General features: G+C 65.9%; 105 protein-coding genes (1 of these 105 running past the window's edge). 52 read left to right on the forward strand and 53 right to left on the reverse strand.

The genetic code is table 11. From position 1 onward, the window contains the following. Nucleotides 1-345 precede the first annotated feature (345 nt). A complete protein-coding gene (locus AC5P7U_RS18130; RefSeq protein ID WP_197565077.1) occupies nt 346-753 on the forward strand; it encodes a YciI family protein in 408 nt (135 codons plus the stop codon). Here AC5P7U_RS18130 and AC5P7U_RS18135 read toward each other — a convergent pair. After that, nucleotides 731-2,812, reverse strand: coding sequence for an NHL repeat-containing protein (locus AC5P7U_RS18135; protein WP_495221319.1), 2,082 nt, complete (start codon nt 2,810-2,812; stop codon nt 731-733). The genes AC5P7U_RS18130 and AC5P7U_RS18135 overlap by 23 nt on opposite strands. Nucleotides 2,813-2,977: 165 nt before the next feature. Here AC5P7U_RS18135 and AC5P7U_RS18140 point away from each other — a divergent pair, with 165 nt between their 5' ends. Beyond that, on the forward strand, nt 2,978-4,498 hold the full coding sequence (locus AC5P7U_RS18140; RefSeq protein WP_312560026.1) for a tetratricopeptide repeat protein: 1,521 nt from the start codon (nt 2,978-2,980) through the stop codon (nt 4,496-4,498). Between the two features lie 7 nt (nt 4,499-4,505). On the opposite strand, the gene AC5P7U_RS18145 is transcribed toward AC5P7U_RS18140, so the two are convergent. Continuing rightward, complete coding sequence (locus AC5P7U_RS18145) at nt 4,506-5,282, reverse strand: lytic transglycosylase domain-containing protein (protein WP_308309591.1); 777 nt, start codon at nt 5,280-5,282, stop codon at nt 4,506-4,508. A 334-nt stretch (nt 5,283-5,616) separates the two neighbouring features. After that, the gene (gene cycA, locus AC5P7U_RS18150; RefSeq protein ID WP_053448644.1) at nt 5,617-6,990 is read right to left on the reverse strand and encodes a D-serine/D-alanine/glycine transporter; all 1,374 of its coding nucleotides are present in this window, start codon (nt 6,988-6,990) and stop codon (nt 5,617-5,619) included. Between the two features lie 228 nt (nt 6,991-7,218). On the opposite strand from cycA, the gene AC5P7U_RS18155 reads away from it, so the two are divergent. Next, entirely contained in the window at nt 7,219-8,835 is a 1,617-nt protein-coding gene (locus AC5P7U_RS18155; RefSeq protein WP_197565116.1) for an EAL domain-containing protein, read from the forward strand. Nucleotides 8,836-9,151: 316 nt separating this feature from the next. On the opposite strand, the gene AC5P7U_RS18160 is transcribed toward AC5P7U_RS18155, so the two are convergent. Both AC5P7U_RS18160 and AC5P7U_RS18165 read right to left on the reverse strand, forming a co-directional pair. Beyond that, the gene (locus AC5P7U_RS18160; protein ID WP_197564697.1) at nt 9,152-10,336 is read right to left on the reverse strand and encodes an MFS transporter; all 1,185 of its coding nucleotides are present in this window, start codon (nt 10,334-10,336) and stop codon (nt 9,152-9,154) included. Next, nucleotides 10,333-11,511, reverse strand: a complete 1,179-nt coding sequence (locus tag AC5P7U_RS18165; protein ID WP_312561867.1) for a serine hydrolase domain-containing protein — start codon at nt 11,509-11,511, stop codon at nt 10,333-10,335. Before AC5P7U_RS18165 ends, AC5P7U_RS18160 begins: the two co-directional genes overlap by 4 nt. A 228-nt stretch (nt 11,512-11,739) precedes the next feature. On the opposite strand from AC5P7U_RS18165, the gene AC5P7U_RS18170 reads away from it, so the two are divergent. Continuing rightward, a complete protein-coding gene (locus AC5P7U_RS18170; protein WP_308308102.1) occupies nt 11,740-12,639 on the forward strand; it encodes a LysR family transcriptional regulator in 900 nt (299 codons plus the stop codon). A gap of 163 nt (nt 12,640-12,802) precedes the next feature. Next, on the forward strand, nt 12,803-14,410 hold the full coding sequence (locus AC5P7U_RS18175) for an ABC-F family ATP-binding cassette domain-containing protein (protein WP_495221321.1): 1,608 nt from the start codon (nt 12,803-12,805) through the stop codon (nt 14,408-14,410). Between the two features lie 100 nt (nt 14,411-14,510). Here the strand turns inward: AC5P7U_RS18175 and AC5P7U_RS18180 are convergent, their stop codons facing one another. After that, entirely contained in the window at nt 14,511-15,836 is a 1,326-nt protein-coding gene (locus AC5P7U_RS18180) for a GTP-binding protein (protein WP_164242708.1), read from the reverse strand. Between the two features lie 69 nt (nt 15,837-15,905). On the opposite strand from AC5P7U_RS18180, the gene AC5P7U_RS18185 reads away from it, so the two are divergent. Next, nucleotides 15,906-16,277 (forward strand): MerC family mercury resistance protein, encoded by a 372-nt coding sequence (locus tag AC5P7U_RS18185; RefSeq protein ID WP_495221323.1) that lies wholly within the window; start codon nt 15,906-15,908, stop codon nt 16,275-16,277. A 220-nt stretch (nt 16,278-16,497) separates the two neighbouring features. Here the strand turns inward: AC5P7U_RS18185 and AC5P7U_RS18190 are convergent, their stop codons facing one another. Further along, the gene (locus AC5P7U_RS18190) at nt 16,498-16,782 is read right to left on the reverse strand and encodes a metal-sensing transcriptional repressor (RefSeq protein ID WP_053448637.1); all 285 of its coding nucleotides are present in this window, start codon (nt 16,780-16,782) and stop codon (nt 16,498-16,500) included. 50 nt (nt 16,783-16,832) lie between these two features. Between AC5P7U_RS18190 and dmeF the strand changes: the two genes are divergently transcribed. Next, nucleotides 16,833-17,801: a CDF family Co(II)/Ni(II) efflux transporter DmeF gene (dmeF, locus tag AC5P7U_RS18195; RefSeq protein WP_414555055.1), complete on the forward strand. Its 969-nt coding sequence runs from the start codon at nt 16,833-16,835 to the stop codon at nt 17,799-17,801. Nucleotides 17,802-17,889: 88 nt separating this feature from the next. Here the strand turns inward: dmeF and AC5P7U_RS18200 are convergent, their stop codons facing one another. Continuing rightward, nucleotides 17,890-18,174, reverse strand: a complete 285-nt coding sequence (locus AC5P7U_RS18200; protein ID WP_006437851.1) for a hypothetical protein — start codon at nt 18,172-18,174, stop codon at nt 17,890-17,892. A gap of 90 nt (nt 18,175-18,264) precedes the next feature. Here AC5P7U_RS18200 and AC5P7U_RS18205 point away from each other — a divergent pair, with 90 nt between their 5' ends. The 3 genes from AC5P7U_RS18205 to AC5P7U_RS18215 all read left to right on the forward strand — a co-directional run bounded on the left by AC5P7U_RS18205 (nt 18,265) and on the right by AC5P7U_RS18215 (nt 20,896). Then, nucleotides 18,265-18,681, forward strand: a complete 417-nt coding sequence (locus AC5P7U_RS18205) for a hypothetical protein (protein ID WP_414555056.1) — start codon at nt 18,265-18,267, stop codon at nt 18,679-18,681. A 401-nt stretch (nt 18,682-19,082) separates the two neighbouring features. After that, nucleotides 19,083-19,979 (forward strand): class I SAM-dependent methyltransferase, encoded by an 897-nt coding sequence (locus AC5P7U_RS18210; protein WP_414555077.1) that lies wholly within the window; start codon nt 19,083-19,085, stop codon nt 19,977-19,979. Between the two features lie 62 nt (nt 19,980-20,041). Then, nucleotides 20,042-20,896 (forward strand): hypothetical protein, encoded by an 855-nt coding sequence (locus tag AC5P7U_RS18215; RefSeq protein ID WP_197564284.1) that lies wholly within the window; start codon nt 20,042-20,044, stop codon nt 20,894-20,896. A 120-nt stretch (nt 20,897-21,016) separates the two neighbouring features. Here the strand turns inward: AC5P7U_RS18215 and AC5P7U_RS18220 are convergent, their stop codons facing one another. Further along, entirely contained in the window at nt 21,017-21,985 is a 969-nt protein-coding gene (locus AC5P7U_RS18220) for a polysaccharide deacetylase family protein (protein WP_414555057.1), read from the reverse strand. A gap of 41 nt (nt 21,986-22,026) precedes the next feature. After that, on the reverse strand, nt 22,027-22,677 hold the full coding sequence (locus AC5P7U_RS18225) for a hypothetical protein (RefSeq protein ID WP_414555058.1): 651 nt from the start codon (nt 22,675-22,677) through the stop codon (nt 22,027-22,029). A gap of 133 nt (nt 22,678-22,810) precedes the next feature. On the opposite strand from AC5P7U_RS18225, the gene AC5P7U_RS18230 reads away from it, so the two are divergent. Further along, on the forward strand, nt 22,811-23,491 hold the full coding sequence (locus AC5P7U_RS18230; protein ID WP_495221326.1) for a hypothetical protein: 681 nt from the start codon (nt 22,811-22,813) through the stop codon (nt 23,489-23,491). Nucleotides 23,492-23,518: 27 nt separating this feature from the next. Here AC5P7U_RS18230 and AC5P7U_RS18235 read toward each other — a convergent pair whose 3' ends face one another. Next, on the reverse strand, nt 23,519-23,692 hold the full coding sequence (locus tag AC5P7U_RS18235) for a hypothetical protein (RefSeq protein WP_187299790.1): 174 nt from the start codon (nt 23,690-23,692) through the stop codon (nt 23,519-23,521). A 9-nt stretch (nt 23,693-23,701) separates the two neighbouring features. Next, nucleotides 23,702-24,514, reverse strand: coding sequence for an alpha/beta fold hydrolase (locus AC5P7U_RS18240; RefSeq protein ID WP_180880438.1), 813 nt, complete (start codon nt 24,512-24,514; stop codon nt 23,702-23,704). Between the two features lie 220 nt (nt 24,515-24,734). On the opposite strand from AC5P7U_RS18240, the gene AC5P7U_RS18245 reads away from it, so the two are divergent. Further along, nucleotides 24,735-25,214, forward strand: coding sequence for a DUF4440 domain-containing protein (locus tag AC5P7U_RS18245; protein WP_414555059.1), 480 nt, complete (start codon nt 24,735-24,737; stop codon nt 25,212-25,214). Nucleotides 25,215-25,237: 23 nt separating this feature from the next. Here the strand turns inward: AC5P7U_RS18245 and AC5P7U_RS18250 are convergent, their stop codons facing one another. Both AC5P7U_RS18250 and AC5P7U_RS18255 read right to left on the reverse strand, forming a co-directional pair. Further along, nucleotides 25,238-26,092 (reverse strand): hypothetical protein, encoded by an 855-nt coding sequence (locus AC5P7U_RS18250; protein ID WP_197564278.1) that lies wholly within the window; start codon nt 26,090-26,092, stop codon nt 25,238-25,240. Nucleotides 26,093-26,190: 98 nt separating this feature from the next. Next, nucleotides 26,191-27,336 carry a YncE family protein gene (locus AC5P7U_RS18255; RefSeq protein ID WP_040009068.1) on the reverse strand — a complete coding sequence of 382 codons (1,146 nt, stop codon included), beginning with the start codon at nt 27,334-27,336 and terminating at the stop codon, nt 26,191-26,193. A gap of 358 nt (nt 27,337-27,694) precedes the next feature. On the opposite strand from AC5P7U_RS18255, the gene AC5P7U_RS18260 reads away from it, so the two are divergent. The 6 genes from AC5P7U_RS18260 to AC5P7U_RS18285 all read left to right on the forward strand — a co-directional run bounded on the left by AC5P7U_RS18260 (nt 27,695) and on the right by AC5P7U_RS18285 (nt 33,091). Beyond that, nucleotides 27,695-29,740 (forward strand): McrB family protein, encoded by a 2,046-nt coding sequence (locus tag AC5P7U_RS18260; protein ID WP_414555060.1) that lies wholly within the window; start codon nt 27,695-27,697, stop codon nt 29,738-29,740. Further along, nucleotides 29,737-31,044: an McrC family protein gene (locus tag AC5P7U_RS18265; RefSeq protein ID WP_414555061.1), complete on the forward strand. Its 1,308-nt coding sequence runs from the start codon at nt 29,737-29,739 to the stop codon at nt 31,042-31,044. Before AC5P7U_RS18260 ends, AC5P7U_RS18265 begins: the two co-directional genes overlap by 4 nt. A 56-nt stretch (nt 31,045-31,100) precedes the next feature. Continuing rightward, complete coding sequence (locus AC5P7U_RS18270; protein ID WP_180880425.1) at nt 31,101-31,310, forward strand: hypothetical protein; 210 nt, start codon at nt 31,101-31,103, stop codon at nt 31,308-31,310. Between the two features lie 80 nt (nt 31,311-31,390). After that, entirely contained in the window at nt 31,391-31,816 is a 426-nt protein-coding gene (locus tag AC5P7U_RS18275; RefSeq protein WP_414555062.1) for an energy transducer TonB, read from the forward strand. A gap of 452 nt (nt 31,817-32,268) precedes the next feature. Next, nucleotides 32,269-32,637 (forward strand): hypothetical protein, encoded by a 369-nt coding sequence (locus tag AC5P7U_RS18280; protein WP_414555063.1) that lies wholly within the window; start codon nt 32,269-32,271, stop codon nt 32,635-32,637. 100 nt (nt 32,638-32,737) lie between these two features. Next, nucleotides 32,738-33,091, forward strand: a complete 354-nt coding sequence (locus AC5P7U_RS18285) for a hypothetical protein (protein ID WP_197564274.1) — start codon at nt 32,738-32,740, stop codon at nt 33,089-33,091. Between the two features lie 154 nt (nt 33,092-33,245). Here the strand turns inward: AC5P7U_RS18285 and AC5P7U_RS18290 are convergent, their stop codons facing one another. After that, nucleotides 33,246-33,755 carry a hypothetical protein gene (locus tag AC5P7U_RS18290; protein WP_197564273.1) on the reverse strand — a complete coding sequence of 170 codons (510 nt, stop codon included), beginning with the start codon at nt 33,753-33,755 and terminating at the stop codon, nt 33,246-33,248. A gap of 397 nt (nt 33,756-34,152) precedes the next feature. Here AC5P7U_RS18290 and dcm point away from each other — a divergent pair, with 397 nt between their 5' ends. The 7 genes from dcm (at nt 34,153) to AC5P7U_RS18325 (ending at nt 41,823) form a co-directional block, all read left to right on the forward strand. Beyond that, nucleotides 34,153-35,403 carry a DNA (cytosine-5-)-methyltransferase gene (dcm, locus tag AC5P7U_RS18295; RefSeq protein WP_197564272.1) on the forward strand — a complete coding sequence of 417 codons (1,251 nt, stop codon included), beginning with the start codon at nt 34,153-34,155 and terminating at the stop codon, nt 35,401-35,403. A 2-nt stretch (nt 35,404-35,405) separates the two neighbouring features. Beyond that, a complete protein-coding gene (locus tag AC5P7U_RS18300; protein WP_197564271.1) occupies nt 35,406-35,852 on the forward strand; it encodes a DNA mismatch endonuclease Vsr in 447 nt (148 codons plus the stop codon). 329 nt (nt 35,853-36,181) lie between these two features. Beyond that, nucleotides 36,182-37,858, forward strand: a complete 1,677-nt coding sequence (locus AC5P7U_RS18305; protein WP_197564270.1) for a hypothetical protein — start codon at nt 36,182-36,184, stop codon at nt 37,856-37,858. Next, complete coding sequence (locus AC5P7U_RS18310) at nt 37,848-38,678, forward strand: hypothetical protein (protein WP_197564269.1); 831 nt, start codon at nt 37,848-37,850, stop codon at nt 38,676-38,678. The genes AC5P7U_RS18305 and AC5P7U_RS18310 overlap by 11 nt, the downstream gene beginning before the upstream one ends. Continuing rightward, complete coding sequence (locus AC5P7U_RS18315) at nt 38,675-39,415, forward strand: DUF6339 family protein (RefSeq protein ID WP_197564268.1); 741 nt, start codon at nt 38,675-38,677, stop codon at nt 39,413-39,415. Before AC5P7U_RS18310 ends, AC5P7U_RS18315 begins: the two co-directional genes overlap by 4 nt. 69 nt (nt 39,416-39,484) lie before the next feature. After that, nucleotides 39,485-40,870 carry an MvaI/BcnI family restriction endonuclease gene (locus AC5P7U_RS18320; RefSeq protein WP_197564267.1) on the forward strand — a complete coding sequence of 462 codons (1,386 nt, stop codon included), beginning with the start codon at nt 39,485-39,487 and terminating at the stop codon, nt 40,868-40,870. Nucleotides 40,871-40,935: 65 nt separating this feature from the next. Then, nucleotides 40,936-41,823, forward strand: a complete 888-nt coding sequence (locus AC5P7U_RS18325; protein ID WP_197564266.1) for a hypothetical protein — start codon at nt 40,936-40,938, stop codon at nt 41,821-41,823. An 88-nt stretch (nt 41,824-41,911) separates the two neighbouring features. Here the strand turns inward: AC5P7U_RS18325 and AC5P7U_RS18330 are convergent, their stop codons facing one another. From AC5P7U_RS18330 to aceE, 3 genes are all read right to left on the reverse strand, one after another. Beyond that, a complete protein-coding gene (locus tag AC5P7U_RS18330; RefSeq protein WP_197564265.1) occupies nt 41,912-42,493 on the reverse strand; it encodes a hypothetical protein in 582 nt (193 codons plus the stop codon). Nucleotides 42,494-42,495: 2 nt separating this feature from the next. Next, nucleotides 42,496-43,677, reverse strand: coding sequence for an AAA family ATPase (locus AC5P7U_RS18335; RefSeq protein ID WP_495221327.1), 1,182 nt, complete (start codon nt 43,675-43,677; stop codon nt 42,496-42,498). An 86-nt stretch (nt 43,678-43,763) separates the two neighbouring features. Further along, on the reverse strand, nt 43,764-46,451 hold the full coding sequence (gene aceE, locus AC5P7U_RS18340; RefSeq protein WP_197564264.1) for a pyruvate dehydrogenase (acetyl-transferring), homodimeric type: 2,688 nt from the start codon (nt 46,449-46,451) through the stop codon (nt 43,764-43,766). Between the two features lie 544 nt (nt 46,452-46,995). On the opposite strand from aceE, the gene AC5P7U_RS18345 reads away from it, so the two are divergent. After that, entirely contained in the window at nt 46,996-47,556 is a 561-nt protein-coding gene (locus tag AC5P7U_RS18345) for a PadR family transcriptional regulator (protein ID WP_197564263.1), read from the forward strand. Between the two features lie 60 nt (nt 47,557-47,616). Continuing rightward, nucleotides 47,617-48,414, forward strand: coding sequence for a siderophore-interacting protein (locus tag AC5P7U_RS18350; RefSeq protein WP_197564262.1), 798 nt, complete (start codon nt 47,617-47,619; stop codon nt 48,412-48,414). Between the two features lie 208 nt (nt 48,415-48,622). On the opposite strand, the gene AC5P7U_RS18355 is transcribed toward AC5P7U_RS18350, so the two are convergent. Beyond that, a complete protein-coding gene (locus AC5P7U_RS18355; protein ID WP_197565114.1) occupies nt 48,623-49,453 on the reverse strand; it encodes a hypothetical protein in 831 nt (276 codons plus the stop codon). A gap of 183 nt (nt 49,454-49,636) precedes the next feature. Between AC5P7U_RS18355 and AC5P7U_RS18360 the strand changes: the two genes are divergently transcribed. Then, the gene (locus AC5P7U_RS18360; RefSeq protein WP_197565113.1) at nt 49,637-50,038 is read left to right on the forward strand and encodes a hypothetical protein; all 402 of its coding nucleotides are present in this window, start codon (nt 49,637-49,639) and stop codon (nt 50,036-50,038) included. Nucleotides 50,039-50,242: 204 nt separating this feature from the next. On the opposite strand, the gene AC5P7U_RS18365 is transcribed toward AC5P7U_RS18360, so the two are convergent. Continuing rightward, nucleotides 50,243-50,950, reverse strand: coding sequence for a YceI family protein (locus AC5P7U_RS18365; protein ID WP_180880399.1), 708 nt, complete (start codon nt 50,948-50,950; stop codon nt 50,243-50,245). A 75-nt stretch (nt 50,951-51,025) separates the two neighbouring features. Beyond that, a complete protein-coding gene (locus AC5P7U_RS18370) occupies nt 51,026-51,616 on the reverse strand; it encodes a malonic semialdehyde reductase (protein WP_006438279.1) in 591 nt (196 codons plus the stop codon). 126 nt (nt 51,617-51,742) lie between these two features. On the opposite strand from AC5P7U_RS18370, the gene AC5P7U_RS18375 reads away from it, so the two are divergent. From AC5P7U_RS18375 to AC5P7U_RS18395, 5 genes are all read left to right on the forward strand, one after another. Continuing rightward, on the forward strand, nt 51,743-52,702 hold the full coding sequence (locus tag AC5P7U_RS18375) for a mitochondrial fission ELM1 family protein (RefSeq protein ID WP_495221328.1): 960 nt from the start codon (nt 51,743-51,745) through the stop codon (nt 52,700-52,702). Between the two features lie 105 nt (nt 52,703-52,807). Continuing rightward, nucleotides 52,808-53,035, forward strand: a complete 228-nt coding sequence (locus AC5P7U_RS18380; protein ID WP_049457909.1) for a hypothetical protein — start codon at nt 52,808-52,810, stop codon at nt 53,033-53,035. 48 nt (nt 53,036-53,083) lie between these two features. Next, nucleotides 53,084-53,935 (forward strand): DUF2145 domain-containing protein, encoded by an 852-nt coding sequence (locus AC5P7U_RS18385; protein WP_495221329.1) that lies wholly within the window; start codon nt 53,084-53,086, stop codon nt 53,933-53,935. Nucleotides 53,936-53,970: 35 nt separating this feature from the next. Next, a complete protein-coding gene (locus tag AC5P7U_RS18390) occupies nt 53,971-54,486 on the forward strand; it encodes a hypothetical protein (protein WP_197565056.1) in 516 nt (171 codons plus the stop codon). A 75-nt stretch (nt 54,487-54,561) separates the two neighbouring features. Then, the gene (locus tag AC5P7U_RS18395) at nt 54,562-55,122 is read left to right on the forward strand and encodes a queuosine precursor transporter (protein WP_495221330.1); all 561 of its coding nucleotides are present in this window, start codon (nt 54,562-54,564) and stop codon (nt 55,120-55,122) included. 206 nt (nt 55,123-55,328) lie between these two features. Here the strand turns inward: AC5P7U_RS18395 and glnE are convergent, their stop codons facing one another. Continuing rightward, entirely contained in the window at nt 55,329-58,124 is a 2,796-nt protein-coding gene (gene glnE / locus AC5P7U_RS18400) for a bifunctional [glutamate--ammonia ligase]-adenylyl-L-tyrosine phosphorylase/[glutamate--ammonia-ligase] adenylyltransferase (protein ID WP_495221331.1), read from the reverse strand. Between the two features lie 365 nt (nt 58,125-58,489). Here glnE and scpC point away from each other — a divergent pair, with 365 nt between their 5' ends. Continuing rightward, the gene (scpC, locus tag AC5P7U_RS18405; protein ID WP_053448609.1) at nt 58,490-60,004 is read left to right on the forward strand and encodes a succinyl-CoA:acetate CoA-transferase ScpC; all 1,515 of its coding nucleotides are present in this window, start codon (nt 58,490-58,492) and stop codon (nt 60,002-60,004) included. A 72-nt stretch (nt 60,005-60,076) separates the two neighbouring features. Here scpC and hglS read toward each other — a convergent pair whose 3' ends face one another. From hglS to AC5P7U_RS18450, 9 genes are all read right to left on the reverse strand, one after another. After that, nucleotides 60,077-61,441: a 2-oxoadipate dioxygenase/decarboxylase HglS gene (gene hglS / locus AC5P7U_RS18410; RefSeq protein WP_414555073.1), complete on the reverse strand. Its 1,365-nt coding sequence runs from the start codon at nt 61,439-61,441 to the stop codon at nt 60,077-60,079. Nucleotides 61,442-61,611: 170 nt separating this feature from the next. Continuing rightward, entirely contained in the window at nt 61,612-62,100 is a 489-nt protein-coding gene (locus tag AC5P7U_RS18415; RefSeq protein ID WP_414555074.1) for a hypothetical protein, read from the reverse strand. 31 nt (nt 62,101-62,131) lie between these two features. Next, nucleotides 62,132-62,884, reverse strand: coding sequence for an HAD family hydrolase (locus AC5P7U_RS18420; RefSeq protein ID WP_008264489.1), 753 nt, complete (start codon nt 62,882-62,884; stop codon nt 62,132-62,134). Nucleotides 62,885-62,979: 95 nt separating this feature from the next. Continuing rightward, nucleotides 62,980-63,390 carry an EF-hand domain-containing protein gene (locus AC5P7U_RS18425; RefSeq protein WP_004153928.1) on the reverse strand — a complete coding sequence of 137 codons (411 nt, stop codon included), beginning with the start codon at nt 63,388-63,390 and terminating at the stop codon, nt 62,980-62,982. A 232-nt stretch (nt 63,391-63,622) separates the two neighbouring features. Beyond that, nucleotides 63,623-63,994, reverse strand: coding sequence for a hypothetical protein (locus AC5P7U_RS18430; protein ID WP_004153927.1), 372 nt, complete (start codon nt 63,992-63,994; stop codon nt 63,623-63,625). Nucleotides 63,995-64,061: 67 nt separating this feature from the next. Continuing rightward, on the reverse strand, nt 64,062-64,775 hold the full coding sequence (locus AC5P7U_RS18435; RefSeq protein WP_197564145.1) for a M15 family metallopeptidase: 714 nt from the start codon (nt 64,773-64,775) through the stop codon (nt 64,062-64,064). Beyond that, nucleotides 64,708-66,294, reverse strand: a complete 1,587-nt coding sequence (locus AC5P7U_RS18440) for a serine hydrolase (RefSeq protein ID WP_414555075.1) — start codon at nt 66,292-66,294, stop codon at nt 64,708-64,710. The genes AC5P7U_RS18435 and AC5P7U_RS18440 overlap by 68 nt, the downstream gene beginning before the upstream one ends. Further along, nucleotides 66,282-69,281 carry a TonB-dependent receptor gene (locus AC5P7U_RS18445; protein WP_495221333.1) on the reverse strand — a complete coding sequence of 1,000 codons (3,000 nt, stop codon included), beginning with the start codon at nt 69,279-69,281 and terminating at the stop codon, nt 66,282-66,284. The genes AC5P7U_RS18440 and AC5P7U_RS18445 overlap by 13 nt, the downstream gene beginning before the upstream one ends. A gap of 51 nt (nt 69,282-69,332) precedes the next feature. Continuing rightward, nucleotides 69,333-70,823, reverse strand: a complete 1,491-nt coding sequence (locus AC5P7U_RS18450) for a transglutaminase-like domain-containing protein (protein ID WP_004153922.1) — start codon at nt 70,821-70,823, stop codon at nt 69,333-69,335. Between the two features lie 132 nt (nt 70,824-70,955). On the opposite strand from AC5P7U_RS18450, the gene AC5P7U_RS18455 reads away from it, so the two are divergent. The 6 genes from AC5P7U_RS18455 (at nt 70,956) to AC5P7U_RS18480 (ending at nt 77,101) form a co-directional block, all read left to right on the forward strand. Continuing rightward, nucleotides 70,956-72,392, forward strand: coding sequence for a C40 family peptidase (locus AC5P7U_RS18455; protein WP_414555076.1), 1,437 nt, complete (start codon nt 70,956-70,958; stop codon nt 72,390-72,392). Then, nucleotides 72,393-73,487, forward strand: a complete 1,095-nt coding sequence (locus tag AC5P7U_RS18460; protein WP_040009090.1) for a dipeptide epimerase — start codon at nt 72,393-72,395, stop codon at nt 73,485-73,487. 259 nt (nt 73,488-73,746) lie between these two features. After that, nucleotides 73,747-74,595, forward strand: coding sequence for a MurR/RpiR family transcriptional regulator (locus AC5P7U_RS18465; RefSeq protein ID WP_049457749.1), 849 nt, complete (start codon nt 73,747-73,749; stop codon nt 74,593-74,595). A gap of 15 nt (nt 74,596-74,610) precedes the next feature. Next, complete coding sequence (locus AC5P7U_RS18470; protein ID WP_049457750.1) at nt 74,611-75,372, forward strand: L,D-transpeptidase family protein; 762 nt, start codon at nt 74,611-74,613, stop codon at nt 75,370-75,372. Continuing rightward, the gene (locus tag AC5P7U_RS18475) at nt 75,369-76,670 is read left to right on the forward strand and encodes an APC family permease (RefSeq protein ID WP_053448599.1); all 1,302 of its coding nucleotides are present in this window, start codon (nt 75,369-75,371) and stop codon (nt 76,668-76,670) included. Before AC5P7U_RS18470 ends, AC5P7U_RS18475 begins: the two co-directional genes overlap by 4 nt. A gap of 107 nt (nt 76,671-76,777) precedes the next feature. Next, complete coding sequence (locus tag AC5P7U_RS18480; RefSeq protein ID WP_053510518.1) at nt 76,778-77,101, forward strand: hypothetical protein; 324 nt, start codon at nt 76,778-76,780, stop codon at nt 77,099-77,101. A gap of 44 nt (nt 77,102-77,145) precedes the next feature. On the opposite strand, the gene yiaA is transcribed toward AC5P7U_RS18480, so the two are convergent. Then, nucleotides 77,146-77,601 carry an inner membrane protein YiaA gene (gene yiaA, locus AC5P7U_RS18485; RefSeq protein ID WP_004153916.1) on the reverse strand — a complete coding sequence of 152 codons (456 nt, stop codon included), beginning with the start codon at nt 77,599-77,601 and terminating at the stop codon, nt 77,146-77,148. Between the two features lie 168 nt (nt 77,602-77,769). Here yiaA and AC5P7U_RS18490 point away from each other — a divergent pair, with 168 nt between their 5' ends. Then, the gene (locus tag AC5P7U_RS18490) at nt 77,770-78,936 is read left to right on the forward strand and encodes a PQQ-dependent sugar dehydrogenase (protein WP_308308882.1); all 1,167 of its coding nucleotides are present in this window, start codon (nt 77,770-77,772) and stop codon (nt 78,934-78,936) included. Nucleotides 78,937-79,006: 70 nt separating this feature from the next. Here AC5P7U_RS18490 and AC5P7U_RS18495 read toward each other — a convergent pair whose 3' ends face one another. The 4 genes from AC5P7U_RS18495 to folB form a co-directional block, all read right to left on the reverse strand. Beyond that, a complete protein-coding gene (locus AC5P7U_RS18495) occupies nt 79,007-79,576 on the reverse strand; it encodes a hypothetical protein (RefSeq protein ID WP_414555352.1) in 570 nt (189 codons plus the stop codon). Between the two features lie 129 nt (nt 79,577-79,705). Continuing rightward, nucleotides 79,706-81,880 carry a glycoside hydrolase family 3 N-terminal domain-containing protein gene (locus AC5P7U_RS18500; RefSeq protein WP_414555354.1) on the reverse strand — a complete coding sequence of 725 codons (2,175 nt, stop codon included), beginning with the start codon at nt 81,878-81,880 and terminating at the stop codon, nt 79,706-79,708. 128 nt (nt 81,881-82,008) lie between these two features. After that, entirely contained in the window at nt 82,009-83,280 is a 1,272-nt protein-coding gene (locus tag AC5P7U_RS18505; RefSeq protein WP_414555356.1) for a mechanosensitive ion channel family protein, read from the reverse strand. A 62-nt stretch (nt 83,281-83,342) separates the two neighbouring features. Beyond that, a complete protein-coding gene (gene folB / locus AC5P7U_RS18510; RefSeq protein WP_005407807.1) occupies nt 83,343-83,696 on the reverse strand; it encodes a dihydroneopterin aldolase in 354 nt (117 codons plus the stop codon). Between the two features lie 363 nt (nt 83,697-84,059). Here folB and AC5P7U_RS18515 point away from each other — a divergent pair, with 363 nt between their 5' ends. Next, nucleotides 84,060-84,719: a hypothetical protein gene (locus tag AC5P7U_RS18515; RefSeq protein WP_414555358.1), complete on the forward strand. Its 660-nt coding sequence runs from the start codon at nt 84,060-84,062 to the stop codon at nt 84,717-84,719. 56 nt (nt 84,720-84,775) lie between these two features. Here the strand turns inward: AC5P7U_RS18515 and tsaD are convergent, their stop codons facing one another. After that, nucleotides 84,776-85,801 (reverse strand): tRNA (adenosine(37)-N6)-threonylcarbamoyltransferase complex transferase subunit TsaD, encoded by a 1,026-nt coding sequence (tsaD, locus tag AC5P7U_RS18520; RefSeq protein ID WP_133936387.1) that lies wholly within the window; start codon nt 85,799-85,801, stop codon nt 84,776-84,778. 166 nt (nt 85,802-85,967) lie between these two features. Between tsaD and rpsU the strand changes: the two genes are divergently transcribed. From rpsU to AC5P7U_RS18550, 6 genes are all read left to right on the forward strand, one after another. Beyond that, nucleotides 85,968-86,183, forward strand: coding sequence for a 30S ribosomal protein S21 (rpsU, locus tag AC5P7U_RS18525; protein ID WP_002808376.1), 216 nt, complete (start codon nt 85,968-85,970; stop codon nt 86,181-86,183). A gap of 134 nt (nt 86,184-86,317) precedes the next feature. Next, nucleotides 86,318-86,761, forward strand: a complete 444-nt coding sequence (locus AC5P7U_RS18530; protein ID WP_004153909.1) for a GatB/YqeY domain-containing protein — start codon at nt 86,318-86,320, stop codon at nt 86,759-86,761. A gap of 103 nt (nt 86,762-86,864) precedes the next feature. Further along, nucleotides 86,865-87,809, forward strand: a complete 945-nt coding sequence (locus AC5P7U_RS18535) for a YihY/virulence factor BrkB family protein (RefSeq protein ID WP_414555360.1) — start codon at nt 86,865-86,867, stop codon at nt 87,807-87,809. Nucleotides 87,810-87,870: 61 nt separating this feature from the next. Continuing rightward, nucleotides 87,871-89,610, forward strand: coding sequence for a DNA primase (gene dnaG / locus AC5P7U_RS18540; protein ID WP_197564136.1), 1,740 nt, complete (start codon nt 87,871-87,873; stop codon nt 89,608-89,610). A 27-nt stretch (nt 89,611-89,637) separates the two neighbouring features. Beyond that, nucleotides 89,638-90,138 carry a protein tyrosine phosphatase family protein gene (locus AC5P7U_RS18545; protein WP_197564135.1) on the forward strand — a complete coding sequence of 167 codons (501 nt, stop codon included), beginning with the start codon at nt 89,638-89,640 and terminating at the stop codon, nt 90,136-90,138. A gap of 28 nt (nt 90,139-90,166) precedes the next feature. Further along, nucleotides 90,167-91,138, forward strand: a complete 972-nt coding sequence (locus AC5P7U_RS18550) for a bile acid:sodium symporter family protein (RefSeq protein ID WP_101764793.1) — start codon at nt 90,167-90,169, stop codon at nt 91,136-91,138. Nucleotides 91,139-91,231: 93 nt separating this feature from the next. On the opposite strand, the gene AC5P7U_RS18555 is transcribed toward AC5P7U_RS18550, so the two are convergent. The 6 genes from AC5P7U_RS18555 to AC5P7U_RS18580 form a co-directional block, all read right to left on the reverse strand. After that, a complete protein-coding gene (locus AC5P7U_RS18555; protein ID WP_414555363.1) occupies nt 91,232-91,951 on the reverse strand; it encodes a hypothetical protein in 720 nt (239 codons plus the stop codon). Nucleotides 91,952-92,204: 253 nt separating this feature from the next. Continuing rightward, entirely contained in the window at nt 92,205-93,011 is an 807-nt protein-coding gene (locus tag AC5P7U_RS18560) for a calcium-binding protein (RefSeq protein WP_414555365.1), read from the reverse strand. Between the two features lie 96 nt (nt 93,012-93,107). Next, on the reverse strand, nt 93,108-94,001 hold the full coding sequence (cyoE, locus tag AC5P7U_RS18565; protein ID WP_004153903.1) for a heme o synthase: 894 nt from the start codon (nt 93,999-94,001) through the stop codon (nt 93,108-93,110). A gap of 4 nt (nt 94,002-94,005) precedes the next feature. Beyond that, on the reverse strand, nt 94,006-95,169 hold the full coding sequence (locus tag AC5P7U_RS18570) for a COX15/CtaA family protein (protein ID WP_004153902.1): 1,164 nt from the start codon (nt 95,167-95,169) through the stop codon (nt 94,006-94,008). 10 nt (nt 95,170-95,179) lie between these two features. Further along, nucleotides 95,180-95,749, reverse strand: coding sequence for a redox-active disulfide-containing membrane protein (locus AC5P7U_RS18575; RefSeq protein WP_040009144.1), 570 nt, complete (start codon nt 95,747-95,749; stop codon nt 95,180-95,182). A 108-nt stretch (nt 95,750-95,857) separates the two neighbouring features. Then, nucleotides 95,858-96,574, reverse strand: a complete 717-nt coding sequence (locus AC5P7U_RS18580) for an SURF1 family protein (protein ID WP_308309097.1) — start codon at nt 96,572-96,574, stop codon at nt 95,858-95,860. A gap of 57 nt (nt 96,575-96,631) precedes the next feature. Here AC5P7U_RS18580 and AC5P7U_RS18585 point away from each other — a divergent pair, with 57 nt between their 5' ends. Continuing rightward, nucleotides 96,632-96,850, forward strand: coding sequence for a twin transmembrane helix small protein (locus tag AC5P7U_RS18585; RefSeq protein WP_008264755.1), 219 nt, complete (start codon nt 96,632-96,634; stop codon nt 96,848-96,850). Nucleotides 96,851-96,870: 20 nt separating this feature from the next. Here the strand turns inward: AC5P7U_RS18585 and AC5P7U_RS18590 are convergent, their stop codons facing one another. From AC5P7U_RS18590 to AC5P7U_RS18615, 6 genes are read right to left on the reverse strand one after another with little or no spacing between them, the layout of a single operon-like run. After that, a complete protein-coding gene (locus AC5P7U_RS18590; RefSeq protein ID WP_049457763.1) occupies nt 96,871-97,746 on the reverse strand; it encodes a cytochrome c oxidase subunit 3 in 876 nt (291 codons plus the stop codon). 13 nt (nt 97,747-97,759) lie between these two features. Further along, a complete protein-coding gene (locus AC5P7U_RS18595; protein WP_197564862.1) occupies nt 97,760-98,350 on the reverse strand; it encodes a cytochrome c oxidase assembly protein in 591 nt (196 codons plus the stop codon). Further along, nucleotides 98,347-98,553: a hypothetical protein gene (locus AC5P7U_RS18600; protein ID WP_004153897.1), complete on the reverse strand. Its 207-nt coding sequence runs from the start codon at nt 98,551-98,553 to the stop codon at nt 98,347-98,349. The genes AC5P7U_RS18595 and AC5P7U_RS18600 overlap by 4 nt, the downstream gene beginning before the upstream one ends. Nucleotides 98,554-98,561: 8 nt before the next feature. Beyond that, on the reverse strand, nt 98,562-100,169 hold the full coding sequence (ctaD, locus tag AC5P7U_RS18605; protein WP_004153896.1) for a cytochrome c oxidase subunit I: 1,608 nt from the start codon (nt 100,167-100,169) through the stop codon (nt 98,562-98,564). Nucleotides 100,170-100,228: 59 nt separating this feature from the next. Further along, nucleotides 100,229-101,188, reverse strand: a complete 960-nt coding sequence (gene coxB / locus AC5P7U_RS18610) for a cytochrome c oxidase subunit II (protein ID WP_197564860.1) — start codon at nt 101,186-101,188, stop codon at nt 100,229-100,231. Nucleotides 101,189-101,199: 11 nt separating this feature from the next. Beyond that, nucleotides 101,200-101,676 (reverse strand): DUF2244 domain-containing protein, encoded by a 477-nt coding sequence (locus tag AC5P7U_RS18615; RefSeq protein WP_004153894.1) that lies wholly within the window; start codon nt 101,674-101,676, stop codon nt 101,200-101,202. A 274-nt stretch (nt 101,677-101,950) separates the two neighbouring features. Here AC5P7U_RS18615 and putA point away from each other — a divergent pair, with 274 nt between their 5' ends. Further along, complete coding sequence (gene putA / locus AC5P7U_RS18620) at nt 101,951-105,169, forward strand: bifunctional proline dehydrogenase/L-glutamate gamma-semialdehyde dehydrogenase PutA (RefSeq protein WP_414555369.1); 3,219 nt, start codon at nt 101,951-101,953, stop codon at nt 105,167-105,169. A 55-nt stretch (nt 105,170-105,224) separates the two neighbouring features. Here putA and pnuC read toward each other — a convergent pair whose 3' ends face one another. Further along, nucleotides 105,225-105,806 carry a nicotinamide riboside transporter PnuC gene (gene pnuC, locus AC5P7U_RS18625; protein WP_197564858.1) on the reverse strand — a complete coding sequence of 194 codons (582 nt, stop codon included), beginning with the start codon at nt 105,804-105,806 and terminating at the stop codon, nt 105,225-105,227. 107 nt (nt 105,807-105,913) lie between these two features. Then, a complete protein-coding gene (locus tag AC5P7U_RS18630; protein ID WP_004153882.1) occupies nt 105,914-107,341 on the reverse strand; it encodes an outer membrane protein transport protein in 1,428 nt (475 codons plus the stop codon). Between the two features lie 225 nt (nt 107,342-107,566). On the opposite strand from AC5P7U_RS18630, the gene AC5P7U_RS18635 reads away from it, so the two are divergent. Next, on the forward strand, nt 107,567-108,259 hold the full coding sequence (locus tag AC5P7U_RS18635) for a rhomboid family intramembrane serine protease (RefSeq protein WP_004153881.1): 693 nt from the start codon (nt 107,567-107,569) through the stop codon (nt 108,257-108,259). Between the two features lie 81 nt (nt 108,260-108,340). Here the strand turns inward: AC5P7U_RS18635 and AC5P7U_RS18640 are convergent, their stop codons facing one another. Then, nucleotides 108,341-109,813, reverse strand: a complete 1,473-nt coding sequence (locus AC5P7U_RS18640) for a S41 family peptidase (RefSeq protein ID WP_495221337.1) — start codon at nt 109,811-109,813, stop codon at nt 108,341-108,343. Nucleotides 109,814-109,921: 108 nt separating this feature from the next. Beyond that, nucleotides 109,922-111,220 carry a murein hydrolase activator EnvC family protein gene (locus tag AC5P7U_RS18645; RefSeq protein WP_414555373.1) on the reverse strand — a complete coding sequence of 433 codons (1,299 nt, stop codon included), beginning with the start codon at nt 111,218-111,220 and terminating at the stop codon, nt 109,922-109,924. A 95-nt stretch (nt 111,221-111,315) separates the two neighbouring features. Here AC5P7U_RS18645 and AC5P7U_RS18650 point away from each other — a divergent pair, with 95 nt between their 5' ends. After that, a protein-coding gene (locus tag AC5P7U_RS18650; protein ID WP_004153877.1) for a DUF4097 family beta strand repeat-containing protein crosses the window boundary here: on the forward strand, nt 111,316-111,722 show its 5' portion. The gene runs 256 nt beyond the window's last position; the window shows 407 of its 663 coding nt (coding positions 1-407); its start codon is at nt 111,316-111,318; its stop codon lies beyond the right edge, outside the window.

A 111,722-nucleotide genomic window follows, 5' to 3' on the forward strand; every position in this document is an offset into this window, starting at 1 on the left:
CTTGGTGCTTGAACTCATCGGTGTAGCTACGACGGGTGATACGGGACATAAGGGACCTCCAAGTGCGATCAAAGTATCGCTTCTTGGCGTCCGCTGACGGGGGGCCAGATCAATCCGCGCCATGGATGGCGCGGCTAAGCCCCCAGGGACGGGTTCACGGCGTCCCCGCCAATCCCACCCGCCCGACCCACCCTCTGAAACCCTGCTTTCAGCGACCCACCCAACCCACCACGGAGGGGCTCCGCCGTTCGCCGATCCCCGCCGAAGGCGCGCCTCCCGCGCTGCAACATGCCCACGCGCAATCCTGCGCCATCATGGGCACCCCGCCCGCGCCAGGACCGTGCCATGCAGCAGTACCTGCTTCTGATCTACATCGAGCCTGCCCTGCTGCAGGCGCTGCCTACCGAAGAATTCAACGCGCTGATGCGCGACTGCCTCGCCCACGCCGACAAGCTGCAGGCCGAAGGCACGCTGCTGGCCGCGCAGAAGCTGCAGCCGGTCGATACCGCGCAGACCCTGCGCGTGCGCGAGGGGCACAGCCGCGTGCTGGATGGCCCGTTTGCCGAAACCCGTGAACTGCTGGCCGGCTTCAACCTGATCGTGGCGCGCGACCGCGATGAAGCCATGCGCATCGCCCGCGACTTCCCGTGGGCACGCTTCGGCAGCATCGAGGTGCGTCCACTCGAAGACATGGACGCCGAGCGCGAACGCTGCGGCGCCCCCGCCGCCGCTATGGCAGCAGCCGTACCCTGATCTCGCGCCGGCCGATGCCTTCGTTGCCGCTGTAGTCGCGCACGCTGGCACGCACGATGTACTCGCCCGGCGGCAGCGCCGCCGGCTGCCAGCGGCCGGTTTCCATCAGGCCGTCACGCACGGTGTTGGTGGCCAGGTAACGGAACCGGGTCACCGCGCTGCCATGCACGGTGATGCCACTGTCCGGTGCATAGGCCACGCGCACCGCTTCCTTCTGCGGCGGCATGCGGTTGAACACGATGTTCCAGCGCGGCTGCTCGTAACCCTGCAGCGGCTGTCCAGCGCCATCGAGGATCTGGTAGCCCACCTGGTACATGCCCAGGCGGCGGCGCGGCAGGTTGTTGTCAACCTGGTCCCAGGCCTCGACCACGATCTGCACGCCGCGGCCCTGGCGCGCCACCATCACCACGCCATCGCCGCCTGCGGCCATCGGCTGGTCGTTGTCGTCCAGCAGGGCCACATCGGTAATGCGCGGTGCGAAGTGGTCGGCGTAGTTGTGGAAGCCCAACGCCACCGCGTTGGTCTCGAAGCCACCATTACCCACCGCCAGGTGCACGTGCGCCTGGTTGTTGATGCTGCCCAGGCGGTCACCCACGTGGATGCGCATGCCACGACGCACGCGCATCCGCTGCAGCGTGCCCTGCTCGTCGTACAGCGCCTGCCAGCGTGCGTCGAACGGTGCATCGCGCGGCGTGCGGCCGACCCGCATGTGGATGTACTTGAGGCGATCCACCGACAGGCCTTCGGCCTGCTCGCCCAGGCTCCAGGCGGCCATCGGGCTGCTGACCTTGCCCTCGGCGATCGCCAGCACGGTCTGCCCGACATCGCCGCGCACATCGAAGCCGCCGTGCAGGTGGTGGCGGCTCTCGCCCTTGAAGTTGCCGCGCACCTCGCCCAGCGTGCCGACCACTTCGTGCCAACCGTCCTGCGGTGCCAGCGGCCAGCGCCCGCCGGTGTCCGGCAGCGCGGCATCGGCGGCGGGGCCGACCAGCGCCGGCGCCGGCAGGTCACCCACCGGCAGTGGGCGCAGCCGGTGCAGGCGGTAGCTGGCCGCATCGGCCACCAGCACGCTGCCATCGGCATCCATCGCCAGTCCGCTGGGGCGGGCCAGGCGCGGCAGGCGGCCGTTGCCCACCAGCGCGATCTGATGGCCCTGCGGTGTCACCTGCACGATCCGGCCATCCATATCCCCCACGTACAGCACGCCGTCGTGGGTGGTGGCCAACGACAGCGGCCCGTTGATCACCCCACCGGCAGCCACCACCGTGCTGACCGTGCCATCGGGGCCGACGCGGCGCACCGCATTGTTGAACAGGTCGGCCACCAGCAGCGCGCCCTGCGCGTCGAAGGCCAGTGCCACCGGCGTATCGAAGCGCGCCGCGTCGCCCACGCCATCGGCCAGCCCCGGGCGCTCACCGCCGGCCAGCGTACGCACGCTGCCATCGGTGCCGATCACCCGGATGCGATCGTTGAACGTATCGGCCACGTAGACCTGGCCCTGCGCATCCACCGCGATGCCCATCGGGGCATCGAAGCGCGCCTGCGCGGCCGGTCCATCGGCATGGCCCTGCTCACCCCCGGCCAGCGTGGTCACCTGGCCGTCAATGCCGATGCGGCGGATCGCATGGTTGCCGGTGTCGGCCACATACAGGTTGCCCTGCGCATCGGCGGCAATGCCGGAAGGGGTGTTGAAGCTGGCCTGCAACGCCGGGCCATCGATGCGCCCTTCACCCTGCCCGGCCACGGTTTCGACACGGCCGTCGGGCAGGCGGCGGCGGATGCGGTTGTTGTCACCGGCATCGGTGAAGTACACGCTGCCATCGGCGCTGCGCAGCAACGCATAGGGATCGGCAAAGCGGGCCTGTGCCGAGGCACCGTCACGATCACCCGGATGGCCATCGCCGGCCAACGGCTCGATCTGTGCGGTCCAGGCCAACGGCGTGGGCGCCGGGCCTGCCGGTTCAGCCAGCGTGTGCAACGGCGTCTCCCACCAGGTTGCAGCCAATGCCACTGCGGTTGCCACTGCCACGCCTGCTGCCATCCATTGCCACCGTGCCATCGCGCTGCGCTGCCTGCCTGTTGCCTGAAGAGGCACCGACAATAGACGCTGTGCAGGCGATCCGCCACGGCCAATCGTACCGGCGGGCGCCAGAGTTCCATGCATCGCGCTTGTTCTCGCTGGCGGCAGCGGTTTCAATGTTGTCCCCACGGATGGAGATTCTCCATGCCCCGCACCCTCCCCCTCGCCGCCGTGCTGCTGGCCGCACTGGCAGGCACCCCTGCTTCGGCCTCGATCACCGTTGCGCCACAGAAGCCGTCGGTCACCAGCGATGCCGTGCACATGGCCTACGCCAAGCGCTGGGATGATGCGATCGAGCAATCGCGCAGTGGCAACACACTGGGTGCGCTGATCACGATGGAACAGCTGATGGAGGATCCGCTGCTGGACGACTTCGACGCCGAGCATCGTGGCCGCGCCGCACAGGTGGCCGGCTGGACCGCAATGGTGCAGAAGAAGCCGGTCCAGGCCCGCCGCTACCTGCTGCGCGCCGTGGAAGCCCTGCCGGAGGACGCGCAGATCCTGCTGACCCTGGTCTCGCTCGAACTGTCCGAGAGCCAGCCCGCACCGGCCACGAAGTACCTGGTGCGGGCGCTGAAGCATGCCGATGCGCCGCTGTCGCTGCAGAACGACACGGTCAGGTACCTGCAGTACCGCCTGCGCGACCAGCCACGACAGCGCATGGAACTTCTGCAGGCGCTGTTTGACAACGGCTGGAAGAGTGGCGGCCTGGAGCCGACCGGCATGTGGCTGGCACTGGCTACGCTGCAGGCCGAGAACGGCCGTAGCGATGACGTCCCGGCAACCCTGGCCCGTATCAATGGCCCCGCCGAGATCATCCGGCTGCGCAGCGACAAGCGCTTCGACCGCTATGTCGACCGCAGCGACCCGCGCTTTGATCCGGTGCAGGCCGCGCAGAAGCATCTGGACGAACTGCGGGTGTCGGGCCTGCTCGATCGCGCACTGGACGCGCGCATGGCCGAATTCAGCAGCACGCTGCTGATGCTGGACCGCAACGAGGAAGTGCTGGCGCTGACCGACGGCATGGCCCGTGCGGCCGCCGCAGGTGAGTCGCCTTCGGCCACCGACGCCGAGTGGGTCGGGTGGCTGCTCAACAGCCGCCTCACTGCACTGCGCCGGCTGGGCCGGCTTGACGATGCACTGGCGACCGCGCAGCAGGCCACGCGCATCGGTGCACTCGGTCCCAACAGCATCGAGCACCAGTTGAACATCGGCTTCCTGTTGATCTCGCTGGGTCGCCCCCAGGAAGCGGCGCAGGCGGTGCAGGGCATCCAGGGCCTGGCCGGTTATGGCAAGGCTGCACAGGCGCTGGTGCAGTTCGCCGCCGCCCGCGGCCAGGGCGATACCCGCGCAATGGAGACCGCACGCGAGGTGATCCTCGCCCAGCGCGACGATGCCGCCGTGTTCCATCGCGAGATGCTGCTGGAGCAGGGTGACCTGGACGGCGCGGCCGCGGTGCTGATCGGGCAGCTACGCTCGCCGGTCGACCGCGGCGAGACCCTGGCCAGCCTGCAGGACATGCGCACCTATCCGTCGCTTCCCGGCGATGTGCGCATCGATGCCGCATGGCGTGCGCTCAAGCAGCGTGCCGACGTGCAGGCCGAGGTCGCGCGCGTCGGCCGCATCGAGCGCTACGCGCTGGTCGGCAGCGGCACCTCGCGCTGAGCAGCGCCTAGCGCGCCGGTACCTCGGTACGGATGCCCATCGCCTCGCGGTAGCGCGCGTACAGCGCCATCACCTTGTCCACATAGGCCAGGGTTTCGGCATACGGCGGGACGCCCTTGTAGCGGGTGACCGCCCCGATGCCGGCGTTGTAGGCGGCCGCCGCCAGCGGCCGGTCGCCGTTGTAGCGGCGCAGCAGCGCGCGCATGTAGCGGGCGCCGCCATCAATCGACTGCTGCGGCGAGAACGGATCACGCACGCCGTACTCCTGCGCGGTGTCCGGCATCAGCTGCATCACACCCTGTGCGCCCTTGGTCGACACCGCCAGCGCATCAAAGTTGCTTTCGGCATGGGCAATCGCACGCAGCCACGCATCGTCGACGCCGGTGGCCTTGGCCGCGGCCTTGAACTGCCTGGCGTGCTGCGCCAGCTGCGGCTTGCCGACCTTGCCCAGGCCCTCATGGGCCGGCTCGCCCGGCGGCGTGGCCACGGTGAACTTCAGGAACACCCGCGAGCCGGGCAGGTTGCGGGTCGAGTAGACCAGCGCACCGTCCTGCTCGCGCTCGTACAGCACACCGCTGAACACGCCCATGTTGCCCCACAGGTTCGGGGTCTGGATGGCGTTGTCGTCGATCTCCTTCGGCGTGCAGCGCGAACCCGGTTCCGGTGCGGTGGCCAGGCTGACGGTGTTGCCCTGCACGCAGCGGTAGACCGTGCGCGCGGTGGCCAGCCCGGGCCACAGGCCGGGCAGCAGCAACAGCACCAGCAGGAGCGGGCGACAGGACATGGCGGCCGGATGATCCGGCCGCGCCCGCTAATGTTGGGTGAATGGGGGTCGGCAGGGCTGCGCCCTGCACCTGCGGTAGTGCCGGCCGCTGGCCGGCAACCTCAACAGCAACGGCAACGGCCGATTTCCTGCGAGGAGGCGGGCTGGGTCCGGTTGCGGGGGACGCTGCAAGTACGTCCATGTAAGCTCGGTCGCCGCATCCATGCGGCTCACGCCCCCACAACCGGACCCACCCCGCCCTCGACAGTTTCCTGCGACGGACAGTAGATCCGCGCCATGCGTGGATGAAACTTCCTGGAAACCGTGAATCAATCGATGGAGCGGAGACGTTGGATTACTTCGCGGTCCTGCGGCGCATCCAGTAGCCCACCCCCAGCAGCACGAACCACGCCGGGCTGGCGATCAACGCCTGGCGGGTATCGCCCTGCAGGCTCAGCAGCACCAGCACGCCGGCGAAGAACACCAGGCAGGCCCAGCACATGGCCACGCCGCCAGGCATCTTGAAGATCGAGGCGGCGTGGCGCTCCGGATAACGGCGGCGGTAGACCATGTATGCCACCAGGATCAGCGACCAGACGAAGATGAACAGCACCGTCGCCAGCGTCGTCACCAGGGTGAAGGCGGTCACCAGGTTGGGAATCAGGTAGATCAGCAGGGTGCCGCCCAGCAGGCACAGGCACGAGAACAGCAGGCCGCGCGCCGGCACCGCCGCACGCGACAGCCGCGACAGCCCGCGCGGTGCGTGGCCCTCTTCGGCCAGGCCGTACAGCATGCGGCTGGTGGAGAAGATGCCGCTGTTGGCCGACGACGTGGCCGAGGTCAGCACCACGAAGTTGATCAGGCTGGCGGCGGCGGGAATGCCGGCCAGCACGAACAGCTGCACGAACGGGCTCTTGTCCGGCACCACCTGGCGCCACGGCGTGACCGCCATGATCGCGATCAGCGCCAGCACGTAGAAGATGATGATGCGCACCGGAATCGAGTTGATCGCCTTGGGCAGGTTGCGCTCGGGGTCGGCCGTCTCGGCGGCGGTGGTGCCCACCAGTTCTATGCCGACGAAGGCGAACACCGCAATCTGGAAACCGGCAAAGAAGCCGACCAGCCCCATCGGGAACATGCCGCCGTCATTCCACAGGTTCGACAGCGCAGCGGTGTGGCCGCTGGGCGAGGTGAAGCCCCACGCGACCAGGCCGGCGCCGGTGATGATCAGCGCGCAGATCGCCACGATCTTGATCAGCGCGAACCAGAATTCCATTTCGCCGAACAGCTTCACCGTCACCAGGTTCAGTGCCAGCAACAGCAGCACGCAGGCCAGTGCCGGTATCCATGCATCCAGCCCGGGGAACCAGAACTGCGCATAGGCGGCGATCGCGATCACATCGGCGATGGCGGTGACGATCCAGCAGAACCAGTACGTCCATCCGCAGAAAAAGCCGGCCCAGGGGCCCAGCAGATCGGTGGAGAAATCGATGAAGGATTTGTACTGCAGGTTGGACAGCAGCAGCTCGCCCATCGCGCGCATCACGAAGAACAGCATCGCGCCGATGATCAGGTAGACGAAGACGATGGACGGGCCGGCCAGGCTGATGGTCTTGCCCGAGCCCATGAACAGGCCGGTACCGATGGCACCGCCGATGGCGATCAGTTGCAGGTGGCGGTTGGACAGGCTGCGGCGCAGGTGCTCGGGGGGCGTTGCGGGCTCGGTCATGGGCGCGGAAAGGGGCGGGCGAAGCCTCCGACGGTAGTCCTCTGCGGGCAGGAGCGCCAGCACCGGACGAGCTGATTCCGTCAATCTTGGCCGCTTTCATCACAATGTGACGAAATACCGGATTGCGCCCATTCCGCCCGGCCCGGCGCCATGCTCAGATAGCCGCATCTGCCCAAGGACCGGCCCGCCCATGCCCTCTGCCCTGCCCCTCCCGCTGGAGCTCCGGCCATGAGCCGGCTGCGCGTCATCATCGGCGGCACCGCGCTGGCACTGCTGGCCGCCGCCGTACCGATCGCGGTGATGGCCTACGCCACCTGGGACCGCGCGGTCACGGTCGAACAGCAGCGGCTGCACGACATCGCGCTGCGCACCCTGCGCCGCTCTGATCTGTCCTACCACGAGGCGCTGGCCGCGCTGAAGTCGGCCGAAGCCGGTACCGCCTCCGGCTGCGACGAGGAACACATCCGGCGCATGCAGACGCTGGTGATGACCACGCCGTCGGCGGACCAGATGGGCTACTTCGAAGGGGGCAAGCTGCGCTGCACCTCCTGGGGGCCATTTCGCTCGGACGTGAACCAGCCCAGGGCCGACCATGTCACCAGCGACGGCGCCGGCATCGCGGTGGACGTGCGCCCCGAAGCCAGCGGCCGTCGCCAGGTACTGTCGATCCTGTATGGCTCCTACGACGTACTGGTCGATCCACGCCGCTTCGTCGATGTCATCGTCGATCCGAATGTGCGCCTGGCGCTGGCCAGCCCGGATGGGCGTCTGCTGGCCAAGCAGGACGGCATGGACCCGGTCCTGCTGCAGAACCTGCTGCGCAATCCCGGCGAGGGGCTGGACCAGAACACGCTGTATGCCACCGCGCGCAACGAGGAATGGCTGGCGATCGCCACCACGCCACGCACCGCGCTGGCCGCCACCTTCCGCCAGCAGGCCTGGCTGTTCGTGCCGCTGGGGCTGCTGCTGGCAGCTGCGGGGGCCGGCCTGGTGATCTGGCTCTCCCGGCGCCGGCTGTCGCTGCGCGGCGAGCTGGCCACCGCCATCCGCCGCCGCGAGCTGTACCTGCATTACCAGCCGATCATCGAGCTGGATACCGGCATCTGCGTCGGCGCCGAAGCGTTGATCCGCTGGCAGCGCCCGGACGGAACCCAGGTGCGGCCGGACCTGTTCATTCCGCTGGCCGAAGAGGCCGGCATGATCGCCGACATTACCGACCTGGTGATCGAGAACGTGGTGCGCGACATGCGCGAGCTGCTGGTGGCCGACCGCAGCGCGCACATCGCGATCAACCTCGCCGCCGAGGACATCAGCAGTGGGCGTGCATTGAAGATGATCACCCGGCACATGGCCGGCAGCGGCATCCTGCCGCAGCAGATCTGGATGGAGGCCACCGAGCGAGGCTTCCTCGACCTGGACCGCGCCCGCACCATGCTGGCGCAGGCGCGCCGCGCCGGCCACAGCGTGGCCATCGATGATTTCGGCGTAGGCTTCTCCAGCCTGCAGTACCTGGAGCAGCTGCCACTGGATGCGCTGAAGATCGACAAGTCGTTCATCGATGCCATCGGCACCGAGAGCGCGACCAGCCCGGTCACGCCGCACATCATCGACATGGCCAAGGAACTGGGCCTGTGGGTGGTGGCCGAAGGCGTGGAAACCGAAGCGCAGCTGGCCTACCTGCACAGCCGCCACGTCGAGTTCGGGCAGGGCTGGCTGTTCTCGCGGCCGCTGCCGCGCGACGAGTTCGTGGCGTTCCACAACAAGCGCCAGCAGCGCTACGGCGCGGCGCGCGAGCACATGCAGAATCCGCGCAGCGTGCCGATCGAGCGTGAGGGCGTGGAGTAGGACGGCGAACGGCGGGGCCCCTCGTGGTGGGTCGAGCCCGGTGGATCCATCAGTTGGGGCCGGGTGGATGGGTCGCGCAGGGGGCGCTGCAAGTACGTCCATGTAAGCTCGGTCGCCGCATCCATGCGGCTCACGCCCCTGCGCAACCCACCCATCCGGCCACGGACAGATTGCGGCGGCATCCCACCACGGAATCAACAGAAAAATCAAAGGCAAACGCGGGTTGCTGCGCTCAGTAGATCCACGTCATGCGTGGATGGCGTGGACCCTGGTAGTGCCGGCCGCTGGCCGGCACCGCGCCCTCACCGATCGCCGCCTATTCCCACGCCTTCGGCCGCGCCAGCAACCACGCTGCCGTCACCACCAGCAACAGCAACGGCAACCATCCCAGCTGGCTTGCGCCGCGCGCCTGCAGCAGCACACCGCCTGCGATGCCACCGGCGGCAATGGCCAGGTTCCAGCCGGTCACCAGCATCGACTGCGCCAGATCCGCAGCGGCACCCGCGCGGCGCGCCAGCGCGGTCTGGAACAGGGTCGCCACCGAGCCGAAGGCCACGCCCCACAGGATCGTCGCCAGCAGCAGCGGGGTCGGCTGGCCTGGCCACAGCAGCAGCGCCAGCACCGGCAGGAGGAAGCCGACCACTGCCGCCCAGACCAGCACGCGCAGATGATGGTCCACGCCCCAGCCGGCAATACCGATGCCAGCAATCGCCGCGATGCCGAACGCCAGCAACAGGCGATCCAGCCAGGCACCGGCACCGGCCTCCACCGCCAACGGTTCGATGTAGGTGTAGAGCACGTTGTGCGCCAGTACGTACAGCACCATCACCAGCAGCGCACTGCGCACACCGGGCATGCGCCAGACCGTACCCAGCGACATGCGCTGGCCGGCCGCCGCCGCTGGCAGTGCAGGCAACGCCCAGCGCGCGTACGCCAGCAGTCCCACGCCCAGCAGGCTCATCAACGCGAACGCCCAGCGCCAGCCGATCTGCTGGCCCAGCAACGTGCCGGCGGGCACCCCCAGCGACAACGCCAACGGTGAGCCGACCATGGCTACAGCGATCGCCCGGCCCTGCAGCGAAGGCACCACCATGCGCGCGGCGTAACCGGCCACCAGCGACCACAGCAGGCCACCACTTACCCCGGCCAGGAAGCGTGCGGCCAGGATCAGCGCGTAGCTGCTGCTCAACGCGGTCAGCATATTGACCACCACGAACCCGGCAATCGCCGCCAGCAGCAGCGGACGCCGCGGCAGGCGCTGGGTCAGCGCGGTCATCGGCAGCGCGGCCATCACCGAGCCCAACGCATACACGCTCACCAGCTGGCCCACCGCCGCATCACTCACGCCCAGGCTGTCGCCCATCGGCCGCAGCACGCCGGCCGGCAGGGTCTCGGTCAGCAGGGTGATGAAGCCACCACCGGCCAGTGCCAGCAGGCCAGCCCAAGGCAGGCGTGTGGCTTCACCGGCCGGGCTGCTCGCATCGATGGCATGGCCGCTCATCGGGCGCCCTCCAGATCGGCATAGACCGCATTGCGCAGCGCATCGACGAAGGCGCCATCCATGCCCTCGTACAGGGTGTTGGTCAGCGCCACCACGCTCAGCCCATGCGCCGGGTCGACGAACCAGCTGTGGCCATACGCGCCGCCCCAACGCCAGGTGCCTTCGCACTGCGGCGTGCCGCTGGCAGTGGCATCGCGCAGCAGTGCAAAGCCCAGGCCGAAGCCCCAGCCGGCCGGTTCCGGCGGGCCCTGCTCGCCCACCTGCGGGGTCGCCATCTGCGCCGCCAGTGCAGGCGGCAACAGGCCCGATGCGCGCACATCGCGCAGCGCCTCCAGCACCGCCATCAGCTCATCGGCGGTGCCCACCAGACCGGCACCGGCAGAGGCGAAATGGCTGGCGTTGGTGGCGCGCGCAAGGCTGTACTCGATGCCGATCGTGCCCTCGAACGGCGCCACTCTTTCGCCCTCCTGCAGGCGATGCGGCTGTGGCATGTCGCTCACATAGGGCGTGGCCAGCCGCGCAGCATCGGCGGTGGCGAAGGCGGTATCGCGCAGGCCCAGCGGTACGGCCAGCAGCCGCGCGAACAGCGCCTGCAGGGTTTCACCGGTTGCGGCTTCGGCCACCGCACCGGCCACATCCACGCCCAGCGAGTACAGCCACTGGCTGCCGGGTGCGAACAGCAGCGGCGCCTGCGCGATGCGGCGCACGTTGTCGGCCAGGGACACCGGGCTGGCATCCATGCCATCGCTGACACCCGCCCGCGCATACGGGCCGTCCGCATCGGCCTCCAGGAAACGGTAGCCCAGCCCGCTGCTGTGGCTGAGCAGCTGGCGCAGGCTGATCGGCGGCGTGCTGCCATCGGCCAGCGCCGGACGGAAGTCCGGCAGCCAACGCTGCACCGGGGCATCGAGGTCGAGCACGCCCTCGGCCACCAGGCGCAGGATCACCGTGGTCAGCAGCGGCTTGCTGACCGAGGCCAGCCGGAACAACTGGTCGCGCTGCATCGGCGCGGCCGATTCGCGGTCCGCCAGGCCGCTGGCGCTGGCGTGGCGCAGCACCCCGTGCTGGCGCACCAGCACCACCGCGCCGACCAGGCGCAGGGGATGCACCTGCTGCAGCAACCGCTGCACCGACGGCAGCGTCGGTACGGGTTCAAGGGAAAGAGCGGCATTCATCGCGGTGATCCGTGGGGGAGAGGCCGCCACGTTAGGCAGCCCGCCGCCACGCAAAAAGCCGGTTGCCGCTCCGGGCATCATGGACCGTGCAGTCCGCAATCGGCATCATGGCCGGAACTGCAAGGCCGCAACCGCCCACGACCCGCCCCGCACCACAGTGTTGCGAGGGCGGCGCCGACCGCCGCCAGCGCGCCCCTCTACCCTGCTGCTTTCGTCGCCCGCACGCCCATGACCGTCCTGGACAACCTCGCCAACCTGCAGACCTTCGTGCACGCCGCCGACACCCGCAGCTTCGTCGAGACCGGGCGCCTGCAGGGCATCTCCGCCTCGGCCGCCGGCAAGTGCGTTGCACGGCTGGAGCACGCACTGGGCGTGCGGCTGTTCCATCGCAGTACGCGCAGCATCACCCTCACCGCCGAGGGCCAGCTGTTCCTGGCGCGCTGCCGGCGCATCCTCGACGAGCGCGATGCCGCACGCACCGAACTGGCGCAACCACACGCCACGCCGCGCGGCACGCTGCGCATCGGCCTGCCGCTGGTGGGTGACCTGACCCTGCCGCTGATGGCCGAGTTCATGGCTGCCTATCCGGACATCCGCCTCGATCTCGATTTCAGCGATCGGCTGGTCGATGTCATCGAGGAAGGTTTCGATGCCGTGCTGCGGGTCGGCGAGCCCAGCGACTCGCGCATGAACGCGCGGCGCCTGGGCGTGTTTCCGCGCCGCATCGTCGCCTCGCCCGCCTACCTGCAGCAGCGCGGTGTTCCGCGCACGCCGGCCGAGCTGATGCAGCACACGCTGCTGCACTACCGCTTCCCCAGCACCGGCAAGCTGGAGCTGTGGCCGATCCACTGGCCCGAAGATGAAATCCCGCAGGAACTGCCGGTACACATGGTGGCCAACACCATCGAAGCACGCGTGGCGCTGGCGCTGCGCCACGTGGGCCTGGCGTTCGTGCCGGTGCACTCGGTACGCGATGCGCTGGCCGACGGCCGGCTGGTCACCGTGCTGGACGAACACGTGCATTCCTGCGGCATCTTCCACCTGCTGTGGCCCTCCGGCCGCCACGTGCTGCCGAAGCTGCGGGTGTTCATCGATTTCGTCAGCGCACGCCTGGAAACCGTGCCGTAGGCGCGATCAATCCCGGCCATTCAGCCAGCCCCGCTATACTGTCCCCTCATTCCTCCCAGAGGCTCGCGACCAATGCGCCATTGATGCCGCCGTCTTCCCATCAGACGGCCTGACTCTTCCCGCCCCTGCGCGCAGGGGAGAACCCGGCATCCATGGAGGTCGCATGACCCCGCATTCCCTCACGCTCGATCGCGTGTCGTATCGATTGGCCGACGGCCGTCCGCTGTTTTCCGATCTGTCGTTTTCCTTTGAACCGGTCGCCACCGGCCTGGTCGGTGCCAATGGCACCGGCAAGAGCGTGCTCGCCCGCCTGCTGGCCGGCCACCTGTCAGCAGACAGCGGCCAGGTGCGCCGCAGCGGCCGCGTGTTCCTGTTGCCGACACCCGGCTATCCACCCTCTGGCACCGTTGGCGCGCTGGCCGGTGTCGGCGAAGCACTGGCCGCGCTCGCGCGCATCGAAGCCGGCAGCGTGGACGAGGCCGACTTCACCCGCGTCGGTGACCGCTGGGACCTGCGCGAACGCCTGCAGCAGCAATGGCAGGCAGTAGGCCTGCCCGACGACCTCGAGCCCGCCCAACCCGCCGCGCGCCTCAGTGGTGGCCAGGCGATGCAGGTCGCGCTGTCCGGGGCCTGGGCCAGCGGTGCCGACTGGTTGATCCTCGACGAGCCCAGCAACCACCTCGACACACGCCATCGCCAGCAGCTGTACCACCAGTTGCAGCAGTGGCGTGGCGGACTGCTGGCAATCAGCCACGACCGTGAGCTGCTGGAACAGATGCAGCAGATCGTCGAACTTGATGCGCGTGGGCTGCACCGCTATGGCGGGCCGTGGCAGCACTACGCCGACGCGCGTGCGGCTGAACGTGAGGCCGCCGCCGCCCAGCTCGACCATGCGCGCGCGCAGCACCGGCAGCAGCAACGCAGCGCGCGTGAACAGCACGAACGCCAGCAACAGCGGCAGGCGCGTGGCAACCACGAGGCGAAGCAGGCCAACCAGGCACCGATCCTGCTCGGCCGGCAGAAGCAGCGCGCCGAGGCCAGCCACGGCCGCGCGCAGCAGGTGCAGGCCGATCGCCTGCAGGCCAGTGCCGATCAATTGCGCGCGGCGGCCTCAGCGGTTCATGCCACGCCGGAACTGGCGCTGTTTGCCGGTGAAGGCGAACGCGGCAGCGCGCGCCTGCTGCAGGCGCAATCGCTGGTGTTGCCGCATGGCTGCAGTGCCCCGTTGCAGCTGGAGATCCGTCGCGGGCAGCGCATCGCGGTGGTCGGTGACAATGGCAGCGGCAAGTCCACGCTGCTGCGCGTGCTGGCCGGCCAGCTGCCGGCACGCGCGGGTAGCGTGCAGCGGCATGCGCCGCTTGCCCTGCTGGACCAGCAGCTGCTGGGCTTGTCCGGCGAGCGCAGCATCCTCGATACCGTGCAGGCCGCCAACCCGGCGGCCGATCCCGCTGAACTGCGCACGCGCCTGGCCCTGCTCGGGCTGGATGCACAGCGCATCCTTCGCCCCTCCGGCAGCCTCAGTGATGGCGAACGGGTAAAGGGTGCGCTGGCCAGCGTGCTGTATGCCGATCCGGCACCCCAGCTGTTGCTGCTGGACGAGCCCGGCAACGCGCTGGACCTGGGCGCGCTGCAGGCGCTGGAAGACCTGCTGGTGGCCTGGCCCGGTGCCCTGGTGATGGTCAGCCATGACCGGCACCTGCTGCAGGCCTTGCGGCCCACGCAGGTGCTGCAGGTGACCACCGACAACTGGCAGTGGCGCGACGCATTGTAGAGTCGAGCTTGCTCGACTCCGCCATGCCGGCATCCACGCATGGCGTGGATCGACCGGAACAGCAGCCGAGCGTGGGCTCGGCTCTACAACGGTATCCTGCTCACCGCTTCCACACCGGGAAGGCCTGCGGCAATTGTTGCCACAGCAGCGGACCGGCGCGCAGCTCCTGATCGTTCAGCAGGCACGCGTCCAGTTCCGCACGCACGGCGCGCTCATCCATGTGCACACCGATCACCACCAGCTCCTGGCGGCGGTCGCCCCACAGCGGGTGCCACAGGCGCTGCATCGCCGAGTGCGCGGCCATGTCCGGGAATTCCTCAAGGCCCGGCAGCGGCGCGCTCCAGCACTCGGCCTGCTGCCGCGCCCAGCCGAGGTCACTGTAGGGCAGCGGCGTCGGTGGCAGCAGCGGCGTGGTGTCTTCCTGCCCGGCGCGCACGCGCTCGCGCGCGGCGTACCAGAAACCCGCCGCCTGCGTGCGCGTTGCCGCACCCACGGTGTTCAACTCACCCACCCAGTCCATGCGGTTGGCCAGCCAGAACCAGCCCTTGCTGCGGATCACGCCCGGCATGCCCGACTGCAGCGCGCGTGCAAACCGCGCGGGATGGAACGGGCGCCGCGAACGGTAGACGAAACTGGCGATGCCGTATTCCTCGGTTTCCGGCGTGTGCTCGCCGCGCAGCTCCTTCACCCAGCCCGGTGCACGTTGCGCACGCTCCATGTCGAAGCGACCGGTGTCCAGCAGCTCGCTCAGCGGCACGTCACCGAAGCTGGACAACAACAGCTTGGCATCGCGGTTCAGCCCGCGCAGCACCGCCAGGGTGTCCTGCAGTACTTCGTCGTCCACCTGGTCAACCTTGCTGACCACGATCACGTCGGCAAATTCCACCTGCTCGCACAGCAGGTCGACCACGCCGCGGTCATCCTCCGGCCCGGCCTGCTGGCCGCGCTCGGCCAGGCGCAGGGTCGAGCCGAAGTCAGCCAGGAACGCGCTGCCATCGACCACCGTCACCATCGTGTCCAACCGCGCGATGTCACTGAGGCTGAAGCCGTGCTCGTCGCGCACCGCGAAGGTGGCGGCCACGGGCATCGGCTCGCCGATGCCCGTTGATTCGATCAGCAGGTAGTCGTAACGGCCGGCATCGGCCAGGCGCCGCACTTCCTGCAGCAGGTCATCGCGCAGCGTGCAGCAGATGCAGCCGTTGCTGAACTCCACCAGCGTCTCTTCGGTGCGGCGCAGTTCGGCGCCACCCTCGCGCACCAGCTGCGCATCGATGTTGACCTCGCTCATGTCGTTGACGATGACCGCCACGCGCAGGCCCTCGCGGTTGCGCAGGATCTGGTTGAGCAGGGTGGTCTTGCCGGCCCCGAGGAAGCCGGACAGCACGGTGACCGGAAGGCGACGGTCGGCGCGGGAAACAGTGTTCATGTCGGAGCGGGTTGGCTGCGGAACGGAAATGTTACTGTATAACACTTGTCAAGCAAGGAACCTCCCCCGATGAAGTCGCCCTCCGCTGCCCTGCTGGATGCCGGCGCGGTCGCACTGTCCAGCCTGTGCCTGCTGCACTGCCTGGCGCTGCCCCTGCTTGCCGCCGCGCTGCCGCTGCTCGGCGCCTGGGCCGAAGCAGAATGGGTGCACCTGCTGTTCGTGGCCATCGCCCTGCCGCTGACCGGCTATGCGCTGTGGCGGGCGGAGCGCCGTCGGCCGCTGCCGCTGCTGGCCTGGGCCACCGCTGGCACGGGGCTGGGCCTGCTGCTGGCCGGTGCGCTGGCGCTGCCCTCGCACAGCTGGGAAACACCCCTGACCGTCACCGGCAGCCTGCTGCTGGCCGCAACGCATCTGTGGAACGCGCGGCAGCGGCACGGGTAGTGCCGGCCGCTGGCCGGCATCCCCATGAACACCGGACATACCCGGTAGTGCCGGCCGCTGGCCGGCATCCCCATGAACCCCGGACACACCCGGTAGTGCCGGCCGCTGGCCGGCATCCCCATGAACGCCGGACATACCCGGTAGTGCCGGCCGCTGGCCGGCAACCGCATGAACCCCGCCACCACCTGACGTTGCCGGCCAGCGCCCGACACCACGCCAGCTATTTGCCGTAGCGGCGCAGCAGTTCCACCAGTACCTCAGCCTCGGCGGCCCGCTGCTGCGGATCCTCCGCGCCCACCACATGCTCCTGCAGGTGCTCGTGCAGCAGCTCCATCAGCAGGCTGTGGGCGGCGCCGCGCACCGCGGCGACCTGTACCAGCACGTCCGCGCAGTCGCCGGCCTGGCCTTCGGGCCGGTCCAGCGCCTGCTCCAACGCCGCCACCTGGCCGCCGATACGGCGTACCCGGGTCAGCAGCTGCTTTCGGTTCTTGTGTACATGCGCCATGGCCGGATCATATACCCTATGGGGGTATCCACTCCACGCCTCGGGCCACCATGCACCTGGACACCCTCGCCGCCGCCCGTCGCCACGAACATCGCTTCGACGACGGCAACCCGCTGGCCGAGCGCAACACCCGCCGCGCCCTGTGGCTCACCGTCGGCATGATGCTGGTGGAGATCATCGGCGGCTGGTGGTTCAACTCCATGGCCGTGCTCGCCGACGGCTGGCACATGAGCTCGCACGCGCTCGCGCTGGGCCTGTCGGTGTTCGCTTACCGCTGTGCGCGCCGCTATGCACACGACCCGCGCTTCGCCTTCGGCACCTGGAAGATCGAGATCCTGGCCGGCTACACCAGTGCCATCGCACTGCTCGGTGTTGCGGCGCTGATGGCCGTGCAATCGCTGCAACGGCTGTGGGTGCCGGCGCCGATCCACTACAACGAAGCCATCGCCATCGCGGCGGTCGGGCTCGGCGTGAACCTGCTGTGCGCGTGGTGGCTGCATGACAGCCCGGGCCATGCGCATCACCACCACGGTCACGGCCATGATCATCCCCACGGGCATGACCACGATCACCACGGCCATGCACACGGTCACGACCTCAACCTGCGCTCGGCCTACGTGCACGTGCTGGCCGACGCCGCCACCTCGGTGCTGGCCATCGTTGCCCTGCTCGGCGGCAAGCTGCTGGGCCTGACCTGGCTGGACCCGGTGATGGGCCTGGTCGGCGCGGTGCTGGTCACGGTGTGGGCGATCGGCCTGCTGCGCGACAGTGGCCGTATCCTGCTCGACGCGCAGATGGATGCACCGGTGGTGGCCGAAGTGCGCGAAGTGATCGAGCAGGGCCCGTGGCCGGCACGCCTGGCCGACCTGCACGTCTGGCAGGTCGGCCGCGGCAAGTACGCGGTCAGCGCCAGCGTCGTCACCAGCGATGCCCGCCTGGATGCCGATACCGTGCGCAATGCGCTGGCGATCCATGAAGAACTGGTGCACGTGACCGTGGAAATCCACCGCAGCGCATGACCCGCATCCGGTAGTGCCGGCCGCTGGCCGGCAACCCCATGAACTCCGCAGGCAACCTGCAGTTGCCGGCCAGCGGCCGGCACTACCATCAGAGCTTCAGCATCATCCGCAGCAGGTACATCAGCAGCGGCAGCGCGCTCACGACCGCACCGGCAATGCCGATCCACGGCCAACGCTCGCCGCGCACGCGCGATGCCACGGCAAAGCCGGCACCCACCAGCGCCGCACCCAGCACCGCCACGCCCATGCCCGCGGCCAGGCCATTGCCACCGGCCGCCACCGCCGCCTGTGCGGCCACTGTGCCCGCGCCCCAGCCGACCACCATGCCCAACCAACTGGCCACGCCGCACCACGGTGCCTTGCCCTGCGCCATCCGAAAACCCCTCTTCTCTTGCCGAATTCCTGTACGGGCCGTGCCCGCCTGCTGCCTACACTAGCCGCACCTGCCCCGTAGGGACATCCCATGCGCACGCTCCACCTGCTGCTGCCCGGTGCCCTCCTGCTGCTCACCGCCTGTAGCGGTGATGCCGGGCTTCCCTTCTCCGCCGACCCGTTGCAGGGCTGTTTCGCCACCAGCGCGCGCAAGCCCGCCGACTTCCGCATCGAGAAGGAAGGGGGCCAGTACTTCGTCTCCTTCAACCGCGACGGCCAGTGGCAGCGTGAGCCGAATGCCCTGCACAAGGCCAGCAACAGCGAGATCAGCCGCTACTTCCGCGACGATGCTGCGCAGATCGACAGCGCGCTGATCCGCATGGCCGGCGGCTTCGGCATCTTCCATTTCAACAAGGGCGCCACACTGAAAGGCAAGGCCAGCGACAGCGACTACATGGCGCTGATGCTGATCGGCGCCGGACCGGTGTATGCGGTGAAGTGCCCGTAATACGCAATGATTCTGATGGCCTTATGGCGCGGAGTGGGCACATCCTCTGGTCTTTGAGGAACGTTCCATGATGCTCTTTCTGCTGCTTGCGATAGGTGTCGCCAAGACCCAAGGCGCTTATGACCAAGTCCAGGAACTACCTGATGGCCAGATTCTGCTGATGCGCACTCTGGATTGGGATCTCGGCGACGGCAGCCACGAACGGGTCACCGTGCACTGGCTGCTGCGGGAGGATGGGACCATGCGCTACGACTTCGATCGTCAGCCACCCGAAACCCAGGAGGTCCATCGACGCTCGTGCGCGCTGCAGGGCATGCAGCCCTCACGTGGTGTCGGCATGATTGCAGGGGAAGGAACCACCCACGGCTTCACCTGTACCCACGTCGAGCCCCGTCTCGGCCCTGCAACAGCTGCGGTACCATGCCCTCCCCCGAACCGCCCCGGTACCCGCCGTGCCCCATTACACCGGCCCCCTGCTGACCCGCGACAGCGCCGACACCCTGCGCCGTGCCCATGACAAGGGCGCCGCCGACTGGCAAGGCTCGCTTGATCTGGGGCGCAGCCAGGACACCGTGGCACTGGATGCCGACGGCTTCCACTTCCGCGGCCAGGTCTACCCGTGGCCGGGCAAGCTGAAGGACCGCACGCTGTACTACTGGGATGGCGAGGAGTTCGCGCCGATCTCGCGCTACAGCGGCTCGCTGATCAAGCTGGTGCCCACCGAGTGGGGCGCGCCCACCTTCGAGATCGACGGCATCAAGATGCTGCCGACCTCCAAGCTGTCGCCGTTCGAGGACGCACGCCGCAAGGTCGAGCTGGTCGCGCCGGCCGGCAAGGTCATCCTCGATACCTGCGGCGGCCTCGGCTACTTCGCCGCCTGCGCGCTGGAGGCCGGCGTCGGTCAGATCCGCTCGTTCGAGAAGAACGCCGACGTGATGTGGCTGCGCACGCTCAACCCGTGGTCGCCGGACCCGGACTCGGCCGCCGCCGATGGCCGCCTGCAGTTCAGCCACGGCGACGTCTCGCAGCAGATCGAGCAGGTGGCCAGCAACAGCGTCGACGCGATCCTGCATGACCCGCCGCGTTTCGGCATTGCAGGCGAGCTGTACTCCCAGGTGTTCTATGACCACCTCGCCCGCGTCATCCGCAAGGGCGGCCGCCTGTTCCACTACACCGGCGCGCCGAACAAGCTGACCAGCGGCCGCGACGTCCCGCGCGAAGTGGCCAAGCGGCTGGAAAAGGCCGGTTTCAAGGCGGAGTTGGCGCTGGACGGCGTACTGGCGGTGCGCCGCGCCTAGCGCAGAGGTTCAAGATCATTGCCGGCATGCCGATAGCGTAGAAAGCCTCTCGGAACACCAGCATGTCGAACCCACGGCCATGGAAGGCAGCATTCACCAATCTAGGCAAGTTCATCGGGGAAGTCATCAGCAAGATCGTGATTCCAACCTGCATGGTCTTCATTGCATTCGCCGCTCACCAGTTGGCATCGCGCTCCGAAGATCAGCGGCGGGAGGAACAGAAGCAGACCGGGATCGAGGACAGAGCGTTCAAGAATGCAAGCATCGGCCACCAGCAGAGCCAGGCCGATAGACAGCTTGATCAGATGATCATGGCATTCATGGAAAAGTATGAAGCCCAGATCGTGTCCCGGGACGAGCAGGTATTCCTGCACCTCCTCGACCGAGCAAAGGCTTACTTCTCCGAAACGGATTTCCGGCTCGTCCAAGTGCGCATCATCTCCTTCCGAGCGAGCGCATTGAGCCTCTCCAGCGAGAGCGACGTAGGCCAGGCTTCGGCCAACGTCCCCGCGCCAGCTGCCCCCCCTCCCACGGCCGAGGATTACCTGAGAGCAGGCAGAGATGCGCTGGTCAGCGGAAAGGCCAACCTTGCCTTTCAGTATTTCCAGGCCGCAACAACCGTTGATGCCTCCAACGCAGAGGCGTGGAACGCACGTGCATATGCCGGTCTGCGCACATCCAATCTTGCTGATGCGAACGAGAGCATCGTCAGGGCCATCCAGCTGTCGTCGGGCGCAACCGGCAAGGTTCGCATGGATACTGTCATCAACGCAGCCAAGATCCAGTGCGTGGGCATCGGCCGTGACACGGGTATTCGCTACCTTGAGGCGCACTACGAGAAGGTACCTGGGCTGAGAGAGCGCGCCTCACAGGATGGGGAACTGTCAAAGATGTGCGCGAGCGGCACGATCGGCTGATCAAGGATCACTGGAGCATTGGATTACACGCCCCATTCTCCAACCGGGTGAACGGGGCAGATCCGATGCTTCAGCGCCGGGGGCGATCTCCGTTGCGGGCAACACCCGCAGCGCTGGGCCTCACTCCGAATCCACCTTGGCCAACTGCATCACCCACTTCGGCACCACCGGCTCCCCGGCGTAGGAGTCCTTCGGCTTCTTCTCCGCCATCGCCCAGCGGTGCAGCCAGCTGGGACCGTAGCGGCCGTTGTAGCCTTCGGCGCCACGCGCATAGGCCGGGTCACGCATCGCTTCGTCCAGCGACACGAAGCGATAGCCACGCCGCTTGGTCGCCGCCACCAGTTCGGCAAACGTGGCCGCGTTGAGCTCGTTGGCGTGCATCAGCCACACCTGCGGCAGCGCATAGCCCAGCAGTGCCTGCGACTGCTTTTCGTAGTAGTCCAGCTTGTTCAGCATGTACGGCACATAGCCCTTGCGCAGCTGTGCCAGCGTCGCCTCGCGCTCGGCCGAATCGGGCTGCTCGTTCATCACGTTGGCATAGGCGAACGCCCACACCCACTCACCGTTGTCGACCGTCACCGGCGCCACGCGATAGCCGTGCTGTTTGAAGAACGCGTCCATCTGCACGCGCTCTTCCGCGTTACGCCCGGCGCGCAGGTAGGGGTGGCGCATCCACTGCGGCACCTGCCCACGCTCGGCCAGCAACGGCCGCAGCACCGTTTCCCCACGCAGGAAATCCTGCTGGAACGCCGCCACGCCCTTGGCGTTCAGGTCCATGTGCGAGTACGTGTGGTTGCCCAGCACATAGCCCGCGTCCAGCCAGTCGCGCAGCATCTGCACGCGCGCAGGCTGCACCTGCCCGTCCACTTCCAGCTTGTTCTCGTTGACGAAGCCCACCACCGGCACGTCCGCCTGGCGCAGCTGCGCCATCAACGCGGCATGCCGCGCCTGCAGGTCCGCCGGCACGATCTCATCCACCCGCGCCCAGGGCAGGTCATCGATGGTCACCGCAATGCGGCGGTCCACCTCGGCCGCCTGCACCGCCAGCGACAGCAACAGCAACGGCAGGGCTCGCAACAACGCACGCATCAGCACTTCCTTGTCGGGGCAATGCGTGGACTGTAGCGCGATCAGGTAGGCGTCCGCATACCCTTGGCCGCCGCACGCCACAGCACGATACTGGCCACCATCGCGGTCATCAGCAGCGATACCGCCATCATCGCCAGATCATCCGGGTTGCGCTGCAACGGGGTGTATTCGCGGGTGAGCACGTGCAGCACCACCTGCTGGGCCTGTGCCAACGGCATCCGGCCCTGCTCGGTCAGGTCCACCAGGCAGGCCGCCGGCGACAGCCTTGCCACGCTGCTCCACGCATCCTCGTACAGGTGCAGCGTCCACCCTGCCAACGCCAGCACGCCCACATGCAGCGCCACCAGCCCCCCGCGCAGCCTGCCCAGGCGGTACTGTTGGGGCATGGCACGCAGCGCACAGACCGTCGCCGCGCCGAGAAGCGCCAGCAGCGTGCCCACCAGCGGAATCCAGCGCAGCGGTTGCCAATCATCCAGCGCTTCGGCGCGCGCCAGCAATTGCTCGGCCACGCGCAGGCGCGCCACGGGATCGGGACCACCGCAGCCGTCCACCACCGGCACCAGCAGCAGATCCACGCGGGAGTGGAAGCAGCCGGCCCCCAGGCCAAGCGACAGCAGCGCCACCAGCTGCAACAGAAACACCATCACCCCCGGCCCGAACAGGCGGCCGAGGCGGGAAACAGCAGAGCGCATCGATTCATCCATGACAACAACGCGCCATGCTATCCAGCCACACCACCGCTGTCGGCTGGCAGATACGACAACAGCTGGCGCCTATCGGTAGGATGTCGATTGAAGTGGATGCATATGTGAGGACGTGCACAGGATGGTGACGTTGTACCTGGTGGTGCGAACACTGCTGCCACTGCTGGCATTCGCACTGGCGGCGTGGGGCGTGTCGCGCCTGATCAATGCACGCGTTGCCCGCCTGCCGCGGGTTCCGCTGAACCTGCCTGCGCACAGCAGCAGCCCGCGCAAGAAGGACCGACGCCTGTACGCACGTGCACTGCGTCGTTGGCCAAGCCTGCGCACCGCAACCCGCCCCGCCAGCGCACCGCGCCGCTGGCATCTGCTGGGCGTGATGGTGGCGATCGCTGCGCTGGCAGCCACGGTGGTGGCCATGCCCGACGGCGCGCGCTTCCAGGTGATGGTCGAGAGCGTGCGCGGCTACCCGGTCACGCTGGCTGAAGTCCGCGTTCCGGTGGCGGCACAGGCCGTGGTGCTGCAGCGATGGCGGCCCTCGCTGGCGCCGCTGGCGCGCCCGGTAACGATGCGCTATCCGATCGGCCGCTTCGGCGGCGACCATGAAGCACGCGCACGGCTTCCGGTGCAGATCCGCCACCTCGACGATCGATTGCAAGTGGCGCTTCCCACCGCCGTGGATGCGGTGGCATTGCAGGCCGAGCTGGCACAGCGGTCTGGCCTGCCGGCCGGCGCGGTTTCGGTGCGCCAGGCGCGGGTAGCGCCCTGGATGGACGCCGGCTGGGAACCGCTGAGCGACCCCTAGCGCCCAGCCCGCGCTCGGCTGCCAGGCTTACACCTCGCGCGGCAGCTTGGCGGCCCACATGTTGTCGACCAGATTCGGATACGGGCGCCCGTTCTCCTCCGCCCGCTGCCGCGCTGCCTCTTTCTGGGCAGGCGACAGCGGCTGGGATTTCTGGCCCTTGGGGTTGGGCTTCTTCCACGGCGGGGTTTCGGTCTTGCGCATGGCGCCAGCTTACTTCTTCAGGAAGTTCAGCAGCGCCAGATTGAAGTGGTCGGCATGGCTGGTGTTGCAGCCGTGCGGCGCGCCTTCCAGGATCACCACCTCGCTGCCCGCGATAGCCTGGTGCGTGCGCTCCCCTGAGCCTTCAAACGGCACGATGGCATCGCTGTCGCCGTGCAGGATCAACGTCGGTACGGTGATCTTCTTCAGGTCATCGCGGAAGTCGGTGGTGGCAAAGGACTGCATGCAACCCAGCGCCGCCGTCTGGTCGGACTGGTGGCACAGCGCGATCGCCGCCTGGCGCTGCTCTTCGGTCACCATCAACTTTCCATCGGCACTGAAGAAGTCGCGGGTGAAGCCATCGAAGAAGCTCTCGCGGTCCTTCTCCAGCCCGCTGCGCATCTCGTCGGCCTTGTCCTGGGTCAGCGGGCCATCCGGATTGTCGTCACTCTTCAGCAGGTAGGGCGGCACAGCGGCGGCGAACACCACGCTATGCAGGCGGTCCTCGCCGTGGTTGGCCACGTAGCGTGCCACCTCGCCACCGCCCATCGAGAAACCGACCAGCGTCACGTCGCGCAAGTCGCGTTCTTCAATCAGCGCGGCCAGGTCCGCCGCCAACGTGTCGTAGTCGTAGCCGTCAGCGGGCTTCTCGGAGCGGCCGAAGCCGCGTCGGTCATAACTGATCACCCGGTACTGGGCATCGCGCAGGATCGACACCTGCGTCTTCCAGGCGTCGGCCGACAGCGGCCAGCCGTGGATCAGGATGACCGGGCGGCCATCGCCGCCAGTGTCTTCAACGTGCAGGCGGATGCGGGAGGCAGGCATGGGGGCTCCTGTGGAGGGGAAGAATTGCAGGCTAGAACCCCGCCCCTATGCCGCCCGTGAGGGAATCGCGGCGCGCTGTGACACGGCGTGCACAGGCTGGAGGGACGCCCGCCCCGCCAGATTCCCGCTTCATCGCGTCCAGCGCCGGTTTCGTCGCAGCGCAGCGACAGGGTGCGGTGGACCGTGCCAGCCTGCGCGGACCACTTCCGGGAGATTCGCCATGCTGCTGCTCACCCTGCCCCTGCTGGCCGCCGGCCTTGCCGCTGCCCCGACCGCGCCCGACAGCCTGCGCGAACAGATCCGCCAGGCCGATACGCAGCTGTTCGCCGCCGCGTTCGACGCCTGCGATGCAAACAAGGCCGCGTCGATGACCACCGAGGACATGGAGTTCTTCCATGACAAGGCCGGCAAGTCCGCAAATAACCGCGACGACTTCCGGCGCAGCGTGGCCGCGCTGTGCGAAAGCAACCGTGCCAACCACACGCAGCTGCGCCGTGAGCTGGTGGAAAGCTCGCTGCAGGTGTTTCCGCTGCACGACGAGCGGGCGCTGGAGATCGGCGACCACCGCTTCCACGAGCGCGATGCGAAGGGTGTGGAGCGTTGGACCGGCCAGGCGCGTTTCGTCCAGGTGTGGCGGCGGGTGGATGGGCAGTGGCAGGTGGAACGGGTGATCAGCTATGACCATCGGCCGGCGGATTGAGGAAGATGAGCCTCCCGCCCCGACTACGGTCCGCCACCGTCGGCTCCGGTCAGGATTCTGCTCTGCGCATTCGGATCGCTCGCTGCGCTATCGGGCCCTCGCCAGTAGTGAACATCGATGGATATCTCACCTCGCGGCTGGCGATGCGCAGTCGAATAGACGCCGTTGGCGTGCATCAGAACCCGAGCATCCAAGGGAATTCCAGGATACCGGTGCGCGCTCTGATAATCCCCATAGAACGCAGCCCATCTACCCAGCCGCTCGAGGCTTGGCTTCCATGAAGGGGAAAAATGGAGGGGAATCGTCAGGGCAACAAACAGCACGGCGAGACCGATCATGCGCATCGTAGAAACGTAGAGACTTCCACCAATGCGCGACCTGACCTTTCGGCCAACCGACGGCACGTGTGCGGACAGGAGAAACTGCGCGATTGCCACCAGCCCGAGTACCAATTGCAGGGCAACGACGGTAACGCCCATGACCAGTACAACGAACCACAGCCAAACGAGTGGATAGAGTGGTAGTGCGAGCGCGCTGGTCGCCAGGGTGAAGTCCTGCCCCGGCAAGCCAGTTGCCGACGTCATGATGTTACGCGCCACCGCGGCCGTTACTACCAGTACGCCCAGATGAAAGAGCAGAACAAGTCTTCGAACCGCAGGCTTCTCCCACACGGTTCTGCACAGGGGTACCAGTCGGAACAGCAAGCCGATCGCCATGCAGAGGCAGCCTACTGCCAAAAGAGCGAGGCACCAGCCTGCATGCATCCCCAGCAAGGGCCCAAACGATCCGATTGCCAGAGGCAGCAGTCCCACCGCGTACAGCTTCAATTCCTTGCTGAGACTCTTGAACTTCTCGATGTAACGTCCTGTCTCGAACATGCTGCCAGATGCGTGGATGGGCAGTCGCTACTTTGCTGCATTGACTTCAGAATGGCCACCAAGGGAACGCGGCTCCCCTGGTGGCCATTCCACATTGCTTACAACTGAATCCGCGCCACGCTCTCGTCAGCGCCCTTGTCGTCCTTCTCGCCGTTCTTGATGCTCACGAACAACACGTTGTTCTTCGCATCCAGCGCCAGGCTGTTCGGGTGGGTCGGCACCTTGTAGGTGGCCACCTTCTGGTAGCTGTCACTGTTGTACGCCGTCACCGTACCGGCTTCGCGGTTGGTCACGTACAGGCGCTTGCGCGGTGCATCCAGCAGGATGCCCAGCGGACCGGCATCGGTCGGGATGCTGGCCAGTTCCTTGCCGGTGCTGCGGTCGAGCACCAGCACGCGCTGGCCCGGGTGCTTGCTGACCAGGCCGCTGCTCTTGGCCTGGTAGCCACGCAGGAATTCCGAGCCCTGGTCGGTCACGAACAGTCGCTTGCCGGCCGGGTCCAGCGCGATGTTCATCGGCTGCTCGGCGGCGATCTTGTGCTGCGCCACCACCTTGTTCGAATCGGTACCCACCACTACCAGGTCGGCCAGCAGGTTGCTGGTGTAGACGCGCTTGTTGGCTGCATCCAGCGCCAGGCCCGGCGCCTTGGCGTTGCCCAGGCCGTCGATGGTGTTGATCACCTTCAGCGTGGTGGTATCGATCACGAACAGCACGCTGCTCACGTCCGGCTGGCTGCTGTGGCCGGTCACGTACAGGCGGTTGCCGGCGCTGTCCACCACCAGCTCGCGCAGGTCGTGGGTGTAGGCGGCCTTGCCGTCCTTGCCGGTCTTCTTCTCCATCAGCTGGATGGTGCCGATGGCCTTGTTCTGTGCGGTATCGACCACGGTCACCGACAGGTCCACGGTGTTGCCCACGTACAGGCGGTTGTGGGCGTCATCCAGCACCACGCCGAACGCCTTGCGCTCCAGCGGGATGCGGGTTTCCACGGCCAGCGTGGCCGGGTTCAGGCGCAGCACCTGGGCCGGGCCGGCGTCATCGCCGAAGCCACCGGACGAGGCCACGAACACGGCGTTCTGTTTCGGGCTGTAGGCCAGTTCGTACAGGCCCTTGGCCACGGCCTGGCGCTGCACGGCGGTGCTGGCACTGGCGGCGGGGGCGTTATCGGCGAACGCGGACGGCACGCCAAGGCTGAGCGAGACGGCAAGGGCCAGGGCGGCCGAGCGGAGAGCGGAATGAGGGAACATGCGAGCATCCTTGAAAGGGCACGGGAGGGTGTCCTGGCTCGCTGGGCCGTACTGCGACGGCCCGCTCCGGCGCGGTTTGCGCGGGGTGGGCTGGCTGGGTTGCGGGGGGAATGTTAACAGGAGACAGCGGGCGGGGGTGGTCTCCGGTACTACGCCCCCGCGCCACCCCTGCCAAACGCCCATCCGCAGCCGCGTGGTGCCAACGAGGGGGCGTTGCAGGCCCGTAAGGATGCCGAGTGGGATTCATTACCGGCGGCCCGCCCTAAAGTTCCACCCGTTGCTGCCGCCTAGCACTAGGTGCTGCAATCACTCCAAGGCGGAATGAGTCCGCCTGCATCGTCAAGGAATGGAAGGCCCGATGTCCGAATTCTTCACGCAAGAAGATTTCAACCTGCTGCAGTCGCTGCAAGGGAAGAAGTTCGATCAAACCGATGCCGCGCATGAGGCCGCGTACAAGAAGCTGCGCCAGGCCTACGATCTGACGCGGGACTGGGCAAACCGCATCAAGGCGGCGCGCTTCCCCAATGGTCGCGTCAGTATCCGTCGACGCCCCACCAACCAGGGCAACCACTTCGCAGGGTACAACTGGGCCAAGATCTATCCCGATGCTGCCTCGCCGCCTTCACTAGCCTACACCGTTGGCCTCAATGGCCATGACGGCTTCGTCGTCAAGATCGACACGGTGAAGCTGCAAGACAACAACCCCATGCGTGAGGCCTATCTGAAGTTGCGTGGTCCATTTCAGTCCTCACACATCGTCAAAATACTACCGATCGACAAGGGGCTGTCGCTTGGCATGGATGATCTGGTGGCGTGGAGTTTGAACGCTATCGCCGAGTTCGGGCTCAGCTATGACGAAGTTGCAGAGCGCATTGGTCAGCCCGACGAAGTTGAGCCGGATGCCGTGCTGAAACACTTCGATATCAACGAAGACTTCCGCACCATGCGCAAGGGTTGGAACACAGAAGAGACAGAGCAATTCTGCAGACTGGCTCGGCTGGTGCATTACTCGGGAATGGACTGGTGGTTCGCAGGTACCCACACCCATCTGCGCTTTGGCCGGAAGAACGCTGGCAGCGCGCGTGCCGTTTCGGTGGTTGGGCTGGTGACGGGTTCCCTCGCCTGCCGGGTCACCTGGCGACCTGAGTTGCCGAGCATTTCCAAGTTCGTTCGCAAGGCCATCTCTGAGAAGATGGTCGACAACATCGCGGCCGCGCTGGAGGCCGATGATGAAGCCTTGCAGGAGCTGATTCGAACCGACGAAGAGCGCGAGGGCTTCTGGCCGGCGCAGGCCAGCGATGACTCGTCGGCCACGCTTGACCTGTCGGAGGCAGACGAGAGCGATGAAGGACTGCCAGCGGTGCAGAGCGAAGTTGCGGAGATGCTTGCGTTCAATCGCATCTACTTCGGTCCGCCAGGAACCGGCAAGACATACCAACTAAAGTTCCTGTTGGATGATCAGTTCACAGCCGACGAGGACGACAAATCCGTTGCGGAAGGCGAAACCAAGCGCTACAGCTTTGTTACCTTCCACCAATCCTACGGCTACGAGGACTTCATCGAAGGGCTGCGCCCGGTCATCGAGAAAAGCGCGCAGGGACAGGTGCGCTATGAAGTTCGTCCGGGCGTGTTCCTGAAGCTCTGCGAGCGGGCTCGCAAGTATCCCGATGAAATGTTCGCCATCGTCATTGACGAGATCAATCGCGGCAACATCAGTAAGATTTTCGGCGAACTGATCACGTTGATTGAACTGGACAAGCGAACCGATATGAAGAACTGCCATTCGGTCACGCTGCCCTACTCTCAGCGGCTGTTCTCCGTTCCGCGCAATGTCAGCATCATCGGAACCATGAACACCGCGGACCGATCCCTGGCATCTCTGGATACCGCCCTTCGCCGCCGATTCGAGTTTGAGGAGGTTCTGCCCGACTCGAGGGACGAGCAAGGGGCGCCTTTGGCAGGTCTACGCGTCAACAGGGATGAAGTCTCCATCAATATCCCAAAGCTGCTCACCGCAATGAACCAACGCATTGAAGCACTTTACGATCGCGAGCATCTGATCGGTCATGCCTACTTCATGCCGTTGAAGAGTATCAAGGAAGACAGCGAGCGCATGACTGCACTGACCGCGCTGTTCGAGAAGCAGATCCTACCTTTGCTGGAAGAATACTTCTACGACGACTGGCAGAAGATTCGGCTGGTGCTTGGCGACAACCAGAAGCATTCAAGCCTGCAATTTGTGCAGGAGACCACCAACGATGACGAGGCACTGGAGCGACTGTTTGGCGCCAATGCTGCGGACGAGGGTCATGGTGCACGGCCGCGTTTCAATCGCAATCCTGATGCTCTGAGCAAGCCAGACGCCTACGTGGCCATCTACAGCACGCTGCTGGGCAACGAGTGAGCACGGCGGCCACGCTCACCCTGCACGAGTACGACGTACTCGTACCGGCATCATCGGGCACCGCGCCCGGTGGTGCGCGCGTCGTGCCCGATGGCGTTTACCGGTGGCTGGAACGGCAGTCGTTGGAGCTGATCGACGGCAAGTTGTCCCCATGGGTTCGCCGTTGCCGCCGGGGTATTCAGGTCACCAGCCACGTGGGCGTGGTTACCGCGCCAGGCGGCCTGCAGATCGAGATCCTGCCCAAGGTGGGCAAGGCGCTGGACGCCGGTGCCGGCGAGGCGCGCGGCCTGCTGCTGAGGATGCTGCGTTGCCTGCAGCAGTTCTCACACCTTCGGTTCGGCAACGCGCAGCTTGCCGCCGACAGCATGCCGCTGCTGGAGGTGTTCGTTGGCGAGTTCCTGCGTACGGTGGTGGCAGTGACCCGCAGCGGGCTTCGCGGCCAGTACCAGACACGTGAGGATGATCTGCCTGCGCTGCGCGGCAGGCTGCTCGTGGCCCAGCATCTCCGCCGCAATCTGGTACGTGCCGATCGCTTCCACACCGCCCACGATGAGTTCAGCATCGACAGGCCGGAGAACCGGCTGATCCACACGGCATTGCGAAAGGTGCTTGCCGCGACTCGCTTGACCCACCATCAGCGGCTGGCACGGGAGCTGTTGGCATTCTTCGCCGAGGTGCCGCTCAGCCACAATCCGGACCAGGACATGCAACGGGTTCAGCTGGACCGCAACATGCGCACCTATCGAGAAGCGCTGGATTGGACGCGTTTGATCCTGCAAGGGCTGTCGCCTACTTCGTCGGTAGGCACGCAGCAGGCACCTTCGCTGTTGTTCCCGATGGAGCGATTGTTCGAGGCGTACGTGGCCAGGCACTTCCAAAAGCAGCTACCGGCGCATCTTGCGCTGGATACTCAGGTCAGGCGGCATCACCTGGTGCATCACGGCGGTGCAAAGTGGTTCCAGCTCCGGCCGGACATGGTGGTGAGCCGGCAGCGGACGGACGTACTGGTGCTGGACACCAAGTGGAAGTTGCTGGATGCCGGACAGGCCAATGGCACCCACAAATACGGCTTACATCAGGATGATTTCTACCAGCTACACGCCTATGGACGCAGCTATCTGGGCGGACAGGGCATGGTTGCACTGGTCTACCCGCGCACCGACAAGCTGGATCAGCCGCTACCGGTGTTCGACTTTCCGGGGAGCGAAGGGCTGCGATTGTGGGTGCTTCCATTCTGCCTGAGGCGGGCCGAAGTGCTGCTTCCGGAGGGCTGGGAATGGCCGCAGGACAGCTTGGCTGGTTGAATCCAGCGTCTTGAGACGAAGGCAGGTCATCCTCTCCACCCAACTGGAGGATGACCATGACCCGAATCGATGCCGCATGGCTGGAAGCGTTCGACAAGGAACTGCTGTGTCTGTTCGCCATCGACCACAACGATGCCGGCATGGATGAGTTCCTGCTGGGCTGCTACGCAGACCTTCCGCCGCGCGAGGCGGCGCTTGCCTTTGGCAGCGACTATGACCTGGAGCGCGACGATGCGCTGTGGCCGCGGCCCGGCGTGCCTGTGTGAACTGTGTCCCACGGTATTCGGGGCAAGCGATGCCAGAGGATGGCCGCTATGCTGGTCGCGCACTGGAATGGAAACCACGCATGCCCCGTTTGAACGCCGCCCTGGCACTGACCTTCGTTCTGATGCTGCTGGGCGCTATGCCTGCCATGGCCATGGATACAGACCTCCGTATTTCCACGGAGGTGTTTGTAGAGGCCGGGGACAACCCAACCTTCAAGGTGCAGCAGGCGCCTGCGGTGGTGTATTCAACACCACCGGTCACGGCCGCCGACACGTTGCCGCAGTTTCCCTTGCAGGTGCTGTTGGTGGCTCAGCTGGATGAGCTGGGCCACGTGTCCAACGTGATGGTGGCGCGGTCCAGCGGGCAGCGGGAGTTTGATCGTGCGGCGCTTGATGCGGTGGATGAATGGCGCTTCGATCCGGTCGTGGTTGAGGGTGTCGCGAAGCATGTGCGGGTTCGGGTGCGGTTGATGTTCGCGCCGGAGACCGAGGCGCCGGCCGCCTAGACTGCTGGTCCAGTCTGTCGCAAGTGACCCTACCCCAGTGCCCTGGCTGGGGCGTCCCTGCGGTTGGGGCCAATAACGCCAAGCCCTTCAAGACCATTGCAGCGCAATCGTTTGCTGCCTTAACACCGTGTGCGACAATGCCGAAAGCGTCAGGACTGGCAATCGCCGGTTCTGCAGTTTCTTGGCATTTGGCTACTGCGCGGGTATCTCTTGGCGTGCCACCGGAAAAGGGTGGCGCGGGTTCGAAAGCCCGTTCAGTAACCATGTGTTTTGCGCTTGCCAGCCGGCGTCACCTTGCGTGGCGCCGGTTGGCAATCCGTTCGCGTTCAATGGCGGGCGGTGCGTGGGGGTCTTCGGACCCACCGGCTTGGTTACTGTCCGGCTTTCGAACCACGCATCGTCCGCCGCCTTTATTAGCGGCGCTGCTTTCTGTCCTTGTACGGAGCATTGCCATGAGCGCAACGAAGCTACCCGGTGTGAACACCCGACGCGATCCGGCCAACACCGATCACGAGAAAGATCCCTCCACCTATCCCCTTGGATTTGTCGCCACGCTGCATCGCATTGGTGCGGGCGCCGCTGCCGATGGGCAGCCCTGGCCCGAGCGCAACCTGAGCCTCGGGCGCAGCATGCAGATGGCCGATGCCGATTGCGCGCTCGGCGGCCTACGTGTGGTGGCGGAACTGATGCTGGCGGCGGAGCGCACGCGGCAGAACGGCACCGACGAGGAGTACGTGGGTGATCGGGTGATGGAGGGGCTGAAGATGGCGTGTGTGGCGTTGACTGTGATGGCTACTGAGCGGGTGCAGGGGCAGAAGTAGCCTAGCTGGACTTAGCCATCTGTCGCGCGATTGCTGACTCTTCACGCGTTATCGGCCAACCGTACTGTTTCTGGTCCACCTCCTATCTGCAGAGCGTCCAATGAGGCCTGTGATCTATGGCGCCGTCCTGTTGGCGGCGCTGTGTGCGGCGATCGCCAGCTGTCATGTACCCAGCGTTGGCCTGCAACTGCGGACCTTTCGGAAAGTCTCCGACGCTGAGTTTGCTGTCATGCGCGAGGAGGCCGCTCGGCTTGTGCGCGAGGGCCAGGTGCTGGACACGCGGCACCTGGGAGAGAGGTACTTCGAGGTCAGTTGCGACGGCAAGCCCGTGATGGTGGTGGACAACTCGTTGGAGCAGCTTGTGATTGTGCTGTATGCGGATAGGGAAATTGACGTTCCCTGCGTTGTGCCAGTGCTGTCGCATTGGAGTGGGCGGATTGTGCCGGAACCGTAGTGCGTATCGATTGGTCCAGAGCCGAGACCGTCACTAGCATCCGATACGACACAGCAGGGGGCTCCTCCAGGCTGATATCAACCTGGCGACTGTCTGCACGCTCTGGAGCGGCTCAACTCGACAGCTTCGCAAGCGCGACGCGAAGTCTGTGCTGTCAGATCAGTTGCGTAAACAGTGAGTCCTGGTCCTCTATGCCCCGCGCTTCGGCCGAGAGTGCACTTCCGGCAGGAGCGAGATGAGCGACTACCCTGCCGTCGCTGCTGATACCGAGGAACAGCACCCGTTCGTCGTATCCCTTCCGGTCCGGCTTTGCCACAGGCTGCAGGTGTTCTCGCGGCGCGAGGCGGCAGCCTGACAGGACACCTGAAAGTCTCACTTCGGGATATTGCGGATAGAAGATCAGCTTCGCTTCGGGAGCCCGCTCCTCTCTCGTCGTGTCCACCCAGCGCAGGTTGAGATCCGATTTTTGAATGTCTCCATCGGTGCCCTTCTCGTGTCTCCAATGCGTGGGAAGATGATAGACAGCTTCGAGAGAGTCTCCGACGTAGATCTGCTGCTTCCTGTTGTCGTTCTCCTCAAGCGGCTTGAACACGATTGTCCTCGCACCCAGTGCCTTGAAGCGCTTGACCAACTCGCCCAACGACGAAAAAACAGCCATATCCATCCTTCTTCAGTTCAATGTGAATTGACACGCAGCATCCAAGTTGCCGTATTGGTGGTTACGGCCGCAACAGCGGGACCTTTAGCACCGTGCTGTACGGTGAAAACCCCAGCGCTCACGCCCTCCACCGCCCACAAGACCTACCTCCCGGCCGGTCCATGTGTCGCTGATGCCTGCTCCAAGCCGAATCCTCACGCAGCGGTGTCGCACCGTTTGAGATCGGCAGCGGCTATGGTTCGCCCGATCTCAACGAGCCGGAGATCGCTCGCACCAGCGCGACTACTCGATGACCGGATCCAGCAGGACGGATCACTGAGTTGCGAAGAGTCACCCGCTGGAAGGACCGCTTTTCCCACGGGAAGAAATTGGACATACTGTCCCCCGAATTCCCGGAGCACCCATGAACGCGTACGAACTGATCGACCTCTCCCTCCAGCGCTTCAGCCCCAAGGAGGTCGCCCAGGCACTGGGAGTTGATCCGAAGACGGTCCGCCGCTGGCAGCTGCGCGAGACCGAACCCAAGCCCTACATCGCAGACGCCATTCGCCAGCGCCTGCTGCCCTTCGGCGAGCCGCCGTCCGGCGAAGGCCAGTTCAGATTCATCGATCTGTTCGCCGGCATCGGTGGCATCCGTACCGCTTTCGAGAAGCAGGGCGGCCGCTGCGTATTCACCAGCGAGTGGGACCCCTACGCGGTCAAGACCTACAAGGCCAATTTCCACGACGGTCCCGATCACGTCTTCGCCTCGGACATCACCAAGGTCCACGAGAACGACGTGCCGGATCACGACGTGCTCCTGGCGGGTTTCCCCTGCCAGCCGTTCTCCATCGCGGGTGTGTCCAAGAAGAACTCTCTCGGTCGTCCGCATGGTTTCTCGGACAAGACCCAGGGAACGCTGTTCTTTGACGTGGCACGCATCATCGATGCCAAGCGTCCTCGCGCTTTCCTGCTGGAAAACGTGAAGAATCTGATGAGTCACGACAAGGGTCGAACCTTCTCGACCATCATGGACGTGCTGAAGAACGAGCTTGGTTACCACGTGCATGCCAAGGTCATCAACGGCAAGCACTTCGGTCCCCAGCACCGCGAACGAATCATCATCGTGGGCTTCCGCGAAGAGACCGCCTTCACGTGGGACGACCTGCAACTGCCGGACTTCGGCATCTCGCCCCGTATGGGCTCAGTCCTGCACAAGCAGGATGGCAGCGAGGGCGAGGACCAACCCTACATCGGTGGCACGAAGGGCAAGGTACTGGACAAGTACACGCTCTCGGACAAGCTGTGGGAGTACCTGCAGAATTATGCCGCCAAGCACCGCGACAAGGGCAATGGCTTCGGCTTCGGTCTGGTGACCCCGGAAAGTACCTGCCGCACGCTCTCCGCGCGCTACTATAAGGACGGTTCGGAGATCCTCATTTCCCAAGGCCCGAAGAAGAATCCGCGCCGACTGACGCCGCGCGAGTGCGCCCGTCTGATGGGCTTTGATGACAACTTCCGGATCCCGGTATCGGACACCCGCGCCTACAAGCAGTTCGGAAACTCGGTTGTTGTTCCGGTGATCGCTGAAGTCGCCCGCATCATGGTTCCTCACCTGCTCCATAAGGCTGATTCGGAGCCTGCAAAGCCCGCTAAGAAAAAGGCCAAGGCCTGACCTTGGCAGACAGCCTCACCCCGGAGCAGCGATCCGCGCAGATGTCCCGGATCCGCGGTTCGAACACCAAGCTGGAGGTCCTTGTCCGCAAGGGCCTCCATGCCCGGGGGCTGAGGTATCGGCTGGGTGGTGCAAAGCTGCCTGGCAGGCCCGACATCGTGCTTCCGAAGTATCGGACCGTGGTGTTCGTGCATGGGTGCTTCTGGCATGGGCATGATTGCCCGCTGTACCGACTGCCGAAGACGCGCCCGGAGTTCTGGCAAGCAAAAATTGACTCGAACAAATCTCGAGACGCCCGCGTTCAGCGGGAACTCCGAGCGGCTGGGTGGAAAGTCATTGAATTCTGGGAGTGCAAGGTCCGTGGGCAGGATCAGGTCGCTATTGATCGCACATTGGATCGCCTCGCGCTTTCAATAACCGGCGCGTCAATAAGTCGTCACCGCACCTGACGACAGCCTGTCTTAGCTGGACGCGGTCGCCCCCGCGACGAACGGATACATTGCCCAGCTCATTCGCGGCTGCTTTAATTGCATCTGCGCGCTATCTTCACAGGGGCAATGGAATGACAGGCTGGAAGTTTCTACCGAACCCGGGTCTCGAAGAAGAGGGATTGGGCCACGCAGGCATTGAGACATTCAAAGGTTCTCCTTTCCCGGGCGTTGCGCGGGAATGCTCCCAGAACAGCTTGGATGCTGCGGCAAAAGGACAGGATCAGGGCGCCAGTACGGTCCACCTCGTATTCCGACTATTGGACGTTCCTGCGGGAGAAGTTCCCGGATTGAAGGATCTCGCATCCTCTGTCGGAGCCTGTCTGTCTCACGCGAAGAAAAAGAAGCGGAAGAAAGAAACTGAGTTTTTCATCCGGGCGGCTGCTCTTGTCGAACAGAAGACGTTGCCCGTTCTGTTGGTGGAAGACTATGGCACTACCGGCCTTCGGGGGCCTGCCGTTGAAGGCAGCCCATTCCACGCACTCGTCAAGTCTTCCGGTGTCAGTCAGAAGAACGTTACGGATGCAGGTGGATCATTCGGTATCGGCAAGAACGCGGCCTTTGCGATTTCCAGTCTGAGAACGGTGTTCTACTCCACTCGCTACACCGATGATCAGGGCAATGACTGCCATCTTGCTCAAGGCAAGAGCATTCTGATTTCCCACGAAGATGGGGAACCACTGAGATCGACTGGCTATTGGGGAAATGCGGATTATCAACCGGTAAGTGACGTTGAAAGTCTGCCCCAATGGCTGCGTCGAACAGAGACTGGGACTACTGTTGCGAGCATCGGCTTCGCACAGACCGACGGCTGGCAATGGCTGATCGCAGAGTCGCTTTCCAGAAACTTCTTCTCAGCCATTCGAGAGGGTGCAATACGCTTCAGTGTCATTTCACCGGAAGAAGAGGATATCGAGATCGACGCAGCGACGATCTCTGATCTCTTCGGGAACCCCCTGCTCCAGGCAGCAGCAGAGAACACAGGAAGTTCCGACGATTTGGCATTCAGCGCAGCGATGCTGGATGCTCTCTGTTCGGAGAGCTCGACTGTGACCGAGTATGAATCACCAGACTCCGGGAAGTTCACACTGACGCTTCTTCAGCGCGAAGGGCTCCCCCGCCGGCTCGGAATCCTGCGGAATGGAATGTACATTGCTGACAACCTCAGTCACTTCGGTCACCCAATGCGACGGTTCTCTCTTTCAAGAGACTTTGTCGCCGTTCTCCAGCCTGTCAATCGCGAGACCAGCGCAACTGTTCGCGACATGGAGAACCCTCGCCACGACGAGATCTCCGCAGATCGCATTGACGACGAAAAGCGTCGCAAAAAGCTCAAAACCGCGTACAAAAGGGTCGGGGCCTGGGTGCGTCAGTACATTAGAGAATCAACCACTGCAGCCGCCGAGGCGGACGTACTCCTTGATGAGATGAACCAGTTCTTTGCCAGCACGGGCGGAGAGCAACCGATTGCCGATCCCAACACCATGGACGACAACCCGGAACGGCCCACTGTAAAGAAGAGACTAACAAAGCAGCCGCCGAGCGTCGGGCAAGGTGCCAATGGAGAGTCAGGCTCCTCCGGAGGTCAGAAGCGCGGCTCTAAGGGTTCAGGTGCAACCACAGGTGACAGGAAGGGCCCTGGTCGTGGCTCCGTTGGAGGGCGCGGTGGCCGCAGCATTGCGTACACCAATCTCCGCAACTTAGTTTCGGACGAAGGCGTGACACGGACTCTTTCATTCACGCCGGAGGCTACGGCAGAAGCGGTCATTGAGCTCTCGGCAGTAGGAGTAGCCTCCGACGAAATGCTTACAATCATTGAATTGAACGACTCTCAATCTTCCCACTCACCAAAGATCAGTGCAGTAGAAGGCGCCCGGATGTCCGTGAAGATTAAGCTCTCGCGCCCCTATGCTGGCCCGATCTCGGTTGTTCTCCGCCCAATCAAGGAAGAACAAGATGCGCATTAAGGACAGCGCGAGCTTCCCGCACCCTGTGCTCTCCAGCCAGACAATGGATTACGGAGCGCTCTCACTCATGGTCGAACTGGACGTCGAGGAAAACCCGGATGCGGGGCACCTCTTCCTTAACGGAGCACTAGGTATCGATGACACCGAAGTCCTTGAACTCGTGCGACGCGGTGACGCCAGTGCTGGAGTCATGGTGACCTGCCGTGACACTTACTACGACCGTTTGCATGTCACAGGGGTGGGACAGTTCCGACTTGACCTGTCTGGTGGGAAGCTGCGCGGGAGGACGAATATCCGCGCAGTCATCGTGGCTGTCACCGACAGGATTAGGCTGGTGTCCTCGTTCATTGACGCCGAATTCCCGATGGACTCTCGATTTGCCAGCGCAGGCGACATCATCGCGAGTTCCGAGGAGGTCGCGTACGAAGTTGGAATGGAGAAGCTGGCTCCGCTGGAGTCAATCTTCCGTCTCAAGCTTCTTCCCGACGTACCGGAAGGCGAGTTCCAGATAAACCTTGAGGGAGAATCCATCGACATTCTTGCGAGTGCTGATCTCCACGGAATGCTCTCCATCGTGCGTGACAACCGAGCGCGGGATGTCCTGCTGTCATCGCTCTACCTGCCAACTCTCATGAGTGTCCTGGAGGCAATGAGGGAAGACGGTCAGTACGAAGGAAAACGGTGGCACACAGTCATGTCTGCGCGATGCGGTGCCGAAGGAATTGATATCGCAACCTGCGACTTGGGGCAGGCAGCCCAAAACCTGCTGGATAGACCCCTTCGAGCACTCGGCAAGGTGATTGAGGGAGTGAGCGCATGAGCAAGCTACTTTACGTGGGCGAGCAGGTCGCAGCCGATCTTCGGGGCTCAGTCCCTGAGAACCTTGATCGCTACCGGAATGGCGATTTTCTTGACCTGGAGTCTGCTGGCAACTGGCGGATTCCGCTGTCCGTGGACGCAGATCTCTCGGAGCTGTCCCAATTAGCGACAGACGGCAGTCCTGCCAGCGAGATCCACAACTCGCTGATTGTGGGGCACGCGCTTGGCCACATATCTCCAAGCATCGCGCGTGAGAACCGACTGTGGGTTCGAATGAGCCATGTCGAGGGCTTGGCCTACTCACGCGTACGGTGGATCTCAGACAACTCGACGGATGAGAAGTGCGCAGCCGACATCGTCAAGCACCTCTTTGCACCGACCCTCACAGCCTGCCGGGATGACCACGCAATCTCCCGCCTTTGGTGGAACTATCATATTGCGCGTCAGATCGATTCAGCGAATGTCGGATCAGTTCTGCGTCACATCCTGCACAGAGCGGACATCCGTCTCAGCTTCATCGAGCGCTCGGCAATGGCCTCTAGGCCATCGTTTTCCCGCGGTGTCGTGCGACTGCTCGCCAATGAAAAAGATCTGCTGGACGGTGAGAACCTATTCCGGGGCTTCATGAAGCAGATGAACCTCGACGGCGCGGGACTGGCCTTCGAGGTGATGCCTGAGGTAAAGATTGATGCATTGATGAAGCAGTGCCTAGATAAGGTCCGTCGCGTCACTGGCTGACGAACACGTGCAAACGGAGCGTTTGGGGTGCGCAGCATCCCCCGACCTTCTCAGATGTGAGAACTAGATATGAATCCCAAGGCGGATGAACGGGACCAGTGGCTCTACAACCTGGAGCTTGGTACAGCAGTGGCAATGCTTGTCGCAAATGGTGCGACCGAGATTTTCTACAAGGATCTTCCGCCAAATGCCAATTCGAAGAATCAGGTCTACGTGGCGCCGGATTTGTCGGACCTGAGCCGAATCCCCTCCGGCTCTGTGGTCGCACACTCTTCGTATTCAAGTAAAACTGGCCAGAACGAGTCGGTTTTTCACGCTCCCTTGGAGATGTACTGGATCACCAGCACAGGAACAGTCTCAAGGGCTCCAGAGGCTAAGCTGATTTTCTATCCCCAGTATCCGGAAGTTCGGATGTCCGGTTTTCTTAAGGGCGCGCGCTACGCGCCTTCTACGTTCTTCGACAAGGAAAAACTGGGAGCTGTGCCCGACCGAGTACTGCTTCTGGGAATTACCAGCCAACAGACGATCATGGCCATCATTTTGCCGCCCGAGAGTCCGGCAGCGAGGCAGATCAAGGCAGAGCAGCCGCACGAGGCCTACGGCGCGCTCCGCGTCCTTCCTGTTGAGTCGTCGAGCTCGGACGCAGACGACTATCTAACTCTTCTGAGGGCTCTTGCAGAAATTCATCGCTCTGGATGGCACGATTCGATTCGCTTAGATGGGCGCGGTGTAGTTGTGCCTTGCAGAGCAACCAACTGCAATGGCAATACACTAGAGGCCCTATTAGGAATTCGCTCCAACGGTATTGCGCTCCCTGACTTCCACGGTTGGGAGATCAAGGCGCGCGGCGTGACCAACTCGGAGAAGCCGGGAAGCAGCGTCGTTACGCTTTTCACACCGGAACCCGATGGAGGGACATACGTTTCAAATGGATTCGACGCCTTTATGCATGACTATGGTCACGAAGCGCAGGGGAATGATAGGCGAACTAACTTTGGCGGAATTTATAAAGTTGGGGCAGCGACGAGAGCGAACAAGAAGCTGCGCCTCGACCTTCACGGATACGATCGCCACAACCAGACGTATCGCCCGGACGGTGCAGTCGTGATGGTCAATAGCACGAATGAAGTAGCGATGTCATGGTCATTCTCCAAACTGCTGGATCATTGGAAGTCGAAGCACGCCAAAGCCGCTTTCGTTCCATCACAGATACTTCGTTCGGGTCTACCAAAGTATAGATTTGGACGGCGAATTTTGCTCGGCACCGGGGCAGAATTTGGTCGTCTTCTCACGTCTCTGGCAAATGGGAACGTTTATTACGATCCAGGCATCAAGCTCGAACACCCTGCAGAAGGAAGGGCGCGATCAAAGAAAAGGAGTCAATTCAGAGTACGAAGCAGGGACTTGGAGGCGCTTTATGCGCGTTTCACAGAGACGGACGTTATTTCGGGATGATCGAGTCTGAACTGTTCACCCAGATCCCGGAGACGCCCAGTGCCTAATTAAGGGGAATCTAAACAATGAGCAGAAACTTAGAAATAGCAGAAAATGGAGATGATCCACTCTGGTCATCAGCTGCCAGCATTGGAGAACTGCAGTGCCTCATAGAAGAGGCAACTTCCGCCTTGAGTTCACTCGGAGTAAAAACCCGACCAAATGGCTCTCTAATTTCAATTTTCTCTTCTGTCCGCAAAATATCCGAGAGATCTACACAACTGACGAATGAAAAATGGGAGGTATTTTTTGAAAAAGCAACGGAGGCAAGGCGCATTGCTTTGTCCATCCTAGCTGCGGCAAACGATCCAAACTCAAGGCACAACTTCGCCATGATTGCTCGAAGCGACATGAATCCCAAGTCTGCGGTCAACTCGGATGGTCGAAACTTTCTTTGGGAACTGGACCTCTACAGAAAGATCCGAATGGGAGGCGGCGATATTAAAATTGCAGAGCCAGATCTGGTGATGGTGCTAGGAAAGAGAAAATTGGAATATTCAATCGCCTGCAAAAAGATTTATTCAGAGAGATCAATTCAAGGGGCATTGCGAGACGGCGTAAACCAAATTAGAAAAAAGGGGCAGCCCGGAATTGTAGCTCTCAATATTGACACATTAGCCGCTCGGAGGAGCTGGACCTTTGCAAATGAGAACGAGCTTGGAAAATCACTACGGGAGTTCAACGACGTCTTCAGAGAACGTCACTCTCAGGATTTCAAAAAATTTGAAGAAGATGGACTCTGCGATGGATTCCTGATCTCCACCGCCACTTACGCAAAAGTACTAAATTCAAAGCTGCCCAGGAACCACTCTAGCGCAATCATGCTGATCCCACAAAAAAATTGCAGGTCTAGCATTGATAGAATATTCGAAATTCAAATGTATTTGGACGGACTTGATAGCTTACGAAAGTAACTAAAGGACAAAAGAAAATCTGGCGGAATTATACTCCTGATGGATATTAGCCAATTCAGAAGTACAACTACGTAGCAATGAAAGAGAGTTAGGCCACGAGTGTAGAAACCCGTTGCAACAATCGGCGTAGCCCCTTGCATTTCTGAGAGGCAACTTCAATATTCCATTCAAACTCTACGAAATTGGCCAAGACAACATTGTACCCAGGCCCCACCCTCGCTACAGCGCCCTTTGCGACGATCATCTCTTCCTTTATATCTCGCTTACGAGATCGCTTTGCAATCTCTATTAGACTCGACTTAGGGTCCTGAACGCTCTCTGGATCTGACGGAACCGCAGTCGAACTCGCTAAATATTTGGATATTCCAGGGTCAGCGAGAATCCAAGCATCTGCCTCTCTAGTTGCGACGGAGAAAACTATATTTCTTGGCACGCCCTGCGGAAACCAATCATTCTTCATGCGTACAATGCATGGAGTGGAGTCAAGGTCAGTACAGATAATTACGGGGAGCCCACCAGAAGCAGACCTGATGAGCGCAGGAATCTTTGCCTGCAGCTTGCTTCTTCCCCCAGCGCAGATGGCTATGACTGCGTCCATATCGTAGTTGAGATCGACCAGAACTCTCCTGAGAATCGCTTCTATCAGACCATCTTCGCTCGCAATGATCATTGTTAGAAGAGCCCAAAGTTCTCAGAAACAGTGGGACGCGCCTTATTTAAAATAACCTCTGCCGGAGTGAGTCCAGATTTCAAGGCAATTTTTTCCTGCTTTGTCAGCTCCGCGATTGTCGTTCCCTCAGCCGACGGCACAAGTCTCACAACCTCCCTTCCGTCTATGCCTTGCTGATTAAGCATTGCTTCACTATGTGTTGTGAGAATAATTTGACGACGAACTTTCGTTGATCTCTGGACCTTTCTCACGAGCATCGGAATCCGCTCTACGATTGCATCATTCAGAGATAGCTCTGGCTCTTCGAGCAAAAGTAAAGAATCGCCATCCAACAGTGACCACATAAGACCGAGCAACCTGAGCGTTCCATCAGAGAATTGCGATTCTCGCTGCCAACCGGCATTCTTTCTCCAATGCTCATACAACGCCTCCAGATGCGGCCGGCCAGTTACATCGTCCTTTACAAACTTCAGGTCACGCAATTGCGGAACGCATACTCGCAGCGCCTCATTGATTCGGCGAAGACGTGATGAGCGCACTCTTTCAGTAGACGTCGCTACTTGCTCCAAGAATCCCTGCCCGAACGGGTCACCTTCAAGCCGATACCCTCCAAGTTGCTCCGCGTACTTTAGAAGCTGCGGCACCAGATGGAGGTAACGAACCTGACTCAGTTCCTCAGCTATTTCTCGGTAATCCCTATTGCTGTTCACCTGCTCAAGATGGGTCTGGGTTAGCCGCTCCGGATCGGCCTCATCGAACTTGTCAGGACGATCAAGTAGTAGTTTCCCTCTGGCATCCCAAACTTTCTCGTAGGAGACCAGGTCTCGATTGCTACCCTTCCCCTCATTCTTTAGACCTAAAACGTATCTCCACTTCGCCGGCCCATCCACATCATCAGCGAAGGTCACATCTATCTCGATTTGGGTGTCCTTTCGAGCGGCTAGACATCTGATGGCCTTAATGCCCCCACGCTCACTCAACGCCTTCGCGAGGCCGCCACCTCCCGCACCTCTTGCGACGTCTCTCAGAAAACGAAACACATCAATCAAATTTGATTTGCCGGCTGCGTTCGGACCAACGATGAACGTTCGCTCACGGAAGTTCGCCGTTGCGGAACGAAAATTCTTCCAATTCTTAAGCTTTAGTTTGGTTACGATCACAAGAACTCCCAGCGTGGGGTACACACGCATCCAGCATAGCGATGTGAATTACTTAATGGCAACAAAAGGGCGGCACTATGGCCGCCCTTTTCTATACGCTTTGCTCCAGATCAAACCCCAACAGGGTTAGCTTTCTCCGGATCAATCTTGTACTGCTTGATCGCCCGCGCCACGTCCTTCCCAGTCATCTTCCCTTCCTTCGCCAGCGCCGCAATCGCGGCATGCGCGATGTAGTAGCGATCCACCTCAAAGAACCGGCGCAGGTTCGCACGCGTATCCGAACGGCCGAAACCATCGGTACCCAGCACGGTGTACGACATCGGCACGAACGCACGGATCTGGTCCGCATACGCACGCACATAGTCGGTGGCGGCAATCGCCGGGCCCTGGCGGCCTTCCAGCAGCTCGGTCACGTAGGCCTTGCGCTGCTCACCTTCCGGATGCAGGCGGTTGGCACGCTCCACGTCGAAACCATCGCGACGCAGTTCGTTGAAGCTCGGGCAGCTCCAGATATCGGCGGTCACGCCGAAGTCCTTGTCCAGCAGCTCGGCCGCGGCAATGGCTTCGCGCAGGATGGTGCCCGAGCCCAGCAGCTGCACGCGCAGCTCGCCCTTCTTCGGCTTGCCGGCGTCGGTCAGCAGGTACATGCCCTTGACGATGCCTTCGGCCGCGCCTTCCGGCATTTCCGGGTGGGTGTAGTTCTCGTTCATCAGGGTGACGTAGTAATACTCGTCCACCTGGTCTTCCATCATGCGCTTGGTGCCGTGCTGCAGCACCACCGTCACTTCGAAGCCGAAGGTCGGGTCGTAGCTGCGCACGTTCGGGATGCCACCGGCCACCAGATGGCTGAAGCCATCTTCGTGCTGCAGGCCTTCACCGTTCAGCGTGGTGCGGCCGGCGGTGCCACCCAGCAGGAAGCCGCGGGTACGCATGTCGGCGGCCTGCCAGGCGATGTCGCCCACGCGCTGGAAGCCGAACATCGAGTAGTAGATGTAGAACGGCAGCATCGGCACGTTGCTGACCGAGTAGCTGGTACCGGCCGCCATCCACGAGCTGATCGCGCCCGGCTCGCTGATGCCCTGCTGCAGCACCTGGCCGCTCTGGTCTTCGCGGTAGAACATCAGCTGGTCGGCATCGACCGGCTTGTACTTCTGGCCGAACGGCGCGTAGATGCCGATCTGGCGGAACAGGCCTTCCATACCGAAGGTACGGGCTTCGTCGGCCACGATCGGCACGATGTGCGGGCCCAGTTCCTTGTCACGCAGGGTGATGTTCAGGCTCTGCACGAAGGCCATGGTGGTGGAGTAGCTGCGCTCGCCGCTGCTCTTCAGCAGACGGTCGTAGGCTTCCAGCTTCGGCGCCACGAAGGTCTTGTCGGCCTTGCGGCGGCGCTGCGGCAGGTAACCGCCCAGCGCAGCACGGCGTTCCTGCAGGTACTGCACTTCCGGCGAATCCGGGCCCGGGTGGTAGAACGGCACCTGGCCGTCGGCCAACTGCGCGTCGGTCACCGGAATGTTGAAGCGGTCGCGGAAGTGGCGCACCGCTTCGTCGTCCAGCTTCTTGGTCTGGTGGGTCGGGTTCAGCGCTTCACCGGCGCTGCCCATGCCGTAACCCTTCACGGTCTTGGCCAGGATGACGGTCGGCATGCCCTTGGTGTTCACGGCCTGGTGGTAGGCGGCGTACACCTTGTGCGGGTCGTGGCCACCACGGTTCAGGCGCCAGATGTCGTCGTCGCTCAGGCCGGCGACCATCGCAGCGGTTTCCGGGTACTTGCCGAAGAAATGCTCGCGGGTATACGCGCCGCCGAAGGCCTTGCAGTTCTGGTATTCGCCGTCGACGGTTTCCATCATCAGCTTCTTCAGCACGCCGTCGCTGTCCTTGGCCAGCAGCGCATCCCAGTAACCGCCCCACAGCAGCTTGATCACGTTCCAGCCGCCGCCACGGAACACGCCTTCCAGTTCCTGGATGATCTTGCCGTTGCCGCGCACCGGGCCGTCCAGGCGCTGCAGGTTGCAGTTCACCACGAAGATCAGGTTGTCCAGGCCTTCACGGCCGGCCAGCGCGATCGCGCCCAGGGTTTCCGGCTCGTCGCTCTCGCCGTCGCCGATGAAGCACCACACCTTGCGGTCGGACTTCTCGATCAGGCCACGGTTTTCCAGGTAGCGCATGAACTGCGCCTGGTAGATGGCGGCCAGCGGGCCCAGGCCCATCGACACGGTCGGGGTCTGCCAGTACTCCGGCATCAGCCACGGGTGCGGGTACGAGGACAGGCCACCGCCGTCCACTTCCATGCGGAACTTGTCCAGCTGCTCTTCGCTGATGCGGCCTTCCAGGAAGGAACGCGCGTAGATGCCCGGGGCGCTGTGGCCCTGGATGAACAGCAGGTCGCCCGGGTGGTTCTCGCTCGGGGCGCGCCAGAAGTGGTTGAAGCCCACGTCGTACAGGGTAGCGCCGGAGGCGAACGAGGCGATGTGGCCGCCCAGGTCACCCGGCTTGCGGTTGGCGCGCACCACGGTGGCCATCGCGTTCCAGCGGATGATCGAACGGATGCGCCATTCCAGCTCGGCATTACCCGGGCTCTTGGCCTCGAGCTGCGGCTCGATGGTGTTGACGTACTCGGTGGTGGGAGAGAACGGCAGGTAGGCGCCCGAACGACGGGTCAGTTCCACCATGCCTTCCAGCAGCTGATGCGCGCGCTCGGAGCCCTCGACATCAATAACGGCCTTCAACGACTCGATCCACTCCTGGGTTTCCACAGGATTCGGGTCGTTGTTCAGCACCTCGTTCAACCAGTTCATTAGCGCTCCCATAACCGCACGCACGCGCGCGACTGTTGTATAGATTTCTAGACCGCAAAGTGTAGCGCACCAAGGGCTTTCGTCACTTGGCTACGCAGGCGTATGGATGCAACCGGCCAGTGTCCGCAAGGGGCTTGCAAGGGCCCGTGATGGCCCTGCGGCGGGCCTTGGCGGCTGCGCGGGCTGTCGCTTGCGGGCCGCTGCGGCCATGTGCAGGACGCAGTGTTACCGCTGCCGATGACGGTTGTAGGGCAACTCTGGAGCCACGGTAGGTGCGGTGCGGGCTGCGGTTCTGAACCGGCGACAACATGTCGCAGCCGCCTCTGGATCGGGACCGCCGATGGGCCCAGCGTGGGCCGCGAGTGATGGGCCTGGCGCCCTGCTCCCTTCCACAGTACCGCCGGGGCGCCCCGCAAGGGGCGCCCCTTTTTCTGTGCGCGCGGCCGGCCGTGGCCCAAAACGGGGCTGCTTGTGGCCGGATCGATGATTGCCGGCTTCGATATATCGATATATCGTTTGCACACTCGTTTACCGATATATCGAAATGAGCCGTACCCCCTCTCCCAGAGCCCGTTCCACCGATCCGGCGGTGCCGCGCCGCAACGGCCAGCCGCGGGTGCTCAGCCGTGGCGACCTGCGCCTGCTGGTGCTGGCCCTGATCGGCGAGCAGCCGCGCCATGGCTACGAGCTGATGCAGCTGATCAGCAACCAGTTCATGCAGGCCTATACGCCCAGCGCCGGCACCATGTACCCGCTGCTGGCCAGCTTCGAGCAGGCCGGCTGGATCGAGGCCGAGGAAGTGGACGGCAAGCGGATCTTCCGCATCACCGCCGCCGGCGAGTTCGAGCTGAAGGTGCAGCGCACCCAGGTGCGGCTGGCGCAGCGACGCGCCTTCGACCGCGCCCGCGAGATCACCAAGGCCTCGCTGCCGCCGCCGCTGGCCAGCGCCCTGCGCGAGTTCAAGCGGGCGCTGGTGCATCACCACGGCCGCTGGGCCGAGGGCGAGGCGGACGAGGTGGCGGCGCTGCTGACGCGGGCCTCGGCCCTGCTGAACGGTACTGCCGGTAGCGAGACATCACCGCTTTCAACGACCCAGCCAGACTGACTCCAGCCAGGTCCTCCCCCATGCCGCGCGCCCCGCGCGACCCCCTTTACAGGTATCCCCATGACCGAACACAACAACACGCGCCTGCGCCTGGATGTGCGCTTCCGTGAACTGACCGTGCTGCGCACCGAGGAAGTCACCCCGCACATGCGCCGCGTGGTGCTGGGTGGCGACGATCTGGCCGGTTTCGATTCGCCCGGCGCCGACGACCACATCAAGCTGTTCTTCCCCAACGCTGCGGGCGAGATGGTGCTTCCGGTACTGACCGCCGAAGGCCGCAGCTACCCGGCAGGCAAGGAGCCCTCGCCGGCCCGCGACTACACCCCGCGCTGGTGGGACCACGAAACCGGCGAGCTGGCCATCGACTTCGTGCTGCACGACCAGGGCATTGCCGGGCCGTGGGCCGAGCAGGCCCAGCCGGGCGACGTGCTGGTGATCGGCGGCCCGCGCGGCTCGTTCGTGGTGGCCGACAGCTACGACGCCTATGTGCTGATCGGCGATGAAACCGCGCTGCCGGCCATCGCCCGCTGGCTGGACGTGCTGCCGGACGGCGCCGAGGTGCAGGCCTTCATCGAAGTGAGCGATGAAGCCGAACGCCAGGACCTGCCGCAGTACGAGAACGTGCGCATCCATTGGCTGGAGCGCAACGGCTTCCCGGCGGCCAGCAGCACGCTGCTGGAAGACATGCTGACCGACTTCGAAGCGCCGGACGGCGATGTCTTCTACTGGATCGCCACCGAATCGCGTCGCGCACGGATGATGCGCAAGTTCATCGAAGGCCACCTGGGCGTGCCGCGCGACTGGATCCGCTCGACCGGCTACTGGAAGGCCCACCCGGACGAAACCGACGGCGATTGACCCCCTGCACCGGAGGTAGTGCCGGCCGCTGGCCGGCAACCTCATCAACTTCGGCAGGAACCTGAAGTTGCCGGCCAGCGGCCGGCACTACCACGCTGGATGCCACCTGCCGCGCGATGAGTCGAGCGTCGCTCGACTCTACAGGGGGCCATCGGCGGTCATGCACTTTTTGCCTGGGGGTAGTGCCGGCCGCTGGCCGGCAACCTCATCAACCCACGGCAGAAACCTGCAGCTGCCGGCCAGCGGCCGGCACTACCGCGTAGGATGCCACCTGCCGGGTCCACCCGAACCGCCGCGCGGCCCAGATCTCCAGCGCTACCAGCAGTGCGATGACCAGCAGCGGCAGCAGCAGCCCGAAATACACGCCGGGCATCATGCCGTTGATCTGCGCCTTCACCAGCCGCAACACGCCCCGGGTGTGCAGCAGCTCATCGACGTGCATGGTCAGTGCCTCGCGTACCACCTTGGGCTCCAGGCCGATCGTGCCGGCCTTGTCCACCAGCGTGTCTTCCACCATGCCGCGCAGCAGGCCTTCGCGCACCTTGCCGATCACCCAGCCGGTGCCGCGCGCCAACGGGCCGTTGCCAAGGCGGTCGAGGCCGGGCAGCGGGTGTTCGCTGAGGTAGGCCGAGGCGATGGTGTCGGCCACATCGCCCACCGTGCCCTGGCTGCGCAATGCCTCGCGCATGCGCGGGTCATCCAGTGAATCGGTGAAGCCTTCGCTCCAGCCTTCCACCAGCGTCTGCAGGTGCGGCTGGAAATGATCGAGCTGCTTGAACAGCGCGCGGTGCGCACCGGCAGTGAAGCCCAGCTGCAGGCCGAAGAAGGCGGTGGCCAGCGGCAGCAGCACCACGTAGCTGGCCAGCAGCCAGTGATGCCAGCGCGTGCGCCGCTGCAGCCAACCGCGGCGGTGCAGCCAGCGCCAGCCGAGCACGCCCAGCGCCAGGCCCAGGAGTGTGCCGAGCACACTGCCGCCCAGAAGATCGAGCACGCTCAGGCCTGTCCAGAATTCGTTCAACCAGTACTGCGCGTCCTGCATGGGTCTTCCTTCCGTGGGTGAAACAACAGCCTATTGTAGAGCCGAGCTCATGCTCGGCGGCTGCGCCTTCGGTAGGTGCGAACCGTTGGTCCGCACGCTTCCCTGCAATTGCCGGCCAGCGGCCGGCATGACCGAGCTGACAATGCGACAATCGCGCTCCTTTCCTGCAGCAACGAGGCCCACATGGCCAAACTGACCCTGGCCAGCGTGGATGCGCTGCGTACCCGCTTCGCCGATGACGCTGCGTGCGATGCCGCGCTGGCCGCCTTCGCCGACACCGCCGCCGTGCGCGTGCCGCTGCGCGACCTGGTGGAAGCACAGCACCGCTACCTGCAGGCCGAGTTCGAAGTGGCGCAGGTGGCCGATGTGCTGCGCCGCGACCAGAAGTACGCACCGGTCGGCCGGCCGTCGATCAACATCGTGCAGCTGCGCAAGCAGCAGGCCGCGACCAAGCAGGCCGCGTTGATCGCACGCCAGGTGGTGGCGCAGGCCGCGCAGACCTTCGTGCGCGTGAGCGGGCTGGCGGTGAAGGCCAAGCAGAGCCCGAGCGAGGCGTGTGCGGCGTGGTTGGGCGCGCTGCGCTGAGGGATCGTGCGTGCGGACCAACGGTCCGCACCCACCAGATGCAGGTTGGCACCTACCGGGTAGTGCCGGCCGCTGGCCGGCAACCCCATCCACATCCGGCACCTCGCGTGCAGCCGGCCAGCGGCCGGCTCTACCGGAACCCAATAAAGAAGGCCCGCTTTTCAGCGGGCCTTCTGCCTTCTCACGACGAGTGAGCGGGGTGCATCAAGCGGCCGGCTTTTCGCCGGTGGCTTCGGTGGTGATGCGGATCTTCACTTCATCGCTGACGTTCGGGGCGTAGGCGCCGACGCCGAAATCGCTGCGCTTCAGCGTGGTGGTGGCATCGAAGCCGGCGGCCGGAACCTTGGCCATCGGGTGCTCGCCGCCGCCGTTGACGGTGACGTCCAGGGTGACCGGCTTGGTGATGCCCTTGATGGTCAGGTCGCCGGTGACGGTCAGCTTGTTGGTGCCGGCTGCTTCCACCTTGGTGCTCTTGAAGGTGGCATCGGCGAACTTGGCGGCGTCGAAGAAGTCGGCGCTCTTCAGGTGCTCGTCGAACTTGGCGGTGAAGCTGTTCAGGCCGCTCAGCGGCAGCTTCACTTCCACGGTGGACTTGGTCACGTCTTCGGCGTTGTACACCAGGGTGCCTTCAACGTTGCCGAAGTGCGCGCTGGGGTTGGAGAAGCCGAAGTGGCTCCACTGCGCCAGCACGTCGGTGTGGCTCGGGTCCAGCTTGTAGGTGCCCGAGGCGATCTTGATCGCTTCGGCCGCCGGCGCAGCAGCGGCGGCATCAGCGGCCGGGGCGGCAGCCTGTTCGGTGGTGGCCGGGGCGGCGGCATCCGCGGCCGGGGCAGCGGTGTCGGCCGGCTTGGAGCAGGCGGCGATGGCCAGGGTCAGGGCCAGCGGCAGCAGCAGTTTACGGGTGGCGCTCATCTGAGGAACTCTCCGGATCGTAGGGTGGGTGCAACAGGGGCCGCCAAGGTGACGGCCCGAAACCGATACAGCGACTTACGCGATGCGCGCCGCTTCGTCGAACGACAGGCGCGGCAGACGCGGGAACAGGCCCGCCGGATCACCGTAACCCAGGTTGACCAGGAAATTCGACTTGATCGAGGTACCGGCGAAGAAGGCTTCGTCCACCTTGGCCGCATCGAAGCCGGACATCGGGCCGGCATCCAGGCCCAGCGCGCGCGCGGCCAGGATCAGGTAGGCGCCCTGCAGGCTGCCGTTGCGGATGGCGGCTTCGTGGCGGCCTTCCTGCGGGCCGTCGAACCAGGCCTTGGCATCGGTGTGCGGGAACAGGTACGGCAGCTTCTCGTGGAAGTCCAGGTCGAAGCCGATGATGACGGTGACCGGGGCGGCCATGGTCTTGGCCAGGTTGCCTTCGGACAGGGCCGGGGCCAGCTTTTCCTTGGCTTCCTTCGAGGTGACGAAAACGAAGCGGGCCGGCGTGGTGTTGGCCGCGGTCGGGCCCCACTTCACCAGGTCGTACAGTTCCTGCAGCAGGCTGGCCGGGACCGGCTTGTCGAGGAAGGCGTTCTGGGTACGGGCAGTGCGGAACAGCTGATCGAGGGCAGCAGCGTCGAGCGCGTGGGACATCGGTGGATCTCCAGGGCGGCGAAGGGAAGTCAGTGCCCGCGGGCGGCGCGGGGCGAATCGACGAGCCGCAGTGTAGAGTGTCGCGACTGTTGCAACACCCAGCAGGGCTGAAACGAATTAATGCCAATGGTGAAACGATCGAGCGCACCCTGGACGGTCACTGACGGCCGCGCGGGCAATGTCCGCCAGGCGGTTGCGCTGGCCTCGGCGCTGCGCCAGGGCACCCATCGGCCGCTGGTCCTGCAGCCGCGCGCACCCTGGCGCTGGCTGTCGCCGCGGCGCCTACCCGGCGATGTGAATGGCTACGGCGAGGCCTTCGCGACGCTGGCCGCCGAGGCCCCGGCGCTGGCGATCGGCTGTGGCCGCCAGGCCGCTGGCGCCCTGCGCGTGCTGCGTGCGCGCGGCAGCCAAGTGGTGCAGATCCTCGACCCCCGTATCAGTGCCCGCCATTGGGACGTGGTGGTGGTGCCCGAACACGACACCCTGCGCGGCAGCAACGTGCTGACCCTGCTCGGCAGCCTCAACCCGGTGGACGATGACTGGCTGGCCTGGGGCCGCGCCGCCTTCGCCGGCTTCAGCACGCTGCCCGGCCCGCGCACTGCATTGCTGGTGGGCGGGCCCACGCCGTTGGCGCCGTGGGACGAACCGGCGATGGTGGGCGTGTTCCGCGCCCTGGCCGAGCAGATCCGCAGCAAGGGAGGCAGCCTGCTGGCCACCACCTCGCGGCGCACGCCACCGGCCTTGGCCGAGATCCTGCGCGCGACCTTCGCCGACCTCCCGCATGTGATCTGGGGCGATGGCGGCGACGGGGTGAATCCGTATGGCGGCCTGCTCGGCTGGGCCAACCGCGTGGTGGTCTCGCCGGACTCGGTGAACCTGCTCTCTGAAGCCTGTGCCACGCGCATGCCGGTGATGGTGGCGCTGGCGGGTACCGCACAGGGACGGCTGGCACGCTTCCAGCAGCAGCTGCGCGAACGCGGGCGGTTGCAGGAACGCTGGCTGGACTGGCAGTACGACCGCATCGAACCGCTGCGCGAAACCGCGCGGATCGCCGCCGAGGTAAAGCAGCGCCTGGCATCAAGGTAGTGCCGGCCGCTGGCCGGCACCATCTGATCGCCCAGCGATTTTTGAACATCTCGATCCGCGCGCACCGTTAGAGTCCGGTGTCCCCCCATTGGACTGAACGCCTTCATGCGCACCCTGCTCCTGCTGCCGCTGGCCCTGCTCGCCGCGTGTTCCACGTCGCCCACCGAACTGGACCCGATCTCCTACCAATGCCAGCAGCAGCTGGATGCGTACCGCGAGCAACCGGCGCTGCGCGATCCGAAGGGCCAGCGCCCGCCGTTGCCGGTGGCCCCCATCAGCGACGCCTGCGACCGCGAACTCAAGCGCAAGGGCGTGGACCGCCCGCTGCGCTGACCGGCGTATGATCGGCGCGCGGGCCTGCCCGCCGTTGAAGGTACCGACATGGATCGTTTCTATCGCCTGCCGCGCGCCGCGCTGCTGATCGCCAGCCTGCTGGCGACCGCACCGGCCTGGGCCAACAGCACCGAATGCCGCGAGCGCTACCCCAGCGTGGCCGCACAGGCCGCCATGCTGGATGTGGCCTGGACCACCGCCGAACGCCTCGATGCACTGCCCGACGTGGACGTGGTGGTGGCCGCGCGCGGTGGCCAGGACCTGAGCCGCTACGGCCTGCGCCACAGCCACCTGGCCTTCCTGCTGCGCGAGGACGACGGCCGCTGGCGCGCGATGCACCTGCTCAACCGCTGCAAGACCGACAGTTCGCAGCTGTACCACGAAGGCCTGGGCAACTTCGTCGGCGAGAGTGGCGGGCACACCGATCTGCGCATCGGCGTGCCCGCCGCGCCGCTGCGCGCGGCACTGCGGGCGATGCTGGTATCGCCCTCGATCCAGCCCAAGGCACTGCACGAAACGAAGTACAACGTGGTGGCCTACCCGTTCGCCACCGACTACCAGAACTCCAACCAGTGGGTGCTGGAAGTGCTGGCGGCGGCGATGGCGCAGAGCGAAGGCGCGCCGGCCATCGTCAAGCGCGAACAGGCGCAGCAGTGGCTGCGCCAACAGAAGTACCGGCCCAGCGTGCTGCATATCGGCCTGGGCAAGCGCGTGGGTGCGCGCCTGTTCGTGGCCAACGCCACCACCACCGATCATCCGGCCGGCGAACGCATCTCTGGCAACTACTCGGTGGTGACGGTGGAATCGGTGTTCGACTTCCTGCACCAGCGCAGCCAGCTGCAGCAGGAACTGGTGATTCCCCATGTGCCGGTGGCCGGTGCGGCCGCGGCCACCCCGTGAATTTCATCCCCTTTTTCTGGCGACCAGGAGGTCCCATGTTCCGTTGCCTGCGCGTTCCCGCGTCTGCCCTGCTGCTTTCCGCCTTGCTGGTGCCCACCGTCCATGCGGGCGCTGCGCCGCAGTTGAACAGCAGCCAGGCCAGCGTGATCGTGACCTCGTTCGTGGTGCTGTCGCTGCCGATGGCGGCTTCGATGGGCCTGTCCGAACTGTCCAAGGCGCCGTTCAAGGCCAGCGAGCGCAACGGCAAGGCCACCCGCACCAAGGCGGTGCCGTTGCCGCCGATGGAAGTGAAGAAGGTGGAGACCACGCCGGAGGGCGAGCGCCAGGTGCAGCTGCAGGTGCCGGACAAGGCCGACCACACCGCCACCCTGCGCTGGACCGTGCAGCCAGAGGGCGAAAACCCGACGGCCGCCTTCGTGGTGGGCCAGCAGGTGCATTTCGACCCCACCGAGGCCGGCGCCGGCTGGAACGTGAAGAGCGCACAGGGCCAGACCCTGGCGTACGTGCCGACCGCGTATGCCGCTGGCGATGTGATGAGCGAAGCGCTGTAAAACTGAACGACCGGTTTTGGATTTGCCGCGGGCCGGGCGGATAATGGGCGATCCCCTTTATTCCCCTGGCTCGCCATGTCCGTGCGTCCTGTCCCTGTGTTTGCCCCGCTGACCCCGCGCGCCCTGGTGCTGGCGGTGCTGGCGATGGGCGCGGTGGTGCTGCTGTCCAACGTACTGGTGCAGTACCCGATCAATGACTGGCTGACCTGGGGCGCCTTCAGTTATCCGGTCGCGTTCCTGGTCAGCAACCTGATCAATCGCCGCTTCGGCCCGGGCCCGGCGCGCCGCGTAGCCTGGATCGGCTTCCTGGTGGCGGTGCTGCTGTCGGTGTGGGTGGCCACGCCGCGCATCGCCATTGCTTCGTGCTCGGCGTTCATCGTGGCCCAGCTGCTGGACATCACCGTGTTCGATCGCCTGCGCCGTGGCAGCTGGTGGCGCGCGCCGATGGTGGCCACCACCTGCAGTGCAACGGTGGATACCACCATTTTCTGGTCGATCGCGTTTGCCGGTTCGGCGCTGCCGTGGGTGAGCTGGGCCGCCGGCGACCTGGCGGTGAAGCTGGCGATCGGCGTGTGCCTGCTGGCCCCGTTCCGCGCACTGCTGTGGAAGATGGCGCCGCTACGCGCCACCAGCTGACCGCCGTTGCCCTGGTAGGTGCCAACCTTGGTTGGCACGCTGTTGCCGGGGTCATGAACGCTGATGGGTTGTGCCAACCAAGGTTGGCACCCACCAGAAGCGGGGTATCGGCGAGGCCATTGATCCGGTGGGAGAAATGATTCGGTGGGTGCCAACCTTGGTTGGCACCCACCAGAAGCAGGCCATTGCCCAGCCATCGCTGCCTGTCAGGCGAACGGCAGCTTCGCTTCAACGCACGCCGAAGTGATCGCCGCACACGCCTCTTCAATGGCCGGGGTGGTCGGTGCCAGCCGTGGCCGCCGATCCAGCGTGCAGGCCAAGCCAACCTCCAGCAACGTCGCGTGCGCGGTGTGCAGCGCCTGCGTGGTGGCATCGGGCAGGAAACCGGCAGCGCCCAGCGCATCGATCAACGACGGTGTGTCGCGCGGTTCCAGCAGCGCGGGCACCTGCGCACTGCGCGCCAGCACGCCGGTCTGCAGCAGGAACTCCAGATCCACCACGCCACCGGCGCCCTGCTTCAGGTCCAGCCGTGCGGCATCGCTGCGGTCCAGTTCGGTGCGCATGCGGCCGCGCATCTTCAACACGTCGGCATACAGCACACCGGCATCACGCTCGCGGCCCAGCGTCTGCGCACGCACCTGCTCAAAGTCCGCCAGCAGGCTGGCATCACCGGCCACGCCACGCGCGCGCACCAGCGCCTGGTGTTCCCAGGTCCATGCGCGTTCGCGCTGGTAGTCGGTGTAACTGGCCAGCGAAGACACCAGCGACCCCTTGCCGCCATCCGGGCGCAGGCGCACGTCGATGTCGTACAGGCGGCCGGCGGCGGTGACGGCCCCCAGCAGTGCCATCACCTTCTGCGCCAGGCGCGCATACCACCGCCCCGGCTCCAGCGGGCGCGCGCCATCGCTGGCGTCCACGCCGGCCGGGTTGTCGTGCAGGAACACCAGGTCCAGATCGGAACCGAAGCCGAGTTCCAGGCCGCCGAGGCTGCCGTAGCCGATGATCGCAAAGCGCCCACCGGAAATCTCGCCGTGCGCGGCGCGCATGTCCACCTCGGCCATCGCCAGCACGGTGATCACCACCGCCTGCGCCAGTTCGGCCAGTTGTCGCGTGCTGTCCACCGCGCCCTGGCGGCCATCCAGCGTGGCCATCGCCATGCGGAAGCTGAGCGCCAGCCGCGTCTCGTTGAGCCAGCGCAGTGCGGATTCGGGGTCTTCCACCGCGAGCACCTGCTGGCACTCGGCCAGCATGCCAGCGGCATCGGGCATCGGCCCGGACACGCGCACGTCCAGCAGTTCGTCCAGCAGCAACGGATAGGCCGCCAGGCGCTCGGCCAGCAGCGCACTGCGCGCCAGCACGTCCACCAGGCGCGCCAACGCGCTCGGCTGTTCGTCCAGCAGCGCCAGATAACTGGTCCGGCGCAGCACCGCCTGCAGCAGGCCGAGCACGCGCTTGAGCGCGGCATCGGGCTGCGGTGAACGCGTGGCCGCATGCAGCAGCGCCGGCAGGACGCGATCCAGCCGCGCACGCGCGGCATCGGACAATGACTTCACACCCGTGCCCTGGGCGAAATCGCGCAGCGACTGGTCGGCGCCGTTGGCGTCGAGGAAACCGGCTTCGGCCAGCAGCGGCGCGTTGCTGCCGTCGGGCAGGCTACGCCAGTAGTTGGCCAACGCATCGGGCGCGGCCTGGCCCTTGCGCGGCGCCAGCAGCGCGGCAAATTCAGTACTGACCCGCTGCTGCTGTTCTGCCAGCGCCGCGCGCAGCACTTCCCAATCCGGATAACCGAGGCCGACGGCGATGCGCTCGCGGTCCAGCGTGTCGCTGGGCAGCACATGGGTCTGTGCGTCGCGCAGCATCTGCAGGCGGTTTTCCAGCCTGCGCAGGAACAGATAGGCCTCGCGCAGCGCGGCGCCATCCTCGGGCGCGATCTGCCCGGCCGCCACCAGTGCCTCCAGCGCCACCAGCAGGCGGCGCTCGCGCAGTGCCGGTTCACGGCCGCCGCGGATCAGCTGCAGTGCCTGGCACAGGAACTCGATTTCGCGGATGCCACCGGCACCGCGCTTGATGTCCTCGTGCAGTTCGCGCCGCGCGACTTCGGCGGTGATCGCCGCCTTCATCTCGCGCAGGCCGTCGAGCGCGGTGAAATCCAGGTAGCGGCGGTAGACGAACGGGCGCAGGGTCTGCAGCCACGCTTCGCCGGCCTCGATGTCGCCGGCCACGGCACGCGCCTTCAGCCAGGCATAGCGTTCCCAGTCGCGGCCCTCGCGCTGGAAGTACTGGTCCATCGCCGCGAACGACAGCGCAACGCGGCCGGCGCTGCCGAACGGGCGCAGGCGCAGGTCGACGCGGTGGCTGAAACCATCGACGGTGGTTTCGTCCAGCAGTTTGGCCAGGCGCTGGCCGAGCCGGGCGAAGTACTCTTCGGCGGCCAGCGCGCGCGGCCCGTCGGATTCGCCGCCCTGCGGATAGGCGTAGACCAGGTCGATGTCGGAACTGAAGTTGAGCTCGCCACCGCCCAGCTTGCCGAGCCCGAACACCACCAGCTGCATGGGTTGGCCGTGGTCATCGCGGATGACCCCGTGGCGTTGCGCGAATTCCTGCTGCAGCGCGTCCAGCGCCAGCCGCAGGCAGTCCTCGGCCAGGGTGGTGGCGCCAGCCAGGGTCTGTGCCACGTCGTCCAGCCCGGCCAGGTCGCGCCAGATCAGCCGGGTCGACATCGCCGCACGCCAGCGCCGCAGCTGGGCCGGCCAGTCGCTGGGCTGCAGCGGGTCGAGTACCGGGGCGGGAATCGGCGGGCACGCGGGCGCGGCCAGCTGCGCCAACAGCGCCGGTTGCCGCACCAGCGTATCCAGCGCGAAGTCGCTGGCTACCGCCAGCCGGGTCAGCAGCGGCTGCAGGTCGGGCGGGATCGGCTCGGGCAGAACCTGGGCCAGGCGCGCCAGGGCACGGTCGACAAGGGGCTGCAGGGTAGCGGGCAGTTCAGCGGGGGCGAGGGTCATGGCCCGATTGTATCGACCCGGCCGGGGCGCAACGGATCCGGTAGTGCCGGCCGCTGGCCGGCAGGGGTGCGGAGGTTGCCGGCCAGCGGCCGGCACTACCGATAATGGAGTCCGCGTATTCATAATGGGCGGCAGGCAATAAAAAAGCCCGCTTGCAGCGAACTGCCAGCGGGCTCTGCTCCCTCCCCCACGTCGGGATGCAGGGCCATCGTGCGGGCTGCGAAAGCACTTTGCACGCTGCACTGCAAAACAAAACCGGCCGGTTCGGGTGACCGCGGTAGGGAAAAGCCATTCCACGAAGGTAGAACCCCCCGTACGGATGAGGATGGCCGATAATCGGGTTTCCCCCCAGAAACACTGTCGTCATGTCTGTTGATCGCATCGCCAACGCGCGTCTTCGTGACCGCGTGGTCTCCGCCGAGACCGCAGCCGCGCTGATCCAGCCCGGTGAAACCGTGGCCATGAGCGGCTTTACCGGCTCCGGGTATCCCAAGGCCGTTCCCGTCGAACTGGCGCGCCGCATCGAAGCGGTGCATGCCCAGGGCAATCCCTTCCAGATCAAGCTGATGACCGGCGCCTCCACCGCGCCGGAACTCGATGGCGCGCTGGCCAAGGCCGATGGCATCGCCATGCGCATGCCGTTCCAGAGCGACCCGGATGCGCGCAACCGCATCAACGAGGGCAAGCTGGATTACATCGACATCCACCTCAGCCACGTCGCCCAGCACGTGTGGTTCGGTTTCTACGGCGAGATCGATACCGCCGTGATCGAAGTGTCGGCCATCCGCGAGGACGGCTCGCTGGTGCCCTCCACCTCGGTCGGCAACAACAAGACCTGGCTGGACCTGGCGAAGAAGGTGATCGTCGAGGTCAACGAATGGCAGCCGGCCGGCGTCGACGGCATGCATGACATCTACTACGGCACCGCGCTGCCGCCGCACCGCAAGCCGATTCCGCTGGTGAACGCCAACGACCGCATCGGCGACACCGCGCTGCGCTGCGACCCGGACAAGATCGTGGCGGTGGTGCGCACCAACGGCCCGGACCGCAACAGCCCGTTCAGCCCGATCGATGCGACCAGCGAGCAGATCGCCGCGCACCTGATCGAGTTCCTCAAGCACGAAGTGAAGAAGGGCCGCCTGCCGCCGAACCTGCTGCCGCTGCAGTCGGGCGTGGGCAACATCCCCAACGCGGTGCTGGCTGGCCTGGCCAAGAGTGGTTTCCGCGACCTGGCCGCGTTCACCGAGGTGATCCAGGACGGCATGCTCGACCTGCTGCGCGATGGCGTGCTGAGCTACGCCTCGTGCACCGGCTTCGCACTGAGCCCGCAGGCCAACGAGACGTTCAAGGAGCACATCGATTTCTACCGCGAGCGCATCATCATGCGCACGCAGGAAATCTCCAACCACCCGGAACTGGTGCGCCGCCTCGGCTGCATCGGCATGAACGGCATGATCGAGGTCGACATCTACGGCAACGTCAATTCGACGCACGTGATGGGCACGCGGATCATGAACGGCATTGGCGGTTCGGGTGACTTTGCCCGCAATGGCTTCCTGTCCGCGTTCCTGAGCCCGTCCACCGCCAAGAACGGCACCATTTCGGCCATCGTGCCGATGGCCAGCCACGTCGACCACACCGAGCACGACGTCTCGGTGATCGTGACCGAACAGGGCCTGGCCGACCTGCGTGGGCTGACCCCGCGCAAGCGCGCGCAGGTGCTGATCGACAACTGTGCGCACCCGGATTTCCGCGCGCAGCTGCAGGACTACTTCGACCGTGCCAGCCGCGAGAGCTACGGCAAGCACACCCCGCACCTGCTGCCGGAAGCGCTGTCGTGGCACCAGCGCTGGCTGGATACCGGCACCATGAAGGGCTGAGGCCCGGGGACCGTGGTAGAGCCGGCCGCTGGCCGGCTCTCCAGAACAGCCGGCCAGCGGCCGGCTCTACCTTCACGCGGTACGCAGCGCCGCCAGCGATTCGGCCTGCAGCCGCTCGTAGATCTCGAACTCGTCATTCACCGCCGCGCCCAGCGCCTGCTCGAAGGCCTCGCGGTTGGCGTGGGCGGCATAGGCGCGCTGTTCTTCGCCGCCCAGGTTCGACTGGAAGATGCCCGCGGCGCTGACCGGCAGGAAATCCTCGTAGACGATCGGGTCGGCAGTGGCCAGGCCGGTGGCCACCAGCACTTCGGCCGGCAGGTCGGCCACGCGTTCCGGCGCGGCGCGGCCGGCGTCGGTCAGCTGGTAGCGGTAGTAGCCCAGACCTTCCTGGCGCAGTGTGTCATGGTCATCCGGGAAGCTGGCGAACACCGCCTGCAGGCGCTGGCCATAGTCGCCACCGGTACTGCCTTCGCCACCGGCATCGCGTGCCTGCGACAGCAGCTGGTCGTACAGCGCGCGCCCCTTCGGGGTCAGCGCAAGCCCGCGCTGCTCGATCTCGCCGAAGCGCGCGGTATGCGTGCCGGCATCACCGCCTTCGCTGTCCGGGAAATGCACCGCTTCTTCCAGTGCCTTGAAGCTGGTCTGGCGCAGCAGGATCGGGCAGGCGCGGCGCGGCGGGCCTTCGATCACCGCCTTGGCGGCCATGCCGTGCTCGATCATCGCCGCCTGCGCCGCGTCGATATCCAGCGTGCGCGGGGTCAGGTGGTTGATGTGCGGGCCACGGAAACTGACCACGTCGGCCACCAGCCGGTGCGCCTTGTTGAGGGCGTGGTAGGTCGGCAGGTCGACGGTGGCGTCGCCGTGCCAGCGGAAGGTTTCCAGCGCTTCTTCGACAAAACGTTCGGCGTCTTCCTGCGACAGGCCACCGTCACGCTCGGCCTGGTCGATCAGTGCCAGCGCGCCCTCGGTGAAGATGCGGCGGCGTTCGAGGATGCGCGCAGATTCGGCACGCAGCGCTTCGTCTTCGATCAGTTCCAGGCGCAGCAGCGAGGTGAACACACGGAACGGATTCTGTGCCAGTGCGGCGCCGGTGAGCGGCCGGAACGCGGTGGAGTGCACCGGCACGCCGGCCACCGACAGGTCGTAATAGCCGACCGGGAACATGCCCATCACCGCGAACAGGCGGCGCAGCGTCGCCAGTTCCTGCATGGTGCCGACGCGGATCGCGCCGTGGCGCTCCTCGTCCAGGCGCGCGCGCTCGTCATTGCGCTGCAGCTGCGCGGCCAGCGCCGGGTCCTGCTCCAGCACCTGCGCGTTGATCCGCTCCACCAGTTCCACCAGCGTGCCGTACAGCGGCACTTCGGTGCGGTACATGCGGGACATGGCCTGGGCGAACAGGCGGCGGATCACATCAGGCGAAACGAAAGAGGCGCTCATCAGTCACTCGATTACGGGAACGGGGAACAGCTCGAACCCGTATTGTCGCCGGAGCGCGCGGCGGCGGCGATATGCAGAGCAACATGAAGGAAATCGGTAGTGCCGGCCGCTGGCCGGCACCCTCTGGATGCCTGGAGCATAGGATAGGAATTGCCGGCCAGCGGCCGGCACTACCGCTTCAGCTGGCGCTTCAGGGTGGCATCGAGGGTGATCGGCCGGTCCCAGTGCTCATAGCTGGCGACGATGGCATGGCGCACGGCGCGGTAATGCAGGTTGTCCGGCGTGCGCGGCATGCGCTTGACCACCGCCTCCCAGCCGCCCTCCGGATTCTGGCTGAAGGCGCGCACGCTGTCGCGGCAGGTCTGGCCGCTGGCCTTGGCCCAGAAACAGGCGAAATAGATATCCCCGGCCTGCCAGCCGTGGGTGGTGAACAAGGCGCTGATGTAGCCGCGCGGCACGCCGGCATAGCGCGATACCTCATCGAGGAAGGCGTCGGGGTAGCGTTCGGCGTAATGGTTGATGTCCTGCAGCTGGGCATCCACCCAACTGTCACCGGTTTCCACGGTGTAGGCCGCCGAGCGCTCGGCGGTCTGCTGGGCCAGCACGGTGGCCGGCGCCAGCAGCAGGGACAGCATCAGTGCGCGCAGTCGGACGTTCATGCCCCGATTCTGCCGCAGCCGCCCGCCCCTGTCAGGCCGCCGCAGCCGCCTTGGCCTCGATCGCGGCCAGCGCGGCCGGCCAATCGTGCGCGGTATCGGCAGTGACCATGCGCGGTTCGTCGTCGGCCACGCCGTGCTGGGTCTCGTGGGCCCAGGTCACCGCGTACGGGGTATGCACGCCCCAGCCGCCAAGGGTGACCACCGGCTCGATATCCGAGCGCAGCGAGTTGCCCACCATCACGAAGCGCTGCATCGGCAGGTCGAATTCGGCCAGCACGCGCGCGTAGGTTTCCGGGTCCTTCTCCGAGACGATCTCGATGCGCGGGAACAGCTCGCGCAGGTTGGCCACCTTGATCTTGGCTTCCTGATGGAACAGATCGCCCTTGGTGATCAGCACCACCGGGTACTGTTCGGCAATGGCCGCCACCGATGCGCGCACGCCGTCGATCAGCTCGACCGGGTGGCGCAGGGTGTCATGGCCGATGTCCAGCATGCGCTGGATGTCCTTGGCGTCGATGCGCTGGCCGGTGATGTCGATGGCCGCTTCGATCATCGACAGCACCATGCCCTTCACGCCGTAGCCGAACACGGCCAGGTTGCGCTGCTGCACTTCCAGCAGGTGGCGGGCGGTCTGGGTGTCGTGCACGTCGACATAGCGCGACAGCAGGTCCAGGTAATCCTGCTCGGCCTTGCGGTAGTAGTCCTCGCTCTTCCACAGCGTGTCGTCACCGTCAAAACCAACCAGGCCGATGGCGCGCGACGGCGCAGGCGTGGGGGTATTCATCCGTCAAGGATACAGGGGCCCGGTGGACGGGAAAAACCCGGGCGGCCGTAGCCGCCCGGGTCCCCATGCACCGGTTTTCCCGAATCAGGCGTGGATCAGCGGCCCTGCGCCGCGCCGGCACCTGCGCCGGCCTGCTGGGCGGCCACGTAGGCCTTGTACTCATCGGCGCTCAGCTCGCCGTCCTTGTTGGTATCGGCCTGGTCGAACACCTGGGCGAGGCCCGCGTTCACCTGTGCCTCGCTCTTGCTGATGGTGCCGTTGCCATCGGTGTCGATGCTGGCCCAGGTCTGGCCACCGCCATTGGCCTGCGCCGAGGCCGCTGCGGCCGCGTTGGTGGCCTGGTCAGCCGCCTGCCCGGCCTGTGCCGCCGCCTGCTGGGCCTGCGCGGCTTCGTTCTGCGCCTGCGCGGCCTGCTGCTTGGCCGACTGGGCCATCGCCGGGATGGCCAGCACGCTGCCGGCGGCGACGATCAGGGCGATCAGGGGCTTGCGGTTGCGAATAGTCATCAGGGGTGTCTCCTACCGATTGGGTGGTGGTGCGCGGCGTGTTGTTTCCGCACGGCACCTACCCTGCCACCGCGTTTCTGAATCGATTTTGGGTTGCGACCGGCATGCATACACGCGATTAACCACTGGCCTGCGTGCATGCATTAGCGCGCTGGTTAGGGCGGAGTGAGCGGCTCATAAGCTGCACATTCAGCGCAGCAGGATTTAACCGGCAGGCAACGAAAAACCTGCGTCAGTCGACGGTTTTTTCCAATGACCGCGAACTGAACATCACCCATCCCAGCGCAACACCGGCCAGCGCACCGGCGATTTCCAGTACCACGCGGCTGCCCAGTTCGTTCGGATCGTGGATGGTGGACAGGAACAAGCGCGCATACAGCGGCGACTCCAGCCGCACGATGCCCATGTAGAACAGCTTCCATGCATCGATGCCGGTGGAGATCACCACCGAGATGACGCACGCCCAACCGATCGCATGGCCCACCGACCAGTGCAGCAGCCGGCACAGGCGCGACCACAGGAAGTACACCAGCAGGCCGACCAGCAGGGCGATGGCGCCGGCTTCCAGGGTGCCGAGCAGGCCGAAGTGCAAGGGAAGGTTCATCGGGTGGGCAGGGATGAGAAGGCGGCCAGTGTAAGGGTATCGGCAGGGCGGCGCCCTGCAGATACCCCTACCGCACCGGGACGTCGTACGCGGTGCCCGGGTCCGGTTCGGGCTGCAGCGTGTAGTGCCACCACTCCTGCGGATAATTCACGAAACCGCGCCGGGCCATCGCGCGCACCAGCTGCCGTCGATTCGCCTGCTGCACCTCGCTCAATCCACTCGTCTGCGTATGCGCACGCGGCCCGAAGAAATCGAAATCCGTACCCATGTCCAGCGGCGTGCAGGTACCGCTACGGCAATCCAGCAGGCCAAGGTCGACCGTGGCACCGCGGCTGTGGCCGGAACGCTCGGCGATGTAGCCGTCGGCCAGCAGGCGTGGCTTGTCCAGGTCCGGGTACTGCAATGCCTTGCGCGAAAGCTCGCGCGGGTCGTTCACCCAGGCCATGAAGGCCTGCACCGAGCGCACCGGCCGATAGCAGTCGTAGATCCGCAGGCCCCATCCATCTGCGCGCAGATCCTGCTCCACCTGGGCCAGTGCCTTCGCCACTGGCGCCAGCAGATAGCAGGAAGGCACCTCGTAGCCGGGAACGCGCACACCGGTGAAGTTGTTGGCGCCGGCGTAGCGGATGTCCATGTCGATGTGTGGCGATAGCGCGCGGATCTCCACCAGTCCGGCGCTGGCCGCATCAGTGGCCGCTGAAACGCGCGGCGGCTCAGCGCCGCGGGCTGTCGCGGCCAGGGCAATCGCCAGTACGAGTGAAGTGCAGGTCCTGGAAGTCATAGCTGAAGTCGATGTCCGGATCGATGGCGCGCAGGTCCAGCGTCGGCGACGGGCCTTCGCCCGGCTGCAGCCACGCCTGCGCTTCGTCGCCCAGCGTATCCCAGCGCAGCAGCCAGCGCCCCTGCAGCTGCAGTACCGTGGCCTGCAGCCTGGGCGACTTGTCCACGCTGAAGCGCAGGCCGTCCTTGCCCGGGCACAGCGAGGCCGGACCCAGCCACGGGTCGTTGTAGCGGCCCTGCCAGCGTGGCAGATCGGAAGCCGGCGCCTGTCGCGCATCGGAAGTGGCTGGTCGCTGATGGCCGGTTGCCGCCCGCGTCGCCTGCTCAGCCTTCAGCTCGGCCAGGTAGGCCATCGCCGGGCGCGCTTCATCGGGTGCGGTGAAGCGCTTCAACATGGCCTGCATCAGCGCGGTACGCGCATCCTCGCCCTCGCCGTTGATCAGCATTACCACACCGAGCCTACGGTCGGGCAGCAGCGCCAGCGACGAATACATGCCCGACAGCGTGCCCGTGTGCGCCACCTTCCACTGCCCGTCCATGTCCGACACCCGCCAGCCGTATCCGTAGCCGTAGAAGTGCGCGTTGTCCCAGCGCCGCTGGCGTTCGCCCAGCGGCATCGGCATGTGCAGGGTCCAGAGTGTTCGGCGCTGCTCAGTGCGCAGCCAGTCCGGTACCAATGCAGGATCCAGCAGCACCTGCATCCAGCGCGTCATGTCGCGCAGCGAGCAGCGGATGCCGCCGGCCGCCATCGAGGGCAGGTCCGGGCTGATGACCCCATCGGCGTTCACCACCTCGTTGCGATCGCCACGCCAGGCATGCGGCTGCGCCACGTTGCCCACGCGTTTCACCGACCACTCCCCCACTTGGCAGCGTGCCATGCCCAGTGGCTCGAACACCTGTTCGCGCATCAGCTGGTCATAGGGTCTTCCACCGGCCGCAGCGGCTACTTCGCCGGCCACCACGTACATCAGGTTGTCGTAGGCGTAATGGCTGCGGAAGCTGCTGACCGGCTTCAGGTGCGCCAGCCCGGCAATGATGTCGGCACGGGTGAAGGTGTTCGGCTCCGGCCACAGCATCAGGTCGCCCGCACCCAGGCCGAGGCCGCTGTTGTGGATCAGCAGGTCGCGCACCTGCATCTGCTGGCCCACCCATGCGTCATGCATGCGGAACTCCGGCAGGTAGCGCTGCACTGGGTCATCCCAGCGCAGCCTGCCCTGCTGCACCAGCCGCGCCAGCAGCGCGGCGGTCATCGCCTTGCTGTTGGAGGCGATCTTGAACAGCGTGTCCTCATCGATGCGCCCGCCATCGCCGCGCGCGCCCTCGGCGTGCCGGTAGATCACCCGCCCCTGCTCGACCACGGCCATGGCCAGCCCGGGCAGATGCTCATGCTGGACCACGGCCGCGACATCGGCATCGAGGGGTGCGGTGCCGGCCGGCTGCGCTGCCACAGCCGGAAGCACTGCCAGAGCGGCCAAGCAGAGGCCGCGCCGGGTGTACTCGATGGGCGTCAGTACGCCCATGTCACGGTCAGCTGCGCATAGCGCGGCGACTGGAACCCGGTTCCGTAGCCAAACAGCGGGTTTGGCGTGCCGATGCTGTCCTGCGGTTCGTAGTCCTGGTCCACGGTCACCACGCGCTGCTGGTTGAGCACGTTGTACACCGCCAGCTTCAGGCGCAGGTCGGTGGGGATCGGCACCTTGTAGGACACGCTCACGTCCAAATCGTAGGTCCACGGCGTGCGCCCATCACCACCACGCGGGGAATGCACGAACACCCGTTCGGACGGTACCTTGGCCTGGCAGTTGGACACGCACACGTAATAGCTGTGGAAGTCGGTCGCATCGAACGGATTGCCTGCGCCGAAGCGGGTGATCGGGCTGCCCGACTGCACGCCCAGGGTCGCGGCCACGCTCAGGTTCTCGGTCAGCGCGTAGCTGCCGCGGAACTTGAACTGGTGGCGGCGATCATTGGCCAGGTAGCCATAGCCGCCGTAGTTCACCCACGGATTGTCGAAGTTCTCGGTGCGCCCGGCATCGGCGAAGTCGGTATCGGAATTGACCGGACCTTCGGCGTTGCCGCGGCCGTAGGCCAGCGTGTAGGACGCGTTGAAGCCCCACTTGCCATCCCAGGCACGATCGACCTGCAGCTCCAGCGCCTTGTAGTCGCGCTTGGGCTTCACCCAGCCGCGCTGCCCGACATAGTTGCCGTTGTCGTCATACAGCGCCCAGCCTTCCTTCGACGTATCGATGCTGATCCAGCCATCATTGCGGCCGTCACAATCGGTATCGCCCCACACGGTGTTGGTGCGCCCCGGGTTGCCCATGATCCACACGCCGTCAATCGCACCGCACTGGCCGGTGGCGGTGATGTTCATGTCATCGATGGCGTTGTGCAGGCGCCGGTAGGTCACGCTGGCGCCGATCGACCAGGCTTCGTTGATCATCTGCTGGAAGCCCAGGATCGCTTCGTCCTGATAAACCGGATCCATGTCGCGGTTCACTTCGGCGCGCAGGTCCGGAACGCTGCCATCGCCCTGCGAGTTGTCCACCGGTCCGATCTGTGCGCCCAGCACCGGCACGTTGTTGGCCGCGCCGCTGTAGCCCAGGAACTCATACCAGGTGCGTTCGTCAAGGAAGCCACCGGCCTGCTTGATGTTGATGACGTTGGCCACCGGCAGGAAGTAGCGGCCGAGGTTGCCGAACACCTTGGTGGTGCCATCGCCACGCACGTCCCACGAGAAGCCCAGGCGGGGCGCCAGCATGTTGTCGATCTTGATGTAGCTGCTGCCGTCGCCGCCCTTGTTGTCGAAGGCTTCCATGCGCAGGCCGAGGTTGAGCAGCAGGTTCGGCGTCACCTGCCAGTTGTCTTCCAGGTAGTACGCGGAGTTGATCGTTTCGAACGCGCCTTCAACTTCATAGCGGCGGGTACGCGCCACCAGTCCACTGGCCGGCACCACGCCACCATTCAGCGAACTGCCCGGCGTGCGCGCGTAGATGTCGTAGCGCAGACCGCCCGGGCCAGGATAGGCACGGCTGTAGTCGGACGTGTTCTCTTCGCGGTCCAGCCCGAAGCGAAGCAGGTGGTTGCCCAATGTCCATTCGAAATCGGCGCGTGCCGCCTTGCGCGTATCCAGCGCGGATTCGAGTTGGGAACTGCTGGTACAGCTGCGATCACCCTGCAGCGCGGTGGGCACGCCCTGGCTGGCGGTTCGATTGTCGAAGACCCGGTTGCAGTTCTCGTCCATCAGCGAGCTCTGCACGCGGTTGCGCTTGTTCTCGCCGTACATCAGCTTCATGGTCAGGTCGTTGTTCACCTGCCAGCTATAGGTGCCCGACCAGTTGCGGCCACCCACGGTGTTCATGATCTGGTTGGCACGTTCGCCCACGGTGCTGCCACGCTCGTAGTCATAGGCGTAGACGTCGGTGAGCGTCTTGTTGCGATCGGAGAAGCCGAACAGCGAGAACATCTGGTTGTCGGTGATGCGCCAGTCGAGCTTGCCGCCCCAGAACGGATCATCGGCCTTGCCCTGGTTGAGGCGGGTACCGGCGTCGTTGGTCGATGTCGGGCGATAGTCGCGGGCTTCGTACATGCCGAAGAAGAACAACCGGTCCTGCACCAGCGCTCCGGAGGCGAACACGTTCAGCGCGCTGCGGCTGTAGTCGTCGCGGCTGGCAGTGATGTAGCGGCTGCCGCTGCCGTCGTAGCGGTCGCGCGCCTGCGACTGCCACGCGCGCGGCTCGAACACCAGCTCGGCGCCAGCTTTGAAGTCGTTGCTGCCCGAGCGCGTCACCGCGTTGATGACACCACCGGTACTGCGCCCGAACTCCACCGAGTAGCCGCCGGTCTTGACCTGGAACTCCTGGTAGAACGAGAACGGCACGGAGGAGAAGCCAACCCGATTGTAGAAGTCGGTGACGTTCAGGCCGTTGATGTACACGGTGTTCTCGGCCACCGATGAGCCCCCGAAGGAGATGCCCTGGCCACCCAGTGAGCCCTTGCCCTTCACCGCGCCCGGCGCCAGCAGGGCCACGGCGGTGATGTCACGGTCCACCGGCAGGCGCGACAACTCCTCGCGGGTAATGTTGGTGGCCGACTCGGTGGACTTCACGTCCACCATCGACACCACCTGCGGGGCACGCACTTCGACCGTGCCCAGCGTGCTGACCGCACCCAGCGGCACGTTCACCGTGGTCGCGCTGCCCAGGCTGACGGTGACCTGGCCAACACGACTGGCCGCTCCTCCCGGCAAGCTCACGTCCATCTCGTAGGTGCCGACCGGCAGCAGCGGGATGCGATAGCTGCCATTGGCTTCGGCCTGTACCGAACGGACGAAGCCCGTGGCCGGATTGCGTACGGTTACCGTGGCACCGGCCGGTACCTGGCCGGCATCGCTGCTCAACCGGCCAACCACTGAACCGTCCTGTGCGAATGCGCTGGGCGCGATCACGCCCAGGCACGCCCCGAGCGCGACGTACAACGCCGCCCGTGTGATGCTGTAAGCCTTCATCCCCTGCTCTCTCCTGCAAGAATTGAATGGTGTGGAGTGTGATGTGTCGCGCTAGCGTTGCCTGGCTGGCAGTACCCGCCACTGGAAGTCGTAGCTCCATTGGTCGAAGTACAGGTTGCCGCCTGCCCACTCGGCCTCGCCGCGCTGCGAGTCGACCGTTTCCGAGCGGAAGTGCTGTTTGGCCGGCACCAAGGGCTGGCCGAAATCATCGTTGAAGGCGATGCGGTAGCCGTCGAGGCCACCCAGGTAGAAGTTGCGCAGGGCCGGCACGTCGCTGGCCAGTGCGCCGGTGGTCACGTCCATCGGCAGCCAGCCATACGGCGCCAGGTAGACCTGTCCCCAGTCGTGCAGGTTGTTGTAGCCACTGCCATCGCCGGAGAACACCATGCCCGACTGCCAGCGCGCGGGAATGCCGTTCATGCGCAGCAGCGCGATCAACAGCAGCGTCTGCTGACCGCAGTCGGCATGGCCGGCACGCAGCGCGTAATCGCTGAGGTTGCTGATCGTGGAATATTCGCGCGCACCGGCCCACGGAATGCGATCCACCGCAGCGAACAGCTTGCGCACCACCTCATACGGCCGCGTCTCGCCCTGCAGCACCTGGTCGGAGAACAGCTTCAGTGCAGGAGTGAAGCGCACATGTGGCAGCTGCTCGGACAGGTAGGGTTGCAGCGCTGGTTCGACCGGTGTCGGCTGCACCTTGGCCGGATCAATCGCGGTATGCCGGGCGAAGATCGTGACCGCGTAGCGGATCTCGAAGCGGGTCGGCTTGCCGGCTACGGCCTTGGCTTCCAGGTAGGCGGTGCGCTGCAGCGTGCTTGCCGGTGCCACGCGGGCCTTGCCCGGCGTACTGCCCAGCCACTGCACCTGTTCCTGCTGGCCGGGAATCTCACGCGGATACGGAATCCATGCGCGCACGGTCTCGCCGGCCGGCACCGCATCGGCCTTCACCGTGAGCGACTGGGTGAATTCGATGCGCTGCGGCAGCACCGAGGCCTTGCCGCTCTGTTCGGCCGCGGCAAGCACGCGCGCGTGGTGGGCGTTGAGCACTTCGTTCGGGCCCGGTGCCGGCATCGGTGCATCCGCACGGCGGCGTGCACGTGCTTCATCGCTGAGCAGGAACAGGTTCGACGGTGCGCGCTTGAAGTACCAGCGCGTACCATCGATATCGAGGTGCTCGATCAGGCCGAGTTGATCCCAGCGCGCGAATTCCTCGTCGGTCAGGTCGGGAATCCAGCGCCGCACGGCAGCCTTGGCGGCGGTTTCGTCGAGGGAAAAGTCCAGGCGGATGCGCCGCATGCGTTCTTCCTGGAACGCGATGTCATCGAAACTGACGCCCGGCTCCGCCGCGTCGGCCGCCGACCAGGTGTTCAGTTCGCTATGGGCTTCGGAGAACCGTCCCGCGTCGATCATCTGCACGACCCGCGCGAACTGGATGGCCGAGGGTGGCGGCTCCGCGCCCGCCGACCACGCCCACAGCAGCAGCGCGGCACCCAGGCCGGCAGCAGCAGTCAGACGCGGTTTGCGAACGGCAGGATCCACAGCGACACTTCCCCAGCGCGGGTGGTAACGGCTGTGTAACACGGGCCGGGATGCCGGTCAATAATTTATTCTTGATTTCGAGGCAGAAAGGAATAAATATTCCAACAAGCATTCGAGGAGGGTGTGCAGCGCATGATCCTGGCTTCCCGCGAACGGCACCGGCATTGGCCGCGCCGCTTGACCCTGGCGCTGTGCCTGCTGGCGGCGCCGGCCTTTGCGCAGACTACTCCGGCACCCGATCCCGGCGCACCACTGCCGTATGTGATCGGCCTGCACGAGGCGTTCCTGACCCCGCAGTACTGGGCCGCGCGCCTGGACAACGCCGATGCGCCGATCCTCGACCGCGCGCAGATCGACGCGCAGAACGCGCGGATGCGGGCGCAGGACAGCCACATCCAGGACATCGCCGCACTGCCTGCGCAGCTGGATGCGGTGGCGGTACGCGGCAGCATCGGCGCACTGTCGAGCTGGCCGACGCGCGCCCTCTACAACGACAAGGGCCAGCCCATCACAGCGGCATTGCGCAGCGCGATCGAAGCCAACCTCGGGCTGGAGGCGATTCCCGCGCAGGTAGCGCCGCAGTATGGGCTGGTGGTGAAGCGTGCAGCGCTGCGCACCTTCCCCACCCGCGAGCGCGTTTTCAGCAGCGTCGGTGACACCGACATCGACCGCTTCCAGGAATCGGCGCTGTTCCCCGGCGACAAGGTCGCCGTGGTGCATCGCAGTGCCGATGGCCGCTGGCTGTTCGTGCACAGCGAGCGCTACAGCGCGTGGGTCGAGGCCGACGCGATCGCCAGCGGTGACAAGGCCACGGTACTCGGCTACGGCGCACAGGGACCCTACCGCATCATCACCGGTGCCACCGCGCAGACCGCCTACACCCCGGAAGAACCGCGCGTGTCGCGCCTTCAACTGGACATGGGCGTGCGCCTGCCGGTGCTGGCCGACTGGCCCGCTGCTAAGGCGGTAAACGGGCAACAAGCGCATGCGTCGTGGGTGGTGCAGCTGCCGGTACGCGAGGCCGATGGCCGCCTGAAACTGGTCCCTGCGCTGCTGCCGCGCTCGCAGGACACCGCCGCCGGCTACCTGCCGCTGACCCCGCGCCTGCTGCTGCAGCAGGCCTTCAAGTTCCTCGGCGAGCGCTACGGCTGGGGCCACGACTACGACACCCGCGACTGCAGTGGGTTCGTCTCGGAGATCTACCGCAGCTTCGGCGTGCTGCTGCCGCGCAATACCAGCGCGCAGGCGGTCAGCCCGGCGCTGGACCGCCTGCCGTTCACCAGCAAGGACGGCAAGATCGTGCGCGACCGCGCCGTCACCGAACTGCAGGTAGGCGACCTGGTCTACATCCCCGGCCACGTGATGATGGCCATCGGCCACGTCGACGGCCGCACCTGGGTCATCCACGATACGGCGGGTGGCAGCTGGTTCGGTGCCGACGGCACGCGTGTGCAGGCCCATCTCAATGGTGTTTCGGTCACGCCGCTGGAGCCGATGATGGCCAGCGACAGCGTCCGCTACATCGACCGCATCACCAACATCCAGCGCCTGCGAGCCAAGACTCCCTGAATGAAGATCACCGCCATCGAACTGGGCATGCTGCGCGTGCCGCTGAAGACGCCGTTCAAGACCGCCCTGCGCACGGTGGAGACCGTGGAGGACGTGGTGGTGCTGATCCGCACCGACACCGGCCACACCGGTTATGGCGAAGCGCCGGCCACGGCAGTGATCACCGGCGATACCCATGGCTCGATCATCGAAGCGATCCGCCACTTCATCGCACCGCGCCTGATCGGCCAGGAGGTGGTCAACCTCAACCGCCTGTGTGGGCTGGTGCAGAGCGCGATGGAGCGCAACACCAGTGCCAAGGCCGCGGTGGAGATTGCGCTGTACGACCTGTGGGCGCAGCTGCATGGTGCACCGCTGTACCAGATGCTCGGTGGCGGCGACCCGGTGATCACCACCGATATCACCATCAGCGTGGACTACATCGACAAGATGGTGGCCGACTCGCTGTCGGCGATCGAACGCGGCTTCGAGTCGCTGAAGATCAAGGTCGGCAAGGACATCGGCCTGGACATCGAACGGGTCAAGGCGATCCATGCCGCCGTCGAGGGCCGCGCACTGCTGCGGCTGGATGCCAACCAGGGCTGGACCGCCAAGCAGGCGGTGCATGCGATGCGTACGCTGGAAGAGGCCGGCGTGGTGCTGGAACTGCTGGAACAGCCGGTGAAAGCCGCCGACATCAGCGGCCTGAAGTACGTCACCGACCGCGTCAACACGCCGGTGATGGCCGACGAGAGTGTGTTCAGCCCGAGCCAGGTGATGGACCTGATCCAGCAGCGCGCAGCGGACATCATCAACATCAAGCTGATGAAGACCGGCGGCCTGTCCAACGCGATCCGCATCGCCGACATCGCCGGTATCTACGGCGTACCGTGCATGATCGGCTGCATGATCGAGTCGAGCATCAGCGTGGCCGCCGCGGTGCACCTGGCAGTAGCCAAGAGCGATGTGATCACCAAGGTCGATCTGGACGGCCCGTCGCTGGGCCAGTTCGACCCGGTCAGCGGTGGCGTGCATTTCAACGAATCGGAGATCAGCATCAGCGACGTGCCGGGGTTGGGCATCACCGAAGTGCGCGGGCTGGAGATGCTGGGTTGAACCGTAGATCCACGCCGCGCGTGGACGACGTTGCTCTGGTTTTTGCCCTATCCCGTAACCCCTTCGCGGCTGGCACGCGCGCGATCTGTCCGGGGTCGGGCGGGTGGGGCTTGCAGGGGTGTCCGCCGCATGGATGCGGCGGCCAAGCCTCCATGGACGGATTCACGGCGTCCCCTGCAATCCCCACCCGCCCGACCCATTCCATGACACGCTCTACGCTGCCAACCGCAACGCCTTTGCAGACACCCGGACACCCCGCATGCCGCCCCTGCTGAAGATCCGTTCCGAGCGCGGGCAGATGTCGGCCATCGAACGCCGCATCGCCGACTTCATCCTCGACAACGCACACCTGCTGCGCGATTACTCGTCCCAGCAGCTGGCCAGCGCACTGGGCATCAGCCAGTCCAGCGTGGTGAAGTTCAGCCAGAAGCTCGGCTTCAAGGGCTACCCGGACCTGAAATACTCCGTCGGCCAGGATGTCGCCCGCGCCGGGGCTGACCCGCAGCAGGCACCGAGCGAGCCGGACAGCGGCGACGACTACCTGCGCCTGGGCGAGGCCCTGCGTCGCAGCAAGGCGCTGGCCGAAGAGGAAACCCGCCAGGCCAACCCGCGCGCGGAGATCGAACGCATCGTGCAGCTGCTCGACGACGCCCCGAAGCTGTTCGTGTACGGGCTGGGCGATGACGGCCTGTACGCCCGCGAGTTCGCCATGCGGCTGTCGCTGCTCGGGCTGCTGGTGGTGCCGCATACCGACCCGGTCCTGATGCTGGCCAACCTGTCGGCGGCACGCCCGAACGATGTGCTGCTGGTGTTCTCCGAATTCGGCAGCCTGCCCCAGCTGTCGCAGCTGTCGCGGCAGTTCCAGGACATGGGGGGCAAGGTGATTTCCATCACCCGCCATACCGCCAATCCGCTGCGCGCGCATGCGGATGCGGCACTGGCGGTCTGCGCGCACGACCGCACGCCGCAGGTCGCGCAGCTGCTGTACCGTAGCGCCATGCACGCCCTGCTGGATTTCCTGTTCGTGCTGCTCTGCCACGCCAATCCGGACCGCCAGCAGCAGCTGGCCGTGAACCTGGAGCGGATCGACCACCTGCTGGATTCCTGACCGGAGCGCACGTTGATGAAATCGCTGGTCCGTCTTGCCACCGCTGCGCTGCTGCTTGCCGCAGCTCTATCCGTTCATGCTGCGCCGCTGGACGGCGCGCGCCAGTTGATCGTGGTCACCAGCGAAGGCTGGGACAGCACCCAGGGCCAACTGCAGGCGTATGTACGCGATGGCAAGGGTTGGCACGCGCATGGGCAGCCATTCCCGGTGGCCCTGGGCCGCACCGGCAGCGCATGGGGGCTGGGCCTGCATCCGGCACAGGCCGATGGCCCGCAGAAGCAGGAAGGCGACGGCCGCAGCCCGGCCGGTGTGTTCGCGCTCGGCAGCGCGTTCGGCTACGCCGTCACCCGCCCCGGCACCGCGATGCCGTACCAGCCAATGCTCGACAGCAGCTACTGCATGGACGTGCCCGCCTCGCCGTTCTACAACCGCATCGTCGACGCGAAAAAGGTTGGAAAGGCAGCCGTGGAAGGCTCCACCGAGCCGATGCGGCTGGACCTGCACAACAAGGGCGACGTGCGCTACCAGCAGGGCTTCGTGATCGCCCACAACCCGGACAACCAGCCCGGCAAGGGCAGCTGCATCTTCGCCCACCTGTGGCGCCAGCCCGGCGAAGCCACGGCCGGCTGCACCGCCATGCCGCAGGCACGCATGCAGGCGCTGCTGGACTGGCTGCGGCCGCAGGACACGCCGCGCTTCGTGCTGCTGCCGCGCGCCGAGTACCAGCGCCTGCAGGCACAGTGGCAGTTGCCCGCACTGAGCGGAGACGCCCGTTGAGCGCGCAGGACGAACCGCAGCTGCAGCGCGCGGTCAGCCGCTGGCAGATCGTCGGCCTGTCGATCAACGATGTGATCGGCAGCGGCATCTACCTGCTGCCGGCCGCCACCGTCGCCCTGCTCGGGCCCTTCAGCCTGTGGGGCGTGGTCGCCGCCGGCATCGTCGTCGCGCTGCTGGTGCTGTGCTATGCGCAGGCCGCCAGCTACTTCGATGAACCGGGTGGCAGCTACCTGTATGCGCGCGAGGCGTTCGGCCGCTTCGCCGGGTTCGAGATCGGCTGGATGATCTGGCTGACCCGCATCAGCTCGGCCGCGGCGCTCAGCAATGCGCTGGCCGATGCGGTCGCACGCTTCTGGCCGTGGGCTGGCGCCGGCCTGGGTCGCATCGCGGTGATCGTGGTATCGCTGGGCTTCCTCACCGGGGTCAACATCATCGGCGTGCGCTCGGCCGCGCGCACCGGCGTGGTGCTGGTGATCGGCAAGATGCTGCCGCTGCTGCTGTTCGTGGCCATCGGCGCGTTCTACATTGATCCGCAGCTGGCGTTCTCCGGCCAGCGCCCGGACCCGCACGACCTGCAGCGCATGGGCGAGGCAGCGCTCCTGCTGCTGTACGCCTACGCCGGCTTCGAGAACATCCCGGCCGCCGCCGGCGAGTACCGCAATCCGCGCCGCGATATTCCGTTCGCGCTGATCACCATGATCATCACTGTCACCGTCATCTACGGCGCGGTGCAGGTGGTGGCGCAGGGCACGCTGGCCGGCCTGTCAAGCTCGGCTACGCCGCTGGCCGATGCCGCCGCCGGATTCGGTGGCGAGGCGCTGGCGCTGATCCTGACCATCGGTGCCACCATTTCCATCCTCGGCACCAACAGCAACACGATGATGATGGGCCCGCGCTTCCTGTTCGCGCTGGCACGCGATGGCTATGGGCCGAAGATCCTGGCGCAGGTACATCCACGCTTCCATACCCCGGCCGCGTCGATCCTGTGCCAGGGCCTGATCGCGCTTGGCCTGGCGTTGTCCGGTTCGTTCGTGCAGCTGGCGCTGCTGTCGATGACCACGCGCCTGTTCGCCTACATCGGTACCGCTGCTGCGGTGCTGGTGCTGGCCAAGCGCTACGCCGACCGCCCGGGCGCGTTGAAACTGCCCGGCGGCCCGCTGATTCCCGTGCTTGCGCTGCTGCTGTGCCTGGCGCTGTTCGCCAGTGCCAGCTGGCAGAACATCGCCGCCGCGCTGGTGGCGTTCGCCATCGGCGCGGTGATCTACAAACTGCCACGCAAGGACGCCGACGCCGGGTGAACGGTGGCGCGCCACGCCGGCAGATTGATCTGGCAATCACGCTGCCGGCCCCGGCCGTTAACCCGCCCACAGGCAGGATCAGGCTTCGTCCACAACGGAGCCCCTCCATGACCGAGTACCAGATTCCCGGCCGCGTACCGGACGACAGCACGCCGCGCGACGCGGTCAGCAACTTCTGGCGCGAGCGCTACACCGCCGAGCCGTACTACGACGACCAGCTGTTCTTCGAGGATTATGAACCGGCCTACCGCATCGGCCACGCCGCGCGTGCGCAGGACATCATCCGCGCCTACGAAGAGGTGGAGGGCGAGCTGGAATCACGCTGGGCCAGCGAGCGCGGCCGCAGCCGCCTGGACTGGGCACAGGCACGCAGCGCGGTGCGCCGTGGCTGGGAGGAAGCGCAGCTGGCGGATCCGCGGCTGAAGCGATAGCGCCGGACTTGTGTAGAGCCGAGCATGGGCTCGGCTCTACAGAATCATTCCTGTTCCGGAAGCGGCGGCACGACCGCACTGCGCCTGCTCTCGCCGCCACCGGCGGCGATCAGGTCGCGGGTGTTCTTCTGCACCGCCACCGCACCGAACAGCGACAGCGCGTACGCCATGCCGTAGAAGCCCTTCTCGCTCGATGCCAGGGTGGCGTTCCACAGCCCGACCAGCAGCAGCATCAGTGCCGACAGCAGCGCGAACCAGCACAGCGCGTAGTACAGGCCACTGACCGGGATGCCCTCGACGCGATCACGCACGCTCTTCTGCAGCGAGACCGCCGCGAACAGCCCGAACAACAGCAGGGTCAGGTAGTAGCCCTTTTCGTTGAGCGCCATCGAGGTGGCGTTGAACAGGCCGATCAGGTAGGCCGCGGCCCCCAGCAGCAGCGCCACCCATGAGGCGGCAATGAAGGCGGTGGACGGCTTGTGGGGCATGGCAGTGTTCATTGCAGATCCTTGGCAGTCAGACGGGCACGCTTTGCCCGGGCGTGCCCACCCTAGACGATCCCACAGCCGCCGCACAGGGGTCGCAGGACCTTCGGGCCACGACGGTCACGGCTGCGATGGTATACAAGGGACAGCCCGGCCATCCGCATCCCCGCACTGGAGATACCCATGACCCGCACGCCCCTGCTGCTCGCCCTCGGCCTGGTGCCGATCCTCGCCACCTCCGCCTGCAATGCTGCCGGTCCGGATACGACACCGGCCGCCGCCAACGCCGCTTCCACCAGCGCCGCCGACCAACGCCCGTTCACCGCCACCGAAGTCAGCCGCTTCGACCAACCGTGGGCGATGACCTTCCTGCCCGACGGCAGCCTGCTGGTCACCGAGAAGCGCGGCAAGCTGCAGCATCTGGATCTGGCCAGCGGCCAGAAGCATGAGATCACCGGCGTGCCGAAGGTTGCCTATGGCGGCCAGGGCGGCTTCGGCGACGTGATCCTGCATCCACAGTTCGCCCGCAACCACGTGATCTACCTCAGCTACGCCGAGGAAGGCACGCTGGATACCCGTGGTGCCGCCGTCGCCCGTGCCACGCTGGCGCTGGACGCCAACGGCGCCGGCCAGCTGAAGGACCTGAAGGTGATCTGGCGGCAGAGCCCCAAGGTCAGCGGCGAGGGCCACTACGGCCACCGCCTCGCCTTCGGCCCGGACGGCAAGCTGTGGATCAGCTCCAGCGAGCGGCAGAAATTCGATCCGGCGCAGGACATGAGCGGCAACCTCGGCAAGATCATCCGCCTCAACGACGATGGCAGCCTGCCCGCCGACAATCCGTTCGCCTCGCAGGGGGGCGTCGCCGCACAGGTATGGTCGCTGGGCCACCGCAACATCCTCGGCATGGCCTTCGATGCCAACGGCAAGCTGTGGGCACACGAGATGGGCCCGGCCGGGGGTGACGAACTGAACCTGATCGTACGCGGCGCCAACTACGGCTACCCGATTGTCTCCAATGGCAACCACTACGATGGCCGCCCGATTCCCGACCACGACACCCGTCCGGAATTCGCCGCGCCGAAGGTGACCTGGACGCCGGTGATCTCCCCGGCCGGCTTCGTGATCTACAGCGGCACCCTGTTCCCGCAGTGGAAGGGCAGCGGCTTCATCGGCGGCCTGTCCTCCACCTCGCTGGTGCGCGTGGCCTTCGACGGCGACAGCGCGCGCGAAGCCGAGCGCTTCAACATGGGCGAGCGCATCCGCGAAGTGGAACAGGGCCCGGATGGCGCGCTGTGGCTGCTGGAAGACGGCAGCAAGGCACGCCTGCTGAAGCTCACCCCGAAGACCTGACGCCCGGCAGTGCCGGCCGCTGGCCGGCATCGCCCCTACCCAACGGCCCCGCACGCGGGGCCGTTCTCGTTTACTGGATGGTGCCGACCTTCACCTCGGTGCGGGCGCAGGCCTTGTCCAGGCACTCGCCGGTCAGCCAGACCTGCCCATCACCGATCATCACGCCCTGCTGGTTGACGAACACCTTGCCGAAGTCCTGCCCGGACATCGCCTTGACCACCGCCGGCGTGATGATCTTCTCGTAGTTGCGCTGGAACTCGCCCGGCCCGCTGATCTTCTTGCCACCAGCGATGTTCAGCGGGAAGCGTACTTCCTCCACCACGGCCGCGCGGTCACCACCGACCACGGCGGTCTTGAACGCGTTGAACACCTTCTCGTATTGCGCCGCGTCGCCCAGCACGCTGTCGATGCGCGCGCGTGCGTCGCCCTCTTCGGCCGCGGCGGGGACGGCGTTTTCGCTGGCGTGTTCTGCCGCTGCCTGCGGTGCAGCGGCCGGGTCCGGCGTGGTGCTGGCTGCCGCTTCGGCCGGGGTGGAACCGGTCATCGGCGGCGGCGCATCGGCAGCAGGCTCGGCCGGCGGTGCCGGCTGCGAACAGGCGGCCAGCAGCAGGGCCGGAACAAGGAAAGCCATCTTGCGCATGCGCGAACTCCATCGGATCAAGGCCCCGATGGTAGCGCCGGGCCAGTGATGGCAACAAAAAGGGGACGGAGGGAATTAAGTCGTCTATGGCACAAACGACTTAATTCCCTCCGTCCCCTTTTTCTTCGATCAGCCCTTCAGCAGTTCGAACTGCACCGCTTCGCCAGCGGCCGACGAGGCGCACACCCACACCTCGAACTGACCCGGCTCGGCACGCAGCACGCCGTCGCGGCCGGTGAAGGCCAGCTGCTCGCGGGTCAGGGTGAACACGACCTCCGCCGACTCGCCCGGCTGCAATGCCACCTTGCGGAAGTCCTTCAGTTCACGCACCGGGCGCACGCGGCTGGCCACGCGGTCGTGGATGTACAGCTGCACCACTTCCTCGCCTGCCACTTCACCGCTGTTGGTCAGCGTGGTGGTGAGGGTCAGGGTCTCGTCCCAGCCCAGCTGGGCCGCACTCAGCTGCGGCACGCCGTAGTCGAACGAGGTGTAGCCGATGCCGTGGCCGAACGGGTACAGCGGCTCGTTCGGAATCTCGCGCCAGCGCGCCTTGAACTCCGACATGGTCGGCAGCTCCGGGCGGCCGGTGCGCGGGTGGTTGTAGAAGTACGGCTGCTGGCCGGACACCTGCGGGAAACTGACCGGCAGGCGGCCGGACGGGCTGTAATCGCCGAACAGCACGTCGGCCACGGCATGGCCGGTCTGCGTGCCCAGGTACCAGGTCACCGCGACCGCCTGTGCATTGCGCACCGCGCCCTGCAGCGCCAGCGCACGGCCGTTGCGCAGCAGCACCACCAGCGGCTTGCCGGTCATCGCCACGGCCTCGGCCAGCGCCTGCTGTGCCGGCGGCAGGGTGATCTCCACGCGCGACTGCGCTTCACCGCTGTAGCGCTGCGGTTCGCCGAGCGCCAGCACCACCACGTCGGCGCGCAGGGCGGCGGCCACGGCCGCTTCGGTGCCACCGGGAATCGCGGTTTCCAGATCACAGCCCGGCACGATCTCCAGCAGCGCTTCATCGCCGATGGCGGCACGCACGCCGGTTTCCAGGTCCACATAGCGCTGTTTGTCGCCGAACAGCGTCCAGCAGCCTTCGATGTTCTCGCGGTCCTGCACGAACGGGCCGATCAGCGCGATCTTCTGCCCGGTCTTCTGCAGCGGCAGCACGTTGTCGCGGTTGTTCAGCAGCACGATCGAACGGCGTGCGGCATCGCGCGACAGTGCGTCATGCGCGGCGATGTGCGAGGTATCGGCTTCGCGTGCCGGGTCCAGCGAACGGTACGGATCGTCGAACAGGCCGATGGTTTCCTTCAGCCACAGGATGCGGCGCACGCCCTCATCCAGCACCGACATCGGCACTTCGCCGCTCTCGACCAGGCCCGGCAGGTGCTCGGCGTAGAAACCGCTCTGCATGCTCAGGTCCAGGCCGGCGGTGAACGCCTTGGCGGTGGCATCGCGGTCATCGGCGGCGTAGCCGTGCGCGACCAGTTCCATGTCGGCGGTGTAATCGGAGATCACCACGCCCGGGAACTTCCACTCACCGCGCAGGATGTCGGTCAGCAGTTCGGCGTTGGCGCTGGCCGGCACGCCGTTGATGTCGTTGAACGAGGACATCACGGTGATCGCACCGGCATCGAAAGCGGCCTTGAACGGCGGCAGGTGCACGTCGCGCAGGGTCTGCGGCGAGATGTCCACCATGTTGTATTCCATGCCGGCCATCACCGCGCCATAGGCAGCGAAATGCTTCGGCGTGGCCAGCAGCGAATCGTCGGCGCGCAGGTCGCTGCCCTGGAAGCCGCGCACGCGGGCGGCGGCGAAGGCACAGCCCAGCACCACGTCCTCACCGGCACCTTCGGCGCCACGGCCCCAGCGCTGGTCGCGGGCGATGTCCACGGCCGGCGCATAGGTCCAGTGCAGGCCGGCGGCGGTCGCTTCGATGGCGGTGGCGCGGGCGGTGCGCTCGGCCAGGTCCGGTTCGAAGCTGGCAGCCTCGCCCAGCGGGATCGGGAACACGGTGCGCATGCCGTGGATGACGTCGGCGGCCAGGATCACCGGGATGCCCAGGCGGCTCTCCTCGGTGGCGACCTGCTGGATGCGGCGGCCCAGCTCGGCGCCGACACCATTGAACAGCGAGCCGACCTTGCCCTCGCGCACCTGCTGCAGCACCTGGTCGGCATTGCGCACGTTGGCTTCCGGGTTCACGTCCGGGGCGAACGGGCGGACCATGTCCGCGAAGACACCCAGCTGGCCGACCTTTTCCTCGACGGTCATCTGGGCAATGAGGGATTCGATGCGATCGGAGGCCACCAGCAGTCCTTGATGAAAACGTTTACAAGCCCGGCATTCTAGCGGTCCCGAGCCATTTGGCGAGAGGTTTCGTCATTCAGTTTCAGGCTCCAGCCGGATCCGTACGGTCCCGCCGGAGGCCTCGCAGCTTACTCCGAGCCGGCCAACAGGCGCTGCCCGGCCATCAACATGGCATCGCTGGAGGCCTGGAACACCCGCAGCCCGAAGGCCGGCAGGATCGCCAGCAGGTGGTCGAAAATGTCCGACTGCACCGCCTCGTACTCGCCCCAGGCGGTGCTGCGGGTGAAGCAGTACAGCTCCAGCGGCAGGCCCTCGGTGGTCGGCTGCAGCTGCCGTACCAGCAACGTCATGTCGGTATGGATGCCCGGATGGCTGCGCAGGTAGCGCTCCACATAGGCGCGGAACGTGCCCAGGTTGGTCACCCGGCGGCTGTTGACCTCGGCCACGCCCTGTTCGCGCAGGCGCCCGTTCCACTGCCCCAGCTCCTGCGCCTTCTCGTGCAGGTAGTCGCGCAGCAGCGCGAACTCGCCGAGGAAAGCCAGGTCACCCTCGTCCAGGAAGCCGACGCTGTGCTGGTCCAGGTACAGCGCGCGCTTGATGCGGCGGCCACCGGCCTCCTGCATGCCGCGCCAGTTCTTGAACGACTCGGTCACCAGCTTCTTGGTCGGGATGGTGGTGATGGTCTTGTCGAAGTTCTGCACGGTCACGGTGTGCAGCGCGATGTCGATGACGTCACCGTCGGCGTTCTGACTGGGCATCTCGATCCAGTCGCCGATGCGCACGCGGCCATCGCCGCTGATCTGCACGCTGGCCACCAGCGACAGGATGGTGTCCTGGAAGATCAGCATCAGCACCGCGGTGGCCGCGCCGAGGCCGGTGACCAGCGGGCCCAGCGCTACGCCCAACAGGGTGGCGATGATGGTCAGGCCGGCAGCCACGAACACCACGATCTTGACCACCTGCAGGTAGCCCTTGATCGGCTTGTTGCGTGCATCTGGCTTGCGTTCGTACAGGCTGTTGGCCGCGTCCAGCGCATGCGAGAACGCCATCGACACCGTCAGTACGGCCCACACGATGCACAGCTTGATGATGACGTTGACCAGGTTTGGCGGCAGGTCAGGTATCAGGGTGATGCCCGAGGCGATCACCTGGCTGGGCACCACGTTGGACAGGCGCGAGATCACCCGCATCAGATGGCTGCCGCGCCCGGACTCGGCTCCCGGCAGGCGCTGCAGCAGTCGCCGCAGCCCGCGCACCAGAATGCGCTTGGTTACCCAGTTGGCCAGGCCCGCTGCGACCAGCAGCGCCGTGATCATCAACGCCAGGTAGGCGCCGGGATAGGGTTCCAGTGTGTTCTGCAGCTTTTCCAGCCACTGTACCGCCACCACCGCGTCCACCATCGGTTGTCTCCTTGCTTTGTCGTTGTTGTTGGAATTGCCGGCCAGCGGCCGGCACTACCGGGTCAGTCCCGCGTGCGTTCGATGATCACGCCCACCGCGCGCGCGCCGCGCACCGCGCCCGGCTTGCTCAGCTTCAGGCGCAGCCACTTCACGTCGAACTCGTCCAGCACGATCTGCGCGCAGCGCTCGGCCAGGGTCTCGACCAGGCCGAACTCCGACTCACGCACGAACTGCTCCAGGCGCTTGCTCACCGCCTTGTAGTTCAGGGTGTGGGCGATGTCGTCGGTGGCTGCGGGGCGACGGTTGTCGAAGCCCATTTCCAGGTCGAACACCAGGTCCTGGCGGATCCGTCGTTCCCAATCGTAGATACCGATCAGGGCGTCGATCGTCAGCCCCTCGATGAAAACCTTGTCCATTGCGGTTACCAGCCGAATACAGGCAACCATGGTAACGGCACGGCGGTGAGCCTGACCGGAACGGGCGGTAGGCGGCCGGCAGGGACGCGGCACCAGAAAAAACAAAGGGCTCCGCTAGCGGGGCCCTTTGGTACTACCTTTGTCCCCGGGGGGAGCTTTCTCAAGCCGCGAGTCCCGGTGGCGCAGGTGCCCAGACTAGTCAGTCATCAAACGGTGGGTCAAGGCCAATCCCGACACCGCAGACCCTCGTATTCGCCCCGGCCGAAACGCGGGAAACAGGCGACGCACGCAAGGAGGTTTCCTGATGGTGGCCGACTCGATCCCTCGACAACCTGCGTCTTCCCTTCACCACCGCACTTCAAGATGGCTGCATACGATGCATTGAGGCGCGCGTTGTCAGCGGAGCGGTTGTCGACCTACGAGAGAATCGCATCAAGCTGCGGCCCTGACGTTACTGCCGAATCCGTGTACGTGTGGAACATGCGGATGTGCGGCGCGTTGCTGATGCCGGTCCACCTGTGCGAAGTGGTCACACGCAACGCAGCGGCATCGGCATTGGCCCGACAGCACGGCCCGCAGTGGCCTTGGAACGACGCCTTCCGACGCAGGCTACCTGCCTCTTCATCCACCTCAGCCAGAGTCGCGCTGGAACAGGCCGCCAGCCGCGCAACAGATACACCCGGGATCGTCGCTGACCTGCCGATGGTGTTCTGGCAGCAGCTCTTCACCTGTCGCTTCGACGACACGCTGTGGATACCGGCGCTCGGGACGGTTCTGCGCCATGCGCCTGCAGCTCATCCAAGCGTGATCAGGAAAGCCATGCATACAGACATCGGCCGCATCCGCCACCTGCGCAACCGCATCGTCCACCACGAACCGATCCTGGAACGCGACCTCGGTGCCGACCTGGCCGCGATCGGGCGGCTGATCCATGCGCGCTGCCCGCATACGCTGGAGTGGCTGCAGCGCCACGAGCGGGCCACGACCGTGCTGGCGGCGTCGCCGTTGGGTGCGCGTGCGTAGCCTCGATCACGCGCAGTCGAGCATGGCTCGACGCTACAGAGCGCGGCGGTCGGGGTTCACACCGCCGGCAGGGTGGCCATGTCCCAGCGCGGGGTCACGTCCACCTTCGGCGGGCTGTGCTGGCCGGCCTGCAGGCGCAGTGCGCCGGCGAAGGCGATCATCGCGCCGTTGTCGGTGCACAGTGCCGGGCGCGGGAAGCAGGCACGGCCGCCGAGGCGCTCGGCCATCTGCTTCAGGCGTGCGCGCAGGCGCGTGTTGGCACCGACGCCACCGGCCACCACGATCACGTTGGTCCCCGCGGCTTCCAGCGCGCGCTCGCACTTGATCGACAGGGTCTCGACCACGGCATCTTCAAAGCCACGGGCGATGTCGGCGCGGGTCTGTTCGCTCTGGTCACTGTCGCGCCAGGCCATCAGGACCTGGGTCTTCAGGCCCGAGAAGCTGAAATCCAGCCCCGGGCGGTCGGTCATCGGCCGTGCGAAGCGGTACGCGCCCGGCGTGCCCTGCTCGGCCAGCCTGGCCAGCTGCGGGCCGCCCGGGTACGGCAGGCCCATCAGCTTGGCGGTCTTGTCGAAGGCCTCGCCGGCTGCGTCGTCCAGGGTCTCGCCCAGCAGGCGGTACTGGCCAATCGCGTCCACCGCCACCAGTTGGGTATGGCCACCGGACACCAGAAGGGCCACGAACGGCGCCTGCGGCGGGTCGTCTTCCATCAACGGCGCCAGCAGATGGCCTTCCATATGGTGGACACCCACTGCGGGTACCTCCAGCGCCCAGGCCAACGAACGCGCCACGCCCGCGCCCACCAGCAGGGCGCCGACCAGGCCGGGGCCAGCGGTGTAGGCCACGCCATCGATGTCGCCCACGCCAAGGCCGGCCTCGGCCAGGGTCTGGCGCACCAGCGGCAGCAGCTTGCGCACGTGGTCGCGGCTGGCCAGCTCGGGCACCACACCGCCATATTCGGCGTGCAGGGCGATCTGGCTGTAGACCGCATGGGCGCGCAGGGCCGCGCTGCCGGCCAGGTCGGTGTCATACACCGCCACGCCGGTCTCATCACAGGAAGATTCGATGCCAAGGACTCGCATGCCTGCTATTATGACGCCCCTGCCGCCTCCTCGGGGGACGCGCAGGTCTCACTGCTTTCGAACCTCTGGCCCGTATTCAGGGTTGGCCGCTTGCAGTTTGTCTATTCGCCGCTATAATGTGCGGCTCGCCGGGCGTGACCCGGTTCTACTGTGTCCCGGAGATTCCATGCCCAGCGTCAAAGTCCGCGAGAACGAGCCCTTCGAGTTTGCTCTTCGCCGCTTCAAGCGCACTTGCGAAAAGGCCGGTGTGCTGGCCGAAACCCGCAAGCGCGAGTTCTACGAAAAGCCGACCCAGGAGCGCAAGCGCAAGGCTGCCGCTGCTGTGAAGCGTCAGCTGCGCCGCTCGTCGCGCGACGTCACCAAGCGTCAGCGCCTGTACTGATCGGACGCATCTTCATTGCGGCGGGCTCGTCCTTCCGCGGTGAAGCCGAAGCCGGCACGCGCGAGCGTCGCCGGCTTTTTGCGTTTCCGGGTCCGGGCATCCGCCCCGCCCTACCTACCACCACGAGGTTCCTCATGAGCATGAAGCAGCAGCTCACCGAAGACATGAAGGCCGCCATGAAGGCGGGCGAGAAGCACAAGCTGGGCGTGATCCGCCTGATCAACGCCGCCATCAAGCAGCGCGAAGTGGACGAGCGCATCGAGCTGGATGACACCGCCGTGATCGCCGTGCTCGACAAGATGGTCAAGCAGCGCAAGGACTCGGTCAGCCAGTTCGAAGCCGCCAACCGCGAAGACCTGGCCGAGATCGAGCGTGCCGAGATCGTGGTCATCGAAGCCTACCTGCCGGCCAAGATGGGTGAAGCCGAGATCGTGGCCGCCATCCAGGCCGCCATCGCCGAAACCGGTGCTTCCGGCCCGGCCGACATGGGCAAGCTGATGGGCGCGCTGAAGCCCAAGCTCGCCGGCCAGGCCGACATGGGCCTGGTGTCCAAGCTGGTCAAGCAGCAGCTGGCATAAGCCCTTGCCGGGGTCGGATCCCTTTCGCCCTGCGGAAGGGCTCTGACCCCATCGATGCACCCGCTTCACCGCACCTTCGACCCCCGGCTGCTACAACATCCCCATGGTCGAGCCATCGCACTCCCCCGCCGACACGCCCCCCCACGGCATCCCCGCACGGCTTCGCCACTACGCTGATCGCCTGCAGGACAGCTTTCCGATGGCGGTGGCCAAGCGCTTCGTCGAAATCGACGTGCTGACCCAGGCCGCCTCGGTCTCCTTCTACGCCCTGCTGTCGATGGCGCCGCTGCTGGTGCTGCTGCTGTGGCTGACCGCCTCGCTGTACCCGCCCGCGCAACAGGCACTGATCAGCCAGATCGGCTCGGTGGCCGGCAGCAGCGTGGCCAGCGTCGCCGACACCGTGCTGCACAACGCCAACAGCCAGCCCAGCGTCGGATCGCTGGCCGGGCTGTGGAGCACGTTGCTGCTGTTCGTCGGTGCCACCGCCGTGTTCGCCCAGCTGCAGAACGCGCTGAACCGGATCTTCCACACCAGCGGCCAGCGCCTGGAGGGCATCAAGGCCTGGCTGCGCAAGCGCGTGTTCTCGTTCGGCGTGGTGCTGGCGCTGGGCTTCCTGCTGATCCTGTCGATGACCGCCACCACCGCCCTGCAGGTGGTGTTCGCGCAGCTGCCCTCGGTACTGCCTGCGATCGGCTACCTGACCTCGCTGCTGCTGTACACGCTGGCCTTCGCCTTCCTCTACCACTACCTGCCGGACCGCCGCGTGGCCTGGCGCCAGGCCTTCATCGGCGGTGCCATCACCTCGGTGCTTTTCACCCTGGGCCGCTATGGCATCGGCGTCTACATCGCTACCGTGGCCCCGGGCAGTGCCTACGGGTCGATGGGCGCACTGGTGATCGCGCTGGTCTGGATCTACTACGCCACCGCCGTGTTCTTCGTCGGTGCGCTGATGACCGCGGTGATCGACGAACGCCAGCATGCACGGGCGCAGCTGGCCCGTGCCGGCACTGAAGGCCAACAGGCCGGTCCCGGCATCGCCAGCGAGTAAACTAGGGGAACCTGCCGCCCCCTGCAGCGCGCCCTGGCGGCCGCGCCCCGTTCTGTTGCCCATGGCCCGTATCCCCGACGCTTTCATCGACGACCTGCTGGCCCGCACCGACATCGTCGAGGTGGTGGGCAGCCGCGTGCCGCTGAAGCGCCAGGGCAAGGAGTACGCGGCGCGCTGCCCATTCCATGACGAGCGCTCGGCCTCGTTCACGGTCTCGCCCACCAAGCAGTTCTATCACTGCTTCGGCTGCGGCGCGCACGGCACCGCGATCAGCTTCCTGATGAATTACGACCGCCTCGAGTTCCTCGATGCGGTGGATGAACTGGCCAAGCGCGCCGGCATGGAAGTGCCGCGCAACGAGAACCCACGCAGCCCCCAGCAGCAGGATGACAGCCGCGAGCTGTACTCGGCGCTGGAGGCGGCCACCAGGTTCTTCCAGAACAACCTGCAGGGCAGCGACAAGGCACGCAGCTATCTCGACGGCCGTGGCGTCGATGAGGAAAACCGGGCGCGCTTCCAGATCGGCTATGCGCCGGATGGCTACAGCGGCCTGCGCGATGCGCTGGGCAAGGACGAGCGGCGCATGAAGCTGCTCGATCGCGCCGGCCTGTTCTCCAAGAACGACCGCGGCCACGTCTACGACAAGTTCCGCGACCGGGTGATGTTCCCGATCTTCGACCGTCGTGGCCGGGTCATCGCCTTCGGCGGCCGCGTGTTCGAGAAGGACGACGGCCCCAAGTACCTCAACTCGCCCGAGACCGCGCTGTTCCACAAGGGCCGCGAACTGTACGGCCTGTGGCAGGTGCGCCAGGCCAACCAGAAGATCGAGCGGCTGATCGTGGTCGAGGGCTACATGGACGTGGTCTCGCTGTTCCAGTTCGGGGTCACCCAGGCGGTGGCGACGCTGGGCACCGCGACCACGCCGGACCATGCCGAGCTGCTGTTCCGCAACGCGCCGGACGTGTTCTTCTGCTTCGACGGTGATGCCGCCGGCCGCCGTGCCGGCTGGAAGGCGCTGGAGTCGGTGCTGCCGCGCATGAAGGATGGCCGCCAGGCGTTCTTCCTGTTCCTGCCCGACGGCGAAGACCCGGACACCATCGTGCGCAAGGAAGGCGCCGAGGCGTTCAACGAGCGCCTGAAGCAGGCCACGCCGCTGTCGCAGTTCTTCTTCGACGAACTCACCCGCGAGATCAACCTGGGCACGCTGGACGGCAAGGCACGCCTGGCCGAGCGCGCCAAGCCGATGCTGGCGCAGATTCCCGATGGCGCCTTCGGCGACCTGATGAAGCAGCAGCTGGCGCAGCTGACCGGCCTCGGCGGCAATGCCGCGTCCGCGCGCGCACCAATGCCGCAGCGCCAGCCCTCGCGAACGATCCAGCCGGTGGCCAAGCGCAGCCTGGTGCGCGGCGCGATCGCCGTGCTGCTGCAGCAGCCCTCGCTGGCGCTCACGCTGGGCGGCCAGCATCACTTCCAGGGCCTGCGCCTGCCCGGGGTGGAGCTGCTGCTGGAACTGCTGGGGCTGGTCGAGCAGCGCCCGGACATCAGTACCGGCGCCCTGCTGGAACACTTCGACGGCCGTGAAGAGCAGGCCTCGCTGCATACGCTGGCGGCGCAGACGCTGCCTGGCACTGAAGCCAGCTGGACCCAGGAACTGCACGACGCCGTGGCCCAGCTGGAGAAACAGCTGCTGGTGCAACGTCTGGAGGAGTTGTTGGCAAAGCAGCGCCAGCAGGGTCTGGACGATACTGACAAGTACGAACTGCGCGAGCTGCTGAAGGCCCGCGCCGGACTGCGCCTGTAGCGGCAGATTGCTTTCCCGGAGAAGACCATGCTGCTGCGCCTGACCTGCCTGCTGTTGTTGTCGCTCTGCCTGCCGCTGACGGCCCTGGCCGAAACCGCCCCTCTCAATGAAGTCCGCCCCGGCCTGTATGCCGGCGGCCAGCCCAGCGCCACACAACTACAGGCGTTGGCTGCGCAGGGCGTGCGCACGGTGATCGACCTGCGCCAGCCGGATGAGGACCGCGGCTTCGACGAAGCCGGCATGGCCGAATCGCTGGGCCTGCGCTACGTACGCATTCCCGTGGCCGGGGCCGATGGCCTGGATGCGGCCAACCTGCGCGCCGTCCACCAGGCCCTGCAGCAGAGCGCAGGTCCGGTGCTGCTGCACTGCGCGTCCGGCAACCGCGCCGGTGCCGTGCTCGGCCTGGTCACTGCGCGCTACGAACACGCCAGCCCGGAACAGGCCCTGCAGCTCGGCCAACGTGCCGGCCTGACGTCGCTGGAAGCTGCCACCCGCCAACGCCTGGCCGCGCCCGCCGCTTCACCCTGACTCCTCCGCCCCAAGGACTCTGCCCACCATGACCCGCTGGTGGTCGCGCCTGCGACCTGACAACTTCACCCTCGCCCTGCTGTGCACCGTCGGCCTGGCCTCGCTGCTGCCGATGAAGGGCGCCGCCGCCATCGTCCTCGACGACGTCACCACGGTGGCCATCGCAGCGCTGTTCTTCCTGCATGGCGCGCGCCTGCCGCGTGAGTCGATCATCGGCGGCATGCTGCACTGGCGGCTGCATCTGACCATCCTGGCCTGCACCTTCATCCTGTTCCCGCTGCTGGGCCTGATGTTCAAGCCGCTGTCCGGCTGGCTGCTGACCCCGGAGCTTTACCTGGGCGTGCTGTTCCTGTGCACCCTGCCCTCCACCGTGCAGTCGTCCATCGCGTTCACTTCAATGGCGCGCGGCAACGTACCCGCAGCGGTGTGCAGTGCTTCACTGTCGAGCATCCTTGGCGTGTTCCTCACGCCCCTGCTGCTGACCGCACTGGCCGGAACCTCCGGCGGCATCCACGATCCGCTGCATGCGATCGGCGGCATCATGCTGCAGCTGCTGGTGCCGTTCGTGGCCGGCCACCTGCTGCGGCCGTGGATCGCCGGCTGGGTGGAGAAGCAGCGCGCGCTGCTGCGCTATACCGATCAGGCCACAATCCTGCTGGTGGTGTACTCGGCGTTCGGCGAGGCCGTCACCGAGGGCCTGTGGAGCAAGACGCCGCTGCTCTCGCTGCTGGCCGTAGCGGTGGTTGCCGCCGTGCTGCTGGGCATCGCCATGCCGCTGATCACCTTCATTGCCCGCCGCCTGCGCTTCAACCGCGAAGACGAGATCGCCATCGTGTTCTGCGGCTCGAAGAAGAGCCTGGCCACCGGTGTGCCGATCGCCAAGGTGCTGTTCGCCGGCGGCAGCCTGGGCGCCATCGTGCTGCCCGTGATGATCTACCACCAGATCCAGCTGATCGTCTGCGGCGTGATCGCGCAGCGGTATGCCAAGCGCGCGCCCTGACCGGGCGCGCGGGTTGTTGCCGGAACACGCATCCGCGCATGGCGTGCATCCATAGTAGATCCACGCCATGCGTGGATGACTCTCGCAGCGCCGCTAATCCACAATATCCGCAGCGATGTCGTGCAGCACTCGCGCGTTGCGCTCCACGTCGCTCCCCCGTTCGCCGGTGGCGATCAAGCTGTAGGTCTTGCTGTCTCCTGTCCAGGCAAGCTCGACGCGGGTGCGGCCGGCACTGTCCGCGCTCTTCTTCACGTGCGCGGGCGCGCCTTTCACCGTTGTGTTCTGTGCCTCGGCGATGACCTCGATATGCGTGCCCGCAGCGACGAAGTTGTTCTCGCTGAATTCCACGACGCCGACGCCTTCCAACTGGAAGAAACGGCTCAGTCCCGAGGACCTGCCTCCCTCCAGCGCGCCACTGGGCTCCATCCCTATCAGCTCGGCCGGACCCAGGAGGCTGGCTGCCAGGCTGCTGGGCGGCTGCGGCAGGCGCTGGCGCAGTTCCGACGCCGACCGCTGAGTGCGGGGCACGGTCGCCAGCATTTCAGCCTGTGAGGGGATGTTCCCTGCTGCAGCCTGCACGACACCGTTGGATCGTTTGATGTCAGCGCGAAGCTGCTGCTTCACTTGTTCGGGCGCATCCAGGTCTGCCAACCGCACGACACGGTAGCTGCCCGCAGGAGACGTGCTCGCCTGTGCAGCCGCCTGCATGACGCGTTGCTGCAGCCATTGCCCGACTGCGCCCGCCTCTTCATCCGGTGCAGGTGCATTCACGGCGATCGCCACGAAGGCACCGCACAGCAGAAGGAACTTCATCACGACCACATTGCTCCACAGAATTGCGAGTCATCCCGCAACACCTGTATATCTGGCCTGGATCAACCGGCTTGTTGAATGAGTTTGCATCTATGACCCATCGCGCGCAGGAAGCTGAAAGCGCGGCAAAGCCCTACAGCGTGGCGGCCTGGTCAACGGGCGCAATGGCGGCCTTCGGTCGCAGAAGCCGACACTGAATACAGCGGATTCCGCGGGAAACCATCCACGCATGGCGTGCATCTACTGGTACCCATCACGGTTCCAGCAGCGTGCCAACGCTCAGCTGTTGCATCCACACCCACAGGTCGTACTCGCGGCCGGCATGAGTGTTGACCTCCGGCCCACGCGCTGGCCGTTCGAGCAGGGCCAATGCCTTGCAGCGATCCATGCATCCCCAGAAGTGACCGCGCAACGCTTCCAGCCGCACGCTGTAGATATCCAGGTCGCGCAGTGCCGATGCCATCGGCTGGGTCTGCATCTCCGGCGGCGCATCGGCCGGGCGCTGCAGCATGGCGTGCACATTGCCGGTCAGCACGACCATGCGTGCGCCTTCAGGCAGGCGCCGGTACAGGCGCCGCAGTTCGGCGGCCATGCGGTCATCGCGGGCCTGGCTGCCGCCGTCACTGTGATTGACGTCGTAGCCCACCACCTCGATCGCGCGCCCCTGCGCTTTCAGTGCGCGCAGGCCTTCGATCATCGCCAGCATGTCGCGGCTGCGGCGACCATCGTGCTGGTCATCGCGCACGGTCCAGAACGCGCGGCCGTGCAGGCGCTGGCGTGCCGCGGCCCCGCCATCGGAAGCCAGGTAATCACGCAGCGTCGAGTTTTCGCCGCGCGGCAGTTCCAGTGCCAGCAGGATCGGGCCGTTACGACTGTAGTCGTCCACCAACTGGCGCACCAGCAGCGGTGTCTCGCGGGTGCCGTGGAATTCGCCCAGTACCAGCAGGCGGTGGTCGCCGGCGTGCTGGCGGATCTGCGCGGCGGTGTCGTCGGCACGCGCACTGAGGGCCATGCCCAGCGCCAACAGAAGCGCAGCGGTCCAGCGGAAGATCGAATGCATCCCTGCTCGTTCCTTTCCTTGGGGTCAGGAACAGCAATGGAGACGTCTCAACCGCGGTTCAAGGTAATCCACGCCATGCGTGGATGCATCAGCCCGTCACAACCAGGGCAGGATCCAGTGGTCGACCAGCAGGAAGGCGAACAGCGCCATCAGGTACACGATGGAGTAATGGAACATCTTCATCGAGAACAGCTCGTCCGGCGGGTCCAGCATGCGCCAGGCGTACCAGAGGAACACGGCGTTGAGCACGATCGCGCCGCCAAGGTAGAACGCACCGCTCATGCCCACCAGGTACGGCAGCAGGCAGACCAGCGCCAGCACCACCGAATACACCATGATCTGCTTGCGGGTGTGCACCACGCCGTGGGTCACCGGCAGCATCGGGATCTCGGCCTTGGCGTAGTCCTCGCGGCGGAAGATCGCCAGCGCCCAGAAGTGCGGCGGGGTCCAGATGAAGATGATCAGCACCAGCAGCGATGAATACGCCCAGTCCGACGAGCCCTGCATGCCGGTCACCGCCGCCCAGCCCAGCATCGGCGGCATCGCGCCGGCCAGTCCACCGATCACGATGTTCTGCGAGGTCGCGCGCTTGAGGTACACGGTGTAGATCACCGCGTAGCCGATCAGCGAGGCGAAGGTCAGCACCGCGGTGATCAGGTTCACCCACAGCACCAGGATGGCCATCGACAGCACGATCAGCACGCCGGCAAACACCAGCACCTGCCACGGCTTGACCTTGCCCACCACCAGCGGCCGCCACGAAGTACGCGCCATCTGCGCATCGATGTGCGCGTCCAGCAGCTGGTTGATCGCTGCGGCCGCCGAGGCCGCCAACCAGATGCCGAGGAAGCCGAGCAGGCCGGCGCGCACCTGCTCCCAGCTGGGCACGCCGGGGATGGCCAGGACCATGCCGACCAGCGCGGTGAAGACGATCAGGGCGACGACCTTGGGCTTGGTCAGGTCCCAGTACTGGCGGTAATTGGAAAACATGGAATCAGTCCGGGGCACGCAGGCGGGCCAGCAGGCTGACCAGCACGAACAACAGGGCAACGGCCACGCCGTTGTGGGCCACCGCCACTTCCAGCGGCAGCGCCAGCTTTACATTGAGGATGCCGAGGGTGACCTGCAGCACCAGCAGCGCGATCAGCGCGCTGGCCCAGCCACGCATGCTCGGCAACCGGAACAGGCGCACGCCCAGCCACAGCAGGTAGACGGCCACCACCACCGCGAACATGCGGTGCGCCATCTGGATCGCGATGCGCGAGGCGCCGTCCAGCACGCCGCCTTCGTAATCCACGCCGATGCCACGCCACAGGGTGAAGCCTTCGACGAAGTTGTGCTGCGGCCACCATTGGTTGGCGCAACGCGGGAAGTTGTCCAGCGAGGCGCTGCCGCCACCGCAGGCCAGCGCCGCGTAGTTGGCGCTGACCCAGCCACCCAGTGCGATCTGGGTGACCAGCACGGCCACGCCAATGCGCAGCAGCCACTTCAGCTTCGGCGCTTCGGCCAGGGTGATCGGCATGTGCGTGGCGCGCCAGGCCATCCACACCAGCAGGCCGAACATCAGCATGCCGCCCAGCAGGTGGCCCATCACCACGATCGGCTTGAGCAGCAGGGTCACCGTCCACATGCCCAGCAGGGCCTGGAAGATCACCACCGCCAGGGTCAGCAGCGCAGCGCGCGCCAGGTCGATGTTGCTCCAGCGCAGCGCGGCGATCAGCAGGATCGCCTCGCCGATCAGCGCCAGGATACTGGCGGTGCCATGCCAGCCCATCATGTACAGCGGTATGCCGGCGGCCACCAGTACGCAGGCGGTCACCACCGCCGTGCTTCCGAAGCGCCGCTTGCGCGTGGCCAGCAGGGCCAGGGTCAGGATTTCGATGCCCAGCGCACCGGCCAGGAAGCGGTGCACCTGTTCACGCCAGGCCTTGTGGGTCTCCAGCGGGCGGATCTCCGCCGCCGGGTGGCCGATGGTCTCTTCCACGTGCTGCGGCCAGGTGGCCTGCCCGTAGCAGGTCGGCCAGTCCGGGCAGCTCAGGCCGGCGTCGGACAGGCGAACGAAGGCGCCGAACATGATCGTGCTCGCGGTCATGATCATGGCGAACCACGCCAGGCGGTGGAAATTGCGGTGCAGCGCCGGACGCGCGGAAAGGCTCATCAAACGGGACTCACTTCAGTTTCAGCAACGTGGCCATGTCCTTGCGCAGGCCACCGAGGTCGGAACCCGGGGCATGGCGCATGATCACGAAGCCGTTCGGATCGATCACGTAGACCGGCAGTCCCGCCGGATCATCGACGCCCGGCAACGCCGCGCGCAGGGCTGGCGACGGAGCCAGCGGCCGCAGCGCGGGCAGCGAGGCGATCGACGCCGGTGGCGTACCCAGCCACAGGATCTCGACATTATCGGCGTTATGGCCGAACAGCTGCCACACCTTGCCCAGTCCCTGCGACAAAGTGACGCACTGTGCATCGCAGGCACCGGCCGGGGCCACCAGCAGGCGCCAGGTACGGGCCTCGGGATTCCATGGGTAAGGCTGGCCGCTGGCCAAGGTCGGCGCCTGCTGGCGCAGGTCCACCGGTGGCTTCAGCAGCTGGCCGGCATTGCGGTGCCCGGTCGGCTGCCAGCCCGAGAAACGCAGCACGGCGGCCAGCGCCACCGCCCCGAAGAACACGGCAAACAGCAGTACCAGGGTCCGGCGGCCGGAGCCGCGCGCCTGCGGGGACGTAGCAGTGTTCATGCGGGGCATTTTCTCACGGTTGGGAAAGGGATGCGGGTGCGGTACCCCGGTAGTGCCGGCCGCTGGCCGGCATCCAGGATTCCGGGGGACGCCGGCCAGCGGCCGGCACTACCGGGCCACGGCGCGTCTCCTGCGCCGCTCCAGCACCAGCGCCACCACCAGCACGGTCAGGGCCAGCCCGAACCACTGCACCGCGTAGCCCAGGTGGCGCTGCGGCGGCAGCGTGTTCGGCAGCAGGTCCAGGTCGCGCTCATCGCCGAATGGCAGCGCCGGGTCCAGGCGCAGCACGCGGTCGGGTAGCGCCTGCAGCCCCAGCGCGCGGGCCAGGCCTTCGGCGGGCAGCCGGCTGGCCAGCCAGCGCCCGGCCTCACCGGTCGCGGAGAACGCCGGCCCCAGCGCCAACCCCGCCGACGGCGGCGGCGCCAGCAAGCCACGCACGGCTACCGGCGAAGGCGGCGCCGGCAGATCCGGCAAGGTGCGATCCGGTGGCAACGCGCGCCAACCGAGATCCACCAGCAGCACACTGCCGTCGTCACTGCGGAACGGGCGATAGATCTTCACTCCGGCGCGGCCATGCCGGGTCTGGTTGTCCAGCAGCACCACGCCAGGCAGGAAGCGGCCGTGGTCGGCCACGCCGTGCAGCGCACCGGGTGCCGCGAGTGCCTGCGCCAGCGGCAATGCCTGTGCCACTGCTGGACCCTGCGCATCCAACATTGCCTGTTTGGCATGCATGCGCTGCAGCTGCCACAGCCCCAATGCGCTGAAACCGGCCATCGCCAGCACCGCCAGCAGCCATCCGATCACGCGCGTGTGCTGGCGCATCATGACAAGTCCGCGCAAACGCGGTCAGATAGGCGCATCCACCCTGCCCACGAGCCGCGCATGAGTGATTCGCTGAAGACCCTGCTGGTAATCGCGTTTCTGATCGTCATCGTCTGGAATCTGGGCGCCGGCCTGTATTACCTGCTGGTCGACCGCGGCCAGACCAAGCGCACGGTCAACGCACTGACCCGCCGCATCGCGGTGTCTGTGGCCTTGATCGTACTGGTGATCGTGAGCATCTACATGGGCTGGATCAAACCGCACGGCATCGGTGGCTGACCCCACCGATCCGCGCGCGGTCAAAGCACGTAGACGAACAGGAACAGCATCAGCCACACCACGTCGACGAAGTGCCAGTACCACGCGGCGGCTTCGAAACCGAAATGGTTGTCGCGGGTGAAGTGGCCCTTTGCCGAACGCAGCCACATCACGATCAGCATGATCGTGCCCAGCAGCACGTGCGCGCCGTGGAAGCCGGTCAGCATGAAGAACGTCGAACCGTAGATGCCCGAGCCCAGCGTCAGGTTCAGTTCCTTGTAGGCGTGGATGTATTCCTCTGCCTGCAGGGTCAGGAAGCCGAGGCCGAGCACCACGGTCAGGCCCAGCCAGATCAGCAGCTGGCGGCGGTTGCCGGCCTTCAGTGCATGGTGGGCGATGGTCAGGGTTACGCCGGAGGTGAGCAGGATCAGCGTATTGATCAGCGGCAGGCCCCAGGCCGGGATGGTCTGGAACGCACCACCGATCGCCGCAGGACCATTGGTCGGCCATCCAGCGGAATAGCCCTGCCAGAGCAGCTCGTTGGTCATCACCCCGCGGCCTTCGCCGCTCAGCCACGACAGGCCGAGATTGCGGGTGTAGAACAGCGCGCCGAAGAAGGCGCCGAAGAACATCACTTCGGAGAAGATGAACCAGACCATGCCCATCCGGAACGAGCCGTCGACCTGGCGGTTGTAGTTGCCGGCCTGCGATTCGCGCACCACGTCGCTGAACCACCAGAACAGGGTCAGCACCAGCATCGCGATGCCGATGTAGAACGTCCAGCGGCCCCAGCTCGCATCGTTGAGCCAGCTGGCCACGCCGACCATGGTCACCATCATCGCGATGGAGCCCACGAACGGCCATTTGCTCTGGGCCGGGACAAAGTACACGTTGGCGTCGGTCGGTGTCTGGGCCATGTCGGTATCCGGGTCAGGGTGCGGCGTGCGCGCCTTCCGAGGTGGCGGCCGGGGCCAGCCGATCGGACAACGCGTCGTTGCGGTAGAAGGTATAGGACAAGGTGATCGTCCTGATTTCCGGCGGCAGGTCCGGATCGACGATGAAGCGCACCGGCATGTCGCGCTTCTCGCCGGCCTGCAGCGTCTGCGCGGTGAAACAGAAGCACTCGGTCTTGCTGAAGAAGCCCGACGCGCGTGCCGGTGCCACCGAAGGCACGGCACTTCCCACCACGGCCTGCGTGCTGTCGTTGCGGGCAAAGTACAGCGCTTCGTTGAGCTCGCCCGGCACCACGTCCATGGTCAGCTGCTCGGGATGGAACGACCATGGCAGGCGCGAATTGACGCCGCCATCGAACTCGACGCGCACGGTACGCTTGCCGGCCACCGCGCCCGTGCTGGCCTCGCTGCCGGGGCCGCGCTCCAGGCGCACGCCGAACACCTTCTCGCAGGCGATGCGATACAGCGGCACCAGCGAGAACGTCAGCAGGAACACCGCTACCGCCACGCCGATCAGGCGCGGCAACCCGGCGCTGCGTGACGGGGTGCTGGCGGGCGTCTCGCTCATCGGCCGATCACCCCGCTGAGGATGAAACCGACGTAGACCAGCACGGCGATGGCGCCGACCCAGGCAGCGGTACGCTTGGCACGCTGGCGCTGCTGTTCGATGCCGTTGCTCTCGCCGTGGTGGAGCCGACCGCTGGTCGGCTGCTCTTCGCGAGTCGACTGACCGTCGACCCTACCGATCGGAAGCGGGCTCTCGTTATGCATGCCCCACCTCAATGCGTGATGTCGTCATGCGCCAGGTCGCCCGGGCGGATGGTCGGCGGTGTGGTGAAGGTGTGCGCCGGTGCCGGCGACGGCAGCGTCCATTCCAGGCCGCGCGCGCCTTCCCAGCTGCGTGCCTCGGCCTTTTCACCGTTGCGCAGCGAGGACAGCAGGATCGCCGCCATCATGAACGGGGTGACGAACATGCCGAACGCACCGATCGAGCTGATCAGGTTCCAGTCGGCGAAGGCCACGCTGTAGTCGGGAATTCGGCGCGGCATGCCGGCCAGGCCGAGGAAGTGCTGCGGGAAGAACAGCAGGTTGACGAATACGATCGACCACCAGAAGTGCACCTTGGCCCACTTCTCGCTGTACATGCGCCCGGTCCACTTCGGCCACCAGTAGTACACCGCAGCGATCAGCGCGAACACCGCGCCGGTTACCAGCACGTAGTGGAAGTGCGCCACCACGAAGTAGGTGTCGTGGTATTGGAAGTCCGCCGCCACGATCGCCAGCATCAGGCCGGAGAAGCCACCGATGGTGAACAGGATGACGAAGGCCACCGACCACAGCATCGGCGCCTCGAACGTCAGCGAGCCGCGCCACATGGTGCTGACCCAGTTGAACACCTTCACGCCGGTCGGGATCGAGATCAGCATGGTGGCGAACATGAAGTAGATCTCGCCGCCCAGCGGCATGCCCACGGTGAACATGTGGTGGGCCCAGACGATGAACGACAGGAACGCGATCGCGGCGGTGGCGTACACCATCGCCTGGTAGCCGAACAGCGGCTTGCGGCTGAAAGTCGGGATGATCTCGCTGACCACGCCGAAGGCGGGCAGGATCATGATGTAGACCTCGGGGTGCCCGAAGAACCAGAAGATGTGCTGGTACATCACCGGGTCACCGCCACCGGCGGCGTTGAAGAAGCTGGTGCCGAAGAACTTGTCGGTCAGCAGCATGGTCACCGCGCCGGCCAGCACCGGCATCACCGCGATCAGCAGGAACGCGGTGATCAGCCAGGCCCAGCAGAAGATCGGCATCTTCAGCAGGTCGATGCCCGGCGCGCGCATGTTCAGCACGGTGGCGATGATGTTGATCGCGCCCATGATCGAACTGATGCCGGCCACGTGGATGGCGAACACGCTGAAGGCCACGTTGTAGCCACCCTGCAGCGACAGCGGCGGGTACAGCGTCCAGCCACCGGCCGGCGCACCACCGGGCAGGAACAGGGTCAGCAGCAGCAGACTGAAGGCCACCGGCAGCAGCCAGAACGACCAGTTGTTCATGCGCGGCAGCGCCATGTCCGGCGCGCCGATCTGCAGCGGGATCATCCAGTTGGCCAGGCCGACGAAGGCCGGCATCACGCCACCGAAGATCATCACCAGCGCATGCACGGTGGTCATCTGGTTGAAGAACTCGGGCTTGACGAACTGCAGGCCCGGCTGCGCCAGCTCGGCGCGGATCACCACGCTCATCGCCGCACCGATGATGAACATGATGAAGCTGAAACCCAGGTACAGCGTGCCGATGTCCTTGTGGTTGGTCGAGAAGAACCAACGCTCGAAGAAACTCTGCTGGTGATGGTGATCGTCGTGCCCAACTGCCGAGTGCGCCATTGCAAAACACCTCTCAGAATCGGTTGTCACCGCAGCCGCAGGCGGCCACGGGCTTTACATCACGCGCCGCTGGCTGCGGTGGCAGGTGCGCTGGTGGCGTCCGCCGCAGCGGGGGCGGCAGGCGCCTCACCGGCCGGCGCCGCGGGTTCTGCCGGTGCCGCAGGCGTCGCAGGCGCAGGCGCGGGCGGCGGCGCCGGCTTGCGCTGCGCCAGCCACTGCTTGAATTCCTCCTTGGACACCGCCTCGACCACGATCGGCATGAAGCCATGGTCCTTGCCGCACAGCTCGGCGCACTGGCCGCGGTACACGCCGGGCTGCTCGATGCTGGTCCACGCTTCATTGATGAAGCCGGGGATGGCGTCCTGCTTCCAGCCCAGCGCCGGCACCCACCAGGCATGGATCACGTCGTCGGAGGTGATGACGAAGCGCACCTTGGTATCCACCGGCAGCACCAGCCGGTTGTCCACGTCCAGCAGGTAATGCGGATGGCTCTCGCGGGTCGGCACGATGCCGCTCTGCCGCACGCGGTCGGACTCGCGGTCCAGGCGGCTGGTGAAGGTGACATTCTCGCCGAGGTATTCGTACTTCCACATCCACTGGTAGCCGGTGACCTTCACCGTCATCTCGGCATCGCGGGTGTCGTACATCTTGATCAGGTTGGCCGTGGCCGGCCATGCCATCACGATCAGGATGATCACCGGGATCACCGTCCAGATCACCTCGGCCTTGGTGTTGTGGCTGAAGGTGGCGGCCACCGCGCCCTTGGATTTGCGGAACTTGAAGATGGCGTAGGCCATCGCCCCGAACACGATGACGCCGATCACCGTGCAGATGATCAACGAGAGGTTGTTCGATTCCCAGGCCAGGCGCGAGGTCTGGGTCACCCCCTTGCCCATGTTCAGCTGCCACGGTTTGGGATCGGCCGCCTGGGCCCATGCCAATGCCGGAACCAGTCCCCCGGCCACCGTGGCGGCGACCGCTGCAACGCACTTCGTGCCCCACCTGCTGCTTTGCTTCATTGCCTAGACCCTTAGCGTCGTCGGTTGCCGCCATCGCTGGCGGCGAGCAAGCTTTCAAGTGTCTCTGCAAGCGTCTGACGTTCGGCCGGCGCGAGGAAACTCCCCACCTCCACCTGCCGGCCGCTGGATGCCAGCCGGACCCTCTCATCGTCGGTGAGCAGGCGCACCCAGTGGGGGTGGGCCCGGAACACCGGCGATCCACCGGGTACGGGGATGACCTCCACGTACGCCGGCACTACCCGGATCTCCTCCTGCCGTTCTCCGCTGCGCCACAAGGCACGCAGCGCCGCCGCCAGCACCAGGCTGTACAGCAGCGCGAACAGGGGGGCGAATGCATTGCCGGCCAACCACCCGAGGGCGGACACCAGCCACATCGCACCCGACAACACGGTGAACAACAGGACGAACTGCCGGGCATCGAGCGCCCGTGGGGGACGCAGCCGCAGCTGCGTACCTGACCCATCCGGAGCTGGAAGCACCTCGATCATGTCGCAACCGCGTTCCTGCCGCGGGAAACGACTCGATGGTAGCCCCGCCCTCTCGCCCGTAGCAAGGGTGCATTCACACTTTTTCCCATGCTGCAACACAGCATGAGGTCGGCGGCACGAATGACGAATTCAGCACAAATATTGTCGAGCCTGCTGAACACGCTGAATCCACCGCAGCCAGAGGCTATCAGCACTTCTCGAAGGTGGCTGCGGGGCACTTCCGGAACCCGGAAAAATGATTAAAATCGCCAAGTTTTCCACTGGCCGGACCGGCATGAACGCACCCTCCTCCTCCCCTGCCGCCAGCGACGCCCCGCGTCCCGGCGCGCTGCTGTCGCCGGAACTGCCGGCGTCCCCCAACCCGTTCCGCCAGGCCATCACCGATGCCTGGTTGAAGGACGAGGCCAGCCACGTGCGCGATCTTCTGGCGCAGGCGCGCCTGCCCGCCGAGGAGCAGGCCAGGGTGCAGGCCCTGGCCGCCGACCTTGTCGGCCGGGTGCGCGTGCGCGCCAAGGACCAGGGCGCGATCGAAGCCTTCATGCGCCAGTACGACCTGGGCAGCGAGGAAGGCGTGCTGCTGATGTGCGTGGCCGAGGCGCTGCTGCGCATTCCGGACCAGGACACCGCCGACAAGCTGATCCGCGACAAGCTGGCCGACGCCGACTGGGAAAAGCACCTGGGCGGCAGCGACTCGGTGCTGGTCAACGCCTCCACCTGGGGCCTGATGCTGACCGGCAAGCTGGTGCAGATGAACGACGCCACCCGCGCCGACGCGCCCAGCGCGTTCAAGCGCCTGGTCGGCCGCGTCGGTGAGCCGGTGGTGCGCCTGGCCGTGCGCCAGGCGATGAAGATCATGGGCCACCAGTTCGTCATGGGCCGCACGATCAGCGAAGCGCTGTCGCGTTCGCACAAGGGTGACAACACAGACTACCGCTACTCGTTCGACATGCTGGGCGAAGGTGCGCTGACCATGAAGGACGCGCTGCGCTACCTGGAAGACTACCGTCGTGCGATCCACGCCATCGGCGGCGATCACAAGGCACGCGGCGGCCGTCCGGACGGCGACGTCAACAACGCCCCGGGCATCTCGATCAAGCTGTCGGCGCTGTACCCGCGCTACGAGCACGCCAAGCGCGAGCGCGTGCTGAAGGACCTGGTGCCGGGCGTGCTGGAACTGGCGCAGCTGGCCAGGAGCTACGGCATCGGCTGCACCGTCGACGCCGAAGAATCCGACCGCCTGGAACTGTCGCTGGACATCATCGAGCAGGTGTTCGGCGATGCCTCGCTGGCTGGCTGGGATGGCTTCGGCGTGGTCGTGCAGGCCTACCAGAAGCGCACGCCGTACACGATCGACCACCTGGCCGACATGGCGCGCCGCGCCGGTCGTCGCCTGCAGGTGCGCCTGGTCAAGGGCGCCTACTGGGATGCCGAGATCAAGCGCGCGCAGATCGAAGGCTACCCGGGCTACCCGGTGTTCACCCGCAAGCAGAACACCGACGTGTCCTACCTGGCCTGCGCCAAGCGCCTGTTCACCCATGCCGACGCGATCTACCCGATGTTCGCCACGCACAACGCGCACACCATCGCCGCGGTGCGCAGCATCGCCAACGGTGGCGTGTACGAGCACCAGAAGCTGCACGGCATGGGCGACGACCTGTACGCCGAAGTGGTGCCGGCCGACCGCCTCGGCCTGCCCTGCCGCGTGTATGCGCCGGTCGGTTCGCATGAAGACCTGCTGCCGTACCTGGTGCGCCGCCTGCTGGAAAACGGCGCCAACTCCAGCTTCGTCAACCGCATCACCGACGAACGCGTGCCGATCGCCGACCTGATCCGCGATCCGGTCGAGATGGTCGCCTCATTCGCCTCGATCCCCCACCCGAAGATCCCGCTGCCGGTTGACCTGCTGCGCAGCCAGAACCACGACAGGAAGAACTCCATGGGCGCCAACCTCGCCAACGACAACGAACTGCGCGCCCTGGCCGAGCAGATCAACGCGGCCGTGAAGCCCTGGCAGGCCGCCCCGCTGGTGCCGGGTGCGAACCCGGCCGGCGCCGCGCTGCCAGTGACCAACCCGGCCGACACCCGTGAAGTGGTCGGCCAGTGGCTGGCCGCCGATGCCGACACTGTGCAGAAGGCCCTGGCCAATGCCGTGGCCGCGCAGCCAGCCTGGAACCGCACCCCGGCCGCCAGCCGCGCCGCCATCCTCGAGCACGCCGCCGACCAGCTGGAAGCACGCATGCCGGAGTTCATGGCGCTGTGCGTGAAGGAAGCCGGCAAGAGCCTGCCCGACAGCATCGCCGAAGTGCGCGAAGCGGTGGACTTCCTGCGCTACTACGCCAAGCAGGCGCGCGAGCAGTTCAGCCACGCCGAAAAGCTGCCGAGCCCGACCGGTGAATCCAACGAGCTGCAGCTGCACGGCCGCGGCGTGTTCGTATGCATCAGCCCGTGGAACTTCCCGCTGGCGATCTTCCTGGGCCAGGTCGCTGCCGCTCTGGCCGCCGGCAACAGTGTCATCGCCAAGCCGGCCGAACAGACCAACCTGATCGGCTACTACGCGGTGAAGCTGCTGCATGACGCCGGCGTGCCGGCCGAGGTAGTGCAGTTCCTGCCGGGCGACGGTGCCACCGTCGGCGCCGCGCTGACCGCCGACCCGCGCGTGGCCGGCGTGGCCTTCACCGGCTCCACCGACACCGCCCGTGCGATCAACCGCGCGATGGCCGCCCGTGACGCCGCCATCGGCGTGCTGATCGCCGAGACCGGTGGCCAGAACGCCTTCATCGCCGACTCCTCGGCGCTGCCGGAACAGCTGGTCAAGGACGCCATCGGTTCGGCCTTCACCTCCGCTGGCCAGCGTTGCTCGGCCGCGCGCGTGCTGTTCGTGCAGGACGACATCGCCGACAAGGTGATGACCATGCTGGCTGGTGCGATGAAGGAACTGAAGGTCGGCAACCCGGGCCTGCTGTCCACCGACGTCGGCCCGGTGATCGACGCCGATGCACTGAAGATCCTGCAGGACCACGCCGTGCGCATGGACCGGGAAGCACGCCTGATCGCCGCCGCCGAGCTGTCCGCAGAAGCCGCCAACGGCACCTTCTTCGCACCGCGCGCGTATGAGCTGAAGGACCTGGGCCAGCTGCACAAGGAAATCTTCGGGCCGGTGCTGCACGTGATCCGCTGGAAGGGCGACCAGCTCGACGCGGTGATCGACCAGATCAACGCCACCGGCTACGGCCTGACCCTGGGCGTGCATTCGCGCATCGACGAAACCGTTGATCGCATCAGCAACGGTGTCCACGTCGGCAACGTCTACGTCAACCGCAACCAGATCGGTGCGGTGGTCGGCGTGCAGCCGTTCGGCGGACAGGGCCTGTCCGGCACCGGCCCGAAGGCCGGTGGCCCGCACTACCTGCTGCGCTTCGCCACCGAGAAGACGGTGACGGTGAACACCACCGCCGCCGGCGGCAACGCCTCGCTGCTGACCCTGGGCGACTGATCACCCGGTTGATGCAGCAAACGAAAGACCCCGCGAAAGCGGGGTTTTTCTTTGCTCAACGTGCCTCGTCGCGCATCAGGTTGCGCCAATGGCGCAGCGCCACCAGCGCGTTGATCCAGAAGCCGACATACAGGATCGAGGTCAGGTGCAGGCCACGGCTGTAGTACAGCGGCACCGCCACGGTGTTCACCAGCAGCCACACCCACCACGATTCCAGCTTGCGCCGCATCATCAGGATCTGCGCGATCACGCTCAGCACCAGCACCGCCGAATCGATGTACGGCGCGTAGGCGTTGGTCAGGCGGGTCAGCATCCAGCCATAGCCGAAGGTGGCCACCACCGCCAACGGCGCCAGCCAGGCCCACGCACGCGGGCGCAGCGCGGTGATCGGCAGCGGCGCGCCGTGGTCGCCACGCAGCCACTGCCACCAGCCCAGCACGCTGATGGCGATGAAGAAGAACTGCAGCACCATGTCCGCGTACAGATGCGAGCGTTCGAACACCGCTGCGAACAGTGCACAGCCGACGATGCCCAGCCACCAGGTGTGCACGTTGTTGCGGCCGGCCAGCAGGATCGAGCCGGCGACGGCGATGTTGGCAGCCAGCTCCAGCTGGAAGTTCGGGTCGGACAGGTTCATCGCCCTATTGTCATGGATCCGCGCCCTGCAGGGAGGGCACGCCATGAAAAAGGAAAGGCCCCGCTTGCGCGGGGCCCTCCATGTCCTGCTTCAGGCGATCGCCTGGATCAGAACTTGTACTGCATCGAAGCTGCCAGCACGTCGCCGCTGACCTTGTACTTGCCGGTCACGGTGTTGGCCGTGGCCGAGGTCGAGGTGATGTTCGGATCCTTGGTGAACAGGTGGGTGTAGCCCACGCTGTATTCCATCTTGTCCGAAGCCGCGTAGGTCAGACCCAGCGACAGCCACTTGCGGGTGGTGTCCGGCACGCGCACGTCACGATGGGCGTCGGTGGTCGGGGTCTGGTCATAGGCGAGACCGCCGCGCAGGGTCAGCTTCTCGTTCATGCGGTACTCGGTACCGATCGACGCGAAGGTGGTGTCGCGGTAGTGGAACGGCAGCACGCTGTCCGGCTGGTTGGAGTCATAGTCGACGGTGACCTGGTCGAACTTGCTCCACGCGGTGCGCGAGACGTCGGCCATGATCTTCCACTGGTCGTTCACGCGGTGCGAGATGCTCATCGTGGCGCTGGCCGGCAGCGTGATGGTGGCGCGACCGTTGCTGTCGATGAAGGTGCCCGGGCCTGCGGACGCCAGGAAGGCAGCCGCGTTCTGCGGGATGGTGAAGTCAGCCTTGCCGTCGGTGATCTTGTGCTCGACCTCGGAGCGGTAGCTGAAGGCGATGTTGGTGCCTTCCACCGGGCTGACGGTCACGCCCAGGGTGTAACCCATGGACACTTCGTCACCCTTGATGCGCAGGTAGCCATCGGCGGTACCCGGGGCGAAGCCCTGCTGGGCCATGGCCACGGCGGCCTGGCGCGAAGCGGCAGCGGCCTGGGCCGGGGTGCCACCAGCGGCCAGAACGGCAGCGGCAGCCTTCTGCTGGGCGCTGGCATTGATCGCGGTGCCGGTGTCGACGGCGCTGGTCAGGTCGACGTTCAGGCGTTCGGCGAACACCGAAGCACCGAACGACAGGTACGGGTTGACGTCATAGGAGAACGCGACGCCCAGGTCGATTGCCTGCAGCTCGGTCTTGACGCCGTTGTAGCGGCCAACCCAGTCGCGGTCGTATTCGGTCTTGAAGCCGAACGGCACGGTCAGCGAAGCGCCGAAGTGCATGTTCTCCTTCTCGCCGAACGGCAGGTGGAAGTAGGCGGCCGGAACCGGGGCGATCATGCCGGCGTCGCCGCCGTTGCCGCCGGAAATCGGAGCGCCGTTGCCATACTTGCCCTGGCCGCGGAACTTGGCGCCGAAGCTGATGGCGCTGACGTCGCCCTGCAGCATGGTGCCATCGAGCAGGCGCATGGAAGCCGGGTTGGTGGCGATGACCGAGGCGTCACCTTCGGCAGCGGTGGAGCCGGCGAACGCACGGCCGAGGCCCTTGGCACTGTTTTCCTTCAGCTGGAAGGCGGCGGCGTTGGCATCGGCGGCGGCCAGCGCACCGGCAACGCCGACGGCCAGCAGGGTCAAACGGGCAATGGTGGAAGCGGTTTGCATCGTAGTTCTCTCTCCGGTAAGCGGTGATGGTGCTCTGAGTGCGCCTGCGCCCGGCAGGCCCTGGGGCCCTTCGGAGCGCGCCGGATTCCCCTCCCGACATACGACGCCGTATGCGAGTATTACCCAGAGCTGTTAATGAAACAATAACAGCGCCGGCGGTTTTTTCGTCTCAAAAGCTGAACAGGACCGTCCCCGCCACCAGCGCCCGCACGCTAGGCTAATGCCATGTTCGTCTCCCTCCCGTCGCGCAAGAAGGCGGCCCTGCGCTGGGCCACGCCCGTGCTGTTTGCGGCATTGTGGCTCGCGTTCCTGTGGTCGATCTCGCGCCCGGACGATGCCCGCGGCAGCCTCTGGCTGGACTGGGGCGCGCTGTCCACCGGCCTGACCCACCCGCTGGACTGGTGGGCGACCCTGCAGGATGGCAGCGTGCTGCGCCTGTTCACTGCCCTGTTCCTGCACGCGGACTGGTCACACCTGTTGGGCAACCTGGTGTTCCTGCTGATCTTCGGCCTGCCCGCCGAGCGCGTGCTGGGGCCGTGGCGGTTGCTGCTGCTGTTCCTGGTCGGCGGCGCGGTGTCCAACCTTGTGGCGATCTACACCATGGGCAGCCCGGACCAGATCATCATCGGCGCCAGCGGCGCGGTTTCGGCGCTGATCGGCGCCTACCTGGCCCTGTTCCCCGGCGCCCGGCTGGGCGTGGTGATCCCGCTCGGCCTGTTCCTGGAGTTCGTGCGCGCCCCGGCCTACCTGCTGATCGGCGTGTGGGCCGCACTGCAGGTGGTGTTCGCGCACATCGGCCCCAGCTTCGGCATGGTGGCCTGGTGGGCGCACATCGGCGGCTTCGTGTTCGGCCTGCTGTATGGCGTGTACGTGCGCGCGGCCATCGCGCGCCGGCTGCGCAAGCGCCACGGGTTCTGACCTACCGGGTAGTGCCGGCCGCTGGCCGGCTCCACGCTCACCCGCTCGTAGATCAGTCGAGCAGGGCTCGACTCTACAGAATCAAGGCTTGGCCGGGACCGGTGCGGGCTTGGCTTCCCGCGCGCTGTCCGCCTTCGGTTCCGGCTTGGCTTCCGGCTTGGCTTCGGGCTTGGCTTCGGGCTTGGCCGCGGCGGCCTTCGCGGCCTTGGCCGCCTCCGCCTTGGCGGCTTCGGCCTTCAGGCGTGCAGCCACCGAACCCGGGTTCTTCAGTTCGGCCAGCGCATCGTTGATCGGGCCGTCACCCGGCAACACGGCACCGGCGCGGTAGCCCTCGGTACCCTCATCGTCACCGCGCAGGTGGCCCGGCAGGGTCGCTTCGCTGTAGTCGCTGAGGCTGGCCGGCAGTGCATCCTCGGCCGGCGTGGCGGCAGGTTTCAATTCAACGTCCGGCACGATGCCGGTGGCCTGGATCGACTTGCCACTGGGCGTGTAATAGCGCGCGGTGGTCAGCTTCACCGAATCTCCGTTGTCCAGCGGCAGCACGGTCTGCACCGAACCCTTGCCGAAGGTACGACTGCCGACCACGCGGGCGCGCTTGTTGTCGCGCAGCGCGCCGGCCAGCACTTCCGAGGCACTGGCCGAACCGGCATCGGCCAGCACCACCACCGGTGCGCCCTTCAGCAGGTCGCCGGGGGTCGCATCGAACCGTGCGTCGCTGATGCTGATGCGGCCACGGGTGCTGACAATGTTGCCCTTGTCGAGCAGATCATCGGCCACCTGCACCGCGGCGGTCAGCAGGCCGCCCGGGTTGCTGCGCAGGTCCAGCACCAGGCCCTTGAGCTGGCCGCCGGACTGCTTCTGCAGCTGCTGCACATGCTTCTGGAAATCCGAACCGGTATCGGCCTGGAAGGTGCTCAGGCGGATGTAGCCATACCCCGGCTCCAGCAGGCGGCTGCGCACGCTGGTCACGCGGATGGTCTGCCGGGTGAGGCTGACGTCGAACGGCTTCGGCTTGCCTTCGCGCACGATGGTCAGCACCACCTTGCTGCCGGCCGGGCCGCGCAGCGGCTCGCTGGCGTCGATCGCGCTGATCGGCTTGCCGTCGATGGCGATGATCAGGTCACCGGCGAGGATGCCGGCCTTGGCTGCCGGCGTGTCGTCGATCGGCGAGATCACCTTCATGCTGGCGTTGTCCGGCTGCTGCTGCAGCTCCACGCCGATACCCTCGTAAGCGCCGTTGGCCTGCTCGTCGAAGGCCTGCGCGTCTTCCTTGTTGAAGTAGGTGCTGTGCGGATCGAGATCGAGCAGCAGGCCACGCACCGCTGACTGCATCAGCTTCTTGTCGTCCACCGGATCGACGTAGGCGGCACGCACCGCGTTGTACACGGCCACGAAACGGCGGATTTCCTCCAGCGGAACCTTCGAGGTTACCGCCTCCTCGCTGTTCGCTGCCTGCCCGCTGGTTTCCTGGCTCGGGGCGGGCGCGGTCTGCTGCGCCCAGGACAGCGCTGGCAACAAGGCCAGCAAGAGGGTGGCGGTACGGGCTGCGCGCATGGATCACTCCTGTCGACGGTGGCATCGTGCCCAAGGCACATGCGCCGATTATGCGCGAAGCACAGCTAAATTCCCGTTGAATCCGCCCGTCACGCGACGGCGCCGGATTCAGCGCCGCTGCAGCCAGCTGTCCGGATTGACCGGCTGCCCGCCACGACGCAGCTCGAAGTACAGCGCGGTCACGCCCTGGCCGCCGGAATTGCCGACCTTGGCCACCGCATCGCCGCGGCTGACCCGTGCGCCGGCATCCTTCAGCAGGGTGTCGTTGTGCGCGTACAGGCTCATGTAGCCGTTGCCGTGGTCGACGATCAGGATCATGCCGTAGCCGGTCATCCAGTCGGAGAACACCACCGTGCCATCGGCCACGGCGGTGACGGTGCTGCCGGCGGGCGCGCCGATCAGCACGCCGCTGCTGGTGCGCCCGTCGGGCAGCTTGCCGCCGTAGCGGGCCAGCAGATTGCCCGACAACGGCCAGCCCAGTCCGCCCACCTTCGGTGCCGGTGCCGAGGCCACCGCGGGCGGCACCTTGGTCGGCGGTGGCGGGCGGCCTTCCGCTTTGGCCTGGCGTGCGGCCTTCTCGGCGGCGGCTTTCTCGGCAGCGGCGCGGCGCGCGGCGGCACGACGCTCGGCTTCGGCACGGGCCGCCGCGGCACGCAGGTTGGCCAGCAGCGTTTCCAGCGCCTTTGCATCCTGGCCCAGCGCCTGTTCCTTCTCGCGCTGGTCCTTGAAGCGTTCGTCCAGCGAGGCCACGGTCTGCGCCCGATCACGGCGATCGGCCGCCAGGGTGGCCGCCTGCTGTTTCTGGTCACGCTGCGCGCCCTGCAGCTTCTGCTGGCGTTCGGCGATCTGCGTTTGCAGCGCTTCCAATTCCTTCAGGTCGGCGGTCAGGGTGGTGATGCGCTGCGCGCGTTCGCGCTGCAGATAGCGGTGGTAGGCCAGGGCACGGTTGGCATCGGCCACGGTGTCCTGCGACAGCAGCAGCTTCAGCGGTGCGTGGTTGCCCAGCTGATAGGCCGCGCGCAGCAGGCCGGCCAGTTCGCGGCGCTGCTGGGCCAGGTTGTTCTGCAGGCTGCTGCGGCGCTGCTCGGCTTCGGCCAGGGCACGGCTCTGCTCACGCAGTGCGGTCTCGGTCTGCGCAAGCGCGCGTGCGCTGCGGGCCACCTTCTCGTCGGCCTCGCGCAGTTGCTGTGACGCCTGGCCGCGCTGGCCTTCGATCTGACGACGCTCCTGCGCCACGCCTTTCAGTTCGGTACGCAGCTTCTGCAGCTTGCGCTCGGTCTCACGGGTGGTCTGCGCCGCGGCGGGCAGTGGCAGGGCCAGCGCGATCGCCAGCGCCAACAGCAGGCAGCGCCCGCCGCGGGCAGCGGCGATGTGATGTCGGCGTGATGGGAAGACGTTGTCGCGCAAGGGCTTTCCAGTGACTTCAGGCAGTTGCGGGGGCTACCGGGGAATGGTGACATCTCCGCACGCGGCCTGCCAGCCGCACATCCATCGAGGTCCCCATGAAAACTCTTTCCATTCCGCTGCTGTTGGGCGTCCTGCTCGCCGCCGGCCCGGTCGGCGCCCAGGACAACATCAGCAAGGTCAACGGTAGCATCAGCGCTGAACCCGGCCAGCGCTACGGCAAGCTGGACACGGTCAACGGCGGCATCCGCGTTGGCGAAGGCGTCGAGACCGGCAGCATCGACACCGTCAATGGCGGAGTGAAGGTGGCCGACCGCGCACGCACCGGCAAGATCGAGACGGTCAATGGCGGTGTGCGCCTCGGCCGCGAGGTCATTGCGCGTGGCAGCGTCAGCACGGTCAACGGCAGCATCTTCAGCGACCGTGGCAGCCAGATCGAAGGCGGCGTTGAAACCGTGAACGGTGGCATCGGCCTGGTCGAAAGCCGCGTCGGCAAGGATGTGGA

The sequence above is a fragment of the Stenotrophomonas sp. YJH_SMC_57 genome, assembly GCF_059369755.1.

What these genes read in the sequence shown, in the direction of transcription:
- AC5P7U_RS18280 (WP_414555063.1), top strand. Translation starts at nt 32,269, where the DNA reads ATGAGCGCAACGAAGCTACCCGGTGTGAACACCCGACGCGATCCGGCC.
- AC5P7U_RS18585 (WP_008264755.1), top strand. Translation starts at nt 96,632, where the DNA reads ATGAGTGATTCGCTGAAGACCCTGCTGGTAATCGCGTTTCTGATCGTC.
- dmeF (WP_414555055.1), top strand. Translation starts at nt 16,833, where the DNA reads ATGCACCTGGACACCCTCGCCGCCGCCCGTCGCCACGAACATCGCTTC.
- AC5P7U_RS18205 (WP_414555056.1), top strand. Translation starts at nt 18,265, where the DNA reads ATGCGCACGCTCCACCTGCTGCTGCCCGGTGCCCTCCTGCTGCTCACC.
- AC5P7U_RS18560 (WP_414555365.1), bottom strand. Translation starts at nt 93,011, where the DNA reads ATGCATTCGATCTTCCGCTGGACCGCTGCGCTTCTGTTGGCGCTGGGC.
- AC5P7U_RS18550 (WP_101764793.1), top strand. Translation starts at nt 90,167, where the DNA reads ATGACCCGCTGGTGGTCGCGCCTGCGACCTGACAACTTCACCCTCGCC.
- AC5P7U_RS18460 (WP_040009090.1), top strand. Translation starts at nt 72,393, where the DNA reads ATGAAGATCACCGCCATCGAACTGGGCATGCTGCGCGTGCCGCTGAAG.
- AC5P7U_RS18640 (WP_495221337.1), bottom strand. Translation starts at nt 109,813, where the DNA reads ATGCGCGCAGCCCGTACCGCCACCCTCTTGCTGGCCTTGTTGCCAGCG.
- AC5P7U_RS18135 (WP_495221319.1), bottom strand. Translation starts at nt 2,812, where the DNA reads ATGGCACGGTGGCAATGGATGGCAGCAGGCGTGGCAGTGGCAACCGCA.
- AC5P7U_RS18130 (WP_197565077.1), top strand. Translation starts at nt 346, where the DNA reads ATGCAGCAGTACCTGCTTCTGATCTACATCGAGCCTGCCCTGCTGCAG.
- cyoE (WP_004153903.1), bottom strand. Translation starts at nt 94,001, where the DNA reads ATGTTTTCCAATTACCGCCAGTACTGGGACCTGACCAAGCCCAAGGTC.
- pnuC (WP_197564858.1), bottom strand. Translation starts at nt 105,806, where the DNA reads ATGAACCTGTCCGACCCGAACTTCCAGCTGGAGCTGGCTGCCAACATC.
- AC5P7U_RS18175 (WP_495221321.1), top strand. Translation starts at nt 12,803, where the DNA reads ATGACCCCGCATTCCCTCACGCTCGATCGCGTGTCGTATCGATTGGCC.
- AC5P7U_RS18455 (WP_414555076.1), top strand. Translation starts at nt 70,956, where the DNA reads ATGATCCTGGCTTCCCGCGAACGGCACCGGCATTGGCCGCGCCGCTTG.
- putA (WP_414555369.1), top strand. Translation starts at nt 101,951, where the DNA reads ATGAACGCACCCTCCTCCTCCCCTGCCGCCAGCGACGCCCCGCGTCCC.
- AC5P7U_RS18530 (WP_004153909.1), top strand. Translation starts at nt 86,318, where the DNA reads ATGAGCATGAAGCAGCAGCTCACCGAAGACATGAAGGCCGCCATGAAG.
- AC5P7U_RS18380 (WP_049457909.1), top strand. Translation starts at nt 52,808, where the DNA reads ATGCGCACCCTGCTCCTGCTGCCGCTGGCCCTGCTCGCCGCGTGTTCC.
- AC5P7U_RS18575 (WP_040009144.1), bottom strand. Translation starts at nt 95,749, where the DNA reads ATGAACACTGCTACGTCCCCGCAGGCGCGCGGCTCCGGCCGCCGGACC.
- AC5P7U_RS18570 (WP_004153902.1), bottom strand. Translation starts at nt 95,169, where the DNA reads ATGAGCCTTTCCGCGCGTCCGGCGCTGCACCGCAATTTCCACCGCCTG.
- AC5P7U_RS18535 (WP_414555360.1), top strand. Translation starts at nt 86,865, where the DNA reads ATGGTCGAGCCATCGCACTCCCCCGCCGACACGCCCCCCCACGGCATC.
- AC5P7U_RS18310 (WP_197564269.1), top strand. Translation starts at nt 37,848, where the DNA reads ATGCGCATTAAGGACAGCGCGAGCTTCCCGCACCCTGTGCTCTCCAGC.
- tsaD (WP_133936387.1), bottom strand. Translation starts at nt 85,801, where the DNA reads ATGCGAGTCCTTGGCATCGAATCTTCCTGTGATGAGACCGGCGTGGCG.
- AC5P7U_RS18260 (WP_414555060.1), top strand. Translation starts at nt 27,695, where the DNA reads ATGTCCGAATTCTTCACGCAAGAAGATTTCAACCTGCTGCAGTCGCTG.
- AC5P7U_RS18220 (WP_414555057.1), bottom strand. Translation starts at nt 21,985, where the DNA reads ATGCGTGCGTTGTTGCGAGCCCTGCCGTTGCTGTTGCTGTCGCTGGCG.
- AC5P7U_RS18515 (WP_414555358.1), top strand. Translation starts at nt 84,060, where the DNA reads ATGGCTGCATACGATGCATTGAGGCGCGCGTTGTCAGCGGAGCGGTTG.
- AC5P7U_RS18555 (WP_414555363.1), bottom strand. Translation starts at nt 91,951, where the DNA reads ATGAAGTTCCTTCTGCTGTGCGGTGCCTTCGTGGCGATCGCCGTGAAT.
- AC5P7U_RS18635 (WP_004153881.1), top strand. Translation starts at nt 107,567, where the DNA reads ATGTTCGTCTCCCTCCCGTCGCGCAAGAAGGCGGCCCTGCGCTGGGCC.
- AC5P7U_RS18375 (WP_495221328.1), top strand. Translation starts at nt 51,743, where the DNA reads ATGGTGAAACGATCGAGCGCACCCTGGACGGTCACTGACGGCCGCGCG.
- hglS (WP_414555073.1), bottom strand. Translation starts at nt 61,441, where the DNA reads ATGAGCGCCTCTTTCGTTTCGCCTGATGTGATCCGCCGCCTGTTCGCC.
- AC5P7U_RS18290 (WP_197564273.1), bottom strand. Translation starts at nt 33,755, where the DNA reads ATGGATATGGCTGTTTTTTCGTCGTTGGGCGAGTTGGTCAAGCGCTTC.
- AC5P7U_RS18545 (WP_197564135.1), top strand. Translation starts at nt 89,638, where the DNA reads ATGCTGCTGCGCCTGACCTGCCTGCTGTTGTTGTCGCTCTGCCTGCCG.
- AC5P7U_RS18370 (WP_006438279.1), bottom strand. Translation starts at nt 51,616, where the DNA reads ATGTCCCACGCGCTCGACGCTGCTGCCCTCGATCAGCTGTTCCGCACT.
- AC5P7U_RS18325 (WP_197564266.1), top strand. Translation starts at nt 40,936, where the DNA reads ATGAGCAGAAACTTAGAAATAGCAGAAAATGGAGATGATCCACTCTGG.
- AC5P7U_RS18270 (WP_180880425.1), top strand. Translation starts at nt 31,101, where the DNA reads ATGACCCGAATCGATGCCGCATGGCTGGAAGCGTTCGACAAGGAACTG.
- AC5P7U_RS18465 (WP_049457749.1), top strand. Translation starts at nt 73,747, where the DNA reads ATGCCGCCCCTGCTGAAGATCCGTTCCGAGCGCGGGCAGATGTCGGCC.
- AC5P7U_RS18445 (WP_495221333.1), bottom strand. Translation starts at nt 69,281, where the DNA reads ATGAAGGCTTACAGCATCACACGGGCGGCGTTGTACGTCGCGCTCGGG.
- AC5P7U_RS18140 (WP_312560026.1), top strand. Translation starts at nt 2,978, where the DNA reads ATGCCCCGCACCCTCCCCCTCGCCGCCGTGCTGCTGGCCGCACTGGCA.
- AC5P7U_RS18440 (WP_414555075.1), bottom strand. Translation starts at nt 66,294, where the DNA reads ATGGGCGTACTGACGCCCATCGAGTACACCCGGCGCGGCCTCTGCTTG.
- AC5P7U_RS18345 (WP_197564263.1), top strand. Translation starts at nt 46,996, where the DNA reads ATGAGCCGTACCCCCTCTCCCAGAGCCCGTTCCACCGATCCGGCGGTG.
- AC5P7U_RS18360 (WP_197565113.1), top strand. Translation starts at nt 49,637, where the DNA reads ATGGCCAAACTGACCCTGGCCAGCGTGGATGCGCTGCGTACCCGCTTC.
- AC5P7U_RS18505 (WP_414555356.1), bottom strand. Translation starts at nt 83,280, where the DNA reads ATGGTGGACGCGGTGGTGGCGGTACAGTGGCTGGAAAAGCTGCAGAAC.
- AC5P7U_RS18245 (WP_414555059.1), top strand. Translation starts at nt 24,735, where the DNA reads ATGCTGCTGCTCACCCTGCCCCTGCTGGCCGCCGGCCTTGCCGCTGCC.
- AC5P7U_RS18490 (WP_308308882.1), top strand. Translation starts at nt 77,770, where the DNA reads ATGACCCGCACGCCCCTGCTGCTCGCCCTCGGCCTGGTGCCGATCCTC.
- ctaD (WP_004153896.1), bottom strand. Translation starts at nt 100,169, where the DNA reads ATGGCGCACTCGGCAGTTGGGCACGACGATCACCATCACCAGCAGAGT.
- AC5P7U_RS18160 (WP_197564697.1), bottom strand. Translation starts at nt 10,336, where the DNA reads ATGAGCGGCCATGCCATCGATGCGAGCAGCCCGGCCGGTGAAGCCACA.
- AC5P7U_RS18255 (WP_040009068.1), bottom strand. Translation starts at nt 27,336, where the DNA reads ATGTTCCCTCATTCCGCTCTCCGCTCGGCCGCCCTGGCCCTTGCCGTC.
- AC5P7U_RS18580 (WP_308309097.1), bottom strand. Translation starts at nt 96,574, where the DNA reads ATGATGCGCCAGCACACGCGCGTGATCGGATGGCTGCTGGCGGTGCTG.
- AC5P7U_RS18350 (WP_197564262.1), top strand. Translation starts at nt 47,617, where the DNA reads ATGACCGAACACAACAACACGCGCCTGCGCCTGGATGTGCGCTTCCGT.
- AC5P7U_RS18630 (WP_004153882.1), bottom strand. Translation starts at nt 107,341, where the DNA reads ATGCAAACCGCTTCCACCATTGCCCGTTTGACCCTGCTGGCCGTCGGC.
- AC5P7U_RS18200 (WP_006437851.1), bottom strand. Translation starts at nt 18,174, where the DNA reads ATGGCGCAGGGCAAGGCACCGTGGTGCGGCGTGGCCAGTTGGTTGGGC.
- yiaA (WP_004153916.1), bottom strand. Translation starts at nt 77,601, where the DNA reads ATGAACACTGCCATGCCCCACAAGCCGTCCACCGCCTTCATTGCCGCC.
- AC5P7U_RS18240 (WP_180880438.1), bottom strand. Translation starts at nt 24,514, where the DNA reads ATGCCTGCCTCCCGCATCCGCCTGCACGTTGAAGACACTGGCGGCGAT.
- rpsU (WP_002808376.1), top strand. Translation starts at nt 85,968, where the DNA reads ATGCCCAGCGTCAAAGTCCGCGAGAACGAGCCCTTCGAGTTTGCTCTT.
- AC5P7U_RS18430 (WP_004153927.1), bottom strand. Translation starts at nt 63,994, where the DNA reads ATGAACCTTCCCTTGCACTTCGGCCTGCTCGGCACCCTGGAAGCCGGC.
- AC5P7U_RS18225 (WP_414555058.1), bottom strand. Translation starts at nt 22,677, where the DNA reads ATGCGCTCTGCTGTTTCCCGCCTCGGCCGCCTGTTCGGGCCGGGGGTG.
- AC5P7U_RS18590 (WP_049457763.1), bottom strand. Translation starts at nt 97,746, where the DNA reads ATGGCCCAGACACCGACCGACGCCAACGTGTACTTTGTCCCGGCCCAG.
- dcm (WP_197564272.1), top strand. Translation starts at nt 34,153, where the DNA reads ATGAACGCGTACGAACTGATCGACCTCTCCCTCCAGCGCTTCAGCCCC.
- AC5P7U_RS18165 (WP_312561867.1), bottom strand. Translation starts at nt 11,511, where the DNA reads ATGAATGCCGCTCTTTCCCTTGAACCCGTACCGACGCTGCCGTCGGTG.
- AC5P7U_RS18495 (WP_414555352.1), bottom strand. Translation starts at nt 79,576, where the DNA reads ATGCGCAAGATGGCTTTCCTTGTTCCGGCCCTGCTGCTGGCCGCCTGT.
- AC5P7U_RS18230 (WP_495221326.1), top strand. Translation starts at nt 22,811, where the DNA reads ATGGTGACGTTGTACCTGGTGGTGCGAACACTGCTGCCACTGCTGGCA.
- AC5P7U_RS18600 (WP_004153897.1), bottom strand. Translation starts at nt 98,553, where the DNA reads ATGCATAACGAGAGCCCGCTTCCGATCGGTAGGGTCGACGGTCAGTCG.
- AC5P7U_RS18425 (WP_004153928.1), bottom strand. Translation starts at nt 63,390, where the DNA reads ATGACTATTCGCAACCGCAAGCCCCTGATCGCCCTGATCGTCGCCGCC.
- AC5P7U_RS18365 (WP_180880399.1), bottom strand. Translation starts at nt 50,950, where the DNA reads ATGAGCGCCACCCGTAAACTGCTGCTGCCGCTGGCCCTGACCCTGGCC.
- folB (WP_005407807.1), bottom strand. Translation starts at nt 83,696, where the DNA reads ATGGACAAGGTTTTCATCGAGGGGCTGACGATCGACGCCCTGATCGGT.
- AC5P7U_RS18215 (WP_197564284.1), top strand. Translation starts at nt 20,042, where the DNA reads ATGTCGAACCCACGGCCATGGAAGGCAGCATTCACCAATCTAGGCAAG.
- AC5P7U_RS18355 (WP_197565114.1), bottom strand. Translation starts at nt 49,453, where the DNA reads ATGCAGGACGCGCAGTACTGGTTGAACGAATTCTGGACAGGCCTGAGC.
- AC5P7U_RS18435 (WP_197564145.1), bottom strand. Translation starts at nt 64,775, where the DNA reads ATGACTTCCAGGACCTGCACTTCACTCGTACTGGCGATTGCCCTGGCC.
- AC5P7U_RS18480 (WP_053510518.1), top strand. Translation starts at nt 76,778, where the DNA reads ATGACCGAGTACCAGATTCCCGGCCGCGTACCGGACGACAGCACGCCG.
- AC5P7U_RS18415 (WP_414555074.1), bottom strand. Translation starts at nt 62,100, where the DNA reads ATGAACGTCCGACTGCGCGCACTGATGCTGTCCCTGCTGCTGGCGCCG.
- AC5P7U_RS18320 (WP_197564267.1), top strand. Translation starts at nt 39,485, where the DNA reads ATGAATCCCAAGGCGGATGAACGGGACCAGTGGCTCTACAACCTGGAG.
- AC5P7U_RS18145 (WP_308309591.1), bottom strand. Translation starts at nt 5,282, where the DNA reads ATGTCCTGTCGCCCGCTCCTGCTGGTGCTGTTGCTGCTGCCCGGCCTG.
- cycA (WP_053448644.1), bottom strand. Translation starts at nt 6,990, where the DNA reads ATGACCGAGCCCGCAACGCCCCCCGAGCACCTGCGCCGCAGCCTGTCC.
- AC5P7U_RS18155 (WP_197565116.1), top strand. Translation starts at nt 7,219, where the DNA reads ATGAGCCGGCTGCGCGTCATCATCGGCGGCACCGCGCTGGCACTGCTG.
- aceE (WP_197564264.1), bottom strand. Translation starts at nt 46,451, where the DNA reads ATGAACTGGTTGAACGAGGTGCTGAACAACGACCCGAATCCTGTGGAA.
- AC5P7U_RS18285 (WP_197564274.1), top strand. Translation starts at nt 32,738, where the DNA reads ATGAGGCCTGTGATCTATGGCGCCGTCCTGTTGGCGGCGCTGTGTGCG.
- scpC (WP_053448609.1), top strand. Translation starts at nt 58,490, where the DNA reads ATGTCTGTTGATCGCATCGCCAACGCGCGTCTTCGTGACCGCGTGGTC.
- dnaG (WP_197564136.1), top strand. Translation starts at nt 87,871, where the DNA reads ATGGCCCGTATCCCCGACGCTTTCATCGACGACCTGCTGGCCCGCACC.
- AC5P7U_RS18390 (WP_197565056.1), top strand. Translation starts at nt 53,971, where the DNA reads ATGTTCCGTTGCCTGCGCGTTCCCGCGTCTGCCCTGCTGCTTTCCGCC.
- coxB (WP_197564860.1), bottom strand. Translation starts at nt 101,188, where the DNA reads ATGAAGCAAAGCAGCAGGTGGGGCACGAAGTGCGTTGCAGCGGTCGCC.
- AC5P7U_RS18185 (WP_495221323.1), top strand. Translation starts at nt 15,906, where the DNA reads ATGAAGTCGCCCTCCGCTGCCCTGCTGGATGCCGGCGCGGTCGCACTG.
- AC5P7U_RS18180 (WP_164242708.1), bottom strand. Translation starts at nt 15,836, where the DNA reads ATGAACACTGTTTCCCGCGCCGACCGTCGCCTTCCGGTCACCGTGCTG.
- AC5P7U_RS18250 (WP_197564278.1), bottom strand. Translation starts at nt 26,092, where the DNA reads ATGTTCGAGACAGGACGTTACATCGAGAAGTTCAAGAGTCTCAGCAAG.
- AC5P7U_RS18235 (WP_187299790.1), bottom strand. Translation starts at nt 23,692, where the DNA reads ATGCGCAAGACCGAAACCCCGCCGTGGAAGAAGCCCAACCCCAAGGGC.
- AC5P7U_RS18275 (WP_414555062.1), top strand. Translation starts at nt 31,391, where the DNA reads ATGCCCCGTTTGAACGCCGCCCTGGCACTGACCTTCGTTCTGATGCTG.
- AC5P7U_RS18615 (WP_004153894.1), bottom strand. Translation starts at nt 101,676, where the DNA reads ATGATCGAGGTGCTTCCAGCTCCGGATGGGTCAGGTACGCAGCTGCGG.
- AC5P7U_RS18385 (WP_495221329.1), top strand. Translation starts at nt 53,084, where the DNA reads ATGGATCGTTTCTATCGCCTGCCGCGCGCCGCGCTGCTGATCGCCAGC.
- AC5P7U_RS18330 (WP_197564265.1), bottom strand. Translation starts at nt 42,493, where the DNA reads ATGATCATTGCGAGCGAAGATGGTCTGATAGAAGCGATTCTCAGGAGA.
- AC5P7U_RS18395 (WP_495221330.1), top strand. Translation starts at nt 54,562, where the DNA reads ATGTCCGTGCGTCCTGTCCCTGTGTTTGCCCCGCTGACCCCGCGCGCC.
- glnE (WP_495221331.1), bottom strand. Translation starts at nt 58,124, where the DNA reads ATGACCCTCGCCCCCGCTGAACTGCCCGCTACCCTGCAGCCCCTTGTC.
- AC5P7U_RS18170 (WP_308308102.1), top strand. Translation starts at nt 11,740, where the DNA reads ATGACCGTCCTGGACAACCTCGCCAACCTGCAGACCTTCGTGCACGCC.
- AC5P7U_RS18595 (WP_197564862.1), bottom strand. Translation starts at nt 98,350, where the DNA reads ATGAGCGAGACGCCCGCCAGCACCCCGTCACGCAGCGCCGGGTTGCCG.
- AC5P7U_RS18190 (WP_053448637.1), bottom strand. Translation starts at nt 16,782, where the DNA reads ATGGCGCATGTACACAAGAACCGAAAGCAGCTGCTGACCCGGGTACGC.
- AC5P7U_RS18420 (WP_008264489.1), bottom strand. Translation starts at nt 62,884, where the DNA reads ATGAATACCCCCACGCCTGCGCCGTCGCGCGCCATCGGCCTGGTTGGT.
- AC5P7U_RS18315 (WP_197564268.1), top strand. Translation starts at nt 38,675, where the DNA reads ATGAGCAAGCTACTTTACGTGGGCGAGCAGGTCGCAGCCGATCTTCGG.
- AC5P7U_RS18470 (WP_049457750.1), top strand. Translation starts at nt 74,611, where the DNA reads ATGAAATCGCTGGTCCGTCTTGCCACCGCTGCGCTGCTGCTTGCCGCA.